Here is a 112,433-nt window from a genome sequence, read left to right on the forward strand (position 1 = left end):
GCGAGTTGTCGCACAACGCCGTACGGCTCGTCCCCGGAGGGCTACGCTCGATCTGATGGACAGCCCCGTACCTCCCCGTCCTGCGGAGCCGCGGCCCCGCGGCGCAGGAGGCTCCGCATGCCGTCTCCCCACCCAACGCGACTTGTCTCCCTCACGAGCGGCATGTGGAGGGCGCCGTGGGGACGCACTCCGTAGTGACGTGCCTCGCAGGCGATGCCGCGTAGCGGCAGGGCCGTCCCGCGCATCGCGAAGCGGCGCCGGCCCGCCCGGCGCAGGTCCCCAGCATCCCCCTCCTCTAGGCTGGAGGGATGACCACGCCCCGCCTCGTCGCCTTCGATCTCGACGACACGCTGGCCCCTTCGAAGGGCGCGATCGACCCTCGGATCGCCGCACTGCTGCGCGCGCTGATGCACCGCGTCGACGTCGCGATCATCTCCGGCGGCAATGAGGAGCAGTTCCGCTCGCAGGTGATCGCGCAGCTCGGCGAGACGGATGCCGCGGATCTGGCGCGGCTGCACCTGCTGCCCACCTGCGGCACCCGCTACCTGCGCCACGACGGCCACGACTTCACCCCGGTCTACGCGCGCGACCTGACCGCCGACGAACGGGATGCCGCGCTGCTGGCGCTGCGCGAGGAGGCCGAGAGCCTCGGCCTCTGGGAACCCGCGCCGTGGGGCGACATCCTCGAGGATCGTGGTTCGCAGATCACGTTCTCGGCCCTGGGTCAGCGCGCACCGCGCGACGCGAAGGTCGCCTGGGACCCGGATGGGGCGAAGCGCGCCGCTCTGCGCGATGCCGTCGCCGCGCGCCTGCCGGGCCTGGAGGTGCGCTCCGGAGGGTCGACCTCGATCGACATCACGCGCGCCGGCATCGACAAGGCCTACGGCATGCGTCAGCTGGCCGAGATGACCGGCGTCCCGCTCACCGACATGCTGTTCTACGGCGACCGCCTCGACGAGGACGGCAACGACTACCCCGTGCTCGCGATCGGTGTGCCCTGCGTGGCCGTGGAGGGCTGGGAGGACACCGCCGACAAGCTCGACGAGCTGCTCGAGACGCTCTAGCGGACGCACCCACGCCCTTCGTCTCGCTCCGCTCGCTCAGGGGCCGGGGCGTCCGGCTCCTGAGCGAGGAGCGCAGCGACGAGCGCCGTACTGAGCGAGCGAAGCGCGACGAAGTGACGTAGGACGCTCGCGGGGCGACCGGGGTGGGCTTCAGCGAACCGGCGCGTTGACGGCCGGCGACAGCGGCACCATCCGGGTCAGCTGCGCCACGTGCGAGGGCTCGAGCTCGGCGAGCGACGAGACGCCGAGCAGACGCATCGTGCGCTCGATCTCGGTGCGCAGGATCGCGATCGTGCGATCGACGCCCTGCCGTCCGCCGGCCATCAGTCCGTACAGGTAGGCACGGCCGATCAGCGTGAAATCGGCGCCCAGCGCGACGGATGCGACGATGTCGGCGCCGTTCATGATGCCGGTGTCGACCATGACCGTGAAGTCGTCGCCGACGGCCCTGCGCACCTGCGGCAGCAGGTGGAACGGGATCGGCGCGCGATCGAGCTGGCGCCCGCCGTGGTTCGAGAGCACGATGCCATCGACTCCGGCATCCTTCAACCGCACCGAGTCCTCGACGTTCTGCACGCCCTTGATGACGATCTTGCCGGGCCACAGGTCGCGGATGACGTCGAGGTCGGCGTAGCTGATGGTCGGGTCCATCGCAGCATCCAGCAGCTCACCGACGGTGCCGCCGGTCGTCGAGAGCGACGCGAACTCGAGCTTCGGAGTGGTGAGGAAGTCGATCCACCACCACGGCCGCGGGATCGCGTTGATCACGGTGCCGAGCGTCAGCTGCGGCGGGATGCTGAATCCGTTGCGCTTGTCGCGCAGGCGCGCGCCGGCGACCGGGGTGTCGACGGTGAAGTGCAGGGTGTCGAAACCGGCCGCCGCGGCGCGGCGGGTGAGCTCGTAGGAGATCTCACGGTCGCGCATGACGTACAGCTGGAACCAGTTGCGCCCGTTCGGGTTGGCCGCCTTCACGCCCTCGATCGAGGTCGTGCCGAGCGTCGAGAGCGTGAACGGGATGCCGGCGGCAGCGGCCGCACCCGCACCCGCTGTCTCGCCTTCGGTCTGCATCAGACGGGTGAAGCCGGTCGGCGCGATGCCGAACGGCAGGGCGCTCGGACCGCCCAGGATCTCGACGCTCGTGTCGACCGTGGGCGCCGGCTTGAGGATGCCGGGGTGGAACTCCACATCCTCGAAGGCCTGGCGGGCCCTGGCCAGCGAGAGCTCGCCCTCGGCGGCGCCGTCGGTGTAGTCGAAGGCGGCCTTCGGCGTGCGGCGCTTGGCGATGGTGCGCAGGTCGTAGATGGTGAGAGCTGCGTCGAGGCGGCGCTTGCGGGCGTCGAGCTCGGGCTTCTTGAACTGCATCAGCTCGAAGAGCTCCGCAGGCTTGGGCAGCTGGCGCTGGACCATGGTGTTCTCCTTCAGAGGGCGGTGTCGGGGACGAGCCCCGCCCCCGGGTAATCGATTGATGCGTAGTAGCCGATGATGTGGTCGTGCACGAGGCCACGGGCGCTCTCGGCGTCGCCCCCGTCGATCGCGGCGACCAGAGCGCGGTGCTCGTCGCGCAGGCGCTGAGCCATGCCGTGCCAGTCGTCAATGCGTGCGGAGCCCTCCAGCACGTACGACTCGATGGCGGTGCGCAGGCCCGCCATCATGGCCGCGATGACCGCGTTGCCGGAAGCCTCGGCAAGGGCCAGATGCAGCTGGGCGTCGAGTGCGAGGAACTCCGGTGCGGGCAGACCCGCGTCGTCCATCGCATCCAGCAGAGCGTGCACGTCGGCCGTGTCGCGGCCTTCGGAGGCAGCGAGGGATGCCGCCACGGCCCCCTCGAGCACGAGGCGGGTCTGCACGACGTCGGCGATCGGGAAGCCCTGGGCGGCGACCTGCAGCCGAAGCAGCTGCTGCAGACCCCCGGCGGGCGCGGCGATGACGATGGCTCCGGCCTGCGGTCCCGACCCCGTCGAGGTGCGGATGAGTCCCATCACCTCGAGCACGCGCAGCGCCTCGCGCACACTGGAGCGCCCGACGCCGAGGTCAGCCGAGAGATCGCGCTCGGAGGGCAGACGGTCGCCTGGACCGAGGCGTCCTTCGACGAGGTCGCGCTCGACGCGCTCGAGCACCGTGCGCCAGGCACGCCGCGATTCGCGCGCGGCAGTGGGCTCCGTCATTCGTCCTCCTGTGGTCTGACCACAGGTTATCCCCTGTGGTCAGACCACGCAACCCCTGCCCCACCACCCCGGGCGCGATCCATTCCACAGACAGCGCGGAGGAGCGTTCCCGGAACGAGCATCGGGGAGGGACCCGCGAAGCGGGAGGGGCATGGGCCGCGGGTCCTGAGCGAGCGTCAGCGAGACGAAGGGCTGCGAGCGCAGGGAACGCTCCTCCGCGCGCCCGCAACCCACGTCGTGGGCGCAGCGCCCGAACCTCAGCCGAGCACTCCCCCGGACTCCTCGAGATAGCAGTTGCCGCACAGCGACTCGTAGGTCACGGCTGCGCCGTCGATCGCGACCTGATCGCCGTCGAACACGAAGCGCCCGTCGACCAGCCGACCGTTGAACACAGCCTTGCGTCCGCAGCGGCAGATCGTCTTCAGCTCCTCCAGGGAGTGCGCGATCGCGAGCAGCCGGGCCGAGCCGGGGAAGGCGTGCGTGAGGAAGTCGTTGCGGATGCCGTACGCCATCACCGGGATGCCGTCCAGCACAGCGATCCGGAACAGGTCGTCGATCTGCTCCGGCGTGAGGAACTGCGCCTCGTCTACCAGCAGGCAGGCCACATCGACCTGCTGCGGCAGCAGTGTCGCGGCATCCCTCTGCCGGATCCGGTCCCGCTCGCACGCGAACAGCGCACGCGCGTCATCCTCTGCTCCGATCAGGAAGTCGACCTCGCGGGTGACGCCGAGCCGGCTCTCGATCTGCGAGGCGCCCTTGGTGTCGATCGCGGGCTTCGCGAGCAGCACGTGCTGACCGCGCTCCTCGTAGTTGTACGCCGCCTGCAGCAGGGCCGTCGACTTGCCCGAGTTCATCGCGCCGTAGCGGAAGTAGAGCTTCGCCACGGTCGCGGGTCAGGCCGTGAGGTCGAGTGCCGCCGCGGTCGCGCTCATCGCCATGTCGGCGGTCTCGCGATCCTTGTTCAGCTTGGCGCCCAGCGTGGGGACGAGCTCGCGCAGCTGCGGCTCCCACCCGGCGTACTGCTCGGGGAAGCAGCGCTTGAGTAGCTGCAGCATGATCGGAGGGGCCGTCGAGGCGCCCGGCGAGGCGCCGAGGAGCCCCGCGATCGATCCGTCCTCGGCAGCGACGATCTCGGTGCCGAACTGCAGCTTGCCGTCGCGCATGACCTGCGCGCGCTGGCCGGCCTGCAGCAGCTCCCAGTCGCCGTCGGCGGCGGTCGGCATGAACTGCCGCAGCGTCGCCACCTTCTTGGCGGGGGTCTTCAGCAGTTCGCTGACGAGGTAGGTGATGAGGTCGAAGTTGGTGAACGCCACCTTGAGCATGCTGCCCAGGTTGTGCGGACGCACCTGGGTGACGATGTCGAGCATGCCGCCGTTCTTGAGGAACTTCGGGCTGAACGTCGCGAACGGGCCGAACAGCAGGCTGCTCTCGCCGTCGACGACGCGGGTGTCCAGGTGCGGCACCGACATCGGCGGGGCACCGACGGGCGCCTGTGAGTAGACCTTGGCCTTGTGCTGGGCGACGATCTTCGGGTCGGAGGTCTTCAGCCACTGACCGCCGATCGGGAAGCATCCGTAGCCGCGGATCTCGGGGATGCCCGAGCCCTGTAGCAGCTTGAGTGCCCAGCCGCCGGCGCCGACGAAGACGAAGCGCGCCTTGATGTCGCCGGGGGTGCGGCCGAGCGTGCGGCGGTACTTGATGCGCCAGGAGCCGTCCTTCTCGCGCTTCAGCTTGCGCACCTCGGTGTTGGTGCGGACGTCGACGCCGCTCTCCTCGAGGTGGTCGAAGAGCTGACGGGTGAGCGCGCCGAAGTCGACGTCGGTACCGGCGGCGCTGCGGGTGGCGGCGAACGGCTCGCCCTTGCGGCGCTGCTGCATCAGCAGCGGAGCCCACTGGTTGATGACGCGGGAGTCCTCGCTGTACTCCATGCCAACGAACAGCGGCTCGTCCTTGAGCAGGGCGTAGCGCTCACGCAGGTACTGCACGTCGTTCTCGCCGCGCACGAAGGTCATGTGCGGGGTCGAGTTGATGAACGTCTTCGGCCCGTCCAGGATGCCGCGCTTGACCCACGACGACCACAGCTCACGGCTGAGCTGGAACTGCTCGTTGATGTTGATGGCCTTGCTCGAGTCGAGCAGGCGGTCCTCACCGCGGGGCGTGTAGTTCAGCTCGCAGAGCGCGGAGTGACCGGTGCCGGCGTTGTTCCAGGCGTTCGAGCTCTCCTCGGCGACGTCACTGAGGCGTTCGAACGCGACGATCTTCCAGTCCGGCTGCAGCTCGTGCAGCAGGGTACCCAGGGTGGCACTCATGATGCCACCACCGATCAGGACGACGTCGACGGATTCAGTCACCGAACCAGTCTAGGCTTCTCCCGCGCAGGGCTCGAATCGGCGAGTCCGCGCCGAGACGGGGCGTACGGCCCCATGTCTCGGAGCGGGCTCGCCGTTCCGTGAACAGGGTCAGGCGACCGGGGCGCCCAGGCGCTCGGCGACCAGCTCGGCGATCTGCACGGCGTTCAGCGCGGCGCCCTTGCGCAGGTTGTCGTTGCTGATGAACAGCACGAGTCCCTTGCCCTCGGGAGCGGACTGATCGGCGCGGATGCGCCCCACGAAGCTGTCGTCCTTGCCCGCCGCCTGCAGCGGGGTCGGCACCTCTTCGAGAGACACACCGGGAGCGGATGCCAGCACCTCACGCGCACGGTCGGGCGTGATGTCGGCGCCGAACTCGGCGTGGATCGACAGCGAGTGCCCGGTGAAGACCGGCACGCGCACGCAGGTGCCGGCGACGCGGAGGTCGGGCAGTTCGAGGATCTTGCGGCTCTCGTTGCGGAGCTTCTTCTCCTCGTCGGTCTCGTTGTCGCCGTCGTCGACCAGGTTGCCCGCGAACGGGATGACGTCGAACGCGATCGGGGCGATGTACTTCTCCGGCTGCGGGAAGTCGACGGCCGAGCCGTCGTGCACCAGACGCAGGGTGTCGCCCTGGGCGAGAACGCCCTGCACCTGGCCGAGCAGTTCCTCTGCCCCGGCGATGCCCGAGCCGGAGACCGCCTGGTAGGTGGAGACGATCAGGCGCTCGAGGCCGGCCTCGGCGTGCAGCGCCTTCAGCACCGGCATGGCGGCCATCGTGGTGCAGTTCGGGTTGGCGATGATGCCGCGCGGGCGATCGTCGATCGCGTGCGGGTTCACTTCGCTGACCACCAGCGGAACCTCGGGGTCGTTGCGCCAGGCACTGGAGTTGTCGATGACGACCGCGCCGGATGCCGCGAACTTCGGCGCGAACGCGCGGCTGGCGGTCGCGCCGGCCGAGAACAGGGCGATGTCGATGCCCGTGGCATCCGCCTTCTCGACGTCCTCGACGATGATGTCGACGCCGCCGAAGTCGATGGCGGTGCCCGCGGAGCGGGCGGAGGCGAACAGGCGCAGCTCGCGGATCGGGAACGAGCGCTCGGCGAGGATCTCGCGCATCACACGGCCGACCTGGCCGGTGGCGCCGACGACGGCGACGGAGTATCCGGAATCGGAGATGCGGGTCATTACTGGGGGTCCTTGGCGTTGAGACGGGTACGCCAGGCTCAGCCCCGGGTCGCGGATGCTTCGCCCGGCGCCGATGTCAGGGTTGCGGTGAGTCTACCCTGCCCCGCGCGGGCAGGGATCCGTCGATGACGTCCCGGGTCAGCGACCGGTGCCGGCGTGCACGACGGCCTCGATCTCGCTGTCGAGACCGTAGGCCGTGTGCACCGCGCGGGCCGCACCGGCGAGCTCGTCGGCGCGCAGCACGACCGAGATGCGGATCTCGGAGGTCGAGATCATCTCGATGTTGATGCCGGCCGTCGAGAGCGCCTCGAACAGGATGGCGGAGACGCCCGAGTGGGTGCGCATACCAGCGCCGACGACCGAGAGCTTGCCGATCTGGTCGTCGTGCTGCAGCGACTCGAAGCCGATGCCGGGGCGCTCGGCGGCGAGCGCCTTCAGCGCCGCCGCGGCATCCGCCTTGGGGAGCGTGAACGAGATGTCGGTGCGGCCGGTGGATGCCGCGGACACGTTCTGCACGATCATGTCGACGTTCGCGCCCGACTTGGCCACGACGGTGAAGATCTCGGCGGCCTTGCCGGGCACGTCCGGAACGCCGGAGACGGTGATCTTGGCCTGGCTGAGGTCGGTGGCGACGCCGGCGACGATGGGTTCTTCCATGGCTGCTCCCTCGGATTCGCGGGGGTTCTTCATGCCCTCGCCCAGAACGTAGGTGCCCTCGGCCGTCGAGAACGTCGAACGGGCGTGGATCAGGACGCGGTGCCGCCGAGCGTACTCGACGGCGCGGATGTACAGCACCTTGGCGCCGTTGGCGGCCAGCTCGAGCATCTCCTCGCTGGAGACGTGATCGAGCTTGCGCGCCTGGGGGATGACGCGCGGGTCGGCGGTGAAGATGCCGTCCACGTCGCTGTAGATCTCGCAGACGTCGGCACTCAGCGCGGCGGCGAGCGCGACGGCGGTCGTGTCGGAGCCGCCACGGCCGAGCGTGGTGATGTCGAGGGTGTCGCGGTTGATGCCCTGGAAGCCGGCGACGATGACGATGGCGCCCTCGTCGAGCGCCTCGCGCACGCGCACGGGCGTGACGTCGACGATGCGCGCCTTGCCGTGGTGCGAGTCGGTCATCATGCCGGCCTGGCTGCCGGTGAACGACCGCGCCTCGAAGCCCATCGAGTGGATGGTCATCGCGAGCAGCGCCATCGAGATGCGCTCACCGCTGGACAGCAGCATGTCGAGCTCGCGCGGTGCGGGAATCGGGGCGACCTCGTGGGCGAGGTCGAGAAGCTCGTCGGTGGTGTCGCCCATGGCGCTGACGGCGACGACGACGTCGTGCCCGGCACGCCGGGTGTCGACGATGCGCTTGGCTACGCGCTTGATGCTGTCGGCGTCGGCGACGGACGAACCGCCGTACTTCTGCACGATGAGGGCCACGTTCACTCCCTGGGATTGCGGGCGATCAGCCCACGCACATTCTACGGAGCGGGTTCATGCCTCATTACGTATGTGTCAGATCAGCCCGCGTCGGCGGGCCTCGGCGGCGGCTGCGGTGCGGCTGGACACCCCGAGCTTCTCGAGCAGGTGCACCACGTGCGTCTTCACGGTGGCCTCGGTGATGAACAGCCTCGTCGCGATCTCGCGGTTCGCGGCGCCCTGGTCGATGAGTTCGAGCACCTCCCGCTCGCGGGCGGTCAGTGTGACGCGCGGCGCGCGGAGCGCGCCGATCAGGCGGTCGTCGATCAGGCCTCCCACGAGCCCGCCGGATGCGGCATCCGTGATCGCCTTCGCGATCGTGTCGGTGTCGACGTCCTTGAGCAGGTAGCCGGCGGCGCCGGCCTCGATGGCGCGGACGATCTGCGCATCGTGGTCGAAGGTGGTGAGGATGATGACGGCGGGCGGCTCGGGCGCCGCCTGCAGCGCCGCGGTGACGGCGACCCCGTCGATCCCCTCCCCCAGTCGCAGATCGCAGAGCACGACGTCGGGGCGCAGATCGGATGCCACGACGAGAGCCTCCTCGCCGGTGGCCGCCTCGCCGACGACCTCGAACCCGCGGCTCTCGATCACCGCGCGCAGACCCGCGCGCACGATCGGATGGTCGTCGACGAGAAGGATGCGGATGCTCATGACTCCCGCTCCCCCGAGCCTGTGAGCGGGACGGACGCGATCAGCCGGGTGCCCTCGCCGGGCGTGCTGTCGATGACGAGCTCGCCGCCGAGCTCCTCGAGCCGAGAGCGCATCGCGATCAGTCCGTAGGACGACCCGGGACGGCCGTCGGATGCCGCGTCGAAGCCGCGGCCGTCATCCGTGATCTCCAGACGAACGGAGCCGTCCACCGCGCGGAGCCCGACCTCGACGCGCGCCGCGCCGGAGTGCTGACGCACGTTCGCGAGCGCGGACTGCGCCACGCGCAGGAAGGCGACCTCGACGGCGGTGGGCAGAGCCGGCATGGGCTCGGCGACCTGCAGGGCGGTCTCGATCCCGGCATCCGCGCGCAGCGTGTCGAGCATCCTGCCCAGCGCGCCGGCGAGTGCGGAGTCCTCCAGTTCGGCGGGGGCGAGGGATGCGACGATGCGGCGAAGCTCGACGAGGGAGTGCTGCGCGAGGGCGTCGATCTGCGGCATCCGCTCGGTCTCGCCGGTGCGGGCCAGCAGCGAGACCGAGCTGAGCTCCTGCGCGATCGTGTCGTGCAGGTCGCGGGCGAGCCGGGTGCGCTCCTTGGCTGCGCCGGCCTCGTGCTGGGTGCGGGCGAGCTCGTCCTGCAGCGCCGCGGTCTCGTCCTGCGCCTGCAGCAGCGACGCGATCAGACGCTCACGCTCGCCCGCATCGCGCAGCAGCGTGTCGTAGCCGAGCGAGATCGCGAGGGCGAAGCCGCCGCCGAGAACGGGGCCGGCGATGTGCGCGAAGGTGAGCTCGGTGTGGTGCAGCAGGGGTGCGACGACCGCGCCGGCCATCACGATCACCGCATAGATCCATGCCGCGCGGCCGCGGATCAGGTGCCCGGCGAGCAGCAGCAGCGGGAAGGCCAGCCAGACGAACTCGGGTGAGAGCACCAGCATCCCGCCCCAGAGCAGCGTGAGCCCGCCCAGCCACCAGCGCGCGCCACGGCCCTGGATGAGGATGGCGCCGGCGCCGTACCAGCCGAGGAACGCGATCGCGGCGAGGATCGCGGGCAGCGGTGCGAGCCCGGCGGCGATCGCGCGGAGCGTCGTCACCACGGCGAGCAGGACCGCGATCAGGTGCAGCGCGAGGCGTGCCGTGCGCAGCATCCGATGGCGGCTCGAGACGGATGCGGCGGCGGACATCCTCCGATTCTCGCGCGTTCGGCCGAACCGTGCACGGCGGACCGTCGATCCTTCGATGGATGCGCGGGCGCGCGTACAGGAGGAGACTCATGCCATGACCGAAGCATCCGTCGATGTCCGCAAGCAGCGTTCTGCGCTGACCAAGCTCTTCACCGCCACCGCCGTCTACACCGTGCTGGGCCTGGCGGCCGGCCTGTTCTACCGCGAGTTCACGAAGGCGAACGGCCACCCGGAGGGGTTCTCCGGCCAGCTCGCCGTCACGCACACGCACCTGCTGGTGCTGGGCATGATCGTGCCGCTGATCGTGCTGGCGCTGGAGAAGTCCTTCCGTCTGTCGGAGAGCCGCCTGTTCGGCTGGTTCTTCTGGATCTACAACGCCGGCGTCGTACTGACCACGGCGATGATGGTCTGGCATGGCACGCTGCAGGTGCTGGGCGTGAAGGGCTCCGCCGCGATCTCCGGCATCGCAGGTCTCGGCCACATCCTGATCGGAGCAGGATTCGTGCTGCTGCTCCTGATGCTGTGGAAGGCGATCCGCCGGAGCTGACGCGCCGCTTCGGGACTCGCACCTCTCCCCCCTCTACCGCCAGCGGGCCAGTTCGCTCGTGGGCTCGTTCGGTCGCGGGACAGTTCGCTCGCGGGGCAGGGATGCATTTCGCCGGCCATCCGGTCCCGGACCCGCGAAACCCATCCCCCGGACCCCGCGCGGCGAACGCAGCTGCAGGCAGCATTCACCCAGGGATGCAATTCGCCGGTGAACCGGCCCCGAACCCCCGAAACCCATCCCCGCCCCCAGGCCGCGGACACCGCGGCGCGCACCATTCGCCCAGAGACGCATCTCGCCGGTCATCCGGCCGCGAGCGGCGCAAGCAGCTGCGCGAACGTCGACACCCGCAACGGGTGCGACCGGAACGGAGGGCGGCAGGCCGCTTCACGGTCCCGGTCTCAACGGATGCGGGTCCAAGGCCGTCAGGACCCGCAACCAGTGAGACCGGAGCGGGTGGCGAGATCAGCGGATGGGATCCGGCTCCGGAGGCGGGCCGTCGCAGATCGCCTCGGCGGTCTCGGCGGTCGTCACCGGGCCAGTCGTGAGGTCGGACTCCCCCGGCTTCAGCCTGCCGCCGGTTGCGGCGAACCAGCATCCGATCAGGATGATGGGGAAGCCGATCAGCAGGCCCGCCGTGATCGGCTCGCCGACCAGGATGGTGCCGAGGATGATCGCGACCACCGGGTTGATGTAGGTGAACAGCGGCGCGCGCACCGGGCCCACCTCGCGGATCAGCGCGAAGAAGAACACGAACGCGAGGGCGGTGCAGATCACGCCCAACAGCACCAGTGACACGGTCGAGCGGACGGTCGGAACCTCGTGCTGGGTGAGCAGTCCTGCCGGCAGGTAGGCGAGGCCGACGACGGTGAGCGCGAGTGTGATGGTGCCGATCGAGGGCACGTCGGACAGCTTGTGCGCGATGATGAACGGCGCGATCGCGTAGAGCACGGCGGTGAGCAGGATCTCGCCGATCGCGATGTAGCTCGCGGTGCCGTGCGCGAACAGGCCGGGGCCGGCGACGACGATCGCGACGCCGACGAAGCCGACCAGCAGACCGCCGAGGCGGGTCGGGGCGAGCACCGAGCGGTCGCCTCGCATCAGCGCGATGACCACGGCGAACAGCGGGACCGTCGAGACCAGCAGCCCGGTCAGTCCCGAGGGCAGCTGGGTCTCGGCGTGGCTGAGCAGCAGGAACGGCCCCGCCATCTCGACGGCACCGAAGGCGAGGACCCACGGCCACACCTTGAGCGCGGACTTCAGCGCACCGGAGCGGATCGCGAAGGGCAGCAGCACGAGCGCACCGAGCAGCGTGCGGGCGGAGACCACCGCAGGGGGCGAGAACGACTCCACCGCCTCTTTGATGAAGAGGTACGTGATCCCCCACACGATCGACATGATCGCGAAGAGGATCCAGCCCTTGCGGGTGAACCCGCCCTGCGGGCTCACAACCGGCGCCGGCCTTCGAACGCGCGGCCGAGGGTGACCTCGTCGGCGTACTCGAGATCGCCGCCGACGGGCAGACCGGAGGCCAGACGCGAGACCGTGATCTCCATCGTGGTCAGCAGACGGCTGAGGTAACTCGCCGTCGCCTCGCCCTCGAGGTTGGGGTTGGTCGCGAGGATGACCTCCTGCACGGTGCCGTCGGCGAGGCGGGTCATCAGCTGCGCGATGCGCAGATCGTCGGGTCCGACGCCGGCGATCGGGCTGATCGCGCCGCCGAGCACGTGGTACAGCCCGCGGAACTCCCGGGTGCGCTCGATCGCCGCGACGTCCTTGGCATCCTCCACCACGCAGATGAGCGCGGCATTGCGACGTGGGTCGCGGCAGATCGCACAGCGATCCTGCTCGGAGACGTTGCCGCACACCTCGCAGAACCGCACCCTGGCGCGCACCTCGGTGAGCAGCTCGGACAGGCGGGCCACGTCGAAGGACGGGGTCTGCAGGATGTGGAACGCGATGCGCTGGGCGGACTTCGGGCCGATGCCTGGCAGCCGGCCGAACTCGTCGATCAGCTCCTGGACGATGCCGTCGTACATCAGTTGAACCTCGTCTGGGGCTCGTAGGGCTCTTCGCGGATGAACGTCGCGCCGAGCACCTGGCGGATCACGGCCTCGCCGCGGCGCTCCACGCCGTCGGGCGCGGAGGAGCGGCTGGTGACGATCGGCGCGGCGGCCTGCGGCGCGGACCGCTGCGGGGCGGATGCCTGCGGCGCGTGACGCGCCGGCGCGGCCTGGGCCGCGGATGGCTGTGGTGCCCGTGCCTGGGCGGCCTGACGCACGGCCGCCTGCGTGACCGGCATCCGGTTCCCGGTGTCCGGCGGAGCAGCGTCGTAATGCGGGTCGTACGGCGGCTCGTCGATGTCGGGAGCCTCGTCGTCGCCGGGCAGCGGCGGCTCGTCGCGGTCGACAGTTCCGTCGACCGGCGGAACCGGGGCGGATGCGGCTGACTCGACCTCCGTGGGCTCCTCGTCAACGGCGAACTGCGGCTGCACCGGCTCCTCGTGCGAGGCGGGGATCGGTGCGACCGCCCACTCGGTGACGGGCGCGGCGGCGGAAGCCGCGGGGCGTCCGGGGCGCTGCGGACGTTCGCCCTCCGCGGCGCCGGCAGGCGCGGGCGCCTTGGTCGCTGATCGCTGCGCCGCCGAGTCGCTCTTTCGAGCGGTTGCTGCTTCCGCAGACGGTGCCGCGTCGGTCGCCGATCCGGCTGACGGTGCGCTGCCGGCAGGTGCGGCCGGCGCCGGGGTCGGCTCGCCGGCCTCGGACCCACCGGCCTGCGGCACGCCGGGCGTCGCCCAGCCGGAAGCGGGCGCGGTGTCGCCCTGAGGCTCGGCGCGCGCCGGCGCGGGGTCGGCCGGTGCCGGCTCGGCAGGAGCGGATGCTCCGCCCTGAGCCGGACCGTCCTGCGGGGAGCGCGCTCCCCCACCGGGGTTGCCGTTGCCCGCGGGGAGCGGCGCAGGACGGTACTTCACCCGCACTCCGAGCTGCTGCTCGATCGCGGTCCGCAGATGATCGGACGGACCGGGGCCGGGGGTCGGCCCCTTGAACCTCGTCACGTCGGCTGGCGTCGCGAAGCCGAGGGTGAGCACCTCATCGGCGTAGGCGAGCGGCTGCACACCGGTGACGAGCAGCCAGGCGTTGCGGTTGATCGTCGCGAGCTTGTCGAGGACCGCGGGCCACTCCGCCGTGATGCGCTCGAAGGTCACAGGCCCGGATGCGGCCGGAGCGGGTGCTGCGGGCTCCGAGGAGGCTGAAGGTGTTTCATCCCGCTCATTCGTCGCTCGCGGGGCTGCCGGCGGTGCCTCCTGCTGCTGGTCGTCGAGCGGGGCCGAGGAACGAGGGACAGACGAGACCTCGGAAGCCGACGTCTCTGCAGCCGACCCCTCGGGCGCCGGGGTCGGCGCCGATGGCACCGAGGACGTCTCGTCTCGCTCCTTCGTCGCTCGCTCACCGACCGGCGCAGGAGCAGGCGCGGCGACCGGTGCCTGCGGAGCGGGAGCGGGAGCGGGAGCGGGCGCGGGGGCCGGCGCGGCCGCAGCGGGTGCCGGAGCAGGCGCAACGACTGCCCCCTCGCCGGTGCCGGCGAGTACGCGCGCCACCATCAGTTCGAGGTGCAGACGGGGCGAGGTCGCGCCGGTCATGTCATCGAGCGCCTGGCTGACGACGTCCGCCGTGCGGGAGAGCCGTGTCGATCCGAACGCGAGGGCCTGCGCCTGCATCCGCTGCAGTTCGTCGCCCGGGATGCCGCGCAGCACGGCGGAAGCGCCGTCGCCGACGGCGGCGATCACGATGAGGTCCCGCAGACGCTCGAGCAGATCGTCGACGAAGCGCCGCGGGTCCTGTCCGGTCTGCACCACGCGGTCCACCGCGGGGAACGCCGCAGCAGCATCACCGGCGGCGAGCGCGTCGACGATCTCGTCGAGCAGCTCGGCGTGCGTATAGCCGAGCAGCGCGACAGCGCGGGCGTAGGTGACGTTGCCGTCCTCGGAACCCGCGATCAGCTGGTCGAGCAGCGACAGTGTGTCACGCGGCGACCCGCCGCCGGCGCGGACGGCGAGCGCGAGCACGCCCTCCTCGACCTGCACGCTCTCCTCGGCGCAGAGCTTCTCGACGTACTCGAGCATGGCCGCCGGCGGCACCAGCCGGAACGGGTAGTGGTGCGTGCGCGAGCGGATGGTGCCGAGCACCTTCTCGGGCTCGGTGGTCGCGAAGATGAACTTCACGTGCTCCGGCGGCTCTTCGACGAGCTTGAGCAAGGCGTTGAAGCCCTGCGGAGTGACCATGTGCGCCTCATCGAGGATGAAGATCTTGTACCGGTCGCGGCTGGGCGCGAAGGTCGCGCGCTCACGCAGGTCGCGGGCGTCATCGACGCCGTTGTGGCTGGCCGCGTCGATCTCGACGACATCGAGCGAACCGCCTCCGTTGCGCGACAGCTCGACACAACTCGGGCACACGCCGCACGGGGTGTCAGTAGGACCCTCGGCACAGTTCAGGCAGCGCGCCAAGATGCGTGCGGACGTGGTCTTCCCGCAGCCGCGCGGGCCGGAGAACAGATAGGCATGACCCACCCTGTCGCCGCGCAGTGCGGTCATGAGCGGGTCGGTCACCTGGGACTGACCGATCATCTCCCCGAAGTTCTCGGGCCGGTAGCGGCGGTAGAGGGCTGTGGTCACCAGAACAGCCTACGGTGTGGGTCAGACGTTGCGGTCGGCGGGCCCTTCGTCTCGCTCCGCTCGCTCAGGATCCGAAAGCTCAGTCGACCTCCATCACCGGGATCGTCGTGGTCACGGGGACCGTCGGAGACATCAGCGTGCCGTCCTCGCGGCGGGCGTCGGCGAACTGGCGCAGCGTCGGGCGTCCAGGACGAACAGGTCCCTGACCCGCGAGCAGCACCACGGCATCCGCGTCTACCGACGCGGTGTGCGCAGCGCCCCGCACGGTGAACGAGACCGCAGGCCCCGACACCACCTTCATCCGCAGCTCCCCGCGCGTGATCGTCACGCGCAGCGAGGAGCCGCGCCACTGCAGCGGGAACTCCAGCGACGGCCACTCGGCGGGCAGGCGCGGGTCGAAGCTCAGCTCCCCCGCGTAGTCGCGCATGCCGCCGAAGCCGCTGACCAGAGCCGACCACACGCCGCCCGCCGACGCCACGTGCACGCCGTCGGTGGCGTTGTTGTGCAGATCGTGCAGGTCCACGTAGAGCGCCTCGCGGAAGTACTCCAGCGCCAGCTCCTGGTACCCCACCTCGGCGGCGAGGATCGACTGCACGACCGCCGAGAGCGTTGAATCACCCGTGGTCAGCGGGTCGTAGTAGTCGAAGTCGGCGAGCTTCTCCTCGGCGGTGAAGTGACTGCCCTGCAGGAACAGCGCGAGCACGACATCCGCCTGCTTCAGAACCTGGAACCGGTAGATCACCAGCGGGTGGAAGTGCAGCAGCAGCGGGCGCTGCTCGTCGGGGGTGTTCGCGAGGTCCCAGACCTCGCGCTCCAGGAACAGCGAGTCCTGCGGGTGGATGCCGAGGCTGGGGCTGAACGGGATGTGCATCGCCTCGGCGGCGCGCTCCCAGCCGTCAGGCTCCCCGGCGTCCAGCCCGGTGCGCGCGACCAACGCGGCGTACGCCTCCGGAGCCGTCTCCTGCATGGAGCGCACCACACGGGTGGCCGTGCGCAGATTGTGCCTGGCCATCACGTTCGTGAACAGGTTGTCGTTGACGACCGTGGTGTACTCGTCGGGTCCGGTGACGCCGTGGATGTGGAAGGTCGAGTCGCCGTTCGTGCCGCGCCAGAACCCGAGCGTCGCCCACAGTCGCGCGGTCTCGACGGCGATGTCCGCGGCCTCGCTGCGCAGGAACTCCACGTCGCCGGTCGCGTACACGTACTTGCCCAGCGCGAAGCTGACGTCGGCGTTGATGTGGTACTGCGCGGTGCCCGCCGCGTAGTACGCCGACGCCTCCTCGCCGTTGATCGTGCGCCAGGGGAACAGCGCGCCGGCCTCGTTCAACTGCGCCGCCCGACGCCGCGCTGCCGGCAGCATCAGCACCCGCGCGCGCAGCGCGTTCCGCGCCCACTGCGGCGACGTGTACGTGAGGAACGGCAGCACGTAGATCTCGGTGTCCCAGAAGTAGTGCCCGCTGTAGCCCGAGCCGGTGAGTCCCTTCGCGGGGACACCCGCGCCGTCGGCGCGAGCGGATGCCTGCGCCAGCTGGAACAGGCACCACCGCACCGCCTGCTGCAGGTCGTCGTGCCCGCCGATGACCACGTCGCTGCGCTCCCAGAACGCGTCCAGCCACTCCGCCTGGCGGGCGAACAGCGCATCCACCCCCTCGACCGAGGCGCGGTCGAGCGTGCGGCGGCAGCGGTCGACCAGCTCGCGCGCCGGCACGCCCCGCGAGGTGTGGTAGCTGACGAGCTTGGTCAGGCGGATCGGCACACCGGCCCTCGCCTGCACGCGGAACACGTTCTTCGCGATGTCCGGCTCGATCAGCGTGCGGGCGCTGTAGTCGTTCTCGGTCTCGATGACGTGGTCTGCGACGACCGCCAGCGTCATCCCCGAGTCGGTCACCTGGTACGACAGCGCGGAGCGCAGCCCGTCCTGCCAGTACTCGACCGGCTGCAGCACGCGGTCGGTGATCTTCTCGGCCTTGCGCGGGTCGAATCCGGCCTTGCCCGCCGCCGCCTTCTGCGCTGCCTCGGGCGTGCCGGTGTAGACGGTGCCGCCGTCCTGGCGGTTCAGCAGCTGGCAGCTGATCGTCACCGGAGCATCCGAGTTCTCGACCACAAGGTCGAGCCGCAGCACGGCCAGATGCCGCTCGTCGAAGCTGACCATGCGCTCATCGCGCAGCCGCACCCGCTTGCCCGACGGCGTCACCCACAGCACGTCGCGGTGCAGCACACCGGTGCGCATGTCGAGCGTGCGGGAGTACTCGCGCACGTCGGCCTCGTCGAAGGAGAGCGGCTCGTCGTCGACGTAGACGCGCATGATCTTGGCATCCGGCGCGTTGACGATCGTCTGACCGACCTCGGCGAACCCGTAGGCCTGCTCTGCGTGCCGGATCGGCCAGGTCTCGTGCAGGCCGTTGATGAACGTGCCGTGCTCGTGCGCGGTGCGTCCCTCGATGTGGTTGCCGCGCAGGCCGAGATAGCCGTTTCCGACGGTGAACAGGGTCTCGGGGAGGCCCTCCGTGTCATATCGGCTCTCGACGAGACGCCAAGGATCGGACGAGTAGCGGTCGCTGTCGAACACTTCGACTCCCTCCGGTCGCTCAGTGCGACGCGTGCGTTTCAGATGGTGGTGGTCAGGATGCCAGCAGGCGGGAGAGGTCATCGACGATACTCGTCGCGCCCGCATCGCGCAGGGCCTGCGCGCCTGCGCCACGGTCGACGCCGACCACCACGCGGTACCCGGCGGATGCCGCGGATGCCGCACCCGAGACCGCGTCCTCGACGGCGACGGCCTCGGCGGGCTCGACGCCCAGCGCGACGGCCCCGGCGCGGAACATGTCCGGCGCGGGCTTGGACGCGAGGTGGTCGCGCTCCGCGACGACCCCGTCGACCACGACGGTGAAGAACGAGCGGATGCCGGCGGACCCGAGCACCTCCTCGGCATTCTTCGAGCTCGACACGACGCCCATCGGGATGCCGGCATCCCGCAGCTGCTCGATCAGCGCGAGCGATCCGGGGAACGGGGCGATGCCGTGCGCGCGCAGCTCGGCGGCGAAGGCGGCGTTCTTGCGGTTGCCTATGCCGCAGATCGTGTCCTCGGTCGGGGCGTCGTCGACGTGCCCCCAGGGGATCTCGACGTTGCGGCTGCGCATGACGGCGGCGACGCCGTCGTAGCGCTTCTTGCCGTCGACGTGCGCGTAGTAGTCGACATCCGTGTACGGAGGCGTGATGCCCCAGTGCGCGAACACGTCATCGAACACCGCCTGCCAGGCGCGCATGTGCACTTCGGCCGTCGGGGTGAGCACGCCGTCGAGGTCGAACAGGACTCCGGCAGCGGCACGCAGGTCGGGCAGGGACTCGGGCACGGGTGCTCCCTTGTCGTCGATCGGAATGGGACCGGTTCCAGCGTAACGGCGCCAGGGCCTCTCAGACCACGGCGAGCGTCTGCCGGGCGATCTCCAGCTCCTCGTCGGTGGGCACGACGAGCACCTCGACCGTGGAGTCGTCTGCGGAGATGCGCCGGATGCCGCCGCGCCCGGCGTTCCGCTCCTGGTCGATGCGCAGGCCGAGGAAGCCCAGCGTCGCCAGCGCGTCCGCGCGCACCGGCGCGGCGTTCTCGCCGACACCGGCGGTGAACGAGATCACTTCGACGCCGCCGAGTTGCGCGATGTACGCTCCGGCGTAGGCGCGGAGGCGGTGGATGTAGACGTCGTAGGCCAGCGTCGCGGCATCCTCTCCCGCCTCGCGCCCGGCGAGGATGTCGCGCATGTCGCTGCGCCCGGCCAGCCCGAGCAGGCCGCTGCGCTTGTTCAGCAGGGCGTCGAGATCGTCGATGCCCATGCCGGCGCGGCGGGCCAGGTGCAGCAGTGCGGCAGCGTCGATGTCGCCGGAGCGCGTGCCCATCACGAGGCCCTCGAGCGGTGTGAGGCCCATCGAGGTCTCGACGGACTCGCCGCCGCGGATGGCGGCGACCGATGCCCCGTTGCCGAGGTGGAACACGATCTGGCGCAGCTCTGCGACATCCCGCTCGAGGAACGCGGCCGCCTGCTCGCTGACGTACTTGTGGCTGGTGCCGTGGAAGCCGTACCGGCGCACGCGGTGCGCGTGCGCGAGCTCCGCGTCGATCGCGTAGGTGTACGCGGCGGGAGGCAGCGTCTGATGGAACGCGGTGTCGAACACGGCCACGTGCGGCACGGCGGGGAACGCCTTGCGCGCGGACCGGATGCCGGCCACGTTGGCCGGGTTGTGCAGCGGGGCGAGCACGGCGAGGTCTTCGATGTTGATCTCGACCAGCGGGGTGATCACGGTGGGCTCGAAGAACCGGGCGCCGCCATGCACCACGCGATGGCCGACGGCGACCGGCGGGAACTCGGCGAGCGAGGGGCCGTGCTCGGCGAACTGCTCGAGCATCACCGCGAACGCGACGTCGTGGTCGGCCACCGGACGCTCGACCCTCGTCGTGGCGTCCAGCATGGTCGGGGCGGGCTCGCCGGGCTCCGCCGTCCGACGGATCGTGTGCGAGACGATGCCGGTGGACTGCCCGATCCGCTCGATCAGGCCGCTGGCCAGCTCGGTCTCGCGATCCATGTCGAGCAGGCTGTACTTCAGCGACGATGAGCCGCTGTTGATCACGAGGACGGCGGTCATCGGTTCTCTCCGTGGGCCTGGATAGCGGTGATCGCGACGGTGTTCACGATGTCGTCCACGAGCGCGCCGCGGCTGAGATCGTTGATCGGCTTGTTGAGCCCCTGCAGCACCGGGCCCATCGCCACGGCCCCGGCCGAGCGCTGCACGGCCTTGTAGGTGTTGTTGCCGGTGTTCAGATCGGGGAAGACGAACACGGTCGCGCGACCCGCGACTGCGGAGTCGGGCAGCTTCGCCCTGGCGACAGCCGCGTCGGCCGCGGCGTCGTACTGGATCGGCCCTTCGACGGGCAGCTCCGGCGCGCGCTCGCGAACCAGCGCGGTGGCCGCACGCACCTTGTCGACCTCGGCGCCCGACCCGGACTCCCCCGTCGAGTAGGACAGCATGGCCACCCGCGGGTCGATCCCGAACTGCCTCGCGGTCGCTGCCGACGAGATCGCGATGTCGGCGAGTTGCACGCTGGTCGGCTCGGGGATCACCGCGCAGTCGCCGTAGACGAGCACCCGGTCGGCGAGCGCCATCAGGAACACGCTCGAGACGACCTCGACACCGGGCCGGGTCTTGATGATCTCGAACGCGGGGCGGATCGTGTGCGCGGTGGTGTGCGCTGCGCCCGAGACCATGCCGTCGGCGAGCCCCAGGTGCACCATCATCGTGCCGAAGTACGAGACGTCGGTGACGGTGTCGGATGCCTGCTCGAGCGTGATGCCCTTGTGCGCGCGCAGGCGGGCATATTCGGCGGCGAAACGCTCCACGAGGGTCGGGTCGGTGGGGCTGAGGATCTGTGCGGCGTCGAGATCGATGCCGAGGGCGGTCGCCCTGGCGCGGATGTCGGTCTCGTCGCCGAGGATGGTCAGGTCTGCGACATCCCTGGCGAGCAGGATCGCGGCGGCACGCAGGATGCGGTCGTCGCCGCCTTCGGGCAGCACGATGCGCCTGCGGTCGGCGCGGGCGCGCTCGATGAGCCCGTACTCGAACATGAGCGGCGTGACGACGGAGGACTCGGCCAGGCCCAGTTCGATGGTCAGCTCGGTGAGGTCGACGTTGCGCTGGAACAGGGCGAGCGCCTTGTCGTACCGCTGCCCGGACTGCACACTGAGCCGGCCGCGGGTGTTCATGATGCGGGTGGCGGTCTCGAACGTGCCGAGGTCGGTGGCGACGATCGGCACGCCGATCGCGAACCCCTCCAGCAGTTGCTCGATCGGCTCGGGCAGCTCGAAGGGGCCGTTCAGCACGATTCCCGCGATCTGCGGGAAGGTGCCGGAGGCGGATGCCAGGAGGGCCGCGAGCAGCACCTCGGTGCGGTCGGCGGCGATCACCACGACGGCGCCCTCGGTGATGCGCGGGAGCACGTTCACCATCGACATGCCCGAGATGACGACGTCGAGAGCCTCGCGGTCGAGCAGCGCGGGGTCGCCCTTCAGCAGACGCCCGTCGACGGCGCGCAGCACGCCACGCATCGAGGGCGCGACCAGCGCACGGTCCTCGGGGATGGCCCAGACCGGTGTGCGCCGGTGCGGGACGGCTTCGACGACCTCGACGGTCTGTGCCAGAGCATCCGGGTCTGCGCGGTTGACTATCACAGCGAACAGCTCGGCGCGCTCCGCGGCGAGCTCGGCGAGCGCGAGGGCCGCCATCTGGCCGACCTGGGCCGGGGTGCGCGCTGTCGTGGTGCCGAGCCGCTCGGCCTGGGTCTGCTGGTCGCGGCCGGAGAGCACCAGCAGCACCGGGGCGCCGAGGTTCGCGGCGACGCGGGCGTTGTAGCCCAGCTCCGCCGGGCTGGCGACGTCGGTGTAGTCGCTGCCGAGCACGACGACCGCGTCGCACTGCGCCTCGACCGCCTTGAACCGCGCGACGATGGTGGCGAGGGCGCCGTCGGCGTCGCGTCGCACATCGTCGTAGGTGACGCCCACGCACTCGTCGTAGTCGAGCTGCACGCCGTCATGGGCGATCAGCAGCTCGAGGATGTCGTCTCGCTCGGTCGTCGACCGCGCGATCGGCCGGAACACCCCGACGCGCGGCGAGACGCGCATCAGCGCGTCGAGCACTCCGAGCGCGATCGTGGACTTGCCGGTGTGCCCCTCGGCGGACGTGATGTAGATGCTCTGCGCCACGGGTTCAGCCTATGCCGGGGCGGGGACGGGCCGGGGCCGACTACTCCACCCGCAGCTCGCCCCGTCCGAACGGAAGCACCGGCGCCCGGTACACGAGTTCGCCTGCGTCAGACGGCGAGAGCGTGATCTCGGCCTGCCCGAATCGCCACATCCTGTTGAACAGGAACACCTCGAGCCGTTCCGGTCGTCCGGCCGACACCTGCCATGTGCCGACGCCCCACTGGCTGGGCTGCCCTCGGCCGCCGATCACCAGGGTCGGACGGATTCCGGCGTAGAGCGCGAACCTGGGCTTGTGCAGGTTCAGCTCGATGCGTCGTGTGCCCGATGTCATGCGTGTCACGCTATCGTCACCCGCGACGCGGTCCGAAGTATCAGGAGCACTCCCCCGACAGCGCGTCCACCACGGCCGTCGCGTCGTCGTGGAACTGGGCGTAGTAGTCGCGTTCGGTGTTCACCTGCACACGGTGGATCGCCTGCGACGGCGGCATGCTCTTCCAGCCGTCCAGCTTGCCGAGCTTCGCGTAGAACAGGCCGGCCGCGCCGGCGGGATCCATCCGGGTCTCGGCGCTCCCCCACCAGTTCTGCTGCTGGAACAGGCCGATGCTGGTTGTGCGACTGCCGTCGGGGTTGGTGAATCCGCGCGTCTCCCAGTCGCCGTAGTCGATGTTGTGCAGGCTGCTCTCGCCCATCGCCGTCATCACACCGAGGATCTGACCGTCGCGCGCGAAGCCCAGCGTCCGCGCCGTCTGCACGATCACGGCCGCGTTCTCGAGCTGGTCGCCCTGCCAGCCTGCGACGCCCTTCGCCGGGAACGATGCCGGGTCGGCCGCGCACAGCGGCCGCTGCTCCGTCATCCGCATCGGCACCACCACAAGCAGCGTGGCGACGGCCACGGCGAGCGCACCGATCGCGACGCCGCGCAGGCGGCGCTCGCTGCTCCGGCGCCGAGCGGCGGCCGCTCGACTGGTGGCGTGCACGCTCGCCATCGTGCCAGCATCCGCTGTGAACGAGGCGAAGGAGGCAAAAGAAAAGACCCTCCGCGCACCCGACAGAGCCCGGTTACCCTTGCTACGTTTCCGTCCTGGGGGAATTGGCCTGGGTGTCGTCACGCGGAGAGCCGTTGAACAGTCTAACGGATGCGGAGAGGCGTTCCGTCCGGACGCCCTTCGTCTCGCTCCGCTCGCTCAGGACCCGCGAAAAGCAAGCTCAACGGTCCTCGGGGCGGACTACGATCAAGGCAACGCGCACAGACGGGCGAAAGGGACTCCATGACCGACGACGCACCCTCGATCACGGCCGAGCAGTTCGCTGCGCAGACCTCGCGGATCATCGCGTCGGTCAGCGCCGTCATCGACGGCAAACCCGACGCCGTGCGCAGCGCACTGGTATGTCTGCTCGCGCAGGGCCACCTGCTCATCGAGGACGTCCCCGGTGTGGGCAAGACGATGCTGGCCCGCGCACTCGCCGCGAGCGTGGATGCCACGGTTCGGCGCATCCAGTTCACCCCCGACCTGCTGCCAGGCGATGTCACCGGCGTCTCGGTCTACGACCCGGTGGACCGAGAGTTCGCGTTCAAGCCCGGCGCGATCTTCGCCCACATCGTGATCGCCGACGAGATCAACCGCGCCTCGCCGAAGACGCAGTCCGCGCTGCTCGAGGCGATGGAGGAGGGCCAGGTCACGGTCGACGGGGCCACTCATCCGCTGCCCGACCCCTTCCTCGTCGTCGCGACCCAGAACCCGCTCGAGATGGAGGGCACCTACCCGCTGCCCGAGGCCCAGCGCGACCGCTTCATGATGCGCATCTCGATGGGATACCCGGATGCCGCTGCCGAGGCCCTCATGCTGCGCCAGCGCGACACCGTCAACCCGCTCTCCGCGGTCACCCCGGTCGCGGATGCCGCATCGGTGCGATCCCTGATCGCGCACGCCCGCAAGGTGCACGTCGCGGAGGCGGTCGAGGAGTACGCCGTCGCCCTTGCCCAGGCCACCAGGATGGACCCCAGCCTGCACCTGGGTGCCAGCCCCCGTGCCACCCTGCAGCTCGTGCGCGCCGCGAAGGTGCACGCCGCCCTCGACGGACGCGACTACGTCATCCCCGACGACCTCGCCGAACTGCTCTCCTCCGTGTTCGCGCACCGTCTGCTGCCGGCCCGCGGAGCGCATCGCGCCGGCGCCCAGCCGGTGGAGGCCGCGCTGGCGCAGATCCTCGACCGGGTCCGCGTGCCGCTCGCCGCGCGGCTCTGATCATGCGCCGGCGACCGCTCACCCTGCGCGGTGTGGGGTGCCTGCTGTGCGGCATCCTGCTCGTGATCGCGGCGAACCTGATCGCCGCCCCCGTGCTGATCTACCTGGCCGTGCTGCTGTTCGCGCTGCCGCTGGTCGCCGCGATCGCGGTGCACCTGCCGCGTCGCGGCGGCACGGTGTCGCGAGTGATCTCCACCGACCTGCTCACGGTCGGCGAGACCTCGCACGTGATGGTGCGCTTCGACTTGCGGGCGCTGCGCGCCCCCTACGGGCTGTGGCGCGACGAGCTGCCCGCCGCCGTCACCGGCGACGCATCCGGAGAGTACGAGCGCGGCAGCACCTCGCTGCGCTACCGGGTCACCGGTGCGCGACGCGGGGTCTCGGCGCTCGGGCCGCTGCTGCTGCGCACCGTCGACCCGTTCGGCCTCGCGCAGCGCGAGCAGCAGTTCGGCGACACGAGCATGATCACCGTGGTGCCGCAGGTGGTCGCCCTCGAGCCGCTGCCGGTGCGGGTCGGAGCCTCCGGCGGCAGCGCGCACTCCCGGTCCAGCAGACTCGGACCCGGCAGCGACAACCTCACCCCGCGCCACTACGTGCCAGGCGATTCGATGCGCCGCATCCACTGGCGGGCCACCGCGCACCGCGGTGACCTGATGGTGCGGCAGGAGGAAGAGGAAGCGAGCCCGGACGCCGTCGTGGTGCTCGATCGCGCCGCCTCGCGGTGGGCGCGCCCCGGCGTCGCTCCCGACCCGCTGTTCGAGACCGCCGTCTCGCTGTGCGCCTCCGTCGCCGTGCGCCTGGTGCAGGACGGCTACGGCGTCGACGTGATCGACAGCGCCGGGCAGCTGCTCGGATCGCTGCACGGCCATGAGGACGACCGCGACGGCCTGCTGGTGGCGCTCGCCACCGTCTCCCCGCGCGGTGAGGCGCGCGACATCGCCGCGCTGGTGGGCGGGTCCGCCCCGGGCCCGCTCGTGGTCATCACGGGCGCGATCGGCGAGGAAGACGCCGATCGGCTGCGCGCGGCGGGTGCGGCCGCCCCGATCCTGTTCGCCGCCGGCCCCGGCGACGGCGCCCTGGCCGCCGCGGCTGCCCGCGGCTGGCGCACCGCCGAGATCTCCGAGGACACCGACCTGTCGGATGCCTGGCAGGATGTCATCCCGATGCCGGGGGCGCTGCATGGCTGATCCGTCGCCGCAGAGCGCATGGGGCGTGCACAATCCCGACGCGCATCCCGCTCCGGTCGCCCCCGCACTGCTCGCCGCCGCCGCGACCGCCGTCGCCGTCTGGCCGTACACCTCGGCGGTGCTGCCGGGCGCCTGGACGATGGTCGTGGTGGTCGTCATCATCGCGACGGCTGTCACCGGCATCCTGATGCGGAAGCTGCTCTCCCGCCGAAGCGCCGCCGCACGGGCGGGGACGACGCTCGCGGCGCAGCTGGCGGTGGTCTCCCTCGTGCTCACGACGATGCTCGTGCGCGAAGCTGCATGGTTCGGCATCATCCCCACCCCGACCGCGCTGCGGCTCGCATCCGCGCACCTCGGCAACGCGTTCCAGGAGGTGCTGAACGGCGTCGCGCCGATCGAGGCCACCACGGGGATGGCCGTCCTGCTCGGCTGCGCCTTCGGGCTGCTCGCCGTGCTGATCGATCAGTTCGTCGCGCTGCGCTGGGTGATCCCCACCGCACTGGTGGTCGCGGTCGTCGGCGCGGTGCCGATGGTGATCGTCAGCGGCGGCGCGAACGTCGTCTGGTTCGTGCTGCTCGCCGTTCTCGTGCTCGTGCTCTTCCGGTACGGAGCGCGGCACGACGACCGCGCGCCCCGGCGCAGCTCGGGCACGGTGGCGACCGCCGTGGGGGCGGTCGCCGTGGTCGCCGCGCTGGTTATCGCACCTGGGCTGCCGGTGTCGGCGACCCTGCCCGGCACTGGACCGACGGTACGCGTCGATGCGACGCTGCGACTCGGCGACGACCTGCGCCGTCCAGAGGGCGTGCCGGTGATGTCCGTGGTCACCAGTGCGGCGAGCGCCCCCTACCTCCGGCTGGCCACGCTCTCGCGCTTCGACGGTGAGATCTGGCGCCCGGATCGGCCCGCTCGGCAGCCGATCGACGACGGCTTCGGCTCGGCGGACTGGTCGTCCGCGGTGAAGACCGAGGACGAGCGCACCTCGATCCGCGTCAACGGCATGTCGAGTTCGCGGCTGCCACTCCCCTACGCCGCCGAGAAGATCTCCGGGCTCGACGGCGGCTGGGAGGCGATGCCACGCAACCGCACCGCCTCGTCGGACACGCGCAACGCCGACGGCGCCGACTACACCGTGACCTCGACCGACGTGCAGCCCTCACTCGAGCAGATCCGCGCCGCCCGGGCGCGCGGCGCCGATGACGGGGAGGTCACCGGAGAACTGCCACCGGTGATCGCCGAGACCGCCAGAGAGGTGACGGCGAAGGCCACGAACGACTACGACCGCCTGATCGCCCTGCAGAACTGGTTCCGCAGCCAGTTCACCTACTCCCTGGAGACGCCGGTCGACCAGAACTTCGACGGCACCGGCGCGGAGGCCGTGGTCTCATTCCTCAGTGTGCGGTCGGGGTACTGCATCCACTTCGCCGGTGCCTTCGCCCTGATGGCGCACAGCATGGGCATGCCGGTCCGCATCGTGGTCGGGTATCTGCCCGGTCGCGCGACCGATCAGGAGCGCGACGACCGGCCCATTTACGAAGTGGACAGCGACCAGCTGCACTCCTGGCCCGAGGTGTTCTTCGAGGGCATCGGCTGGGTGCCGTTCGAGCCCACGGCGACCCTGGGAGTGCCGACCGATTTCGCGGCGGCCGGCGGCGGCAACGGTGAGGCTCCAGAGGCTCCGACGCCGACCACGGCGCCGACGACCGCACCGTCTCCGGCAGCGACAGACGACCTGCGCGACCCCGGCGCGCAGGGCGGCGCCATCGGAGGCCGGCAGGTCGCGAACCCCGCCCCGTTCCTGTGGACGATGCTCGGGCTGCTCGTGGCGCTCCTGCTGCCCGCACTGATCCGACTCGCGCTGCAGTTCATGCGCCTGCGCCGCGCCTCGCGCGGCGACGCGCTGGTGGCGTGGCGCGAGTTGCAGGCGACCATGGTCGACCTGAGGATGCCGGTGTCGGATGCAGACACCGCGCGCACGCGCGGCGACTGGATCGTGGCAGAGACGAAGGCGGATGCCGCGGACGTCGCGGCCCTCGTGCGCGCCGCGGAGCGCGCGGCCTACGCGAAGACGTCGGATGCGGCATCGGCTCTCGCCGGTCCGCTGACGCGGGTCGACCGCGCACTGCGCGCCTCGTCGAGCGTGCTGGCGCGGCTCGGTGCCCGCCTGGTGCCGCGGTCGCTGCTGCCGCGTCGCCGGGACGGCGCGGCGGTGGTCACCGGGAGGTAGTCCGCGCCGCGTGCTCCTGGCAGGGAACCACGTCGCAGGTCGCGCAGACCACGAACTGCCGGCGGCAGGCGGGATCAGGGCAGTTCGCGGTGCGGCTGGTCGGATCGCCGCACCCGGCGCAGACTCCGATCACCGCGGCATGGTCGGAGAAGTCGACCGAGCCGCGCTTGTCGAACACGTACAGCGAGCCCTCCCAGAGCCCGTCGTCGCCGAACCTCTCGCCGTAGCGAACGATGCCGCCCTCGAGCTGGTAGACCTCGCCGAAGCCGCGCGCGGTCATCAGGCTGGAGAGCACCTCGCAGCGGATGCCTCCTGTGCAGTACGTCACGACGGGCTTGCCCTTGAGGTGGTCGTAGGCGCCGCTGTCGAGAAGCCCGACGAAATCGCGCGTGGTCTCGGTGTCGGGCACGATCGCGTTCTTGAACCGGCCGATCTCGGCCTCGAGGGCGTTGCGCCCGTCGAAGAAGACGACCTCCTCGCCGCGCTCGGACATCAGTTCGTGCAGGGCGTCCGGCGTCAACCGCGCTCCCCCGCCGACGACGCCGTGCTCATCGACCGCGAGCTCGCCCGGCGCCCCGAAGGACACGATCTCGTCGCGCACCTTCACGCTCAGCTTCGGGAAGTCGACACTCAGGCCGTCGGCGTCGAGCCCGGTTCCCTCGCTCCACTTGATGTCAGCGGTCTTGAACGCGGGGTGCTCGCGGAACCGCCGCAGCCACTTCTTCACGTTCGGCAGATCGCCGCCCAGCGTGCCGTTGATGCCCTGCGCCGAGATGAGGATGCGGCCGCGCAGGCCGAGCAGCTCGCACACGTCACGCTGCCACAGCCGGATCGCCTCAGGGTCGGCGAGCGGCGCGAAGGCATAGAACAGCACGATCTTCGGGGTGGGCACCAGAAGATCTTAGGATGCCGCCCTGGGGAGGCTCGCTCAGGCGAGGGCCCCGACGGCTTCCTCGATGAGCCTCCAGAACCGCTCGACATCGAGGTCCATCGCGATGTCCGCGTTGGCCGGGCGCCCGAGGCCGCCGAGCAGGTCGACGCTTGTGGCTCCCCGGGTCTCGGTGCCGTTCAGCTCCACATCGAGGCGGGAGCGCACCGTCGTCGCGACGCCCGGGTCCGCGAGCAGTGCGACCGTGATCGGATCGTGCAGCGGAGCATCCGGCATGTGCTCCGCCTTCTCGTAGGTCGCGCAGAAGAAGTCCAGCAGCTCGCGTCCGAACGCCGCGGTGCGCGTGCCGATCGCCCCGATGCGCTCGCGCACCGCGGGAGTGATCAGCGCCTGATGCGAGATGTTCAGGCCGACCATCGTGAGGTCCATCCCGCTGTCCAGCACGAGGGCGACGGCCTCCGGGTCGGTCCAGGCGTTGAACTCCGCGTAGGGGGTCGTGTTGCCTCGGCCGGTCGATCCGCCCATCCAGACCACGCGCGCCGCGCGGGCGAGCACGTCGGGCCGCTCCTTCGCCAGCACCGCCACATTGGTCAGCGGTCCCGTCGCCACGATCGTGACGGACTCCGCGGATGCTTCGATCACGTCGGCCATCAGGTCGAGCGCGCTGCGCGGGTCGACCGGGACCGTCGGCTCCGGCAGCTCGGGTCCGCCAAGCGCATTCGCGCCGTGGATCTCCTCGGCCGGATGCAGAGCGCCGGCCAGCGGGTGCGCTGCCCCTGCCGCGATGGGCACGTCGGTGATGCCTGCGACCGTGCAGGCGATTCGCGCATTGCGCGTCGTGTGCTCGAGCAGGCCGTTGCCACCGACCGTGGTGATCGCACGCAGATCGATCCCCGGGTGGGCGGCGGCGAGCCAGAGCGCGAACACGTCGTCGTGCCCCGGGTCGCAGTCCAGGATGATGGGGGTGCTCACGATGACGACTCGTCGGTGAGCCGCTCGCGCAGGCCGTCGAGCTCACCTCGGGTGAGCCCGCCGCTCAGAAGGTATTCCGCGCTGCCGCCGCGCTCGTCCAGCCAGGCCAGCGCGGCCTCGATCGCAGACGGCGGCGTCTCGGTGACGACCTCGACGATCGCAGGCAGCGCGGGCACGCCCATCGCGGTCATCCTCGCCAGCATCCCTTCGGCCCACTCGCCGGCGAGATTCGCCTGGCTCGACGCGTAGTCGGCGACGATCGCGGCGCGCTCGACGCCGACGGCGTCCAGCAGCAGGGCGGTGGACACCCCGGTGCGGTCCTTGCCCGCCGTGCAGTGCACCAGCACGGCCGGATAGCGGGCATCCGCGGGCGTCACGATCAGGCGGGCGACCTCAGCGAAGGCGGAGGCGCTGTGCTGCAGCATCCCGCGATAGAGATCCGCCAGAGTCGGGATGCGCGAGAGCAGGTCCTTCGTCGTCGCATCATCCAGCTTCAGATCGGCGGGCATCGCCAGCGCCGCCTCCAGGATCGACAGCTGGACGACGCGGATGTCGCGGCCGGCGGGCAGCCGATCGGGAGCCTGCGCCCGCTCGATGTCGGTGCGGAAATCGACCACCGTGCCGATCGGGCTCTGCGCGAGCGCCGAGAGCCCCGTCTCCGTGGCCGCGGTGAGCGCATCGGAGCGGTACAGCACGCCCGATCGCGTCGAGCCGCCGGCGCGCAGCGGCATCCCGCCGATGTCACGCGAGTTGTGGGTTCCGTCGATGATGGCGCTCACGCCGCCTCCTCGTGTTCTGGCGTACGGGAGACAGCGTAGTCGGGCCGAGCGGGCGCCCAGCAGGACAGGGTTCACTGAACCGGTTCATGTACACGCCGCGATCCGTTCACCGGACGGACCCCTTCCCGCATTACGGTGTCGTCGTCGCCCTGGCGACCGTGACCGCCCCTCGGACCACAAGGACTCGCATGATCTCTCGACGCTCCCTCATGACAACAGCCGCCGTCGCCGGAACGACCTGGGCGGCGACCGCGGGCACGACGGCTTCCGCGGCCTCCACCGCGGCAGCGGACAGTGCGCACGGCAACGGCAAGGTGACGAGGTTCAACGTCATCAGCGACATCCAGGGCGACCTCGCCGACTTCGCGATCGCGCTGAAGGACCTCGCCCGGATCAATCCGGGCAGCGCCGGCCTCGCCGTGGCCGGCGACATCACACCGCGCGGATACGACTTCGAATATGCGGAGGTGTCCAAGGTCGTCCGCGCTCACACCGTGCCGGCCAAGCTCTCCTGGGCGATCGGCAATCACGAGTTCTACGTGCCGAAGTACTCCGATCCGGACACGCTCGCCCAGGCCACCTGGCCGAACGGCACGACCGAGGACTCGCTGTTCCGCAGCTTCTACAACTTCGCCGGGCGCAACCGGACCTACAGCGAGCAGGTCTTCGGCGACATCCCGGTCCTGACGATCGGCACCGAGAAGTACATGCACTACCACGATGCGCAGCTGTGGGACGAGGTGTGGCTCAGCGACGCGCAGTTCACCTGGCTCGAGGAGCGCCTCTGGCACTGGCGCAGCCGTCGCCGTCCGGTGATGGTCATCAGCCACCATCCGCTGCCGAACACGGTCTCGGGCTCGCGCAACAAGCTGTACATGAAGGACTACCTGCAGGCCGAACGACTTCTCGGGCTGCTGGGCCGCCACCCCGATGTGTTCCTCTTCACCGGGCACACCCACTGGGATCTCGCCCTCTCAGACTGGTGCGTCCGCCGGATCGTGCCCGGCACGGGCAACCTCGACGGATTCACCGTGGTCAACACCGGCGCCATCCAGACCGGATGGACGGACAACGGCACCGGAGGCGAGGTCGCCGTGCCCGGAGCGTTCAACCAGGGCCTTCAGGTCGAGGTCGGCAGGCAGTCGGTCACGATCAGGGCCCGAGACTTCGGCCGCGGCGAGTGGCTCAAGCAGATGACCGTTCCGCTGTCCGGCGGCCGCTGAGACCGGACGTGGTCCTGGGCATCCTGCTCCATCGGATAGGATGGTCAGGTTGTTCCTTGGTGACGTGTCCGAGCGGCCGAAGGAGCACGCTTGGAAAGCGTGTGTTGTGCAAGCAACCGCGGGTTCGAATCCCGCCGTCACCGCCAAAGCCCCGAGCCCCTGGACGAAGTCCCGGGGCTCGGGGCTTTTCCGGTGACGGTTGGCACTTCGAACAACAGGGCCCCACGCGGCCGGAGGCTCCGCGCGCCGCCTATTCTGCGCAACGGGACCGGTGTGCCGGGCGAGGCGGCGGGTGGAGTAGCCGCGAGGGACTCGAATCCCGCGCGCAACACGAGACGCCCGCCCCACAAGGCGGCGTGTGGAGGAACGTCGAGGGACTCGATTCCCGCGCGCGAGTCCCCTCAGCCGCCGAACCGCACCCCGTACACGCGCACGCCCTCGTCGGACGGGAGCACCTGCATGCCGAGGCGCTCGTAGAACTTGCCGGCACCGGTGTTGTCCGGGTTCATGCCCAGGTGCAGTCCCGCGATACCGCGGTCCGCGAGCTCTGTGAAGAGCAGTTCGGTGAGGCGCCGTCCGAGTCCCATGCCCTGCGTCTCGGGCAGCAGGTCGATGTGCAGGTGCGCGGGGTACTCTGCGGCGTTGGGCACCTCGTTGCCGCCTCGTTCGGCGGCGTACGACATCACCCAGGTCTGGCGCTCATGGCCGGGGACCGGCGGCACGGGGTACTCGCCGACGCGCGTCGGCCACCACTCGTCGTGGAACCAGCGCTCGAAGGACACCGTGTCATCGGTCGCGACGATGTAGCCGATCACCCGCGAATCGTCCGACTCGACGACCCAGCACAGGTCGGGATGCCGCTCGGCGTAGGGCACAGCCCAGATATCGCCCCAGAGCCGGTCATCGGAGAGGATGCCGGTGGCATCCGATCCGGAGTCCGCGGTCTTCACGCACACGTCGTAGAGACCGTCGCGGTCGGCCGGGAGATAGGGGCGGGTCTGCGGCACGGAGTCCTCCTGGGTCAGGCAGCGCGCTCCGCCCGCGGCGGGCGCCGTTCCCAGCGTAGCCAGCCCCAGAGCACAGCGGCGACCAGCAGGCCGGCGCCGGCGCCGATGAGGACGCCCCCGAGCGTGTCGGTCAGCCAGTGCACGCTCAGCAGGGTGCGCGAGAGCGCCATCGCGACGGTCCACAGCGCACCGAGCAGGGCCACCCACACCCGGGGCGCGATCAACCACAGCACCACGGCGATCGTCGCCGCATTGGCCGTGTGCCCCGAGGGGAACGAGCCGAAGTCGGAGGCGACCAGCAGATCGGCGGGCCGCGCCCGCCCGAGCACGTTCTTGAGCAGCTGCACGATTCCCGCGCTCACGGCGAAGGCGGCGAGCGCGAAGAGCGCCTCCCGCCACCGGCGGAAGACCAGCAGGATGCCGGCGATCACGAGGGGTACCAGGAACGTCGCCCGCCATCCCCCGCCGATCCAGTTGAAGATCAACGCGGCGTCGACGGCCCACGGGCGGCGCATGTCGCCCATCAGGGAGTTCCAGCCGGTGTCCATCAGATCTGCGGCGGGCACCCACGTCACCAGCATCCCGAGCAGGACGGCCGCGACCACGAGAACCCCGCCCGCGATCCCCGCCGTGCGCCTGTCCATCGTGCCATTCTGCCGCAGCGACCGAGTCGTATGCTCGGGCCATGACCCTCATCGCATCCTCGGCCGCAGATCTCGCCGACCGCTACCCGATCGAAGAGGCCAGGGTCCGGCCGCACAAGACCATGGACGGCGCGGGGTTCAAGATCCGCACGCTGGCGATGGATGCCGGAGCCGTGCTGCGTGAGCACCGAGCCCCGGCGCCGATCCTCGTGCAGGTGGCATCCGGCCGCATCCTGTTCCGGGTGGAGGGCGCGGAGCACGACCTCTCCGCCGGCGGCGCGATCCAGGTCGACGCCTCGGTGCCGCACGAGGTCGAGGCCGTCGAGCCCTCGCACGTGCTGCTCACCCTGCTCGGCTGACTCTGGGTCAGCCGAGCAGGAAAGCGTCAGCCCTTCGTCGCGCCGGCCAGCAGACCGCGCACGAAGAACCGCTGCAGAGCGAAGAACACGATCAGCGGGACGATGATCGAGATGAACGTTCCGGCGGACTGCAGGAACCACCGGTCGCCCCATGTGCCGGACAGCGAGTTCAGCGTCTGCATCAGTGGCAGCGAACTCGATGGCGCGAAGATCGTCGCCACCAGCAGGTCGTTCCACACCCAGATGAACTGGAAGATCGCGTAGGACGCGATGACCGGCATCGACAGCGGCAGGATGATGCGGAAGAAGATCTGCCCGTGCCCTGCGCCGTCGACCCGCGCCGCCTCCATGAGCTCGCTGGGCAGCTCGGCCATGAAGTTGTGCAGCAGGAAGATCGCCAGTGGAATCGCGAAGATCGTGTGCGCGATCCACACCGTCGCGAAGCTGTGGTCGACGTCGCGCATCGCGAGCCCGGGGAAGATCGCCACCCCGTTGATCGTGAGGCCGCGCGAGAACAGGCTGAGCAGCGGCACCAGCGTCATCTGGATCGGCACGATCTGCAGCGCGAACACGGCCACGAACAGGAATCCCCTGCCCTTGAACGGGATCCATGCGAACGCGTACGCACCGAGCGAGGCGACCGCAATCGCGAACACGGTGACCGGGATCGTGATCGCCAGCGAGTTGATGAACGAGTCCGCCAGCGTCAGCGCCGTGCCGCCCGCGCTGAACGCCTCGATGTAGTTCGAGAACGTGAAGTTCGGGTCGACGAACACCGTCCACCATCCGCTGACCGCGGAGTCGGCGCCGGGACGGAACGAGGTGACGAACAGCCCGAGGGTGGGGATGGTCCAGATCACGGCGATCGCGATCGCGACGATGGTCGCGGTCTTCGACGTGAGCTTCTTGTGCGCCTCGTTCTCGAGCTTGCGGGTCTCACGCGCGACCTGGCGGGCGGACCGCCCTTCCGTGTGCGGCGTGGTGTCTACGGTGGCCATCAGCGCACCTCCCTCTGCTTGCGCAGGCTGCGCACGTTGTACACGATCAGCGGCACCATGAACAGGAAGAGCACCACGGCCAGTGCCGAGGAGTGTCCGTAGCTCTGGAACCGCTGCTGCTGGTTGACCATCTCGAAGCCCAGCACCGAGCTGTTCGACCGGCCGCCGGTCATGTTCGCGACGATGTCGTAGACCTTCAGCGACGCGATCGTGATGGTGGTGAGCACCACGATGATCGAGGAGCGGATGCCGGGGACGGTGACATTCCTGAACCGCTCCCAGGCGTTCGCCCCGTCGAGCTCAGCCGCCTCGAGCTGCTCGGACGGCACGCCCTTGATGGCGGCGGACAGGAACACCATCGCGAAGCCGGTCTGGCTCCAGATGAACACCGCCAGCAGGCAGAACGTGTTGATGAACGGCGTCTGGTCGAGCCATCCGATCGGCTGTCCGCCGAACCAGGTGATGACCGCGTTCAGGATGCCGATCTGCTGGCCCTGCCGGTAGTCGTAGACGAACTTCCAGATGATGCCTGCGCCGACGAAGGAAATCGCGACGGGCATGAACACCAGCACCTTGAGGATCTTCTCGCCGCGAGCACGGTCGATGAAGACGGCGTAGGCCAGGCCGATGATCGTGGAGATCGTCGGGGCCAGCAGCGCCCAAATCAGGGTGTTGACGACCGACCACAGGCCCTCGGGCTGGGTGAAGGTCCAGATGTAATTGTCGACGCCGACGAACTGCTTGCCCGTCTTGTCGAAGAACGACTGCACGAAGGTCGCGATCGCCGGGTAGATCAGACCGACCAGCAGCAGGATGGATGCCGGGGCCAAGAAGATGATCAGCTGGAACAGGTAACCGGCGCCGGCTCGGGCTCGATAGTCGGCGAAGAACAGCAGCGCGCCGGCGAGCAGCGCGATCGCGACCACGTAGACGACGGCGCCCTGGTAGGGGCGCATCATCATGAACGCGACGAACGGGATGACGAAGCAGGCGGCCACGCGCAGGATCGCATAGCCCTTGCCCGGCCTCGGCGCGTACTCGATCAGAACGAGGATCAGCGCGACGACCAGGCCGAAGACCACGATGACGACGGGGATCTGCACCAGCGGGTTGAGCCCGCCGATCCAGACGAAGAAGCTGTTCAGCGAGAATCCGAGCGAGGTCGGTCGCGGGTTCTCCACCGGGGTGCGCGTGACCATGAACAGGAACAGCGCCACGATGAGCACACCGACGATCAGGGCGACCAGTCTGGTGACGCGGGAGGAGTGCCTTCCCTCCTTCGCCGGCGGCGGGGGTGGTGCGCTCGACTTCTTCGGGGTGATGAGCGTGCGGGTGTCAGTCATGACCCTGCCTTTCTGAGCACGTCGTCGGGCTCTGGATGGGGGCCGCCCGCGAAGAGCGGACGGCCCCATCCTGCCGGACTCGAGCCCGTCGTGACTAGTTCTCGTACCCCGCCTGGATGTCCTTCAGGACCTGGTCGGTCGGACGTCCGTCGATCCAGTTGACCATGCCCTTCCAGAACGATCCGGAGCCCACCGTGGCAGGCATCATGTCGGAGCCGTCGAAGCGGAACGTCGTCTTGGGGTCCTGCAGCAGCTTCATCGCGTCGGTGAGGAACTCGCTGGAGGCCAGCGACGGGTCCGCACCCTTGTTGGCCGAGATGGCACCGCCGAGCTTCACGCGCTCGTTCGCCCACTCCGGGGTGGACATGTACTCCACGACCTTCTGGGTCGCAGCGTCGTCCGAGAAGCGGGTGACGAACTCGCCACCGCCCTCGATCGCCTGCTCGCCCTCGGTCATACCGGGGAGCACGAAGGCGTACACGTCGCCGTCGGGCGCGACCACGGGGGCCTTGCCGTCCTTGGTCTTCACCGTGAGGAAGTTCGCGGTCAGGAACGACGCCTGGTGCGTCAGCGCGCAGGTGCCGTCGGCGACCTTCGCCGCGACGTCACCGAAGGCGGTGGAGTTGATGCTCTTCACGTCGCCGAAGCCGGCGTTCACGTACTTCGGGTCGAGCAGGATCTTGCCCGTCTCGTCGAAGGCCGTCTTGATCTTGGCGTCGGTGAAGGGCACCTTATTGGCCACCCAGTCGTCGTAGGTCTCGGGGCCCGCGGTGCGCAGCACCATGTCCTCGATCCAGTCGGTGCCCGGCCATCCGGACGCATCGCCGGACTCGAATCCAGCGCACCACGGCGCCGTCCCGGTCTTCTCCTGGATGCTCTTGGTGAGGGTGAGCAGCTCGTCCCAGGTCTTCGGGACCTCCACGCCCCATTCCTTGAACTTCGCGGGCTGGTACCAGACGTAGCCCTTGACGTTCGCGAGCATCGGCGCGGCGTAGAACGTGCCGTCGGAGCTGCCGTACGACTTCCAGTCCTTGCCCCAGTACTCGTCGACGTTCTTCGCGACGGCGTCGGTGCCCTTCTGCACTTCACCGGTGCCGATGAGCGACTGCAGCAGTCCGGGCTGCGGCACAATCGCGACGTCGGGCGCGGATCCACCGTTCACCTTCGTGACGATGTTGCCCTCGAAGCCCTTGTCGCCGGTGTACTCGACCTTGATGCCGGTGTCCTTGGTGAACTTGTCGAAGGACTTGTTGAGGGAGTCCGCCTCTGATGCCGTGATGCCCCCGGCGATCTTGACCACCTTCCCCGAGCCATCCGTGGAGCCCCCATCGCTCGGGCCTGCCTCCGCGCAGCCGGACAGGACCAACGCGGCCGCGCCGACCAGGGCGAGGGGAGCGAGAAGGCGGTATCGCTGTGACAAAGCCATGTGATTTCTCCTCTTCGAGTGCTTGTCGATGTGCTTGACGGCTGCCTTGCGGCATCCCTTCAGGAACCGATTCCAGCCCAACCTATCCGGCCTCGGTGCACCGGCACAATGCCGGAACGATTACAACAGGGCAACCATCTGCTCCCGTCGTGGGAGCGCTCCCACAGCCTAACCCATGGAACCGGTTCCGTATATGCACGCGTTCCGATACGCTGTGCCGGAGCCGTGTGCGGACCGGAGGAACAATGAGCACGATCGCCGATGTCGCCGCCCGCGCGGGGGTCTCGAAAGCGACCGCGAGCCGCGCCCTCAGCGGCCACGGCTACGTCTCGGAGGAGTCCCGCGACCGCGTGCGAGCCGCCGCCGAGGACCTGTCCTACGTCGCGCACTCCTCGGCGATGAGTCTCGCCACCGGCCGATCGCTGTCGGTGGGTGTGATCATGCCCGAGCTGCACCGGTGGTTCTTCGCCGAGCTGCTCGCCGGCATACAGGACGCACTGTTCGCCGAGGGCTACGACCTGGTGCTGTATGGGATCAGGGAGGGGTCGGCAGAGCGCGCACGGCTATTCGAGCACATCCTGCCTCGGCACCGGTTCGACGGCATCATCGCCGTCGGCATCCAGCCCAGTGCCCACGAGCTGGTACGGCTGCTGCAGGTCTCCTCCCCCGTCGTCAGCATCGGGCCGTACAGCGAGGGCACCAGCGCCGTCTCGATCGACGACGCGGTGGCCGCGCGCATCGCGACAGAGCATCTCATCGACCTCGGGCACCGCGACATCGTGCTGCTCGGCGGAAGAGCGGATGCCGAGACCCATGCCGTCGGCGACAAGCGGCGCTTCGACGGCTACCGCGCGGCAATGGTCGCCGCCGGGCTCGAGGAGCACGTCAGGCAGGCATCAGGCGCGCCGACGATGCCGGGCGGCTACGAGGCTGCGGTGCGGGTGCTGGGCGACCGGCGCAAGAGGCCGACCGCCTTCGTGGGCATCTGCGACGAGGCCGCGATCGGTGGCATCGTCGCCGCCCGCAGACTCGGCATCGCCGTGCCCGCCGAATTGAGCGTGATCGGCATCGACGATCACGAGCACGCCGAGATGTTCTCGCTGACCACCATCCGGCAGCATCCGCGTGAACAGGGCGCGGCCGCGGTGCGGCTGCTGCGCGAGCGGATGGAGCACCCGGACGCGGCCGTCCAGCAGACGACCCTGCCGATCGAACTGGTCGCGCGGTCCTCCACGTCAGGCCTGCGCTGACCGAGTGGCCCGGGGACGCAAGAAGGCCCCGGGATCTCTCCCGGGGCCTTCAGAAGCGCGGTGAAGCGAATTACTTCAGGGTCACCGTGGCGCCGGCCTCCTCGAGGGCGGTCTTGGCGGCCTCAGCGGCCTCCTTGTTCGCACCCTCGAGAACGGGCTTCGGAGCGCCGTCGACGAGAGCCTTGGCCTCGCCGAGACCCAGCGAGGTCAGCTCGCGGACGGTCTTGATGACCTGGATCTTCTTGTCACCGGCGGCCTCGAGGATGACGTCGAACTCGTCCTTCTCCTCCTCGGCCTCGGCACCGGCAGCGCCACCGGCAGCACCGGCGACGGCGACCGGAGCAGCAGCGGTGACCTCGAACTTCTCCTCGAACGCCTTGACGAAGTCGTTGAGCTCGACGAGGGTCAGGCCGGCGAACTGCTCGAGCAGCTCCTCAGTGGTGAGCTTAGCCATGATGTATCTCCTAGATTGATGGGGTTTTGGGGTAAAAGATCACCAGGCCGCTCACGCGGCTTCGGCGGTCTCCAGCTTTTCGCGAAGCGCGTCGATGGTGGCGGCAGCCTTGCCCATCGTCGCCTTCATCATGCCCGCGGCCTTCGCCAGCAGAACCTCACGGCTCTCCAGCGAGGCGTACTTGTCGACCTCAGCGGCGTCGAGGGCGTTGCCCTCGAAGATGCCGCCCTTGATCACGAGAAGCGGGTTGGCCTTGGCGAAGTCACGCATGGCCTTCGCGGTGGCGACGAAGTCGCCGTGCACGAACGCGATGGCCGACGGACCCTTGAGGTCGTCGTCCAGAGCGCTGATCCCCGCGTTGTTCGCGGCGATCTTGGTCAGCGTGTTCTTCACCACGGCGTACTCAGCGTTCTGACGGATGCTGTTGCGCAGCTCCTTGAGCTGGGCAACCGTCAGACCGCGGTACTCGGTCAGCAGAACGGCGTTCGAGTCCTCGAATGACTTCGTGAGCTCGGCGACCGATGCATCCTTCTGCGCCATGGTCACTCCTTGATGTGTACGAGATGCCTCACGGAGGTGGGACATCGACCTTGACTCCGGCCCACATGAAGAAAGCTCCGGCGCAAGCGCACGGAGCTCTGAAATCTGATCTCGCACACCTGCGCGGGCCCCTGCTATGCAGTGCTTCGATCGCCTCGCGCTTTCGCGCATGACGATGACCGGCGGTCTTCGGTTGCTCCCAGCTTACGTCATCCGAGACACTCCCCCAAATCGGGCCCGCCCGTCGCGATTCCTCCCCGAACGAACCGCTCCTCGATGAGCGCCGGCTCCTGGCGAGTGAACCACCTGCCTACGAGTGCACCAGGCAGCGACGTCGGTCTGCGGTTCCCTCGTCGCGAACCGGCCCGGCGGCAGCTGGTTCAGTCGCTGAGGGCCAGCGCCCGGAACATGTCGCGCTCGCGCAGCGCCTCGCGGCCACTCGCCGCGACGGGCGCCTGCTGCGGCGGAACCTGCCCCGTGGTGCGGTGGTACAGCTCGTCGATGAGACGCGTGGCCAGGCCCACGAGGCGCCCGATCTCGCGGTCGTCGCGATCGATCCACACCGACTTCGGCTCGTCGTGGATCGGGCGGAAGTCGTCGTGCTCCTCCCACACGAACAGCGTGCGCTCGGCGCCGAGCACGTGCTGCTGCCACCACACCTGGCGCAGGTAGGTGCGCGGAATGGAGCGCCATGACTTGTTCGTGGTCTTGATCTCGGCGAGCAGCACGCGTCCGTCCACCTCCTGCACGATGCCGTCGGGAGTGGCCAGGTGCCGCTTCTCGACCTCGGCGCAGAACAGGGCGGACGAGGGCAGGATGCCGTGGGTCGCCGCGACCCAGGCGGCGATCTCGGGCTCGCGACGGCGGCCGTGGTCCGTGTAGGCGTTGCCGCCGAAGCGTGGACCGGCGCCGAGCTTGGAGTCGGCCGCGCGGGCGATGGATGCCTCGCTGGAGAGCCCCGCGACATCCGTCGCAGTGATCCCTCGTGCCCGAGCGCGGAGCCACGTGACTCGATCGCGGGAGTCCGCGACGATACGCGCTTCGAGTTCCGGGGTCACCTCTCGACCCTACGCCTGTTGCCCAGCGCGTCCGCGCCTCACACGCCGCCAGCACGCCCGCCCACGCCCGCCACCCGCACGTTGCGCCGCCAAGACGCACGGAAGCGCGACGCACGGATCGTACCGGTGGGCGGGGTCGCACAGGGTCTCCGTCTGCGCCGCTCATCAGCGCAACGGCGCGAGGGCGACCGATGCCTCGGCGGCGACCTCTGCGGCGATCGCGTCGAGCAGCGGGGAGCGCAGGTTCCACTGCTGCCAGTACAACGGCGTGCGGGTCGCCTGACCGCCGAGATCGACCAGCCCCTCCACTCCTTGCACGACAGGGATGAGCGCCCAGCCCAGCCCGAGCCGCACCGCCTGCGCGAAGTCGTACGACGCAGGAACGTAGTGCCGCGGCACCGACCACGGGTCGACGCCGCGGGCCCGCAGCCAGTCGTGCTGCAGCTCATCACGCCGGTCGAAGTCGACGAACGGGGCCCTTGCGAGGGCCGCAGGCGTCACGCCGTCCGGCATCCAGCGCTCGAGGTACTCGGCCGTCGCCATCGGACGGTACTCGAGCACGCCGAGCGGCTCGACCCGGCATCCGCCCACCGGGGTGCTCTCCGAGGTGACCGCCGCCATCACCTCGCCCGACTCCAGCAGCCGGGCGGTGTAGTTCTGGTCGTCTCGGTGCAGGTCCACATCGATGTCATGCTCCCGAGCGACCCGCGCGATCGGCGCGAGGAACCAGGTCGCCATCGAGTCGGCGTTCACCGCGAGCGGCACACGCACGCGGGTCTCCCCCGCTTCATCGGGCGACAGTCCGAAGGCGGTGATCGTGTCGTGCTCGAGCAGCGCCACCTGCCGGGCCAGGCGCACCAGCGCCTCGCCGGCCTCGGTGGCGCGCACCGGCTTGGAACGCACGACGACGACACGGCCGAGCCGCTGCTCCAGCGCCTTGATCCGCTGACTCACCGCCGACGGCGTCACATGCAGCCGCCGCGCGGCCGCGTCGAAGCTGCCCTCGTCGATGACGGCGGCGACGGTCGCGGCGAGCTGGGCATCGATCTGCACATAAGCGATGCTAATGCTGATGCAGTTCTCTTCGTTGGAGTTCATGCCGCCACGGATCTAGCGTTGGAACGTGCTCACCCTGCTCGCCGGCCTCGGCCTCATGTACTCGCTGATCATCGCCGTCGGCGCGCAGAACGTCTTCGTGCTGCGTCAGGGCATGCGCCGCGAGCACGTGCTTCCGGTCGTGCTGATCTGCGCGGCATCCGATGCCCTGCTGGTGCTGGTCGGCACCGCCGGGCTCGGCTATCTCGTGAACTCGGCTCCCTGGCTGATCGTCGTCGCTCGCTGGGCGGGCGGCATCTCGCTGGTCGCGTACGGGATCTTCGCCGCCCGCCGAGCATGGGCGAAGGGCGGCGAGTCGCTGGCCGCAGAGACAGAGGCGGATGCCGCGGATGCGACATCCGGAGGCACCTCGGTGAAGACCGGCACCCGACTGGCGCCGGTCATCCTCGCCACCCTCGCCTTCACGTGGCTGAATCCGAACGTGTACCTCGACACCGTGCTGCTGATCGGCGGCATCGCCGCCACGCACGGCGACCAGCGCTGGCTGTTCGCCACCGGCGCGATCATCGGCAGCATCACCTGGTTCTTCGCGCTCGGCTACGGCGCGCGCTACCTCGGGCGCTGGCTGCGCACGCCGCGCGCCTGGCGCATCCTCGACACCGCGATCGCCGTGCTTCTGGTCACGATGGGCATCGCCCTCATCGTGCCGGTATTCGCCGGCTGATCTCAGCGGCGGTCGTCAGGAACGACGCAGCGACGGGTCGTCGATCTCGGCCATGCGGGCTGCCACGATCGCGCGGATGGCGTCGTCGGGCAGCGGATGCTCCGGCTGGAACCGGATGGTGCCCTTGGCGTGCTCGAACCCGTCCAGAGCGCCGGCGACGACCTCCGGCACCCGCCCGCTGAACGGGTACAGGCCGATGTGCTTCCTGGTGCGCATCACCGAGATCAGCGCCTTCCCGCCGTGCAGCAGCGCCGGCATCCCGTAGCTCGTGCCCTGCTCGGTCTCACCCGCCGTCGCACGTGCGATGTCGTAGACGTGCGTGATCACCGCTCGATCGGCCGGCTCGAGCCCTGCGAGGTAGTCGTCCACGGTGCCCATGCGTTCATCCTCGCATCGACGGCGCTCGATATCATCGGGTCATGACCGATTCCTCCGCCGAGGCGCCCCTCGACGAGGACGCGCCACGGGTCAGAGGCCGTTACGCGAAAGGTGTCGCCCGCCGTCAGGAGATCCTGGACAAGGCGATCGAGGTGTTCGCCCGGCGCGGGTCGCAGAAGACGTCGCTGCGCGCGATCGCGCAGGAGGTGGGCGTCACGCACGCGGCGCTCACTCACTACTTCGGCTCGCTCGAAGAGCTTCTGGTGGAGGTCTACCGCGAGTCGCAGCGTCCATCCGATGACGAAGCGTGCCTGGAGCTCGATGCCAGCCCTGCGATGGCCATGCGACGCTCGGCCGAGCAGAACCGGCGAATCCCCGGCATGGTCCAGCTCTACTCGACCCTCACCGCGACTGCGCTCGAGGATGATCATCCTGTCGCACAGGAGTACATCACCGCGCGCTTCGCGCGACTGCGCGAGGAGATCGCAGGCCAGGTGCGCGGTCTGCAGGATGCCGGCCGGCTGCGCGCCGACCTGGATCCGGTGCTCGTCGCCGCGCTGGTCGTCGCCGCGTCCGACGGACTGCAGACCCAATGGCTCCTCGACGACACGGTGAATCATGAGGACGCGCTCGAACTTCTGGACCGCCTGCTGCGCACCGACGCGCCGAACGGATCGGACGCATCGGACTGATCCGGGTCACCGCAGACCCGGTCCGCGACCGGGCCTGCGGCGGACGTCACAGCGTGGCTGCGAAAGGATCGAACCCGTCCGGCAGCAGAGGCACCGGTGCGACGGTGCTCTCCACGACGACGGTCTGGCCCGTCGCCGCCGACTCCTCGGCGGAGAGCAGCGTGTCGAGGACGTGGAATCCGAGCTCGCCCGACGCGACGTGCGGGCGGCCCTCCGCGATCGCACGGGCCATGTCGAGAGCGCCCATGCCCCGGCCGACCGCGATGTCCTCGTGCTCGATCTCGATCCACTCCTGCTCGACGGACATGCCGTCACGGAGCGCCCCGAGAGGCTTGACGTAGGCGATGCGCCCGGCGAAGAAGTTCGGGTCAGGGATTACGATGCTGCCATCGGTGCCGTGGATCTCGACGACTCCATGGCGCTCGAGTGCCGAGTCGAAGCTCAGCACGCTCTGCGCAGCAGCGCCCTGCTCGAAGGCGGTCACGATCTGCATCGTCGAGGGCACCTCGACGGGGAAGGTGTCGCCGGCGTGGGGACCGGTGTGGATCTCGCGCTCCGCACGTGCCTTCGTCCCCACAGCAGCGACGCTGGCGACCGGACCGAACAGGCTCACCAGGGCCGAGAAGTAGTACGGTCCCATGTCGAGCAGCGGACCGGCCCCCTTGGCGAACAGGAAGCCGGGGTTCGGATGCCACAGGTCGGGCCCCTGCGTCTGAAAGGCGGTCTGAGCGAACAACGGACGCCCGATCACGCCGCCGTCGATCGCGCGACGCGCGGCTTGGAAACCCGCGCCGAGCAGTGTGTCGGGCGCCGAGCCCACGCGTAGCCCGGCATCCACCGCCTCGCGCAGCAGCAGGGCGGCGCCGTCGCGGTCGAGACCGAGCGGCTTCTCGGTCCAGACGTGCTTGCCCGCGGCGACGGCCGCGCGCGAGACCTCGACGTGCACAGCGGGAACCGTGAGGTTCACCACCAGATCGACACCCGGGTGAGCGAGCACGTCCTCGGCCGAACCCGACGCCGCCACACCGTGCTTCTCGGCCTGCGCCTGTGCGCGGTCGCGCAGCAGGTCGCCGACGATGAGCACCTCGGTGTCGGGGAAACTGCCGAGGTTCTGCAGGTAGGTGTCGCTGATGACTCCGGCGCCGATCACGCCGATCCCGATCGCGCTCACAGGGAGAACCCGCCGTCGGTGAGGAAGGCGTAGCTGGCGGCGATGTCGGCGAAGACGTCACCCGGCGCGTTGTCGTACTCGATGATGGCGTACTGCAGCGCCGATGCCGCACGCAGCGCCTCGGCGAGCGGGACGTCACCGGTTCCAGCGTGCCGCTGTTCCAGCTCCGCAGAGCCGAACTCCGCGGCATCCGGTCCGAACGGATTCACCGCGGGAGCGATGCCGTCTTTGACATGCGCCGCCACCAGCCGATCGCCGAGCCGGGAGACCAGTGCGGGCACGTCCTGACCACCCACGAGCGCCCAGTACAGGTCGAGTTCGATGATGACGCGCTCGCCGGTGAGGGCGACGAAGCGCTCATAGGCGCTCTCGCCGTCGAAGTCGGCGACGAACTCCTGCGCGTGATTGTGGTAGCCGACCTCGAGACCGAAGGTCGCGGCCGTGTCTGCGAGCCTGTTGAGCCGGTCGGCGATGTCGGTGACGCCGTCGAGGGTCAGCCAGCGGGCCGGGGCGACGAACGGATCGATGACCGTCTTCATCCCGATCTTCGCTGCAGCCTCGAAGACCACCTCCGGCGCGGGCGTGGGGATCGATCCGTCCGGCGTCCACAGCTCGTCGCTCAGCAGCGGCGCGTGACCGGTCGGCGATGCGAGACCGGATGCGTCGAGGGCGGCGCGGATCCGGTCGGGGCGGCCGACGAAGTCGAACGCCTCGACGTTGCGGAGCCCGATGGCGGCGAGCCTGTCGAGCGATCCCTCCATGTCTGCGGTGAACTCCGCCGCGAGGGTGTACAGCTGTACCGAGGTCTCTGGTAGGGCCACGTCGACCTTCCTTTGTCATGGGTGCGGGCCCGAACGGCCCCGCGGACGAGAATAGCAGAATACCTCCATGTGGAGGTATTAGTCCCGCCTCAGTGATGACGACGCACGCAACGCAGAAGACCCCCGCCCCGGAGGGCGAGGGTCTTCGTGATGAGCGTCAGACTCAGATGGCGTTGACGTCCAGCGGGATGCCGGGGCCGAACGTGGTCGACACGGCGCCCTTCTGGATGTAACGGCCCTTCGAGCTGGACGGCTTCAGGCGCACGATCTCCTCGAGCGCGGCCTTCATGTTCTCGTCGAGCTGCTCAGCCGAGAACGAGGCCTTGCCGACGACGAAGTGCACGTTGGCGTGCTTGTCGACGCGGAACTCGATCTTTCCGCCCTTGATCTCCTCGACGGCCTTGGCCGTGTTCGGGGTCACGGTGCCGGTCTTCGGGTTCGGCATCAGACCACGGGGGCCCAGCACCTTACCCAGACGACCGACCTGGCCCATGAGCTCAGGGGTCGCGACGGCGGCGTCGAAGTCGGTCCAGCCTGCGGCGACCTTCTCGATCAGCTCGGTGCCACCGACCTCGTCGGCGCCCGCGGCGATGGCGGCCTCAGCAGCCGGGCCGTTGGCGAACACGATGACGCGGGCCGTCTTACCGGTGCCGTGCGGGAGGATGACGGTGCCGCGCACCATCTGGTCGGCCTTGCGGGGGTCGACCGAGAGCTTCAGCGCGACCTCGACGGTCGAGTCGAACTTCGCCGAGCCGGTCTCCTTGGCCAGGACGACAGCCTCGGTGGGCGTGTAGAAACGGTCTGCCTCGATCTTGGCGAGGGCGGCGTTGTAAGCCTTGGACTTAGCCATGATTATTCTCCTCAGCCCTCGACCGTGATGCCCATGGAACGGGCGGTACCGGCGATGATCTTCGACGCGGCCTCGATGTCGTTCGCGTTCAGGTCGGCCTGCTTGGTCTCGGCGATCTGACGGACCTGGTCCTTGGTGATCTTCGCGACCTTGACAGTGTGCGGCGTGGCGGAGCCCTTGGGCACACCAGCGGCCTTCTTGATCAGCTCAGCAGCCGGCGGGGTCTTCAGGATGAACGTGAAGCTGCGGTCCTCGTAGACGGTGATCTCCACGGGGATGACGTTGCCGCGCTGCGACTCGGTCGCGGCGTTGTACGCCTTGCAGAACTCCATGATGTTGACGCCGTGCTGACCGAGCGCGGGGCCGATCGGCGGCGCCGGGTTAGCTGCACCGGCGTTGATCTGAAGCTTGATCAGGCCGGTCACCTTCTTCTTAGGTGCCATTGTGATTCCTTTCTCGAGCGGATGCCCCGAGGCATCCCTCTCCCGCGGATCCGGCATCTCCGGAGCGCGGTGCTGTCTGCGCGCACGCCGACCCTTCGCCAAGCTCAGGGAGCGGCGCACAAACCAGACAAGTCTACCCGATCAGAGCGGATGCCGCGTGCGCGGTGCCCCGTCGCTCTGATAGAGCGCGATGATCCGCTCGCCGAGCTCGCGCAGCGCCGCGCGCACCTCAGGAGGACCGATCGCCTCGGCGACGCCCGCCCAGCCCGCCAGCTGCTCGGCGAGCGCATCGACCCGGTGCGCGCGCACCTCCATGAGTGCGCGCCCGTCCTCATCCGGCTCGGCCTCCAGCACGAACGCTTGAGCGCCGAACCGGTCCTGAAGCGCTCGCACGGCCCACGGTTCCACGCGCACCAGTGCCCGCGCGGAACCGCGGAGGTCCTCGACGCGCTCGACCATCCGCGCCCAAGCCTCCGCGACATCGAACCCGTCCGGCGCCCTGCCGTGCTCCGGCAGCAGCGTCAGCTCACGGATGCGATCGATCCGATACATCCGAAGCCGCTCCACGTCCGCGGCATCCGTCCCACCCTGCAACGGGGCGCCGAGCAGGTACTGCCTGCTTCCCCGGTTGCCGATGACGAGCGGCACCAACTCGATCCCGACCCTGGCGAGGGACCCGTCGTAGTCGGCCTGCACCCGGTGCCGGCCTGCGATCGCTCGTTGCAGCGTCGCGACCGTCGCCGAGGTCGCCTCGTCGGCGACCTCGCCCCACGGTGCATCCCGGACCGTGGATGCGGCAACGCGCTGCGCGCCCTCTCGGAACGGCGCCGGCATGGCGCGCACCAGCTTGCGCACCGCGGCGATGCGCTCTGGATCGGCATGGCCGCTCTGGCTCAGCCCGATCAGCAGCGAGGTGACCTCGCCCTCGGTCAGCCCCGTGAGGTCGGTCCGGGCACCGCCGATCAACCGCCAGCCGCCGCCTCTGCCACGAGTCGGGTAGATCGGAACGCCCGACATCGCCAGCGCCTCGAGATCGCGGCGCGCGGTGGGCACCGACACCTCGAGCTCTTCCGCGAGCTCGGCGGCGGTGATCTGCGGGCGCCCCTGCAGCAGCAGGAGTGCCTGGATCAGCCGATCTGCACGCATTTCGAGATTCTTTCCGAGAAGTTTTTTAAGTGATCAGAGGATGAGCACTTCACCCTTCAGCATAGAAGTATCAACAGTTCACCGAAGGAGAAACGACATGTTCCGTGGCCTCGCCAACCTCAACCTCGTCGCCGACGACATGACCGCCGCCGTCGACTGGTACACGCAGGTGTTCGATTCGGCCCCCTACTTCGTGCGACCAGAGCAGGGCCCCGCACAGTACGCCGAGTGGCGCTTCGGCGATGATGACGACGAGTTCGCCCTGATGGACGCCCGGTTCCGCCCCGCGCTCCCCCAGCCCGGCGGCGCCCTGGTCAGCATGCACGTCGACGACATCCAGGCGTCCTACGACCGCCTGATCGCCCTCGGCGCCACCCCGTTCGACCCGGTGACCCAGCGCGGAGAGGGCTGGTACTCGGCATCCGTCAGCGATCCGTTCGGCAACCTGGTCGGCCTGATCCAGAGCCCGCACTGGGCGTCTCAGCACGCCTGACACCGCCGAACGCGAAAGCGGCCGTCCCCGAGGGGACGGCCGCTTTCGTGCACTTCGTCAGGCTCAGCGCCCGATGTCAGATCATCTTGGTGACCTGGTCGAACGACAGCTCGACCGGGGTCTCGCGCTCGAAGAGCGACACCAGCACGGTGAGCTTGCCGCTCTCGGGCTTGATCTCGCTGATCGAACCGGGAAGGCCGGCGAACGAGCCCTCCTTGATGGTGATCGTCTCGCCGATCTCGAAGTCGACCTCAGCTGCGACCGGGCGAGCCACAGCCGTGCCGCCCTTGGCGGTGATGGACTTCGCGGTCGGAACGTCCTTCACCTCGACGAGGGACTTCAGCATGTTGAAGGCCTCTTCGAAGCGCAGCGGGGTCGGGTTGTGCGCGTTGCCCACGAAGCCGGTGACACCGGGCGTGTGGCGGACGACCGACCAGGTGTCCTCGTTGAGCTCCATGCGCACCAGCACGTAGCCGGGGATGCGCACGCGGGTGACCATCTTGCGCTGGCCGTTCTTGATCTCGACGACGTCCTCCATCGGGACCTCGATCTGATAGATGTCGTCCTCGACCTCGAGCGTCGACTTGCGCTGCTCGATGTTGGCCTTCACCTTGCGCTCGAAGCCGGCGTAGGAGTGGATGACGTACCACTTGCCGGGCAGCATGCGCAGGTCGAGGCGGAAGGCCTCGTACGGGTCCTCCTCGGCCTGCTCGTCGTCGGACTCCTCAGAGTCGTCGCCGAGCTCGGGGCCGTCGTAGGGGGTGACCTCGGCCGCCTCCTCGGCTTCCAGCTCGGCGGCCTCTTCGGCAGCCGAATCGGTCAGAACCTCTGCGGCGGCCTCAGTCTCGGCCGTCTCGTCCAGGTTGAGAGCGTCGTTCACGATCGCGTCCGCCTCCGGGTCGTCGATGTCTTCAGTGTCGTCATCGGTCTCGTCGATTTCCTCGTCGTCCTCGATGTGCAGGGCGACGTGCTCGACCGCGGTCGCAGAGAGCTCTTCGGCGGCGAGGACGTTCCCCTCCTGGGACTCGTCCTCCTCGCTCGACTGCTCGGCCGCGGTCGCCCAGTCGGCGTCGTCGGAATATCGTTCAGACACTGTGCTTCTTTCCGTTCACTGCGGCGGATGCCGCAGGGGCGTCACTTGCCGGGGACTCCGAACACCACGTGCGTGAGGTATCCGAAGACTGTGTCCAGGCCGTACACGACGCCCATCACGATCAGCACGAACACGAGCACGACCAGCGTGAACTTCACCAGTTCCTTGCGGGTCGGCGTGACGACCTTGCGAAGCTCGGCGATCACCTGCCGGAAGAACAAAGCGATTCGACCGAAGAAGCCCAGCTTCTTGTCGCGGGTGGCGGTACCGCCGAACGCTGCGACCTCGCCGCGCGGTTCGTCCTGATCCATCCTGCACGTACCTTTCGTGGTCAGCGTCGCGCTGACGCGCAGGGCGGACAGGAATCGAACCTGCAACCTGCGGTTTTGGAGACCGCTGCTCTGCCAATTGAGCTACCGCCCTAGAGACCCGGAGGCCCCTGGGATCCGCATCCCCGCACCGACCAGGGGCACGGCGAAAGAATGCAGACAACTGCCCCACCAGTGTACGACATCCGCGACCCTCCTCCGAACCGAGGTCGGAGCGGGCGCTCGAGCCGGGGCAGGAACCGGCCCCCTGTTAGGCTCTGCGAGCGGCCGCGAACGGGAGGGGACAAGTGACCGAGGAGATGCAGCAGTTCCAGGTGGATCTGCGGGGTGTCGTCGACCTTCTGAGTCGCCACATCTACTCGAGTCCCCGGGTATATCTGCGAGAGCTCCTGCAGAACGGCAGGGATGCGATCACGGCGCGTCGCGAGGTGGACGGCGGCGGCGGGACCATCCGGATCACGCCGCTCTCCGAGCACAGCGCCGAGTTCGTGCTGCGCGACGACGGTGTGGGTCTGACCGCCTCCGAGGTCGCGGAGCTGCTCGCGACCGTGGGCCGCAGCTCCAAGCGCGACATCTTCGATCTGCCGCGCAGCGACTTCCTCGGCCAGTTCGGCATCGGCCTGCTGAGCTGCTTCATGGTCGCCGACAGCATCGTGATCCGCTCCCGGAGCGCCCGGGGCGGAGCGTCCGTGGAGTGGACGGGCAACGCCGACGGCACCTTCGTGGTCGCCGAGCTCGACGAACAGCTGCCGATCGGCACCAGTGTGCACCTGGTGCCGCGCTTCGACGCCGGCGACCTGCTGAGAGGCCCCGCCGTGCGCGAGCTCGCGCAGACCTTCGCCGAGTTCCTGCCGGTGCGCGTGGTGCTCGACACCCCGGCGGGCGACGTGGACGTCACGCGCCCCGCGCCGTTCCTGGACGGCGCGATGACGGATGCCGCGTGGGCCGACGCCGCCCGCGGCTACGGCCGCGACCTCATCGGCGCCGCCCCTCTCGACGTCATCGAGATCGCGGAGCCGGGTACCGGCACCCGGGGACTCGCCTACGTGCTGCCCTACGCCCCGCCTCCCGGCGCCCGGCAGGCGACCCGCATGTACCTCGGCCGGATGCTGCTCTCGGAGCACACCCCCGATGTGCTGCCGGACTGGGCCTTCTTCGTGCGCGCCGTGGTCGACTCCACCGGCCTGTCCCCCACGGCCAGCCGCGAGTCCCTGGTCGAGGACCCTGCGCTCGAGCACGCCCGCGAGCAGCTCGGCGCCGGCATCCGCCGCTGGGTGCTCGAGCTGGGGCTGCGCGAGCCGCACCGTCTGGCGCAGTTCGTGGCGGTGCACGAGATCGGCCTGAAGTCGCTGGTGCGCCACGACGAGGAGCTGGCCCGCTTCATCACACGCTGGCTGACCGTCGAGACCACGCACGGCACGATGCGTCTCGGCGATCTCGCCGAGCGCTTCCCGCTGGTGCGGTACGCCGCATCCGTCGACGAGTTCCGCCAGGTCGCGGGCATCGCCCGCCCCGGCGAAGTGCTCGTCAACGGCGGGTACCTGTACGACGCGGACCTGGTGCGGATGCTGCCGGAGCTGTACCCGGGCGTCACCGTCGAGAAGGTCGACGTCACCGGCGAGCTCGACCGCCTCGACCCGCCGCCGCTGGATGACCGCGACGCCGCGGTCGCCCTCGAGGAGCGCGCGAGCGCCGTGCTCGCCGCATCCGGCTGCGCGGTCGTGGTGCGCACGATCGACCGTCCGGAGCTCACCGGACTGTACGTCGCCGACCCGGATGTACTGCGCGCGATGGACCGGACGCGCACCAAGGGCATCACCGGTTCGCTCTGGGGAGGCGTGCTCTCGCGCATCGACGACCAGGTCGGCGCCGCCCGAGACGACGACCTCGCCGCGCGGCTGTGCCTGAACTGGAGCAACCGCGTCGTGCGCGCTCTCGTCGGGGTGCAGGACGACGCCGTGTTCGCGCGCACCGTGCAGCTGCTCTACATCCAGTCGCTGCTCGCCGGCCACCATCCGCTGTCCGACGCCGACCGTACGCTCATGACCACGGCGCTGGCCGATCTCGTGACCCTGTCAGCCGGCCTCGAGGCCGACGTCTTCCCCTTCGACGACCTGCGCTGACCCGGCGCGACCTGCACCCAGAAGGAGCACCATGTCCCAGCCGACCGCCCGTTTCGCGCAGCTGCTCGAGGAGATCGACCGCACGCCCTGGGGACCAGCCGAACAGGCGCTGACGGCCGAGGCCGTCGCCCTCGCAGTCGAGATCGGCGACGAGCAGCTGGAGTACCGTGCGCGGATGCGGCAGACCGCGTCGGCGAACATGGGCGGCGCCACCGACGTGATGCTGAACTCGTTCGCCTGGTGCCTGGCACGGCATGACGCCGACCCCGCGCGCTTCCCCGCCGACATCGAGAACGGCGGCGCCGACCTGATGTGGCAGTTCAAGTGGATGGCGGCATCGCTGCGCTCCTCTCCGGCGTTCTCGCAGGAGCAGATCGCCGCGGTGCTCGACGACATGGAGGCGCACTACCGCGCCGCCGGCATCGGCATGAGCGGCGTGCTCACGGCACGTTTCGAGGACGCGTGGGATGCCGGCCGGATGGACGAGGCCGAGGAGCTGCGCGTGCGCCTGGAGGCGACACCGCGCGACGACTACAGCCACTGCGACGCCTGCGGTCGCAGTCAGATCGCCGGCTTCTTCGCCGCGACCGACCGCGAGGAGGATGCGGTCCGCCTGGTCGAGGAGATGATCGAGGGCGGCTTCTCCTGCGGCGAGGAGCCCGAGCACGCGCTCTCGCGCGCCCTGATCCCCTACCTGCACCTCGGCCGCTTCGAGGAGGCGAAGGCCGCGCACCTGCGCAGCTACCGCCTCGCGAAGGACAACCCCGACAATCTCGTGATCGTCGCGAACAACATCGACTTCGCCGCGCTCACCGGCAACGAGGCGCGCGCCCTGACGATGATCGAGCGGCACCTGCCCTGGCTCGCGCACGACCAGCTCAACGTCGACGGGCATCACGCCGCCCTCAGCACGATCGCCTTCGCCCTCGATCGCGTCACGGCTGCCGGCCACGGCGGTACGCCGGTGCGCGGAGCGGATGCCGCGGCGCTCGTGCCTCTCTTCGGCGAGCACGACGGCGTCTGGACCGCCGAGCAGCTGGCGGCCGCCGCATGGGCCGCGGCCGACCGCATCGGCGCCGCGTTCGACGAACGGGACGGCACCGACGGGCACACGCAGCGCCGGGCCCGCATGCAGCAGCTCGCCGCCGAGCACTACGACGTGCCGATCCGCTCCGACGTCTTCGCCCCCGCGCCGACGGTCGATCCCGTGGACGCCGACGGCTGGTACGACCGTGCGGTCGCCATCGGCAGCTACGGCTCCGAGCAGGATGCGCTGGCGGCCGCCGACCGCGCCGAGTCGGCCGGGCTGTCGGATGCGGAGAAGCGTGCACGGATGGTCGGGCTGCGCATCGGCGCCCTGGTGGCGCTGGAGCAGCTCGATGCGGCATCCGCTCTGCTCGCTCCGCGACTCGCGGAGCTGCGCGCGTCCGCGCAGGACGACCAGGCCGCGCTCGAGGAGCGCCTGGGCCTGGCGATCTTCGGCCGCAGCACTCCCGAGGACATCGCGGACCTGGAGCGCGAGTGGACGGATGCCGCGGCTCTGTCTGCTCGCCCGCGCGCCGATCTGGCCCTGACTCTCGCATCGGTGCGCGCCGGCGAGGACGCCCCCTCCACGCTGGAACTGGCCGCCCAGGCGGAGCAGATCTATGCGGAGGTCGGCGAGAACCGGCTCGCCACCACAGCGACTCTCACCGCCGCGGTCACGCTGCTGCGCGCCGAGCGCACCGCGGAGGCCGCGGAGCTGCTGGATCGCATCGTCGAGGCCGACCGGGTGAACGACGGCCACCGCGCCAGGGCGCTGGATCTGCGCGCCCGGGTGCGTGGTGGCATGGGCGAGTTCGCGGCGGGCGCGGCCGACGCCGACCGCGCGGCCGGCCTGCTCGCCGCACTCGGTGCCGAACGCGCCCTCGCGAACGCGCAGCTGCTGGCCGGTGCGCTCTGGGAGGACGCCGGCGAGCCCGACCAGGCCGTCGTCCGGTACCGCCTCGCGGCGCGACTCGTGTCCGAGCACGGAGGCGACCGTGAGGGCGTGGAATTCCGGCAGGCACGGGCGATGCTCGCCGCCGGTGACGCTGCCGAGGCCGCGGAGCTGCTCAGCGACGTGCTGCAGCGCGAGGAGAACGCGGAGGCACCGGCGGGATCGCGCGCGATCACCGTCGGTCTGCTGGCGCGGGCGCTCGCGGGTTCGGGCGAGTTCGGCCAGGCGGTCGGTGCGTTCGGCTACCAGGCCGGGCTGCACGCCGAGGCGGAGGAGCCCGCCGACCAGGCGCTCGCGATGCTCGAGCAGGCGCGCATCCTCGCCCGGTTCGGCGAGATGGACGAGGCGATCGAAACTCTGGAGGAGGCCGCAGAACTGGTGCGCCCCACCGAGGCCGCCGGGGCGATCACCCAGGTGCTGCACGAGCTCGGTCAGGGCTACGGGGCGCAGAAGGACGAGCGCGCCTTCGCCCTGTTCGACGAGGTCGCACGGGTCGCCGCCGAGAACGACGCGGCCTGGCTGATCGCCGATGTGACGGACTCGCGCGGCCGTGCATTCGCCGAGCTCGGCAGAGTCGACGAGGCCGTGGCCGCGGCGCTGACCGCCGCCGACGGATTCGCCGGGCTGGGCGATGCCGGATCGGCCGGCGGATCGGAGCTGTTCGCCGCCCGCGTGCTCACCGAGGCCGGCCGCCGCGACGACGCCGTTCCGCTGTTCCGCAGCGCGATCGAGCGCGCCGAGCAGATCCCGCCGCTGCGCCAGGTCGCCGCGCTGGAACTGGGCGACGTGCTCGAGGCGCTCGGCCGCAGTGGCGAGGCCGCCGAGGCGCGGGCGATCGCGGAGGCCTGACCCGCCGCTCAGTACTCCGAGACGCTGTAGCGCTCCGGTTCGGGCGTGCGCGAGAACGCACGCCCGGAGAGCGACCCGGCGACGATGCGGACGAAGTTGTACTTGAGCGTGGGAATCCAGGGCGCGAGACCGAGCGCCTCGGCCGCCTCCTGCTCGGCGAGCGTCTCGAGACGATGCGCTGAGCCCCGCACGATGACGCTCCAAGCCTCTGTGTCGGAATGGTCGTCGACCTCGAAGAGCACTTCGTCGTTGACGGTGAGCTCGATCAGCTTGCTCCCCTCCGCAGTGCGGAAGACGATCGAGTGATCATCGACGACGTAGTTGACCGGAAAGATGTCGAGCACGTCGCCGACATGCGTGACCAGTCTTCCGAGTTCCTGCGCGCCCAGGCGCTGCCAGCACTCCTCGCTGCTCAGTCGCGCGACTGCATCCTCTGCGCTCATGGGCCGATCCTCCTCCCTCCGGCGTGTGATGTCCACCGCCCGGGACAGGGCAGAATTGGCCTTCTATGGAACCTGTCCCCCTGCTGCGGCGCGCCGGCGCCGAACTGCTCGGCACCGCGCTGCTGACAGCGGTCACGCTCGGCTCTGCGGCGATGGCCCAGAAGCTCTCGACGGATGCCGGGCTGCGTCTGCTCGAGGGGTCGCTGGCGACCATGCTCGGGCTCGGCGCCCTCATCCTGCTGTTCGGCCCGGTCTCGGGCGGGCACTTCAACCCCGCCGTGTCGCTCACCGATGCCGTGCTGAGCAGGCGCGGCAGCGGCAAGGGCCTGCGTCCTGGTGAGCTGGGCGTCTACGTACTCGCCCAGGTGATCGGCGCGGTTCTCGGCGCGCTGCTGGTGAACGTGATGTTCGAGGTGCCTGCGGGGCTGGGCGCCGTGCAGCGGGCGACCCTCCCCGCTCTGGTCGGCGAGGTCGTGGCGACAGCGGGCCTCGTGCTGCTCATCGTCGGTCTGGTGCGCGCCGGTCGCAGCATCATGGTCATCGCGACGGCGGTCGCCGCGTACATCGGCGCGGCGTTCTGGTTCACCAGCTCGACCGCCTTCGCCAACCCCGCGGTGACCGTCGGACGACTCCTCACCGACTCTGCGGGCGGCATCGCGCCGGCATCCTTCCTGCCTTTCCTGCTCGCACAGCTGATCGGCACCGGCGTGGGCATCGCCCTGGCCGTCCTGCTCTTCCCGCATCCGCGCACGCCGGGCACGGACGTGCCTCTCGTGCACGAGCCCGAGGCCGTCGCAGACGCGGCGACCGATGATTAGGAGCATCCGATGACGGAGATTCCCGACGCTGCTCCCGTGCACCGCAAGCCGCGCCGATACGGCACCGGCCGCATGGAGGCGCTCAGCGACGGCGTGTTCGCCTTCGCCGCCACGCTGCTGGTGCTCGATCTGGTGATCCCTCGCAGCGACGGCTCGCAGGATCTGCTGGGCGCATTCTTCGACCTCTGGCCGCACTATCTGACGTATGTGATCAGCTTCGCGACGATCGGTGCGACCTGGCTGGCGCACAACGCGATCTGCGAGCAGCTGAAGCGCGCCGATTCGACATTCCTGCGGCTGAACCTCGTGCTGCTGCTGCTCGTCGCGTTCGTGCCGTTCCCCACGCGCTTCCTCGCGGAGTACATCAGCTCGGACGCCTCGGAGCGGGTGGCCGTGGTGCTCTACGGCATCTCGTTCCTGCTGCTGCTCGGCATGATGCTGCTGCTGTGGTGGTACGCGCGGACGCACCAGCTGCTCGCCGACGACGAGGACGGTGAGGCGCGGCTGTTCACCTACCGCCTGCTGCCCGGCGTCGGCGTGTACATCATCCTCATCTGTCTCGGGCTGGTCTGGCCGATGGCGGCGGTGTTCGGCTACCTCGCCCTCGCGCTGTTCTTCATCGTGCCGCTGCGCCGACGACGCCGGACCGCCTGACGGCGTCGGTCAGAACAACTGGCGCCAGTTCGCCTTCGCGAGGTCGAGCAGCTCGTCGCCACGGCCCGACATCACGGTGCGCAGCGCGTACAACGCGAATCCCTTCACCTGATCGGCCTTGATCGCCGGCGGCATCGAGAGCTCCTGCCGCTCGGTGACCACGTCGAGCAGTGCGGGGCCATCGTGCGCGAGCACCTCTGCGACCGCGTCGAGCAGGTCCTCCGACCGCTCCACGCGCCGCGCGAAGATGCCCAGCGCCTGCGCGACAGCGGCGAAGTCGGGGTTCTCCAGATCGGTACCGTAGGTCACGAACCCGGCGGCCTTCATCTCGAGCTCGACGAAGTTCAGCGACGAGTTGTTCACCACGACGACCTTCACGGGCAGCTTGTTCTGCGTCAGCGAGATCAGCTCGCCGAGCATCATCGACAGACCGCCATCGCCGGCCAGCGCGACCACCTGCCGGTCGGGATACGCGACCTGCGCGCCGATACCGTGCAGCAGGGCGTTCGCCATCGAGCCGTGGTTGAACGAGCCGATCAAGCGGCGGTTCTCGGTCATGGTGAAGTAGCGCGCCGCCCACACGGTCGGCGATCCGACGTCCGCGGTGAACACGGCATCGGAGGATGCCGCCTCGTCCAGCAGCCTGGCGAGGTACTGCGGGTGGATGGGCGCCTTGCCGCGCGACGGCACCGCCAGATCGTCGAGCTTCGCACGCGTCCTGCGATAGTGAGCGGTCGCGTCCTCGAGATGCGTGCGGTCCTCCTTGCGCTTCAGCCGCGGCAGCAGCGCATCGGCGGTCGCCTTCACGTCGCCGACCAGTCCGAGGTCGAGCGGATGCCGCTTGCCGAGCTGCGATCCGCGGATGTCGACCTGGATCGTGGTCACCCCGTCGGGATAGAACTGCGTGTACGGGAAGTCGGTGCCGAGCAGCAGCAGCGCGTCGGCGGCATCCATCGCCCGATAGCCGGATGCGAAGCCGAGCAGGCCGGTCATGCCCACGTCATAGGGGTTGTCGTACTCGATGAACTCCTTGCCGCGCAGCGCGTGCACGATCGGGGCGCCGAGCCGGTCGGCGAGCGCGATCACCTCATCATGAGCGCCCTCGACACCCGCTCCAGCGAGGATCGTCACGCGATCGCAGCCGTTCAAGATCGTGGCCGCCTTCTCGAGCTCGGCAGCGCTGGGCATGACCACCGGGCGGGTGCGCTCGATCACCGTGGTGCGCGTGTCACGGGCATCCGCCAGCGCGACGTCGCCGGGGATGACGACGACCGCGACGCCGCGCTGCTCGATCGCCGCGCGCATCGCGATCTCGAGCACGCGCGGCATCTGACTGGCGTCGGCGACATACTCGACGTACACGCTGGACTCGCGGAACAGCTCCTGCGGGTGCGTCTCCTGGAAGTAACCGGTGCCGATCTCACTGGTCGGGATGTGCGCGGCGATCGCGAGCACCGGCACGCGTGAGCGGTTCGCGTCGTAGAGTCCGTTGATCAGGTGCAGGTTGCCAGGCCCGCACGAGCCGGCGACGACAGCGAGGTCGCCGGTCAGCGCGGCGTCGGCTGCAGCCGCGAAAGCCGCAGTCTCCTCGTGCCGCACGTGCACCCAGCGGATCGTGCCGTCCTTGCGGAGCGCATCGGTGAACCCGTTCAGCGAGTCTCCCGGAATGCCGTAGACGCGCTGCACCCCGTTCGCGCGCAGGGTCTGGACGATGTTCTCGGCGACAGTGGTCATGACGGCCTCTCATGAAGGGACAGGACGCCTCCGACGCTACTCCGTGGGATCGGGTTTGGGACGGATCGGGAGCATTCGGCCATGTACTGGGCAAGACTCGAATCCGGAGGATCCGATGGATGACCTTGACGCGCTGCTGAATCGCAGCGACCCTGCCCGCGGGCGGCTGAACGACATCGACCCGCTGATCGCGGACCTCGCGAATGCCACAGCGTCGGCGCCCCGCCGGCATTGGTGGAAGCGTCCGCGGATCGTCCTCCCGATCGCGTTCGGGGTCGCGTTACTGGCAACCGGGGCAGCCGCCTACGTGCCTCTGACTCTGTTCATCAACGGGCAGCGGGCCGAATCCGAAGTCCGCATCCCGATCCACTACGAGACCGAGACAGGGGTGACGGTCGATTGCTGGTACGGGATCTACGTGGGCGACCCGGCGAACCGGACGGAAGCCGATCAGCGGCTCGCTGACTTCCTGAACGCACAGGACTGGACCGGGATCGGTCAGAGGATCTATGAGAAGGCGATCGCGGAACCCTTCGCGCCCGGTCCGAACGACGACTGGGAGGTCGACACCCAGGAGATCCGGGACGACTTCTCGTTCAACCGTGCGCTGTCCGAGCTCGTCGACGGACGGGTCCCGGAGTCGCTCGTGCACGACGGCATGGGCTGGGGAGCGACCAGCAACTGCACGGGACAGCTGCGATGACCAGCGAGCACATCACCCAGGTCATTCGTGACAACGGGAGCGACCTGCTCGGTTACTTCGTCCGTCGCGTGCAGGACCGGGAGCAGGCCGCCGATCTGCTCGCCGACCTGTTCGTCGTGATCTGGCGGCGCCGAAGGGCGCTACCGCCGACACCGGAAGATGCCAGGAAGTGGTGCTTCGGCGTCGCCAAGAACGTGCTGCGGGAGCACCATCGCGGTAGGACGCGCCGGAACAACTTGGCCAACGCTCTCCGCAGTCATCTGGAGACGATCGTCGCCGATCCGGCGCTCTGCGCGGAAGACTCTGAGCGGGATGCGGCAGTCCGCGGTGCCGTGCGCAGTCTCGACGCCCGTTCCAGGGAACTGGTCGTGCTCATCCACTGGGACGGATTCGCCATCGCCGATGCCGCTGCACATCTCGGGATGAATCCGTCGACGGCGCGGACGCGCTATGCACGCGCACGCGCACGGCTCGCCCAAATGCTGTCCGAGGGAACATCGCCGCCGGGCGTTGCGGTCAGTGCATCGACCGCTCCCGCCTCGTGATGAGACTGATACGGCTCCTGAGAGCCGTCCGGATACCCGGCGCTCCCTTGCTCAGACGAACATGACGTGTCGGGGTGCGGCGTCGGAGTACTCCCGGCCGTCGGGCGCGGTCCAGGCGACCGCGCCGTCGGTGCCGATGCGTGCCGTCCAACGGAACTGCTCGGGCACGCTGGGGTGTTTGAGCCGGTGGTGCGCGGGGCAGAAGTGCGCCAGGTTGTCGATCGCGGTCGGCCCACCGAGGGCGTGGTCGTGGTTGTGGTCAATCTCACAGGAGACCGCGGGTCGACGGCAGCCGGGGAATCTGCAGTGCTGATCGCGGGCACGCAGGAATCTGCGCATCCCATCGGTCGGCGTGTAGGCGTCGGTCTCGACGACCATTCCAGTCGGGTCGAGGAAGAGCCTGGCCCACCCGGGACTTCGCCCCGCCAGTTTCCGGGCTACGTCCGGGTGCACCGGACCGATCCCGTCGATCTCGGCCATCCGATCGTCAGCGCCGGCGAGCGTGCTCGCGGCAACGGTGACCTGGATCCGAGCGGCAACACCATCCAGCCCGGTACCGGACAGGGCGGTCGGATCGGCGCCGAGCAACAGGTCGGCGAATAGGTCAGCACGGATCTGATCCAGCGTGCGCTCGCCAGCCCGTTCGGCGTCGTCGGCCCGATTCAGGTCGGCGAGGAACCCGTCCATCCGGGCCAGGAACTCGCCCGCCGGCTCCGGGTCGGAGGGGAACCACTCGTCGTCGGGATGGCCGAAGAAGGGTCGGCCGGTCTGGGGCGAACCGTTGTCGAGGCTGCTCCCGCTGCCAGACTCGGACTCGGCGGCCAGGAACGCCTCTACCCGAGCGAAAAACTCCTCGATCGAGTCGTGGTCATCGGGCAGACGATCCGACCATGCCGCGCACCGAGCGTCTTCATCCGCGAACGTGCCCTCATCGGCTGTGGCGACCACGGCGTCGATCGAACCGCGAGCAATGCTGCCCGTCGACGCCGCACCATCCGCCGAAACCTCCATCGCAGCACGCCCGGCACCTGTTCCAACGCGGTCCGCCTGCAAACCATTGGCCAGCACACCATCGGACGGCTCGCCGTCGGTCTGCGCGCGCTCTGCGTTCCCCGTGCGGCGGTCCGCGGCCTCCGTCGCCCGCTCCTCAGCCTCCGCCTTCTCGGCACGCACGACCTCACGGACGAGCTGGTCAAGGCGGTCGCGGATCGCGAACGCGATGTGCTCCGGCAGCACCGCGGTCAACCTCGCCAGGCCGTCCTCGAGCGACACGATCTGCACGCACCGCTCCGCCCGCGCCCGCTCATGCCGCTCCCGCACCGTCTCCCCCAGCAGCGCCGCTACCACCTGCCGCGCATGCACCCCGGTGCGCGCCGGGGAGTCCTGCTCGGCGAACGCCAGCACCGCCGCATCGAACAACCCTGTCATCGCAGGGTCGACCGTGCCGTTGCGGACCGCCTCGTCGATCACCGCCGCCGCCTGCGTGATCTGCCGGGCATGGCCGACCGTGATCCGGCCCTCCCGCAGCGCATCCAGCACCGCAGAGTGATGATCGGTCAACGTCCGCGACGCGGCGAACGCCGACTCCACAGTCCCCTTCGCCAGGCGCCCCGCCGCAGAGAACTCCGCGAGCATCGACCGGCGGATCGACTCCCGCGCCAGCTGATGCTCCGCGACATCCGCATCGAACAGCACCTGACGAGCGGCAAGCAGCTCCGCCGCCCTCGCCTCCATCCGATCGATCTCCCGCCGACACGCCACCCAGGCATCGAGAAGAGCATCCCGCTCTTCGAATCCCGACACCTCGTCCATGCGTCCAGTTTAGTATATTTATACGAATTCGGGAAGGGTGAATCACGACTTTTCTCGGACGTTTCAGCCCAGATGGCCGGACCCGACTGATCGATCAAGCCGCACCCCCAAGGCGAGCATGCGCCTCACTCCGTGATGTACACCGCGTGGCCGATCCAGCCCGGATCCGTCAGCGCGTCGACGGCGGCACGGCCCACGGTGTCGAAGGTGGTGCTGTAGTGCCACCGCACGGAGAGGTCGATCCGGGTGCGGTACGGGACCCTCCCGGTGCCCTGCACGAGACGGCCGGGGCGGATGCTGGTCCAGTCGAGCCCGGAGGCCGCCATCGCGGCATCCATCGCCATCGTGTCCTCGTTGTTGGCCCGGAGCACCCGCTGCAGGATCGGCTTCGCGACGAACCGCGCGAGCGGGTCGTCGCCGGCGACATAGGGCGCACCGGCCGAGATCGTGATCAGGCGGCGGATGCCCGCGCGGCCCATCGCCTCGACGGTCGCGGCCATGCCGTCGCGGAGGATGCGGGTGTCGGCGTCGCCTTTGACGAAGCCGAGCATCGAGATCACCGCGTCCGCTCCGGCCATCGCCACAGCGAGAGCGTCGATGTCTCGGGCATCCGCCTGCGCGACCTCGGTCGACTGCGGCGCCGACGACGGGGTGCGCACCACCGACACGACCTCGTGGCCGGCGGCGAGTGCGTGGGCGACAGCCCGTCGGCCGGACCTGCCCGATGCTCCGATGATGACGACGCGCATGCGATTCTCCTGGGGTGAGTGAACACTTACTCACTAGAATAGCCCCATGGCCGAACCCGCTCCTCCCGCCCGCGAACGCTTCCTCGACGCGGCGCTGCTCGTCATGCGCGAGCGCGGCATCGCGAACACGACGACCAAGCTCATCGCGCAGCAGGCCGGGCTCTCCGAGGCGCTGCTGTACAAGAACTTCGACGACAAGCAGCACCTGTTCCTGTGCGTGCTCGAGGAGCGCACGCCACGGGTGCGCTTCGATCCCGACGCTGCGGGGTCGGAGGATCTCTTCGAGGAGATCATGACCCTGGTGGAGCAGCTGATGGCCTTCTTCACCCGCACCTTCCCGCTCGCCGCATCGGTCTTCGGCACGCCGGAGCTGCTCGCGCAGCATCGCGAAGGCGTCACCGCCCACGGCAAGGGCCCGGCGGAGGCCGTGACAGAGGTGCGCCGCTACCTCGAGGCGGAGCGCCGGGCCGGCCGCATCCGCCGCGACGCCGACACCACTGCAGCCGCGCGCACGCTCGTCGGCGCCGCATTCCACCAGGGGTTCCTCGCCGCGTTCGAGGGCAGGGAGAACTTGGCCGCACCGCGTCGGGTCGCCGCAGGCATCGCGGGCGTGCTGCTGCCCGCGCTCAGCCCGGAGGAGTGAGCGGCCCGGTACGGATGCAGGCAGAACGGACGCCTGCAGGCGGACACACGCCGCCGATCCTGCCTGCATCCGTCATCCGTGCCTGCATCCGTGACGTGGCGGCTCACCCGGCACGTGCACGGAGCCCACGGCCTCCGTGTCCGCCTGCAGGCAGAACGGACGCCCGCAGGCGGACACGCCGCTGATCCTGCCTGCATCCGTCATCCGTGCCTGCATCCGTGACGCGGCGGCCCGGAGGCTGCGCCGGAACGCACGACGCCCCGCCCGACCGGGCGGGGCGTCGTGCGACCAGAGGACTCAGCCCACGCGGATGAGCTTCTTGTTCACGAACTCATCGGCCGCGAGGTGGCCGAGCTCGCGGGCGGTGCCGCTGCGCTTGATACCGCCGAAGGGCAGCTCGGGGCTGTCGGCCAGCACGAGGTTGACGTAGACCATGCCCGCCTCGATCTTGTCCGCCACGCGCTCCGCCTGTGCGGCATCCGTGGTGAACACGTACGAGCCGAGACCGAACGAGGTGTCGTTCGCGAGTGCGACGGCGGCTTCCTCGTCCGCGACGCGGTAGACCACTGCGGCAGGGCCGAACAGCTCCTCGCGGTAGACGTCCATCTCGGGCGTGACGTCGGCGAGCACGGTCGGCGCGAAGAACGCGCCCTCGCGGGTGCCGCCGGTCAGCAGCGTCGCACCCTGAGCGACTGCGCCGTCGATCTGCTCCTGCAGACGCTCCGCCGCAGCCTCCGACGAGACCGGGCCGAGCACGGTGTCGTCCTGCATCGGGTCGGTCGCGGTCACCGCAGCCATCGCCGCGGTGAACTTCTCGGTGAACGCGTCGTACAGACCGTCCACGACGATGAAGCGCTTCGCGCCGTTGCAGGCCTGGCCGTTGTTGTCCAGACGCGCGTCGACACCGGCCTGCACCGTGGCATCCAGATCATCGGTCGACAGCACGATGAACGGGTCGGACCCGCCCAGCTCCAGCGCGACCTTCTTCAGGTTGCGACCGGCGACCTCGGCGACGGCCGCACCGGCGCGCTCTGAACCGGTCAGCGAGACGCCCGCGATGCGCGGGTCGGCGATCATGCCGGCGATCTGCTCGTTGGTCGCGAGGATGTTCTGGTAGGCGCCGGCGGGGAAGCCCGCGTCACGGTAGATCTCGGCGATCGCGGTCGACGACTCCGGGCACTGCGGCGCCGGCTTCAGCAGGATCGTGTTGCCGACGATCAGGTTCGGCGCCGCGAAGCGCACGATCTGGTAGGCCGGGAAGTTCCACGGCATGATGCCGATCAGGGGTCCCAGCGACGAGCGGCGGATGATCGCCGACCCCTCCCCCAGGATCGCGATCGGCTGGTCGGCCATGATCGCCTCCGCCTGGTCTGCGTAGTACTCGGCGATGTCGGCGGCGAAGTCGACCTCACCGAGAGCGGCCTCGCGGGGCTTGCCCATCTCGCGCACGAAGATGTCGGCCAGCTCCTCGCGGCGCTCGCGGTGCAGCTGCGCCATCCGGCGGATCAGCTCGGCGCGCTCGGCGACGGTCGACGTGCGCGACCAGGTGCGGTGCGCCTCGGCGGCGGATGCCACGGCCTGCTCGACCTGCTCATCGGTGAGCGTGTCGAACGAGGCGAGGGTCTGCCCGGTTGCCGGGTTGACGACGGCATAGTCGGTCATGGTGCTTCCTCTCAGTCGTTGGGGATGAGCGTGTACTTGGTGGACAGGTACTCGTGGATGCCCTCGAACCCGCCCTCGCGGCCGATGCCGGACTGCTTGACACCGCCGAACGGAGCGGCCGCGTTCGAGACGACCCCGACGTTCAGACCCATCATGCCGGTCTCCAGCGCGTCGATCATGCGGTGTCCGCGCGCCAGGTCCTGCGTGTACACGTAAGAGACGAGACCGTACTCGGTGTCGTTCGCGAGACGGACGCCCTCGGCCTCGTCGCGGAACGTCGCGATCGCGAGCACGGGGCCGAAGATCTCCTCGCGCAGGATGTCGCTGCCCGCGGCCACCTCCGTGACGACGGTCGGCTCGTAGAACGTGCCCTCGCCCTCCAGCGCGTTGCCGCCGGCGAGCACCTTCGCGCCGCGCTCGACAGCATCCTTCACCAGCTCGTCCGCCTTGGCGACGGCGTTCGCGTCGATCAGGGGGCCGATCGTCACGCCGTCCTCGGTGCCGCGGCCGATCTTCATCGCGCGCACACGCTCGGCGACGCGGTCGGCGAACTCCGAGGCCACGCTCTCGTGCACGATGAAGCGGTTCGCCGCCGTGCAGGCCTGACCGATGTTGCGGAACTTCGCGGCCATCGCGCCCTCGACCGCCTTGTCCAGGTCGGCGTCGTCGAACACGACGAACGGCGCATTGCCGCCGAGCTCCATCGACACGCGCAGCACGCCCTGGGCGGCCTGTTCGATGAGCTTCTGTCCGACGCCGGTCGATCCGGTGAACGACAGCTTTCGCAGGCGGGGGTCGGCGATGATCGGAGCGGACAGCGCGCTCGAGCGAGCGGTCTGCACGACGTTGACGACGCCGGCCGGGACGCCGGCCTCTTCCAGCAGCTGCGTGAAGAAGATCGTGGTCAGCGGGGTCAGTGCCGGGGGCTTGATCACCACGGTGCAGCCGGCGGCGAGCGCGGGCGCGATCTTGCGGGTCGCCATCGCGAACGGGAAGTTCCACGGCGTGATGAAGAACGAGGGTCCGACGGGACGCTGCGAGACGACCATCCGTCCGGTGCCCTCAGGGTTCGAGCCGTAGCGACCGGTGATGCGCACCGCCTCCTCGCTGAACCAGCGCAGGAACTCGCCGCCGTAGACGACCTCGCCACGGGCCTCGGCCAGGGGCTTGCCCATCTCGAGCGTCATCAGCAGGGCGAGGTCCTCCTTGTGCTGCTGCACGAGGTCGAACGCGCGGCGCAGGATGTCGCTGCGCGTGCGAGGTGCCGTGGCGGCCCAGGCGTCCTGTGCGGCGACGGCGGCGTCGAGCGCGCGGATGCCGTCAGCGGGAGTGGCATCCGCGATCGAACGGATCACTGCGTTCGTGGCCGGGTCGTGCACGTCGAACGTCCGCCCGCCCTCGGCGTCGACCCATTCGCCGCCGATGTAGAGACCTGTGCGGACGCGGGCGAGCAGGTCCTGCTCGTTCTGTGCAAGTGCAGTGCTCATGGTTTCTCTTTCCTGTCGATTTGGGTCAGCGGCGGTTGCTGGGCGGAGCATCCATGCTCAGCGTCTTGCCCTGGAAGAAGGCCGGCGAGGCGAACCTCTGGACGAGCATCAGCGCTGCGCCGAACACGAGCAGGCCGACGCCGATGAAGAACACGATGCCGATGCCGCCCTTGCCGTGCGAATCCGCGCCGATGGCGATCGAGCCGTAGTCGGGCGCGAGGCTGTCGACCGCGGTGATCACGAAGAGCACCAGCAGGATGATGCCGCCGACGAGCGGGCTGGCGAACTTGAAGAAGAAGTCCTTGCCCGAGTCGAACCACTGGTGCCGGAAGTACCAGACGCAGGACAGCGCGGTGATGCCGTAGTAGAAGCAGATCATCATGCCGAGCGCGAGGATGGTGTCCCACAGCGCGTCCTCGCTGAGGAAGCGCATCACCGCGTAGAAGCCGCCAGCGACGACAGCAGAGGCGATCGTCGCGAAGCCCGGCGTGAAGAACCGAGGGCTGACCCCGCCGAACTTCTTCGGCATCGCGCCGTAGTGCCCCATCGCGAGCAGTGTGCGGGCCGGCGAGATGAACGTCGACTGCAGGGACGACGCCGACGAGGTCAGCACCGCCAGCGAGAGCAGGAACGCCAGGCCGCCCATCACGGGACCCGACAGCGCGAAGAAGACGTTGCCGCCGATGTCCTCGTTGTTGAGGCCGAGACCCTTGTCGCCGATACCGGAGTACATCAGGCTGCTGACGGTGAGCAGCAGGTAGATCGCGATGATCGAGACCACGGTGAGCATGGCCGCGCGCCCAGGCGTGCGCTCCGGGTCCTTCGCCTCCTCGTTCATGGTGAGGGTGACGTCCCAGCCCCAGAACATGAAGACCGAGGCCGAGAGGCCCATCACGATCATGGACAGGCCGCCCTGGATCGCGAACGGATTGAACCATGCCAGTTCGGGCATATGCGGCTCGAAGGCGTTGCCCTGCACGGTCTCGACGATCGCCATCACGGCGAAGAGCACGAGGATCACGACCTGGAACGCGACGAGGCCGTACTGCATCTTCTGCGAGGTCGACACGTCGCGGTACGACACCCACGCGGCGAGGGCCACGAAGGCGAGGCACACCGCGACGTTCACGAACGGGTTCTTGGTGATCTCGGCGATGGCCTCGTTGCCCGAGATCTGCGAGATCAGCAGGAAGAGGAAGTCCACCGCGATGCCGGCGAGATTGGACAGCACCAGGATCGTCGCGACGATCAGGCCCCATCCCGCCATCCAGCCGACGTACGGGCCGAAGGCCCTGGTGGCCCAGGTGAAGGATGTACCCGAGTCGGGCATGGCCTTGTTGAGCTCGCGGTAGCCGAAGGCCACGAGCAGCATCGGGATGAACCCGAGCAGCAGGATCGCCGGCACCTGGAACCCGACGGCGCCGACCGCCCCGCCGATGCCGGCGGTGTAGGTGTATGCGGGGGCGATGCACGAGATGCCCATCACCAGGGCGCCGAGTACGCCCACGGTCCCGACGCTCAGGCCCTTGCGGGAGATCCCCGTGGTCACGGAGGAATCGGGCTCCGTCGCCCGGTTCGCGGTGGTCATCAGCGGTCTCCTGCTTCAGTGCCGGTACGCGGCACCACGATCATGGGGACGGGCAGTTCGCGGAGCATCTTCGCCGCGGTCGACCCGAGGAACAGGCGGCGCGGCTGCGCCAGACGGCTGGAGCCGACCAGCACGAGCTCGCCGGGGAGCCAGTCCAGCTGCGCGACGGCGTCCTCGATGCTGTCGCCGCCGGCCTGCAGCACCTCGACCTCGGTCTCGGCGGGCAGCCGGTCCCGCGCCTCGGCGAGCACCTGGTCGACGTGTGCGTCCTGCACCAGAGTGATGGCGCCGGTGTTGAGGCCTGCGGGCACATCGAGCGGCATCAGCGAGACGAGGCGGACCGCTGCGCCGGATGCTGCGGAGAGGCGCACGGCGCTCTGCAGCAGCCGTTCGGCACCCGGACGGGTGCCGGTCGCGACCGTGATGCGCGGCAGCCCCGCATCCGGTTCTCCCGACAGACCTGCCGGCGCGAGCGCGACCGGCACCGTCGAGGTGTGCAGCAGTTCGGATGCCACGGAGCCCAGCCTGTGCCGGCGCAGTGCGCCGCCGTTGGCGGCGCCGAGGACGAGCACGGCGGCGCCGAACTCGTCGGCGGCGGCCAGCAGGCCCTCACCGAAGGACTCGGCGAAGCGGACGTGCGCGCTGTGCACCATCCCCGCGGGGATCGCCGTCGCGGCATCCTCGAGCCAGCTGCGCGCCTGGTTACGGAGCAGGTCCTCGTAGGCGCGCTCAGGCGCGACGGCCTTGCTGCGGGTGCCCTCGAGCGGCAGCACGATCACGACATGCAGACGTGCTGCCGTCGCCTTCGCGAGCCGGATGCCGAGCGCGAGCGCATCGGCTCCGGCTGCCGTGGCCGTGTAGCCGACGACGATCGGACTGGTCATGATCCGTCCGCGGCGAGGATGTTCGCCGCGGCAAGGCGCCCCATGCGGATCGCGCCGTCGACGTGCTGGTAGCCGGCTCCCGCCATGTCGCTGCAGGCGAAGTGGATCGGGCCGACGGCGGCGCGCAGGTCGGCGCCGTAACGGTGCAGGCCGCCCATGTCGAAGCTCGCGGCGTAGGCGCCGCGGGTCCACTCCTCGGTGCCCCAGTCGCTCTCGTAGTAGACCACCGGCTCCTTCGCCTCGGGCCCGTAGTAGTGCGACAGCGACTCGAGGATGCGCTCCTTGCGCTCCTCGGCCGACAGCGTGAACAGGTCGTCCGCGTTCTGGTCGGACACGAAGCCGACCAGGGTGCCCCGCTCGTCGCCGTGGTTGGTGTTGTCGTACGCCTCGTGCGAGAGCTCGTAGGGGCTGAACGCGGTGCCGGACAGGCCCTGCTCGCGCCAGAACGGGCGGTCGTAGACGGCGTGCACCTTGATCACGAAGCCCATCGACAGGTGCTGGTGCAGCTGGTGCTGGCGGCGCGGCAGCGAGGGCACGAACGAGATGCGGTCGTAGAGCACCGGCGCGTGCGCGAGGATCGCGTACCGGGCATGCACGGTGAGGTCGCCGTCGGCGTGCGCGACGACGCCGTCGTCGCCCCACTCCAGGGAGCGCACCGGGCTGTTCAGGAACACGTCGTCACCGAGGCGCGCGGCCAGGGCCTGCGGCACCTGCTGCAGGCCGCCGACGACTCGCTTGTCGAGGATGAAGTCCGCGTCGACGAGGTTCGAGTACGAGCCGGCCGACGCCGCCATCAGCAGCGACTGCAGCAGCGAGAAGGTGTGCGTGGGCTTGGTGAGCATGGCCGAGCCGGTGGCGAAGGCGAGGTTGCGCACCGCCTCGTCGTCGTTAGTCTGCGCGCGGAGCCACGCGTCCCAGGTGACGCGGTCCCATTCCTCGGCGTTCGGGTGCTCCCACGGACGGTCGGGGTCGATCTCGGCCACCATGGCGTCGAGGCGCTCGGTGATCTCGGCGATGACGGCCTCGGTCTCGGCCGACACCGGGAACATCTCACCGGTGAAGCGGTGCAGCGTGCCGTCGGGGCCGACGTAGACGCTGTCGCCCTCGCGGTAGCGGCTGAAGGTCTCGAGTCCGAGCTCTTCGATGGTCTCCTTGAGGGCGTCCTGGTCGGGCGAGACCCACTGACCGCCGAGCTCGAGCATGGCGCCGTCGATGACGTCGGTCCACAGGCGGCCGCCGACGCGGTCGCGAGCCTCGAGCACGGCGACCGTCAGGCCGGCCTGTCGCAGCTTGCCTGCCGCGGTCGTGCCGGCAGCGCCGGCGCCGATGATGACCACGTCGCGAGTGATGTCCGTCATTGCACAGTTCCTTCTGTCGAGATGGCTGTTCGTCATGGGGTGTACCGGCCGCGCTCCGAGATCCCCCGACCCTTCGCGCGGCCGGTGGTCTCAGGCTGCGGCGAGTGCGGCCGCGACGACGTCGAGGCCCTCGTTCAGCAGGTCGTCGCCGATCGAGAGCGGCGGCAGGAAGCGGATCACGTTGCCGAATGTGCCGCAGGTGAGCACGATCACGCCCTCGGCGATGGCGGCCTTCGCGACCTTCGCGGTCAGTGCTGCATCCGGAGCGCCGGTGGCCGGGTCGACGAACTCGGCGGCGATCATCGCACCGTGGCCGCGGACCTCGCCGATGCGCGGGTCGCTGGCCTGCATGACCGCGAGCCGGCCGAGCAGGATGCTGCCGATCTCGGTCGCGCGCTGCACGAGGCCCTCGTTCTCGAAGGCGTCGATCGCGGCGATGGCCGCGGCGCACGCGATCGGGTTGCCGCCGTAGGTGCCTCCGAGGCCGCCGGCGTGCGCGGCATCCATGATCTCGGCACGCCCGGTGACACCGGCGAGCGGAAGGCCCGCCGCGATGCCCTTCGCGGTGGTGATCAGGTCGGGCTCGATGCCGAAGATCTCGCTCGCGAACATGTGGCCGGTGCGGGCGAAGCCGGTCTGCACCTCGTCGGCGATGAAGACCACGCCGTTCTCGCGGCACCAGTCCACGACGTCGTTCAGGAAGCCGTCGGCGGGGACGATGAAGCCGCCCTCGCCCTGAATGGGCTCGATGATGATGGCGGCGAGGTTGTCGGCGCCGACCTGCTTCTCGATCAGGGTGATCGCGCGGGCGGCGGCCTCGGGCCCGGTCAGACCGTCGCGCAGCGGGTACGAGCCGGGCACGCGGTACACCTCGGGGGCGAACGGTCCGAACCCGCTCTTGTACGGCATCGACTTGGCGGTCAGCGCCATGGTGAGGTTGGTGCGGCCGTGGTAGCCGTGGTCGAGGGCGACGACCGCCTGGCGGCCGGTGTGCTTGCGGGCGATCTTGATCGCGTTCTCGACGGCCTCCGCGCCGGAGTTGAACAGCGCGCTCTTCTTCGCGAAGGCGCCCGGGGTCAGCCGGTTCAGCGCCTCGGCGACCTCGATGTACGACTCGTACGGCGAGATCATGAAGCAGGTGTGGGTGAACTGCGCGGCCTGCGCGGCGACGGCGGCGGCGACCTTCGGGTGGGAGTTGCCCACCGAGGTCACGGCGATGCCGGAGCCCAGGTCGATCAGCGAGTTGCCGTCGGCGTCGACCACGACGCCGCCGCCTGCCGCGACCGCGGCGACGGGGATGGTGTGCGAGACGCCGGCCGAGACCGCGTCGGCCTTGCGGGCCAGGATCTCGGCGGACCGCGGGCCGGGGAGATCGGTGATGACACGGCGCACCTGCGGCAGGCCGGGTCCGCCGACGGGGACAGTGGTGGGCTCGTCGATGAGGGTCATGAGTGCAACGCTAAGACCGCCCGATGCCGGATGCATTCGCCACCGCGTATAATCTTTGTCAGATATTCGCCGGACCGTACAAGGATGCCGATGGACACCACCACGCCCACCCTGCGGACACTGCTCACCCGGCAGTCTCTGAAGCTGCGACTGCTGCCGGCCGAGCTTCCCGACGGAGCGCTGGATCGCCCGCTGCGCTGGGTGCACAGCAGCGACCTCGCCGACCCGACTCCGTTCCTCGCCGAAGATCTGGTGCTGCTGACGACCGGCACGCAGTTCGAGCGGGTGACGGTGGGCGACTACGTGGACCGGCTCGCGCAGCGCGGGGTGATCGGACTGGGCTTCGGCTCCGACGTGCACCGCGCCGGCGTACCCGACGAACTGGTCGAGGCCTGCGCCGCCCGCGGCATCCCCCTTTTCGAGGTGCCCTACGGCACCCCGTTCATCGCCGTCGCCCGCGCGCACGCCGAGGCGATCGCCGAGCGCACCTACGCCCGCCGCACCTGGGCGCTCGAGGCCCAGCGCGCTCTCGCGATCGCATCACTGCGGCCGCAGGGCCTGAACGCCGCGCTCACAGAGCTCTCCCGCCGCCTCGGCTGCGGGGTGACGATGTTCGACGACGCGGGCGGTCTGGTGCACGAGCATCCGCACGGCGCGGCGACGGCCGAGCTCGCCGCGCATGCGGCCGCGCTGCTGTCGCGAGGCGCGACGGCGAGCGAGACCATCGAGCACGGCGAGAGCGGCGCGACGCTGTTCACCCTGGGCAGCACCGGCCGGCTGCGCGGCGTGATCGGCGTGGGTGCCGCGGCGCTCGACCCCGAGACCCGCACCGTGGTCACCTCGGTGATCGCGATGGCCGGTCTCGCCCTGGAGCAGGGCGAGCGTCTCGCACTGCGCGAGCGGAGGCTGGATGCCGCGGTGCTGACGCTGCTGCGCGAGGGTGAGACCGGCGCGGCGCGGCGCGTGCGTGAGCTTCCCGCAGAGCCGGTGCTCGTCGCCGCGACGGATGCCGCGCCGAACCCGGACTGGTGGCGCCGGCACGCGGCGGGCGCGCTGGTCGCCGACGGCATCGTCGTGCTGGCAGATGCGGATGCCGGCGCCGTCGATGCCTACGCCGCCGCATTCGACACCAGGGTGGGGCTCTCCGAGACGGGGCGCCTCGGAGACATCGCCCGAGCCGAGGAGCAGGCGGGGGCCGCGCTCCGGCGGGCGGGCGAGGGCGTGACCCGATACGCCGCGCCGATCGGAATCCTGGACGCGCTCGGTTCCGACGCCCGACTGGTCGCGCAGAGCAGGCTCGCCGGACTGCGCGAGGCCGACCCGGCACTCGAGCAGCAGCTGCGGGTGTGGCTCGAGCACGATGCGCGGGTCGAGCAGGCTGCCACCGCACTCGGCATCCACCGCCACACGCTGCGGGCTCGCATCGCGCAGGCCTCCGGCATCTTGCAGACCGACCTCGCCACTTTCCCCGCCAGGGCCGAGCTGTGGGCGCTGCTGCAGGCAGCGCGCTGAGGCGTCATCACCGGACGTGCGTCACGGTGCGAGAACAGGACGTTCGGCCAGAACAGGAGCATTCTCGATAGTTCTTCCTGTCCTCGCAGGTTCTCCTGTCCTCGGGACGCCGGAGCACATTCGAGACGCGATGTCGCTCGGCGTCAGTCGGTCGCGAGCGCGGCGATCAGCTGATCCGCCGTACCGGAGAACTCCGGCCCGTGGCCGGGGAAGAGCCGGGTCTCGGACAGACCGCGCAGCCGTTCCAGGCTCTGCGGGGTCTGATCCGGCGCGTCTCTGAACGGACCGAGTGCGATCGCCTCGACGCCGGTGAGCACGTTTCGCGTGGTGACCGCGTCGCCCAGGAACAGCGCGCCGGCGGCCGGGATGCGGATCGCGACCGAGCCCGGCGAGTGACCGGGCAACCCGATGATCTCCGGCGCGCCCGGCAGGTCGAGCACGTCTCCGTCGCGGAACGTGCGCACCTCTCCGATCTTCACGGTGCGCAGCGCGCCGCGCCGGATGCCGCTGCCGAGGAAGCGCACGACCGGCCCCAGCTTCCACGCGCCGCCGGGGGCGTGCGACTTCAGCTCTCCCCTGGCCCGCGCGGCATCCGCCTCGTGCACGTGGACCGGCACGCCGTGCTCGGCGCGCAGCCACTCGGCGACGCCGATGTGATCGCTGTCGCCGTGGGTCAGCACGACGCCGCGGATGTCGGACAGCTCACGCCCCGCGGCGCGCAGCGCGCTCTCGAGCGCCTTGCGGTCGCCGGGAAGGCCGGCGTCGACGAGGGTGACGCCCGACTCGGTGAGGACGGCGTGCATCGCGACCAGGTCGTCGCCGATGCGGAGGATCTCTGCGTTCATGATGGCTACATTAGATAGCCTTGAAGGCTAATGTCAATAGCCTTATGATCGATTCACGGAGAGGGGGCCGCATGCCTGCACCACAGCGCGTCAGCCAGGAGGAGCTCGTCGCCGCGATCCGCCGGATCGCCGAAGACGACGGGATCGACGCCGTCACGATGAGCTCGGTGGCATCCGCCGTCGGCGTCCGCACGCCGAGCCTGTACAAGCGAGCCGCCGACCGGCACGGCCTGCTCCGCCTCGCCGCGGAAGACGCTGCCCGTGAACTCGTCACGGAGATGTCCTCGGCACCGTTCTCCCCAGGCGAGGGGCCGGCCGGACGGCTGCGGCGGATGGCGCACGCGCTGCGCGCCTTCGCGGCTCGAGCGCCCCGGGTCTCCGGACTGCTGTTCGCCGCCCCTTCGGCCGCCGCCGCCCCCTCACCCGAGGCCGGCGAACCGCTGCTGCGCCCGCTGCTCGACGCCGTCTCGGCCGCGGCGCCTGGCGACCCTCTGCCCGCGGCCCGCACCTTCACCGCGTGGATCTACGGCTTCTGCACCATGGAGCAGGCGGGCGCGTTCCGCCTCGGCGGCGATGTCGACGCCGCCTTCGAGTACGGGCTCGACGTGCTGGTGGGGGCGATGGAACGCCCCGGCGTCTGAGTCCTGCATCCGGCGCGCGAGAACAGGACAGTACCCCACAACAGGACCCATTCCGCGCACACGTCCTGTCCTCGCGAAACGTCCTGCGCCGGATACTGGGACACCCGGCACCGGCACGACGAACCAACATCCGCCGGCGCGCGAGAACAGGACAGTGCCCCAGAACAGGACCCATTCCGCGCACACGTCCTGCCCTCGCGATACGTCCTGTCCTGAGTGCCGCCCAGTGTTCAGTCCGACCGGAGCGCGGCGGCCCTGCCGAGTAGGTGCGCGCGTACGGACCGGTCGTCGGAGAGCGCCGCGGCGCGTTCGTACGCCGCCATCGCTTCGGTGGGGCGTTCCGCCCGCACGAGCAGGTCCGCGCGCACCGCCCACAGCGGCTGGAAGGTCTCCGGCTCCCCGGAGAGCAGCGCGAGACCGGCATCCGGGCCGTCGATCCGCCCGACCACCGCGGCATGGGCGACCCGGGCGCCCGCGGTGGGCGCCACCTGGAGCAGCGCGAGATACAGCATCCGCAGCGCCTCCTCGTCGAGCTCGGCGCCATGCCGACGTGCGGCGTGAACCGCCTGGATCGCCGCCTCCAGCTCAAACCGCCCCGGCGTCTCCGCCCCAGCGATGCCCTGCGCGTGGCGCAGCGAATCCTCACCCTCGGTGATCAATGCGGCATCCCAGGTCGCGGGATCCTGCTCCCCCAGCGGTACGAAGTCGTCGGCCCGCCGCGCCAGCGAGAACGAGACGAGCGCCGCCAACGCCCACGCCTCGCGCACCGCAGCGGCCGGCGCCCGCACCTGCTCCAGCGCGACGGCGAGCGTGCGCGCCAGATACCGGGCCTCCCCCGCGAGCGAGTCGGCGCCGGACTCGCGCCAGGTGATCGCCGCACAGCCGTACACGGCCTCGAGCACGGCCTCCGCCCTGCCCGCGATATCCGCCCGCGGAGGAACCGCGAACGGCACCCGCGCCTGAGCGATCCGCCGCTTCGCGCGCACCAGCCGCTGCGCCATCGCCGACGGCGAGGCGGCGAAGGCGCGCGCCACCTGCGACGCCTCGAACCCGAGCACCGTCTGCAGCATCAGCGGCGCGCGGACCTTCGCATCGATCGCCGGATGCGCGCACACGAAGAGCAGTTCGAGGCGCTTGTCGCCGATCGCATCGGGGTCGATGCCCTCCAGCGGATCGACCACCGCACCCCGTGGCCCGAGCACGATGTCGGACAGCGCCACGTCCTTGGTCGACGCCGCCCGCCAGGCGTCGCGCTGCCGATTGCGCGCCACGGTCAGCAGCCACGCATCCGGATGCTCCGGCACGCCGGCATCCGGCCAGGTGCGCAGCGCCTGCTCGAATGCGGCCTGCAGCGCGTCCTCGGCGGCGGGGATGTCCCCCGTGGGCGCCGCGATGATCGACAGCAGGCGACCGTACGACGCACGGGCGGCGAGCTCTGCCGCCGCCCGTGCCTGCGCAGGACCGCCGGAGGAGGTCACGCGTTCGGCTGCCACTCGCCGTTCACGACGTGGGTCGCACCGGGGCGGACCTCCACCGCGCCCCAGGCGATCGACGGCGCCTTGCGCGCCCAGCCGATGGCTTCATCGAGGTCGGCGACCTCGATCACGAAGGTGCCGCCAAGCTGCTCCTTCGAATCGACGAACGGCCCGTCCTGCACGCGCAGCTCATCGCCGTCCATCCGCAGTGTCGTCGTGACCGCCGACGGCTGCAGCACCTCGCCGGAGAGCAGCACCTTCGCCTCGTCCAGGGTCTTCGCGTAGGCGCCGAAGGCGCGCTGTCCTGCGGCGAGCGCCTCGTCGTCGAGCACGAAGTCGCCACCGGGCTCGGGGTAGTGCAGCAGGATCGTGTATCGCATGATCGTTCCCTTCATCGGGATGCGCCTGACGGAGCGGTTCTCCGCACATCCACTGTGAAGACGATCGGGGCCGGGGTCAATCGACACTTCGGCGGAAGTTGTTCACACCGGCGCGTGCGCCTCCAGGAACTCGTAGACGTCGGTCGTGTCGACGCCGGGGAACGCGCCGGTCGGCAGCGTCGCGAGCAGCGTGCGCGGGGTGCGCACGTTCGGCCAGGACTGCGTGCGCCAGCGCTCCTCGAGCTCGGCCGGCGCGCGACGGCAGCACACCTCGACCGAGTGCTTCGAGACACCGCGGTTGGGGGTGTCCCGCCCGACGAACCACTTCGTGTCGTCGAACCGCACCCCCACGCTCACCGAGTGCAGTCCCTCACTGGAGGGCTCCACGCGCGCGGTGCACCAGTAGGTGCCGTTGCCGGTGTCGGTGTACTGGTAGTACGGGTTGAACCTGTCCTCGACCTCGAACACCTCGCGGCTGGTCCAGCGCCGACAGCACATCTGTCCCTCGATCGCGCCGAGCCGGTCGGTCGGGAAGTTCACGTCGTCGTTCTCGTACGCCTTCGTTATCGTGCCCGACTCGTGCACCTTCAGGAAGTGCACCGGGATGCCGAGGTGCCGCGTCGCGAGGTTGGTGAACCGGTGCGCGGCGGTCTCGTACGACACCGAGTAGGTGTCGCGGAGGTCCTCGATCGAGATCGCGCGCCGCGCCTTGGCATCCTGCAGCACCGGCACGACGTGCGATTCCGGTACCAGCAGGGCGCCGGTCAGGTAGTTCGTCTCCACCCGCTGCCGCAGGAACTCCGCGTAGCTGCGCGGCTCGGCATGACCGAGGATGCGGCTGCTCAGCGCCTGCAGCACGGCGGTGCGCGCGTCGCCCTTGGCCTGCACACCGGTGGAGAGGTACAGCCGGCCGTTGGCGAGGTCGGCCACGCTGCGCGTGGACTGCGGCAGATCGGGCGCGTAGTGCAGGGTGAACCCCAGGTGCGCGGCGATCTCGGATGCCGTGCGCTGCGTGAGCGGTCCGCCGGGGTGGCCGACCGCGTCGAGGATCTCGCGCGCCGCGGCCTCGAGGCCCTCGAAGTAGTTGTCCTGAGTGCGCATCAGGTGCCGCAGCTCGACGTTGGCGCGCCGGGCCTCCTCCGGGGTCGCGGCACGCTCGTCGCGCAGCCGCTCGATCTCGCCGTGCAGCGCCAGCATCGCGGCGAGCGCGTCGTCGGGCACCGACTTCGCGATGCGGAACGACGGGATGCCGAGGGCGCGGAAGGTCTGCCCCTTCATGGCCCGCTCCAGCGCGATCTCCATCGTGCTGCGCTCGTCGAGCGGCTCTCCCTCGAGCAGGGCGTCGATCGTGGTGCCCAGTGCGCGGGCGATGGTCTGCAGCTGGGTGAGCTTCGGCTCGCGCTTGCCGGTCTCGATCATGGACAGCTGACTCGGTGCCCGCTCGACGGCGGATGCGAGCTCCTCGAGCGTCATCCCGCGGGCGGTGCGCAGCTGGCGGATGCGCCTCCCGATCGTGAGGGCATCGGTGTCTTTCGCAGCATCCGTGGTGCTCATGGCAGGGATTCTGTCACGAAAAGAGAAATACGACCAAATTTCTTCCTCGATTTGGTCAGGCGGATGCCGGAACTTCTCCCAGAGTGGATGTCAAGCCACCCCGGCAGACGCCATCCCGGCAGCACAGAGAGGACCACGGTCATGAGCACACCCACCATCCAGACCACCCAGCAGGGGCCGCAGGTCGCCGTCGCAGGTCCGATCCGCGAGCGGTACGACGAGATCCTCACCCCTGCCGCGCTGGCGTTCCTCGCCGAGCTGCACCACCGCTTCGCCGGCCGCCGGCACGACCGTCTCGCCGACCGGATGCGCCGCCGCTTCGAGATCGGCAACGGACACGACCCGCGGTTCCGCGACGACACCCGGCACATCCGCGAGGACGCCGACTGGCGCGTCGCCGGTGCCGGCCCCGGCCTGGAGGACCGCCGCGTCGAGATCACCGGCCCGACCGACCCGAAGATGACCATCAACGCCCTGAACTCGGGCGCCAAGGTCTGGCTGGCCGACCAGGAGGACGCCACCAGCCCGACGTGGGACAACGTGATCGGCGGGCAGCTGTCGCTGCACGACGCGATCCGTGGGACGCTCGAGCACACCAGCGCCGACGGCAAGGTGTACCGCGTCACCGCCGAGCAGACTCCGACGATCGTGATGCGTCCGCGCGGCTGGCATCTGCCCGAGAAGCACATCGCGTTCACCGACCGCACCGGCAGGCGCCTGGACGCCTCGGCCTCGCTGGTCGACTTCGGGCTGTACTTCTTCCACAACGCGCAGGCGCTGATCGACGGCGGCCGCGGCCCCTACTTCTACATCGCCAAGCTCGAGTCCAGCGAGGAGGCGAAGCTGTGGAACGACGTGTTCTCGTTCAGCGAGGAGTACCTCGGCATCGAGCACGGCACCATCCGAGCCACGGTGCTGATCGAGACGCTGCCGGCCGCATTCGAGATGGACGAGATCCTCTACGAGCTGCGCGACCACTGCGCGGGCCTGAACGCCGGCCGCTGGGACTACATCTTCTCGATCATCAAGAACTACCGCGGACGCGGAGCCCGCTTCGTGCTGCCCGACCGCAGCGAGGTCACCATGACCGTGCCGTTCATGCGGGCCTATACCGAGCTGCTGGTGAAGACCTGCCACCGTCGCGGCGCTTTCGCGATCGGCGGCATGAGCGCCTTCATCCCGAACCGCCGCGACCCCGAGGTCACTGCACGGGCCATCGAGAAGGTCGCCGCCGACAAGCGCCGCGAGGCCGGCGACGGCTTCGACGGCACCTGGGTCGCGCACCCCGACCTGATCGCCACCGCGCAGGCCGAGTTCGACGCCGTGCTGGGCGACCGGCCGAACCAGCTGGACCGGCAGCGCGACGACGTGCAGGTGCGCGCCGAGCAGCTGCTCGACGTGCGCATCGGCCGCCCGATCACCGCAGACGGCGTGCGCGACAACGTCTCGGTGGCCATCCGCTATATCGAAGCCTGGCTGCGGGGCATCGGCGCAGTCGCCATCGACAACCTGATGGAGGATGCCGCGACGGCCGAGATCAGCCGCTCCCAGGTGTGGCAGTGGATCCACCAGAGCCAGACCGTCGAGGACGGCACCCTGATCACGGCGGAGTACGTCGAGGGGCTGATCGCCGAGATGCTCTCCGCCACCTGGCGCACCGACGGCAACCGCTTCGACGACGCGGCGGACGTGTTCCGCGAGGTCGCTCTGCGACCCGAGTTCCCGGCCTTCCTGACCCTGCCGGCGTACTCGCGCTTCCTCGTCGAGACCGCCTGACCACCCGAGCATCCCCTCCCCAACGAAGGACAGAGAAATGACCCGCTACCAGGACGACATCGAGGCCATCCAGGCTCTGAAGGACAGCAACGGCTCCCCGTGGCACGCCATCGATCCCGAGGCCGCTGCCCGGATGCGCGCGCAGAACCGGTTCCGCACCGGGCTCGAGATCGCGCAGTACACCGCCGACATCATGCGCCGCGACATGGCGGAGTACGACGCCGACTCGTCGGTCTACACCCAGTCGCTGGGCGTCTGGCACGGCTTCATCGGGCAGCAGAAGCTGATCTCCATCAAGAAGCACCTCAAGTCGACGAACAAGCGCTACCTGTACCTCTCCGGCTGGATGGTCGCGGCCCTGCGCTCCGAGTTCGGCCCGCTGCCCGATCAGTCCATGCACGAGAAGACCGCCGTTCCGGCCCTGATCGAGGAGCTCTACACGTTCCTCCGCCAGGCCGACGCCCGCGAGCTCGACCTGCTGTTCACCCAGCTCGATGCGGCCCGCGCGGCCGGCGACGAGACCGCCGCTGAGTTCATCCAGTCGCAGATCGACGGCTACGAGACCCACGTCGTACCGATCATCGCCGACATCGATGCCGGTTTCGGCAACCCGGAGGCCACGTACCTGCTGGCGAAGAAGATGATCGAGGCGGGCGCCTGCGCCATCCAGATCGAGAACCAGGTCTCGGACGAGAAGCAGTGCGGCCACCAGGACGGCAAGGTCACCGTGCCGCACGAGGACTTCCTCGCGAAGATCAACGCGGTCCGGTACGCGTTCCTCGAGCTCGGTATCGACAACGGCGTCATCGTCGCCCGCACCGACTCGCTCGGCGCCGGCCTCACCCAGAAGCTCGCCGTGACGCAGCATCCGGGCGATCTGGGCGACCAGTACAACTCGTTCCTCGACGTCGAGGAGATCGCCGAGGGCGATCTCGGCAACGGCGACGTCATCATCAAGCGCGACGGAAAACTGCTGCGCCCGAAGCGCCTGGCGAGCAACCTGTACCGGTTCCGCGCCGGTACCGGCGAGGAGCGCGTCGTGCTGGACTGCATCACGTCGCTGCGCAACGGCGCCGACCTGCTCTGGATCGAGACCGAGAAGCCGCACGTGGAGCAGATCGCCGGCATGGTCGACGCCATCCGCGCCGAGATCCCCGACGCGAAGCTGGTCTACAACAACAGCCCGTCGTTCAACTGGACGCTGAACTTCCGCCAGCAGGTCTACGACGCGCTCTCCGAGCTGGGCGAGGACATGTCGGGCTACGACCGCGACAGGCTGATGAGCGTCGAGTACGACGACACCGAGCTGGCGCGCCAGGCCGACGAGAAGATCCGCACCTTCCAGCGCGACGGGTCGGCTCGCGCCGGCATCTTCCACCACCTCATCACCCTGCCGACCTACCACACGGCAGCGCTGTCGACGGATGACCTCGCGAAGGGCTACTTCGGCGACGAGGGGATGCTGGCGTACGTGAAGGGCGTGCAGCGTCGCGAGATCCGCGGCGGAATCGCCACCGTCAAGCACCAGAACATGGCCGGCTCCGACCTCGGCGACAACCACAAGGAGTACTTCGCCGGCGACGCCGCCCTGAAGGCCGGCGGCCAGCACAACACCATGAACCAGTTCAGCTGACCAGCCACGGTGAGGGGTCGGATGCCGCGGCATCCGGCCCTTCATCGTTCCGAGACCTGATAGGACGTAACCATGACCTCCACCGCAGATCTCTATGACGAGCACGGCGACGCACTGCAATCCCTCCCTCTGCAGCTGCGATCCTTCGGCGGCGTGACGGCGTTCGAGGGGCCGATCCGCACCGTGCGCTGCTTCCAGGACAACGTCCTGCTGAAGGACCTGCTGTCCTCGCCAGGCCACGGTGCCGTGCTCGTCGTCGACGGCGCAGGCTCTCTCGCCACCGCCCTGATGGGCGACATGATCGCGCAGCTCGCGGTCGACAATGGCTGGGCCGGCGTGATCATCAACGGCTGCGTGCGCGACAGCGTCGCGATCGGCGGGATGCCGCTCGGCGTGAAAGCCATCGGAACCAACCCCCGCAAGAGCCGCAAGGAGGGCTCCGGCGAGGTCGACGTCGTGCTGACGTTCGGCGACGTCGTGTTCCGCCCCGGCGCGCGGCTGTACGCCGATGAGGACGGCGTGCTCGTCGAGCGCTGACACAGCCGGGCTCATCCACAATGGATGCATGCGCACCCTGCTGAACATCATCTGGCTGATCTTCGCCGGCTTCGGCCTGTTCCTCGGCTATGTGCTCGCGGGCGTCCTGCTGTGCATCCCGATCATCACCATTCCCTGGGCGATCGCCTCGTTCCGCACCGCGGGGTACGTGATCTGGCCGTTCGGCCGCACCATCGTCGCGAAGCCCACCGCCGGGGTCGGCTCGTTCCTCGGGAACGTGATCTGGGTGATCCTCGCAGGCTGGTGGCTCGCGCTCGGTCACATCATCTCGGGGATCGCGCTGTGCATCACGATCATCGGCATCCCGATGGCGATCGCTGACTTCAAGCTGGTCCCGATCTCGCTGATGCCGCTCGGCAAGGAGATCGTCTCCACCCGCGACGGCGCGTTCGCCCGCTGACGGACGGATGCCGGATGCCCCGCGTCATCCGGCATCCGCTCTGCTGATCAGCGCGGGTCCGCGGGCTCCGCGTCCAGCAGCGCGCGCACCTCGGCCTCGAGCACCAGGTCGGCGGCGCCGACCACCTCGTCCAGCTGAGCGACGCTCGAGACGCCGACCACCGGGATCACCGGCACCTCGCCGCCGAGCAGCCAGGCCAGTGCGACCTGGTTGGGGGTGCGGCCGATGTCGGCCGCCACTTCATGCAGCAGGGTGCGGCGCGCGTGGCTGGTGGGGTGGTCGACGCCGCCCCACATCGGCTGGTTCAGCCGGGCGATCGCGCCCTGGTGCAGCGGGGAGTACACGGTGATGGCCAGCGGCGGGCGCTCGGCCGTGCCTGTGGATGCCGCGTAGTCGAGCATCCCGGGGGTGACGAAGTTGTTCCGGCCGTACTTCGGCGCCGGGTGCAGGTAGCTGTACTGCTGCTGCACCAGACCGTAGGGGGCCACATCCTGACGCTGCGCCTCCTGTCTGGCCTCGACCAGGCGCCAGGTGGCGATGTTCGAGATGCCGGTGATGCCGACCAGTCCGCTGCGCTGCAGTTCGCCGAAGGCGGCGACGGTCTCCGCGGGGTCGGTGGCCCGGTCGTCGACGTGGCCGTAGAGCACGTCGATGTGGTCGATCCCGAGGTGGCGGGCGCTCTCCGGCGCCTGCCGGGTGATGACCTCGGCGGACAGACCCTCGAAGTTGTCCTCGGTGAGCGGGATGCTCGGGTCGCGCGGCGCCGCGCCCAGTTTGGTGGCGATCCGCAGGCTGTCGCGGTTGCCGCGATCCTTCAGCCAGCGAGCGAGGAGGTCCTCGCTGTCGCGGCCGGTGCCGCCCGACCAGACGGCGTAGTTGTTCGCGGTGTCGATGAAGGTTCCGCCGGCTTCGACGAACCGGTCGAGGATGGCACGCGAGGTCGGCTCGTTGACGCGGGTGCCGAAGTTCATGGCGCCCAGGCACAGCGTGGAGACGTCGAACGAGGTGCGCCCGTCGGAGATGGTGCGGTACTGCATTTCGGTTCCCTTTCGTTGGTGAACTCCACGTTAGAAAGAGATCGGTTCGGGCATACACTCCAATCAGCATGCAGAACACCAGACCAATTCTCGCGTGGGAGACCCTGCTCGATCTCGCGCCCGCCGCGGCGGACGACGCCCGCCCCGGTCGTCTGCCCGCGCTGCGCGATCGGCTCGAGCACGCGCTGCGCGATGCGATCGCCGACGGCCGGCTGCCGGCAGGCGCCGCGCTCCCACCGAGCAGGGTGCTCGCCGACGCGCTCGGGATCTCGCGCTGGGTGGTCACCGAGACCTATGGACGCCTGGTCGCCGAAGGCGTGCTGGAGGCGCGGACCGGTTCGGCCACCCGGGTCTCTGCCGGATGGGCGGCTGCTGCGCGGGCTCTGCCACCGCGGGAGGTCACACGGGACCCTGCCGCCGGCGCGGCGGTCGCACCGCCCGCTCCCCAGCGGCATCCGCGCTTGGACCTGCGTCCGGGCATCCCCGATCTGCGCGCGGTGCCGCGCTCGCGCTGGGCGGCGGCGCTGCGCGAGGGGCTCGCCGCACTGCCCGACCGCGACCTGGCGAGCGCCTTCCCGTTCGGGCATCCGCTGGCGACCTCCGCGGTCGCCGGGTATCTCGGTCGCTCACGGCTGGTCGACGTCGAGGCCGCGCGAATCGTGATCACGCACGGCGCGACCGACGGCATGGCGCTGATCGTCGCAGCGCTGCGCGAATGCGGGCACACGCACGTGCTCGTGGAGGATCCCAGCTGGCCGCGACTGCGCGAGGTCGCCCGGCGGCACGGCCTGGAGCCGGTGCCCGTTCCGGTGGACGCCGACGGCATCGATGCGGAGCGTCTGGTCGTCGAGGCCGCGCGCACCGGGGCGCGCGCCGCGCTGGTGACGCCGGCGCACCAGTTCCCGCTCGGAGCTGCATTGCATCCCGCCCGCCGCGAGCGGCTGGTGACGTGGGCACGCGAGGCCTGTGGCCTGATCATCGAGGACGACTACGACGCCGAGTTCCGCTACGACCGGCGTCCGATCGCCGCGCTGCAGCGGCTCGCGCCCGACCGGGTCGCACTGATCGGCTCGCTCTCGAAGTCGGTCACGCCCGCACTCGGCGTCGGCTGGGCGGTGCTGCCGACCTGGCTCCCGCTCCCGGATGCTCCGCCCGCTCCCTCGACGATCGATCAGGCCGCGCTCGCCCGGTTCATCTCCAGCGGCGACCTCGAACGGCACCTGCGCGGCTCCCGCGTGCGGTTCCGGCGACGACGCGAGCGCCTGCTCTCCGCCCTTGCTGAGCGGATGCCCGAACTGCCGGTGTCCGGCATCGCGGCGGGCATGCACCTCGTGCTGGGTCTGCCGCCCGGCCTCGTGGCCGCCGACCTGGTCTCGGCCGCGCCAGAGGACCTGGCTCTCACGGCGCTGTCCCGATACGTCATAGCGTCGCCGGCACCCGAGGCTCTGGTCCTCGGCTACGGAGACCTCGACGACGCTCTCGTCGACGAGGCGGTGGCACGGCTCACTGCGCTGATCCGCCCGCTCTGAACGCCTCAGATGCCGCATCCAGTGCTGGATCTTTCGCCGTGAGGTCAGTTCTCGAAAATTCTGCGAAATCTGGTTCAAGACCTCAATGTTTCTGCGATTCTTCTCTACGCTCTGCTATTCCCGCCATCCAGGAGAATCAATGAAGATCGGCGTTCCCACCGAGGTCAAGAACAACGAGAACCGCGTCGCCCTCACCCCCGCCGGCGCCGACCGCCTGGTGTGTGAAGGCCATCGCGTGCTCGTGCAGTCCGGAGCCGGGCACGGCTCGCGCATCGACGACGATGCGTACCGCGCCGCGGGCGCCGAGATCGTCGCCTCAGCCGAAGAGGCCTGGGGTGAGGCCGAGCTGCTGCTCAAGGTGAAGGAGCCGATCGCTCAGGAGTACGGCTTCCTGCGCCCCGACCTGACGCTGTTCACCTACCTGCATCTGGCCGCCGACCGCTCGCTCACCGAAGCGCTCGTCGACGCAGGCACCACAGCCGTCGCCTACGAGACCGTGCAGCTGCCCGACCGCAGCCTGCCGCTGCTGGTGCCGATGAGCGAGATCGCCGGGCGTCTCTCGGTGACCGTCGGCTCGTATTCGCTGATGCGCTCCAACGGCGGCCGCGGCACACTGCTCGGCGGCATCCCCGGCACCAGGCGCGCGAAGACCGTCGTCATCGGCGGAGGCGTCGCCGGCGAGCACGCCGCGGCGAACGCGCTCGGCCTCGGCTCGCAGGTGACGGTGATCGACATCTCGCTGCCACGGCTGCGCGAGCTGGAACACCTCTACCTCGGCCTCGAGACCCGCGCGTCGAACCGCTACGACATCGCCGAGGAGCTCAAGACCGCCGATCTCGTGATCGGATCGGTGCTCATCCCCGGCGCCGCCGCCCCGAAGCTCGTCACCGACGAGATGGTCGCGAACATGAAGCCCGGCTCCGTGCTGGTCGACATCGCGATCGACCAGGGCGGATGCTTCGAGGGCTCGCGCCCCACGACGCACGACGACCCGACGTTCGCCGTGCACGACTCGATCTACTACTGCGTCGCGAACATGCCCGGCGCCGTGCCCGAGACCGCCACGCGCGCCCTCACCAACGCGACCCTCCCCTATGTCTCGGCGATCGCCGGCAAGGGCTGGGACCGAGCTGCCGCGGACGACGCGGCACTGGCCAAGGGCCTCAACGTGCGCGGCGGTCGCATCATGCTGCCCGCCGTCGCCGAGGCCCACGGGCTCGCCGCCTGATCGCTTGAGGGGCGCGTCAAGAACCTCCGTTCTTGACGCGCCCTCCCTGCGCATCGGCTCGCCCAGCCGAGTACGATCGAGATCGTGACCGAACGCGCGCCTCTCTCCCGCAAGCTGTCCGCCATCGCCGAGTCCGCCACGCTCAAGGTGGATGCCAAGGCCAAGGCCCTCAAGGCCGAGGGCAAGCCCGTCATCTCCTATGCCGCCGGCGAGCCCGACTTCGCGACTCCGCAGTTCATCGTGGATGCCGCGGCCGAGGCACTGGCCGACCCGGCGAACTACCGGTACACCCCCGCTCCCGGCCTTCCGGCGCTGCGCGAGGCGATCGCGGCGAAGACGCTGCGCGACTCCGGCCTCGAAGTCTCGCCGAGCCAGATCATCGTCACCAACGGCGGCAAGCAGTCCGTCTACCAGGCGTTCCAGGCCGTGGTGAACCCGGGCGACGAGGTACTGCTGCCCGCTCCGTACTGGACCACCTACCCCGAGGCGATCCGTCTCGCCGACGGCGTGCCCGTCGAGGTCTTCGCCGGTGCCGATCAGGAGTACAAGGTCACCGTCGAGCAGCTCGAGGCCGCCCGCACCCCGCGCACCACGGTGCTCGTGTTCGTGTCGCCGTCGAACCCGACCGGCTCGGTGTACTCCGCCGACGAGACCAGGGCGATCGCCGCGTGGGCGCTCGAGCACGGCATCTGGATCATCTCCGACGAGATCTACCAGAACCTCACCTACGACGGTGTGAAGGCCACCTCGGTCGTGCAGGCGCTGCCCGAGGTCGCCGGCCAGACCATCCTGGTCAACGGCGTGGCCAAGACCTACGCGATGACCGGCTGGCGCGTGGGCTGGATGGTCGGCCCCGCCGACGCGATCAAGATCGCCGGCAACCTGCAGTCGCACCTGACGAGCAACGTGAACAACGTCGCCCAGAAGGCCGCGATCGCCGCGCTGAACGGCCCGCAGACCGAGGCGGAGCAGATGCGCGAGGCGTTCGACCGCCGCCGCCGTCTGATCGTGTCGGAGTTGTCGAAGATCGACGGTCTCGTGGTGCCGAACCCGACCGGCGCGTTCTACGTCTATCCCGACGTGCAGGGCCTGCTGGGCCGCACCTGGCAGGCGAAGGACGGGAGCAGCGTGACCCCGACCACCTCGCTGGAGCTCGCCGACTTCATCCTGGACCAGGCCGAGGTCGCGGTCGTGCCCGGCGAGGCCTTCGGTCCGTCCGGCTACATTCGCATGTCGTACGCGCTCGGCGACGACGCGCTGCTCGAGGGCGTGCAGCGCCTGCAGCGACTGTTCACCTCCTGACTTCGGCCATGGCGGGCGAGGAGATCGAGAACGGCACGCGCAGGACGCGCTCTCCGGCCGGCTCCATGAAGCTGTCCGAGATCGCCGCCGTCGCCGGCGTCAGCGAGGCGACGGTGAGCCGCGTACTCAACCGCAAGTACGGCGTCGCGCAGAAGACGCGCGATCAGGTCGAGGCCGCGATGCGCGCGGTCGGCTACGAGCGCACGAACAAGGGCGAGATCGTGCTGATCCTGGTGCCGAGTCTCGGCGGGTTGATCTTCGCCGAGATGTGCGACGAGATCGAGAAGCAGCTCAGTCCGCACGGGCTGCGCGCCCTGGTGTGCCCGGTCTTCCCCGGCACCGTCTACGAGCAGGACTACGTCGAGCTGATGATCGACAAGGGCATCGCCGGTGCGATCTTCGTGTCGTCGAGCAACACGCTCCGGAATTCGGATTCGGGCGCGCACCAGCTGCTCGAGTCTCGCGGCGTGCCGTTCCTCACCATCAACGGCGGCTTCGCCGACGCGGATGCCCCCGTTGTGTCGACGGATGACTGGCAGGCCGCGGAGCTCTCCGTCGCGCACCTGCACGACCTCGGACACCGCCGGATCGGTCTGGCCGCGGGTCCCGTCGGCAACATCCCGGCGGACCGGAGGGTCGAGGGGTTCCTCTCCGCGATGGAGTCCCGCGGCATCGACGACGCTGAGGAGCTCGTGGCCAGGGGCCGGTACACGATCGAGGGCGGCCGCACCGCCGGGGACGAGCTGCTCAGCCTCGGCGCGACGGCGATCATCGCCTCGAGCGATGACATGGCGCTCGGCGCCTACCGCGCGATCGCGCGGCGGGGGCTGGGCGTGCCGCAGGACGTCTCGGTCATCGGTTACGACGACTCGTACGTGCTCGACTTCACGGATCCGCCGCTGACCAGCGTGCGTCAGCCCGTCGAGTCGATCGGCGAGGTCTGCACCCGCGCGATGGTCACGATGATCCAGAACCGGCCGCTGCGCACCGAGGAGGTGCTGCTCGAACCCGAGTTGCGCCTGCGCAAGTCCACCGGCCCCGTGCCGGCGAACGCCTGAGCTGACGGATCCTCACTCGGCCGGCAAGGCCTCGAAGAGCAGAAGAGGCTGTTCCACTCGACAGGCAGGACCGGACAATGACTGATCTGAACCAGATCTTCGCAGATCTGATGGAGCGGACTCGGAACCCGCGAAGGGACGATCCGCTTCGACTGGCAAGCCGGGCTTCAGCGCCGGCAACGACTGATGAGCTTGAGCTCGCAGAGCGCGGCATGCCGGTTCCGCCGGAGATTCGCTCGCTGTGGTCGACGAGCGCCGAGTCCTGGCTGTTCGAGGATCTCGACTACGGGCATTGGGGGCTCCACCTGTTCTCCCCCGGGGCATCCGTGGTGCGAACCTCGACCGAAGGAACGGCACGACCTCGTGAGTTCCGGCTTGATGATGTCGTCGTCGGAGAGTTTCTCGGCGACGGCGATCTGCTGCTCTATGCTCCCTCCGAGCCGCGTGAACGGCGGTGTCTGATCGCCCTTCCCTTGGATGCGAGGCATGACTGGCCTGCCGCCGGGAGCACGCTGGCCGAGGTGTTCGAGCGGTTGCTGGAGGCCGGAGGAGACAAGTATTGGGAGGCGAGCACCGTCTAGGACGTGTTGCTAAAGCCAATTCTGCGTCGCGGGCATCCGTTCAGAGGCCGGCGATCGCCGTGAGGAGTCGGAAACCTGGATACGTGCTGATCGCCTGGTTCTTGGGCGTCGTGCGGTAGTACTCGTTCCAGTGACTGTTGATCCGAGCCGTGGCAAGTGCGAGGTGGGCGGGATTGTCGGCAACGTATCGGTGGAGATTGGCGCGGTCGATTTCGCTGTGGTGGTCATCGAGTTCGGTGAGGATCTCGATCACTTAGTCGGATGCCAGTTCGAGGATGTAGGGGATGGTCCAGAGTTCGCGGCTGCGGACCAGCGGCTGCACCGATCGCTGTCTGACGAAGCCGTCATAGTGGCGGGCGGCAATGGCAGCTTCGATGGTTGCGTTTGCTTCGGAGCTTGATGGCGAGCTTCGCGGCTTGAATCCGTGTCGGAGCGGCAATCGCAACTGTTCGCTGCCCACGCTTACGAAGCTTGGGTTCTCGCGGAAGTGAATTCCGTAGCGCACGTTGGAGACCATCGTCCGGGCTGCCGCTTCGACGTCTGATCGGAGGTAAGTCGGGAAACCGGATTGGAGCTGGTCGATGAGCAGATCTGCGGGCGCCTTCATAAAGGCCAACTCTCGTGACCACGTAGCCGTGGGGATCGAGCTTATGGCATTCGCATGAAGCGGAGCGATCCGCTCGCAGACGAGCTCACGCTGCGTCTCTCAAGCCGGAAGTGATCCAATGCAGGGTGGCAGCAAGCAGAGCCCGGCGTGGTAGTTGCGGGCGGTCTTGTCTGAGCGCATCGCGATCCCACGCCATTGCTTGAGCTTGTTGAAGCACCGCTCGACAACGTTGCGGCCGCGGTAGCGGGTCCGCTGCTGGTCGCCGAAGTCGATCGGCCGCCCGCGGCGCTCGCGCCGGTGAGCGATCTGATCGTCGCGTTCAGGGATCGTCGCAGCGATCCCGCGTCCGCGCAGCCACGCCCGATTCGCCCTCGACGGGTAGCGCTTGTCCGCGAGTACCCGGTCCGGCCTCGAACTTGGCCTGCCCCTGACCCCTGGGACGCGGATCTCACTCAGCGTCGCGGTGAGCATGCTGGTGTCTGCCGCCTGCCCCGGCGTGAGGATGAACGCGAGAGCCCTGCCCTTCCCGTCGCAGACCAGGTGGCTCTTCGTTGTCAGCCCGCCGCGGGAGCGGCCGATTGCATGATCGGGCGGCTCATCGCCGAACTTCTTGTAGTTCGACAGAGCCCCCTGTGGTCGGGGGGAAGGGTCGCGCCATGCTGGTGCACGCGCACGATCGTGGAGTCGATCGACGCGACCCAGTCCAAGTCACCAGACTGCTGCGCAAACGACTGCGTCTTCTCCCGCACCCGTGCCCACACGCCCTGCTCGGACCACCGGTTGAAGTTCTCGTAGATCGTCTTCCAGTTCCCGAACCGCTCCGGCACGTCCCGCCACGGCGCCCCGGTCCGGAACCGCCACGCCATCGCCTCGACAACCGTACGCCGATCCACCGGCGGACGTCCCGTCGACTTCGCAGTCGGGAACAGCGGTCCAATCACAGCCCACGCTCCGTCCGAGATCACATCACGCGACACGCATTTAAGACTCGCCCCCGAGGCGCCCGAAGGTGTTCAGCAACACGTCCTGGGCCCCGTGCCGGCGAACGCCTAGGGGCGACGCAGGACCGCGCCGCCTCCGGCGGGGACGAGCACTCCGTCATCGGACGCCTCGGACAGGTGCGGATCTCGGAATCCGGATGCCTCGGAGGCCCCGACCCGCAGCGCGCGGCCGGTTCCGTTCCAGACGTGTACCTCTGCGCGCGTGACCCGCACCGACACTGTGCCGTCCGCGAACGGCAGGCCGCGCAGCTCGACCGTGCCGACATCGGCCGGCAGCCCGGGGCGCACCGTGAGCCGGCCGCCGGCGGCATCCGGCTCGATGCCGAGGATGCCGAGCACGGTCTGGCTGAGCAGCGTGAACGACGCCTCCGGGTAGGTGCCGTTCGCACCCTGCTCCGGCACCTCGTGCGGCTCGTCGCGCAGGGCGTGGATGCGCTGCATCCAGTGCCATGCGGTGTCGGGGCGCCCGTGCCGGAAGAAGAGATCGGGCAGATAGGTGAGCGCCTCGACATTGCGCGGAGCGGATGCCGTATCGCGGCAGAGCACGTCCACGCGATCGAGCTCGCGCGCAGCGCGGTCGCCTACCAGCAGGCCCTTCAGCAGCGGGAACCAGGTGGACTCCCGCGACCACTCGGTGATCGGTTCACCGGAGGTCGTCCAGCCGCACACCACGCCGCCGGACTCACTGCGGCTCCACGACTCGTCGTAGTGGTGCCGCATCCGTTCCGCCCGTGCGGTGAGCCGTGTCTCCGCATCGGTGTCGCGCAGCAGCGCGGCGACATGCCGGGTCGCGGCGTACTGCGCGGCGAACCCGTCGCCGGCCTCGTGCAGCACCACACCGGGCAGCTCGTTGTAGCTGGCCGTGCCGTCGAAGATGCCCGGACCGGATGCCTCGGCCACGCCGTTGCGCGGCGCGACGTCGTGCGCGTCGGCGAACTCCTCGACAAGGCGTCGGGCAGCATCCGCATGCTCGCGCAGCGCGGGATCCCCCGTCCAGCGATGCAGCACCTGCGCGGTCTCGGCGAGTTCGAACGCCGCGGGGAGCTCCCGCACGAACCGGTCCGCCGAGCGGTAGTCGATCGCCAGCGGCGTGCGCAGGTCGAAGTTGATCGCCCACCACGGCCAGCCGCCGTGCCGCTCGTCGGCCGATCGCACGAACGCCGCGAGCATCGCCGCGTTGCGGTCCGCCCAGCCCAGCAGGTGCGCACCGACGGCCTGATGCGCGAAGTCGCGCAGATAGAAGCCTGACCGGTGCCGGTACCCGGCCCAGTACGCGTCGCGGTACAGCACCGAGCCGCTCCCCCGCGGCGAGCGCTCCGAGACGTCCTTCGGCCCCAGTCGGCCGCCGGGCACGGCGTGCGAGCGAGCCTCGGCGACGGCCCAGGCGAAGATCCCCTCCAGCTCGTGGCTGTCGCTGCGCAGCGTGAGCGCGGTCATACCGCGATCAGCTCGATCGCCCCTGCTTCCTGCGGGCGCAGCGTCGGCAGCGGCAGCCCCACCTGCGCGAGCACGACGCCGGCGACCTCGGTCTGCTCGAGCCACCAGGCCGGCTGTCCACGCCGAGCGGTGGGGTCGTCCGCGCCCTCGACGGTGAGCCGCCGCACGCGGTAGCGACGGCCTGGATCGATGCCGGCGATCCGCAGCGTGCCGCCGGGGATGTGCGCGACGGAGTCGATCGCGGCGATCGTCACCAGCGCATGCGCTCGATCCTCGGACACGACCGATTGCGCGACCAGCGCCGGCTCGGTGGCGAGCCTGCGCAGCTCGCCGCGCTCGGTCAGCGGACGCAGCCGCTTGGCGATGGCGATCCAGCCGGCGAGCTCGGCGCGCTCGGCCGGTGTCGCCTCGCGCAGATCCCACTCCACGCCGAAACTGGCCACCAGCGCGGTGACCGCGCGGTAGGTCATGCTCGCGGCGCGTCCGGTGGTGTGGGCGAACAGCGCGCCGACGTGCGAGCCGAGCAGCTCGGGCGGCATCAGCAGCGTGGTGCCGCGCTGGATGCGCTGCCGCTCCAGCGGGTCGTTCGAGTCGCTGGTCCAGAACCGGTCGACGTACTCGACGATGCCCAGGTCGATGCGACCGCCGCCTGCCGAGCACGACTCGATCTCCAGCCACGGGCACGCCTCACGCACCTCGCGCAGCAGGCGGTACACGGCGGCGGTCTGCCGGTGCACGCCGGCGCGGCCGGTGCTGCGGTCCACGGGTTCGGTGAGGTCGCGGTTGTGATCCCACTTGACGTAGTCCACGCGGTACCGCGTGATCACGTCGATGAGGCGCTCCGCGATGTACGCATAGGCGCCGGGATGGCCGATGTTCAGCACCTGCTGCTGCCGTGCGAGCGGGGCATCCCGCTCCTCGGGCGAGAGGATCCAGTCCGGGTGCCGCCTGGCGAGATCCGAGTCTGGATTGACCATCTCGGGCTCGAACCACAGGCCGAACTGCATGCCGCGCTCGCGCACGTGGTCGACAAGCGGGCCGAGCCCGTGCGGCCAGACGTCCTCATCCTCGTACCAGTCCCCGAGTCCAGCACGGTCGTGCCGGCGTCCGCGGAACCATCCGTCGTCCAGCACGAAGCGCTCGATGCCGACCTCGGCGGCCTGGTCGGCCAGTTCCAGCAGCGGCGGCAGGGAGTGGTCGAAATACACGGCCTCCCAGGTGTTCAGCGTGATCGGGCGCCCGATCGACGGGTGCGTGGCTCGCGCGCGCAGCATCCGATGCAGGCGTGCGGATGCCGCATCCAGGCCCTCTCCCCAGGTGAGGTACAGCCAGGGCGAGATGTATGCCTCGCCGGGAGCGAGCTCGAGCTCGCCGGGTTCGAGCACCTCGCCGCCGCCGAGGAACGAGCGGCCGCCGTTGGTGCGGTGCGCCCAGAGCCGCTGGTCGCCCGACCAGGCCAGGTGCGCGGCCCACACCTCACCGGCCTCGAAGCCGAATCCGGGGACACCCGCCGCGAGCAGGGTGACGGCATCGGGTCCGGTGCGACCGCGACGGTTCTCCCGCAGGTGCGTGCCGTCGACCAGGTCACGGCGCTGCGGACGGCGTTCGCCGTTGTGCCGGCCGGTGAAGTCGAGTAGCTCGGTCGCGCGCGCCGGGACCGGCACAGCCAGGTCCATGCCCTCCAGGGAATACGCGCCGTCGCCATTGTTCGTCACGGTCGCGCGCGTGCGCAGCACGCCGCTGGGGAGCAGTTCCAGGCGCAGCTCGATGGAGACCGCTGCAGCCTCGTCGACTCCCTGCGCGACGATCGCGCCGGTCTCCTCGACGACGTCGGTGCGCGTGAACGCCGGGAACGGATGCCGCCCCGCCCGGTGCCCGGCAAGACCCGTCGGGCCGTACCAGCCCTGCCCCGCCTCGGGCACGACGCCGATCGGCAGCGGAATATCGGGCTCGCTCGTGGCGCGCTGCCGTCGGGTTCCCGCGGCGATGTCGTCGAGAGCCTGCGGCGTGAGTTCGCCGAGACCGCGGCCCCAGTACGCGATCGCGGGCATCGCCCCGCCATCCGCGGTGATGACGACGCTGACGTCCTCGGCGGTCAGGTGAAAGACATCGATGTCCATGCGCTCTTCCATTCTGCAATCTTGCAAGTCATCATTGCATATCTGCATTTCTAGTTGTTAGCATGGCGTTCACCACCCGCCGCTATGTGACATAGCACTCGAAAGGACCCTCAACGATGAAGCTCCCCTCGCGGCTAGGCCGCACCACCGCACTGATCGCCGCGGCAGCCGCCGCAGCGCTCGCCCTCACCTCGTGCTCACCCGCATCCGACGGCGGATCGGCCGGCAGCGAGAAGATCGAGGGCAAGATCACCGTCTGGTCGTGGACCGCTCCCGCCAAGGGCCTGCGCGCCGCGATCCCCGGCTTCAAGAAGCTGCACCCCGGCGTCGAGGTCGAGGTGCTCGACGTCGGCAACCCTGCGATCTGGAGCAAGATCACCACAGGCATGGCCGCAGGCGGCGCCGGTCTCGCCGACGTGCTCAACATCGGCATCGACTACATGGGCAACTACGTCGAGAAGTTCCCCGGCAAGCTCGTCGACTTCCGCGATTACGACGGCGAAGAGCTCGAGTCCGACTTCCCCGCCGGCGCCTGGAAGAGCGGCAGCGGCGCGAAGGGGCAGGTCTACGGGCTGCCTTACGAGGTCAACGCCACCGGCTTCTTCTACCGCACCGACCTGTTCCAGGAGGCCGGCGTCGACATCGACGAGGTCGAGACCTGGGACCAGTTGTTCGACGCCGCCAAGATCGTGCAGGACAAGACCGGAGCCCCGCTGTTCCGCATGGACATGTCCGCCTCGAAGGGACCGTCGGGCGGCCTCTGGCAGCTGTTGACCAACCTGCAGGGCTCGTTCTACTTCAACGGCAAGGGCGAGATCACGATGAACGGCCCGGAGGGGCTGAAGTCCCTCGAGCTGATCAAGAAGGCCAAGGACATGGGTCTGATCGTGCAGGACTCGGGCGGCTGGGACGCCATGGTGGCGCAGATGAAGGGCAAGAAGCCCGTCTCGGCGTTCTCGAGCGGTGGCTGGATGGCCGGCGAGATGGCGATCGACGCCCCCGAGATGGCCGGCAAGTGGGGCGTGCGCAAGCCTCCGTCCGTCGAACCCGGCGGCCTGACCGCGGCGATCGACGGCGGCACCTACCTCTCGGTGCCCACCACCAGCAAGAACAAGGCGACCGCCGTCGCCTTCGCCAAGTACGCGATGGCCACCACGGACGGCGCCAAGGAGGTCTACAAGGCCGGCGGCATGTTCCCGGGTTACAAGCCCTTCATCACGACCAAGGAGTTCTCCCAGCCCGTCGAGTTCTACGGCGGCCAGCGCGTGAACGACATCTTCATCGCGCAGCTCGCCGAGAAGACCCCTGTCGTCAATTACACCAGCGACTACGCACGCGCCCTGAAGGCGTACAGCGACGCGCAGACCAAGGTGCTGACCGAGGACGCCGACCCGCAGAAGGTGCTGGACGACGCGGCGAAGCTCGTCGCTCAGCAGACCGGCCGCAAGATCGCGGACGACTGAGCCGAGAAAGGATGCGGGTCCCGGTATCTCCGGACGCCGGGACCCGCGACGACATCGTGACACTGACCGCTTCTCCCGAGACGAAAGCCCTCGTCCCCATCCTGCCGCCGAAGCAGCGGCGTCGGCGCCGCAGCGTCGGCCACCCCGTCTACACGCCCTACGTGCTGCTGCTGCCGACCATCGCGCTGTTCGCGGCGTTCACGGTCTTCCCGTACCTGAGCGCTCTCTGGCAGAGCTTCACCACCAACGTCGACGGAGTGACCGCATTCGCCGGCCTGGCCAACTACACGCGCCTGTTCCAGGATCCGCTGTTCTACCAGGCCCTGTGGAACACCTTCGTCATGCTGATCGTGCAGGTGCCGATCATGCTCATCCTCGCGATCCTGCTCGCGGTCGCGTTCAACTCGGTGCTGCTGAAGTTCCGCGCCCTGTGGCGCACGCTCTACTTCGTCCCGATCGTGATGGGCCTGGTCGCCTACGGCATCCTCTTCAGCGCCCTGTTCAACTCGGAGGACGGCTTCGTCAACCAGTTGCTCGGCTACGTCGGCATCGGTCCCGTGCCGTGGCTCACCGACCCGTTCTGGGCGAAGATCTCCATCGTCATCGCGATGACCTGGCACTACACCGGCCAGAGCGCGATCATCTATCTCGCCCAGCTGCAGGCCATCCCCACCGAGCTCTACGAGGCCGCCGCGGTCGACGGGGCGAACGGCCGCAAGCAGTTCTGGCATGTCACGATCCCGGGTCTGCGCCCGGCGATCATCCTCACCGTGATCCTGTCCACGATCGGCACGCTGCAGCTCTTCGACGAACCCTTCGTGATCACCAACGGCGGCCCGCTGAACTCCACCCTCACCGTGGGCATGTACCTCTACCAGAACGGATTCCAGTACTTCGACTTCGGGTACGCCTCCGCGATCGGGTACGTCCTCACGCTCATCATCGGCGTCATCTCGCTGATCCAGTTCCGACTCTTCCGGGAGAAGTCATGACCACCCTTCAGGCCGGCCCCCGCCGAACGGGCCGCTCCCTGGTGCTGACCACCGCGATCGCCGCGGGTGCCGTGCTCATGGCACTGCCGTTCTACTGGCTGATCATCGCCAGCACCTACCCGTCGAACAAGATCTTCTCGACCCCGCCGAACTTCGTCCCGGGCGACGCGTTCTGGAGCAACGTCACCGGTCTGTTCCAAGAGACGATGTTCGGCCGCTCCGTGCTGAACTCGGTACTGGTGGCCTCGATCTACACGGTGCTCGGATTGATCGTCTGCACCGCGGCGGGCTACGCGTTCGCGAAGTTCGAGTTCCGCGGCAAGAACGTGATGTTCGGCATCCTGCTGGTGACGCTCGCGCTGCCTTCGCAGGTGACGCTGGTCCCGCTGTTCCAGATCATGGTGTGGCTCGGCTGGCTGGACACCTACCAGGCCCTCATCCTGCCGAGCCTCGCGCTGCCGTTCGGCGTGTTCCTCATGCGACAGGCGATGAGCTCCATCCCCGACGAACTCATCCAGGCGGCACGAGTGGATGGCGCGGGCGAGTTCCGGCTGCTGTTCCAGATCGTGATCCCCACGGTCCGTCCCGCCCTGGCCGCGCTCTCGATCTTCCTGTTCCTGGGCATGTGGAACGCCTTCGTGTTCCCGCTGGTCGTGCTGCGCACGCCGGACGCGTACACGATCCCGGTGGCGCTGGCCACGCTGCAGGGCGTCAGCAACACCGACTACGGGCAGCTGCTGACGGGCACCATGCTCTCGATGCTGCCGATCCTGATCCTGTTCCTGTTCCTCCAGCGCCAGTTCGTCGCCGGCATCCTCGCCGGCGCCGTCAAGCAATAGCGCTCACCCGACCTCGCAACGCAAAGGACCATCTGTGCTCCTCGAAGACAACGACCTCGACACCGTCCAGTGGACGCCGCTCGCCCGCGGTTTCTCGCTCGGCACCGGCGGCGGATGCCGCATCCTCCGGACCGAGCGGATCGGCGGCCTGCTGGAGATCCGCCTGACCGCGGAGGAACCAGGGCAGATCATGCTGGAGGGTCCGCTCGGCAACGCCTCCGGCGTCTGGCACGCCGGAGCGGACTCGATCCGCGGGCTGCCCGCGGACTGGGCCGGCTCCGAGTCCTTCGGAGCCGTGCGCTCGGTGCCGCTGCTGGTGCTGTGCGATGTCGACGGCTCCGCCCAGCTCGGTTTCGCCTTGGACAGCCTGGTACCCACCGGCCGCATCGAGTACGGCGTCTCGGAGGAGTCGAAGTCGTTCGTCGTCCGCATCGCGATCGAGCCCGCACTGGCGGACGACGACGGCGTCATCACCCTGCTCTTCGTCGCCGAGCAGGCGGCCTACGCCGACGCGGTGCGGACGTTGTCGCGCCGACTGCACGACGGACGGCCCGTGCACAGGGTGTCGCCGTACTCCCTCGAACCGGTGTACTCCACCTGGTACTCGTACTCGCAGCGGATCTCGGCCGACATCGTGCGCGACGAGGCCCTGCGGTCGCACGAGATCGGATGCAGGTCGATCTTCATCGACGACGGCTGGCAGCGCCTCGGCGACGGCCGCTGGTACGCGGGATGCGGCGACTGGGTGCCCGACGAGAGCAAGTTCCCCGACTTCCGCGGCACCGTCGATGAGCTGCACGACGCCGGCATGGGCGTGGTGCTCTGGGTCGCGCCGCTGCTGCTGGGCCCGCAGAGCGATGCGTTCGCCGAGCTGTCCGGGTACGCGCCGCACTACTCCGGCGACCTGCGCGCACACGTGCTCGACCCGCGCATCCCCGAGGTGCGACGTCATCTCGCCGGTGCATGCGCCCGGCTGATGTCGGACTACGCTTTGGACGGCCTCAAGGTCGATTTCCTGAACAACGCGATGGTCTACGCCGGCACTCCGTCGCCCGGCGACATCGACGACGTCGGCGAGGCGATGCGGGTGCTGCTCTCCGACATCTCGGATGCTGCAGAGCTGGCCCGCCCCGGTTCGCTGATCGAGTACCGCCAGCCGTACGTGTCGCCCGCGATCGCCGGGTACGCCGACGTCATCCGCGCGACGGACTGCCCTGCCGACGCCGACCAGAACCGCCGCCGAACGGTCGACCTGCGCCTGTTCGCCACGGATCAGGTGGTGCACGCGGACCCGATCATGTGGGACCCGCGCGCCGGCGTCGAAGCGCCCGCCCGTCAGCTGCTGAACACGTTCTTCTCGGTGCCGCAGCTCTCGATGCCGATGGCCTCGCTCCCGGCCGAGCAGGTCGAGCGCGTGCGCGATCTGCTGCAGACCTGGCACGGGCTGCGCGAGGTGCTGATCCGCGGCGAGATCTCAGCGGGTCTGCCCGGCGAGGGCTACCCGGTGGTCGCCTCCCGCCTGGACGGCACGCTCGTGGTCGCGGCCTACCAGGAGCGGATGCTCGACCTCGACCTCGACGGCGTCGACCGCCTCGTGGTGATCAACGGCACCGCGGGGAACGCTCTGCCGTACCGCGTGGTCTCCGGAGACGGCGAGCGCTTCGGTCTGACATCCGACGGCATGGTCGAGATGGTGCCGTGGAGCGTGCTCGACCTCGCCTGACCCTCCCCACGCCGACGCCGCCGCTCCTCTCGGGAGCGACGGCGTCGGCGTTTCAGTCCTCAGGGTGGAAGCCGATCAGCCAGCGCACGCCGTACCGGTCTGCGAGCGTGCCGTCGTGGTCGCCCCAGGGCCGCTTCTGCAGCGGGTCGATGATGCGCCCGCCCTCCGCCAGCTGCGCGAACCAGCGCGTCAGCGTCTCGGGGTCTGCGGTGCCGAGCAGCGAGAAGAACATGCCGTTCATCGTGACCGCGTCGTCGTCAGCACCGGCATCCGCTCCCGAGAGCGCCACCGGACCGCCGGTGAGCATGCCGTGCGCGATCTGGTCGCCGGGGCCGTCGGTGCGCTGGAACTGCTCATAGGTGAACAGCGCGACCTCACCGCCGAACACCGATTGGTAGAACGGCAGCGCTTCGGCTGCGGTTCCGGGGAACAGGAGGTAGGGCACGAGTCCGCTCATACCTGCGAGCGTACGCCCGGGCGCCGACGTCAGCCCAGCAGCAGCGCGGCCCCCAACAGCACCGGCACGCATCCGACGGTCGTGATGAACACGGTGTCTCTGGCGATCGCCTCGCCGATGTCATACCGCTGGGAGTAGTTGAAGACGTTCTGCGCGGTGGGCAGCGCCGCGAGCACCACGACGATCAGCACTTCATGCGCCGAGAGACCGAACACGAACTGTGCGACCAGCCACGCGATCGCGGGCATGACGAGCAGCTTCAGCGCGCTCGCCAATAGCACGTCGCGCCGGCGCCCGGCGGCGCCGAGCACCCGCTGCCCGTGCAGCGAGATGCCGTAGCTGATCAGCAGCACGGGCACGCAGGCGTTCGCGAGGAGGGTGATCGGATCGATGACGATCGGCGGCAGTTCGATCCCGAGCACCGACACCAGGGTGCCCAGCGCGGAACCGAGGATGATCGGGTTGGTCGCGGTGCGCAGCACCGTGCGGCCGAACGATCGGCGCTCGCCGGTCACCGCGTCGAGGATGCTCAGCGAGATCGGCGTGAAGACCAGGAGCTGCATGAGGATCACGGGCGCGGGATAGGCGGCGCTGCCGAGCAGGTACAGCGACAGCGGGATGCCGATGTTGTTCGAGTTCACCTGCCCTGCCGAGAGCGCCCCGATCACGGTCTCCCCCGCGGCGCGCTTCCAGACGAGCTTCGCCACCAGCACGTACAGGCCTATGACGACCGCCGCCGCGATCGCCGACACCGGCAGCAGCGATGAGAACAGCACCTTCGCATCCGCCTGCGCGAGCACGGTGAACAGCAGGAACGGCGACAGCACGAAGAACGTCAGCCTGCTCAGCACCTCGCGTGCGTGCGCGCCCAGCAGGTCGATGCGCCCGATGACGTAACCGACCGCGATCGCCAGTCCGACGACGGCGAATCCGGTGAGAGTGTCGAGCACCCCTCGAGCTTAGATCGAGCTCAGAGCTCGACCTCGACCAGCACCGGCTCGGGCTGCAGCAGCAGACCGAACTCGGAGTGCACGCGGTTCTGGATGAACCGGGCCAGCTCCGACACCTCGGCGGCGGTCGCGCCCCCGCGGTTGGTGAGCGCGAGCGCATGCTTGGTCGAGACGCCCGCGCGCGACCGGGGCAGCTTGAATCCCTTGCGGATGCCGGAGTGCTCGATCAGCCAGGCCGCACTGACCTTCACCTCGGCCGGAGCCGTCACGAGCGGTGGTACCGCACCGGTGAACCCCGACAGCGGGATCACGGTCACCGCATCCAGGTCGGGCGCGACGGGCCAGCGCGGGCACTCCGGCGGCAGCGTGCGCGCCACGGACTCCGGCACGATCGCGTTCTGGAAGAACGAGCCTGCACTGGCCGTGTCGGGGTCGTCGGGGTCCAGCAGCATCCCCTTCTTCGCGCGGGTCTCGAGAACGGTGGAGCGCACCCAGGCCAGCGGCACGGCCACTTCGTCCTCCAGGCCGAGCGCACGTCGCAGCTGCTCGCCGCGCACCACACGAGTACCGTCGGTGACGGCCAGATCGAGTGTGACGCTGAGGATCACGGCCCGGCGCTGCGGCACACCGCCGTAGTGGTGCTTGAGCACCGAGGTGCGGAAGCCGAGCTCGAGCTCTGACGCGGGGACGGTGACCGGCCGCGCGGCATGCTCATCGAGCAGCTCGACCTCGACGAGCGTCTCCTGGATCTCCTGCCCGTAGGCGCCCACGTTCTGCACCGGAGCGGCGCCGACGGTGCCGGGGATCCCGCTCATCGCCTCGATGCCGGCATAGCCGCGCTCGACGGCGTAGGCGACCAGGTCGTCCCAGTCGTGCCCCGCCTGCACCCGCAGCCGCACGCGGCCCTCGTGCGGCGAGGGGACCTCTTCGATGCCGCGGGAGAGCACCCGGATGACGGTGCCTTCGAAGGCGGCATCGCCGGCGAACAGGTTCGATCCGCCGCCCAATACGAACCACTCGTCGCCGGTGGCCCAGACCTGCTGCAGCTCGGAGATCAGCTCGGCAGTGGTCGCGGCCTCGCGCATCCGCTCGGGAGCGCCGCCGGTGCGCAGCGTGGTCAGCGTGCGCAGCGGGATCGGCGAGATCTCCGTCACAGCGCCACGCGCAGCTGCGCCTTGGCCAGCACGGTGGTCTCGCCGTGCGTGACCTTCAGATCGATCCGCGCGGTCTCGTCATCGACGGCGGCGACCTTCGCGACGACGGTGACGTCGGCGCCGTCCTGCGGATCGACGACGACCGGCTTGGTGAAGCGCACGCCGTAGTCGACGATCTTCGCGACGTCGCCCAGCGCGGACACCACGACCGACGAGGCGAGGCCCATGGTCAGCATCCCGTGCGCGAGTACGCCGGGCAGACCGACCTCGGCCGCGACGTCGTCGCGGTAGTGGATGGGGTTGAAGTCGCCGGATGCTCCGGCGTACCGCACCAGCGACTCACGGGTGAGGTGCACGGTGCGCTCGGCGATCACGTCTCCGACGGTGAACGGCATCACTCCCCCTGTCCTTCGGAGCCCACCAGCAGCACGCTGGTGGCGGTGACGACGTGCGCGCCGTCCGCATCGGTGATCTCGGCCTCGCTGGTGATCATGGCGTTTCCTCCGAGAGTGCGGATGCCGGTGACCCGCAGCTGCCCGGTGAGCTCGTCGCCGGCGACGATGGGCCGGGTGTAGGTGAACCGCTGCTCGGCGTGGATGGTGCGCGCCAGCACGATGCCAGAGTCCTCGAGCGCGAGCAGTTGCTGCAGCGTGTGGTCCTGGATGACCATCGCGAAGGTCGGCGGGGCGACCACGTCGGCGTAGCCGGCGGCGCGCGCGGTGTCGACGTCGGTGTGCACGGGGGCGTCGGCGAAGACCGCGCGCGCGAACTCGCGCACCTTCTCACGTCCGACGAGGTAGGGGGATGTCGGCGGGAACTCCCGGCCGACCAGTTCTGGGTTCACTGCCACCCCACGAGTCTACCGAGGCCCATATAGAGGTAACCCTTGACCGACAGTGCAAAAGAGTGATTCGATATGACTGCTTTGCGCACCCCAGATGCACAAACAATCACAACGAGGAGACGATGACGTTGAACTCACTTTCCTGCCGGCGACGCTTCGGCGCGCTGGGACTCGCGATCGCGCTGGGGGTGACGGGCTTCGGGCTCGCCTCCGTGCACACCGCCGAGCCCGCAGCCGCGGCCACGACCGCCGCATCCGACCCCACCCCGATCACCCCCAAGCCGGCTTCGCCCGAGGTCCCCGTCGACGAGTCAGGGGCGTCGATCGGTGCGATCACCGGCGTTCAGCAGGACGGGGCATCCGTCACGCTGACCGCCGAGCACGGCGCCATGCGCGTGACCTTCCTCGAGAACGGCACCTTCCGGCTTGAGGCCGACCCGAGCGGATCGTTCACGGATCCGGCGAACACGCCGCAGGGCGACGCAACGCGCACCGCCGACATCGTCGTCGGCGCCAAGACCTTCGGCGGCACCGACGTCTCGGTCGCCGAAGGCAACGTGATCAGCATCGCCTCGAAGACCGTCACCCTCTCGGTCGATCGCGCCACCGGTGCGGTTTCCGCCACCCGCGCCGACGGCTCGACGCTCTTCGCCGAGTCCGCCGCGATCACGTTCGGCAAGAACTCCGCCACCCAGCACCTGAAGGGCCAGGACGGCGAGCAGATCCTCGGCGGCGGCATGCAGAACGGCCGCTCGATCCACACCGGGTCGGTCATCAACATCGCCAACAACTTCGACTGGGACGACGACGGCTACCCGAACGCGGTGCCGTACTACATGTCCTCCGAGGGCTACGGCGTGCTGCGCAACACGTTCGCGAAGGGCACCTACGACTTCGCGAAGCACACCACCACGCACCAGGAGCGCCGCTTCGACGCGTACTACTTCGTCGGCGACTACGAGCAGTCGCTCGAGTCGTACACGCAGCTGACCGGCCGGCCGATCATGCCGCCGGTGTACGCCTTGGAGTACGGCGACGCGGACTGCTACAACCGCTCCAGCCCGACCTATTCCGGCAGCAAGGATCCGGCCAAGCTGAAGACCCCGCAGGCGCTCGAGATCGCCAAGGACTTCGTCGAGAACGACATGCCCGCCGGCTGGATGCTGGTCAACGACGGCTACGGCTGCGAATACCAGGAGCTTCCTGAGACGATCAAGGCGATCCAGGATCAGACCGATCTGAAGACCGGCCTGTGGACCCAGCGCTCGCTGGACAAGCAGGAGTACGAGGTCGGCGAGGCCGGCGTGCGCCTGCGCAAGCTCGACGTCGCATGGGTGGGCAGCGGCTACCGTCTTGCCCTCACCGGCTGCGAGGCCGCGCACGACGGCATCGAGAAGTACTCGGATGCCCGTGGCACGGCGCTCATGGTCGAGGGCTGGGCCGGCGCGCAGCGCTGCGGCATGCAGTGGACCGGCGACCACTCCGGCAACCTCGACGCCGTGCGCTGGCAGATCTCCGCACTGACCGGTGCAGGAAACTCGGGCCTCGCATTCAGCACGGGTGACGTGGACGGCATCTTCGGCGGCTCGCCGGATAGCTACGTGCGCGACCTGCAGTGGAAGGCGTTCGCGCCGGCGCTGTACTCGATGAGCGGCTGGGCCTCGGTCGACAAGCGGCCGTGGCTGTACGGCGACGAGGCGACGAAGATCAACCGCAGCTACCTGCAGCTGCGCCAGCGCCTGATGCCGTACATCTACACCCTCGCGGCGGAGTCGCACCGCAGCGGCCTGCCCATGATGCGCTCGCTGGCTCTGGAGTACCCGAAGGATGCCGGCTCGTACAGCGTCGAGGCGAACAACGAGTTCCTGCTCGGCAGCGACTACCTGGTCGCCCCGGTCTTCACGAAGACCGATGTGCGCAACGGCATCTACCTGCCCGCCGGATCCCAGTGGGTGGACTTCTGGACCGGTGAGGTGCACGAGGGCGGTCAGGTGTTGAACGGGCACCCGGCTCCGCTGGACAAGCTGCCGATCTTCGTCCGCGCCGGCGCGCTGGTGCCGCAGGGCATCACGGCCCGGAATGCGTCGCTCGTTCCGGCGGATTCCCCCGTCACGCTCTCGCTGTTCCCGCAGGGCAAGAGCTCGTTCTCGCTCTACGAGGACGACCAGGTCACGCGCGCCTACGCCGACGGCGCCTCCAGCACCCAGAAGTTCACCGTGGATGCTCCGGATGCCGGCAAGAAGGGCTCGGTCGTGATCAACATCGGCCGGCGTGCCGGGTCGTACGACGGCAAGGCAGCCGCCCGGCCGTACGTGATCGAGGCGCACACCGGTTCCGCGCCGAAGAACGTCGCGGTCGACGGCAAGGGGCTGAAGCAGGCTGCGTCCCTCGAGGCGCTGGATGCCGCATCCTCGGGCTGGTTCTTCGACGCGAAGGACGCCGGCGGCGTCATCCGCGTGAAGGTGCCCGCCGTCGCCTCCTCCGCCGAGGCTCAGGTCGTGCTCGCGGCCACCAGCGCCGTCGGCGGCCGGGATGCCGACCTCACCGCGGCATCCGTCTCGGTGACTCTCGACAAGCGGGTCTTCCAGGGCGACACCACCACGGTGGAGGCGACCTTCCGCAACACCGGCACCAAGAAGAAGGAGAGCGTCTCCCTGGCCCCGCAGCTGCCCGAGGGCTGGACACTCGTCTCTGCGAAGGGTGACAAGGCCGCCCTGGTCGAGCCCGGCGCGTCGGTGACCGCCACCTTCGAGGTGAAGGTCACGGATGCTGCCGCCGCCGACCTGCAGACGGTGAAGGTTGTCGCGGATTACACCGCGCAGAAGACCGCCCAGAAGGCGTCCGGAGCGAACCAGCTCTACGTCGCGTACGGATCACTGGCCGGGGCGTACAACGCCGACGCCGTGACCACGCTCACCACGGCGAAGCCCGGTGACTTCGACGGTGGCGGGGCGACCTTCTCGGCCGAGGCACTGGCGCGGGCCGGTGTCACCCCCGGTTCCACTGTCACGGTCGGCACCGGTGACGCGGCTATCGCCTACACCTGGCCGAACCCGTCCGGTGCGAAGGACTCCGTCTCTCCGGCCGGACAGACCATCGCGCTCACCGGCAAGGGCACGCACCTCGCGCTGCTCGCCTCCGCGGCATCCGGCGGCGGGGTCAACCCGCAGCTCGAGCTGCACTACGCCGACGGCACCGTCTCGAAGCAGACCGTGTTCTTCCCGAACTGGCTGCCGCAGGCATCCGGCCTGGGCGGCGCGAGCGTGGCGATCACGAGCCTCGGGCGCAACAACGGCAACAACCCGAACGTGTACGAGTACCCCACCGGCAAGTACCAGGTGTATTCGAACCTCGTGCGGTTGAACCCGGCCAAGGAGCTCGCCTACGTCGTGCTCCCGACCGAGAGCCGCCTGAAGATCTTCGACTGGAAGGTCGTCGACCAGCCGATGCCGCCGGCCCCCTCGGGCAAGGCCTACGCATCGGATCTGAACTGGATCAGCGCCACCACCGGGTGGGGCGTGATCGGCAAGGACGTCGCCAACAAGGATGCGGCGGACTCGCCGGACCTGCCGCTGGCGATCAACTACGTCGACCCCGCCACCGGGAAGAGCCCGACCTACGCCAAGGGCCTCGGCGTGCACGCGGCATCGAAGGTGACGTACTACCTGGGCGGCAAGTGCTCCACCTTCACGGCCTCGGTCGGGCTGGAGAAGAACTTCGCCGGCAACGTGATCTTCACGGTCGACGCCGACGGAGTGAACCGCTACCAGTCCCGCACCTTCACTCCGGGCTTCGCCCCGGAACAGGTGAACGTCGACGTCACCGGGGTGCAGTACATCGACCTCAACGTGACGGCGCCGGGCAGCATCAACGGCGCACACGGCGTGTGGGGCGATGCGCTGTTCACCTGCGAGTGACCGGCTGAAGAACTGAGCACAGGCGCCCCTCGGATCCGTTCCGAGGGGCGCCTCGCCGTGCGGTGGCTAGTTCTTGGCGCGGATGGCCTTCCGGGCCATCTGGTACCCGATGTAGAGCAGGTACACAGCGAACAGCACGTTGCCGACGAAGGGGTCGATGTGCGCGGCGAAGAGGGCGCCGAGCGCGGTCGTGGTGCACGCCGAGACGCCGACGAGTGCTGCGGCGACCAGGTCGACGTTCTTGTGCCGCAGGTTGCCGACCGTGCCGGAGACCGCGGTCGGGATCATCATCAGCAACGAGGTGCCCTTGGCGATGAGGTCGCTGACCCCCATGCCGAGCATCAGCGCCGGCACCACGATGATGCCGCCGCCCACGCCGATGAGACCCGCCAGGATGCCGGTGCACACGCCCACTCCGACCAGGATCAGCCCCGTCGTCCAGGTGAGGTCGAGTTCGGCGGCGCGCGAGGGGACGATCAGGAACAGGCTCACGATGACCACGGCGATGAAGGCGACGAACCCCCAGAGCAGCGTGCGCTGCGACATCCGCGGCAGCAGCCGGGTGCCGATCTGCGCGCCCACCACGGCGCCGAGCGCCAGGATCAGAGCGGGGATCCACGCGACGGAACCGGAGACCGCGTACGAGATCACGCCGACGCTGGCGATCGGCACGATCGCGGCGAGCGAGGTGCCGGCGGCACGGCGCTGGTCGAAGCCGAGCAGCAGCACCAGCAGCGGCACGATGACCGTGCCCCCGCCGACGCCGAACAGGCCGGAGAGCAGCCCTGCGGCGAGCCCGATCCCGATGTAGGAGAGGTACGCCCGTGCGCCCCGCGTGCTGGTTCCGTCGTCGTGCATCCGCCCAGCCTATTGCGCCGCCTCGGCACCGTACGTCCGCGTTTCGGCGCAGGCGCACGGTGCCGGAAGGGCTCAGATCTCCTGGTCGGCGAGCATCGGCACCGAGATCGACTCGGTGAGACGCTGCTCGTAACGCGCCTGGCGGCGGCGGAGCCAGAGCGCGCCGAGGATCAGCACCACCAGCACCCCGTAGGCGATCGCCGCGAACGGGCTCGCGATCAGCGTCATCGGATCTCCCTGGCTCAGCTGCAGAGCCTTGCGCAGCTCGGCTTCGCCCATGGGCCCCAGGATCATACCCACCACCAGCGGCGCCACGGGGATGCCGTAACGGCGCATGAAGTAGCCCAGCACGCCGATGACAGTCAGGATCACGATGTCGATGATGTTGAACTTGATCGCATAGGCGCCGAACGCCGCGAACATCAGGATGCCCGCATACAGGTACGGCCGCGGGATCTGCAGCAGCTTGACCCACATGCCCACCAGGGGCAGATTCAGCACGATCAGGATCAGGTTCCCGAGGTACAGACTCGCCACCAGCGCCCACACCAGCGCAGGCTGGTTGGTGAAGAGCAGGGGTCCGGGCTGGATGCCGTAGGACTGGAATGCGAACAGGATGATCGCCGCGGTCGCCGTGGTCGGCAGGCCCAGCGTGAGCAGCGGCACCAGCACGCCTGCGGCTGCGGCGTTGTTGGCCGCCTCAGGACCCGCGACGCCCTCGATCGCCCCGCGACCGAACTGCTCCTTGTGCTTGGAGAGCTTCTGCTCGGCCGCGTAGGAGAGGAAGGTCGCGACGTCCGCGCCTCCTGCGGGGATGGTGCCGATCGGGAATCCGATCGCCGTGCCGCGCAGCCAGGGCTTCCAGGACCGCTTCCAGTCCTCCTTGGTCATCCAGTTGCGCCATCCCTTGGTCACCGGGATGACGTCGATCCCGCCGTGCCTCATCCTCGACGCGACGTAGAGCGTCTCCCCGACGGCGAACAGGCCCACCGCGACGAGCACGACGCTGATCCCCTGGTTCAACTCGGGGATGCCGAGAGTGTAGCGCTGCTGGCCGGACAGGCCATCGGTGCCGATCAGACCGATGAAAAGCCCGAGGGCGAGCGACAGCACGCCGCGCGGCACGGACTTGCCCATCAACGCACCGACGGTGATGAACGCCACCACGATCAGCGCCAGTTTGTCGGGGTTGCCGAGCGAGACGGCGAAGTCCGCCAGGATGGGCGCGAGCAGCGTCAGGCCGACGGTCGCGATGGTGCCGGCGATGAACGAGCCGATGGCCGCCGTCGCGAGTGCGGCGGCGCCGCGTCCGAGCTTGGCCATCTTGTTGCCCTCGATGGCCGTGACTATGGACGCGGATTCACCGGGTGTGTTCAGCAGGATGCTCGTGGTCGATCCGCCGTACATGCCGCCGTAGTAGATGCCGGCGAAGGTGATGATGGCCGCGGTCGCGTCCAGTGAGTAGGTCAGCGGCAGCAGCAGCGCCACCGTCATCGCCGGGCCGATGCCGGGCAGTACGCCGACGGCCGTGCCGATGAAGACGCCGATGAACGCCCACATCAGGTATTGGGGCTGCAGAGCGGTGGCGAAGCCCTCCAGGAGCAGACTCCAGCTGTCCATCAGAACATCCCTCCCAGCCAGCTGAACGCCGGCCCCCAGGGCAGCGACAACCCGAGAAGTCCGCCGAACAGCACCTGCACGACCAGGGCCACCACGAGTCCGATCAGGAATCCGAGCCACCAGCGCTTGGCGCCGAGGGCCCACGCGACGATGCCGAACAGAACAGCCGCAGCAGGCGCCCAGCCGATCGGCTCGATGAGCAGCAGGTGCACGACGATGGCGCCGACGATCTTCGCGAGGGTCACCCAGTCGGTGCGCGCGTCCGGATCGATGTCCTCCCCCTCCTCGACCTCCGCGCGCTGACCGCGCAGTACGCCGATGAGCACGGCGGCCGACGAGCCGATGAGCAGGATCGAGACGGCGATCGGGAACACCGTGGGTCCGACCTGGATGCCGACCGGGACGTGGATGCTGAAAGCGCCGATCAGTGCGAGGACACCGAGGACGAGCATGAGCAGGGCGAAGACGAGCTCTCCGATGGGAACCCGTGGGGCGGGCCGAGTCTTCTCGGCCCGCCCGTTCGCCCCGATGATCGGGGCGGTCATGTCAGATCAGCCCGATGTTCTTGAGCGTGTCCTGCACGTCGGAGATGTTCTGCGTCACGAAGGAGTCCAGCTCGGAGCCGGTGAGGAAGGCATCGGCCCACCCCTTGCTCTCCAATTCCTTCTGCCATGCGTCCGAGTCGTGCATCTCGGTGGCGATGCGCTCGAGTTCTGCGCGGTCGTCGTCGGAGATGTTCCCCGGTGCGATCACACCGCGCCAGTTGGTGAGCACGACGTCGTAACCCTCGTCGGTGATGGTCGGCACGTCGGGCAGCTGATCGACGGGCTCTTCGCTCGACACCGCGAGTGCGCGCATCTTGCCCGCCTCGATGTGCTGCTGGAACTCGCCGACGCCGGAGATGCCTGCCGCGACCTTGCCGCCCAGGATCAGGGAGACGGCTTCGCCGCCGCCCGCGTTGGGCGTGTAGTTGAGCTTGGTCGGGATGTCGGCGCTCTTCACCCCGGCGGCATCCAGCAGGAGGCCGGCGAGGATGTGGTCGGCACCGCCCGCGGAGCCGCCGGTGATCGTGATCGCCTGGCCCTTGTCGACGATGTCCTCGACCAGGCTCTTCAGGTCCTTGTACTTCGAGTCCGCGGGCACGACCACGACGAGCGGCTCATCGGTGAGGCGGGCGATCGGAGTGGTGTCCTCCAGCCGCACCTTCGAGTCGTTCGTCTCGATCGCGCCCACCATGACCAGGCCGTTGACCATGAGAGTGGCCGGATCCTTCTCGGTGGCGAGCTGGGCGAGACCGATCGTGCCGCCCGCGCCACCGACGTTGGTGACCGGCGCGGTCCCCACGATCTTGTCCTCGGTGAGCACCTTGGCCATCGAGCGTCCGGTCTGGTCCCAGCCGCCACCGGGGTCGGCGGGGACGATGATCGAGACGTCGGTGAAGCTGGACTTCCCGCCATCGGCGGCCGGCTTCTCTGCCGTGCCTCCCTGGCCGGAGCATCCGGTGAGGGCGAGTGCCGTCGCGGCCGCGACGGCGATCAGGGTGATTCGGGTTCTGTTCATTGCGCTCCTCCTCGAGCGTTCAGGGACGCTGTCGAACGTAGGGGGCACGATTGCCGCCGTCGCGCTTGCGAAACCATTGGTCGCGTTCCGAAAGTATTGGTCGCGAGATGCTCCCCGGCCTGGATGCGGCCTCTCGCGCGGGAGGCGACAATGGAGTGTGCCCTCGATGACGAAGACGCCTGCGTCGAAGATGACGCTCCGAGTGCAGCTGCTCCTGCTGCAGGCGGCGATCGTGTGCCTGGTCACGCTGATCGCGGGCATCACGGCCGGGATCGTGCAGGAGCACACCATCCGCGACGCCTATGAGGATCGGATGATGGCGGTCTCGCAGTCCATCGCATCGATGCCCGCGGTGGTCGACGCCTTCGACGACGCCGATCCCTCGGCCACCATCCAGCCTCTCGCGGAGACCATCCGCAAGGCATCCGACCTCACCTACGTGGTGGTGGCCAACGCCGACGGCATCCGCTATTCGCATCCGAACCCTGCGCGCATCGGCGAGCGGGTATCCACCGACCCGTCGGTGCCGCTGTCGGGAAGGATCTACACCGGCACCGAGACCGGCACCCTGGGCACGACCTGGCGCGTGAAGGTGCCGATCTTCCACGACGGCGAAGTGATCGGCACGGCCTCGGTCGGCATCCTGGAGTCGCAGGGCAGGGACGAGTTCTTCGGCAACCTCGCCTGGATCATCGGGGCGATGCTTGTCGCCGTCCTGCTCGGGGTGTTCGGGTCGGCGTGGATCGCCGCTCTGATCCGCCGCCGCATCCTGGGCCTCGAGCCCGACGAGATCAGCGCGCTGGTCCGCAACGAGGAGACCACGCTGCACGGGCTCAGCGAGGGCGTGATCACCGTCGATGCCACAGGCGTCATCACGCTGGCGAACGATGCCGCGGCCCGCTTCCTCGACACCGATGCCACGGAGCTGACCGGATCCCGTGCGGAGGATGTGCTCGGCCCGGAGCTTCTCGAGGTCCTCCGCGAGGGCGAGGACGCCGGTCGGCCGGTGATCCTCGGTCCGCGCGTGCTGGTGGCCCGATCGACGGGCGCTCGCGACGGCGGCGCCGCGGTGGACGCCACCCTGCTGCTGCGCGACCACACCGAGCTGCACGACGTCGTCGCGCGCGTGGACGCCGCAGACGCGATCATCGCGTTCCGGCAGCGGGCCGGCCTGCCGAAGGGGCTGTCCGCGGAGACACTGGAGCGAGTGGCGAGCGCGCTCACGCAGCATCCGGATTCGTCGGCATCCGAGCTCGGCGAGGTCCTGCAGATCTCGCGAGTGAGCACGCGTCGCTATCTCGAGCATCTCGCGAGCACGGGGCGTGCGGTGCGCTCGCTCGACTACTCGACTCGAGGACGCCCGGGCAGCCGCTATCGGATCAACGATCCCGCAACGGGATCGATTGAGACTGCGTCTCATTACATGAGACACTGAATCACAAACACCCGACGGGATGATCGAAGGAGATCACATGTTCCGCAGTCCGTACCCCGAACTCGAGATCCCGAACGTCTCGATCTATGAGTACCTCTTCACCGGCCTCGACGACGCCGACCTCGACCGGATCGCACTCGTCGACGGGATGTCGGGCGCGGAGACCACTTATCGCCGCCTGATCGGCCAGATCGACCTGCTCGCGGGCGCCCTCGCGGCGCGGGGCGTGGGCGTGGGCGACGTCGTCGGCATCCTGTGCCCGAACATCCCCGAATTCGCCACGGTGTTCCACGGCGTGCTGCGCTCCGGCGCGACCGCCACCACGATCAACGCGCTGTACACCGCCGAGGAGATCGGCAACCAGCTCGAGGATGCCGGGGCCGAGTGGCTCTTCACCGTGTCGCCGATGCTCCCGCAGGCGCAGGCCGCCGCCGAGCGCCGAGGCATCCCGGCCGACCACCTCATCGTGCTCGACGGCGCCGAGGGACACCCGGGCCTGCGCGACCTGCTCGCCGAGGGGCACGCCGCCCCCGAGGTCACCTTCGATCCCGCCACTCACCTCGCCGTGCTGCCGTACTCCTCCGGCACCACAGGCCGCCCCAAGGGCGTCATGCTCACGCACCGGAACCTGGTCGCGAACGTCGAGCAGGTGCGCC

General features: G+C 69.5%; 101 protein-coding genes, 2 tRNA genes, 1 other RNA gene and 1 pseudogene (1 of these 105 running past the window's edge). 37 read left to right on the forward strand and 68 right to left on the reverse strand.

The features are described from left to right. Positions 1 to 308 precede the first annotated feature (308 nt). Positions 309 to 1,064: an HAD-IIB family hydrolase gene (locus ACFVDO_RS15210; RefSeq protein ID WP_378859534.1), complete on the forward strand. Its 756-nt coding sequence runs from the start codon at positions 309 to 311 to the stop codon at positions 1,062 to 1,064. A 150-nt stretch (positions 1,065 to 1,214) separates the two neighbouring features. On the opposite strand, the gene ACFVDO_RS15215 is transcribed toward ACFVDO_RS15210, so the two are convergent. The 8 genes from ACFVDO_RS15215 to ACFVDO_RS15250 form a co-directional block, all read right to left on the reverse strand. Beyond that, positions 1,215 to 2,471 (reverse strand): alpha-hydroxy-acid oxidizing protein, encoded by a 1,257-nt coding sequence (locus ACFVDO_RS15215; protein WP_378859533.1) that lies wholly within the window; start codon positions 2,469 to 2,471, stop codon positions 1,215 to 1,217. A gap of 11 nt (positions 2,472 to 2,482) precedes the next feature. Beyond that, positions 2,483 to 3,229, reverse strand: coding sequence for a FadR/GntR family transcriptional regulator (locus tag ACFVDO_RS15220; RefSeq protein ID WP_378859532.1), 747 nt, complete (start codon positions 3,227 to 3,229; stop codon positions 2,483 to 2,485). 257 nt (positions 3,230 to 3,486) lie between these two features. Further along, positions 3,487 to 4,113 carry a thymidine kinase gene (locus ACFVDO_RS15225; RefSeq protein WP_378859531.1) on the reverse strand — a complete coding sequence of 209 codons (627 nt, stop codon included), beginning with the start codon at positions 4,111 to 4,113 and terminating at the stop codon, positions 3,487 to 3,489. A 9-nt stretch (positions 4,114 to 4,122) separates the two neighbouring features. Next, the gene (mqo, locus tag ACFVDO_RS15230; protein ID WP_378859530.1) at positions 4,123 to 5,580 is read right to left on the reverse strand and encodes a malate dehydrogenase (quinone); all 1,458 of its coding nucleotides are present in this window, start codon (positions 5,578 to 5,580) and stop codon (positions 4,123 to 4,125) included. A gap of 108 nt (positions 5,581 to 5,688) precedes the next feature. Continuing rightward, on the reverse strand, positions 5,689 to 6,762 hold the full coding sequence (locus ACFVDO_RS15235; protein WP_378859529.1) for an aspartate-semialdehyde dehydrogenase: 1,074 nt from the start codon (positions 6,760 to 6,762) through the stop codon (positions 5,689 to 5,691). A gap of 138 nt (positions 6,763 to 6,900) precedes the next feature. After that, on the reverse strand, positions 6,901 to 8,187 hold the full coding sequence (locus ACFVDO_RS15240; RefSeq protein WP_378859528.1) for an aspartate kinase: 1,287 nt from the start codon (positions 8,185 to 8,187) through the stop codon (positions 6,901 to 6,903). 75 nt (positions 8,188 to 8,262) lie between these two features. Further along, positions 8,263 to 8,877 (reverse strand): response regulator, encoded by a 615-nt coding sequence (locus tag ACFVDO_RS15245; protein WP_378859527.1) that lies wholly within the window; start codon positions 8,875 to 8,877, stop codon positions 8,263 to 8,265. Beyond that, positions 8,874 to 10,055, reverse strand: a complete 1,182-nt coding sequence (locus tag ACFVDO_RS15250; protein ID WP_378859526.1) for a sensor histidine kinase — start codon at positions 10,053 to 10,055, stop codon at positions 8,874 to 8,876. Before ACFVDO_RS15250 ends, ACFVDO_RS15245 begins: the two co-directional genes overlap by 4 nt. Positions 10,056 to 10,149: 94 nt before the next feature. On the opposite strand from ACFVDO_RS15250, the gene ACFVDO_RS15255 reads away from it, so the two are divergent. After that, positions 10,150 to 10,602, forward strand: coding sequence for a DUF2871 domain-containing protein (locus ACFVDO_RS15255; RefSeq protein WP_378859525.1), 453 nt, complete (start codon positions 10,150 to 10,152; stop codon positions 10,600 to 10,602). 462 nt (positions 10,603 to 11,064) lie between these two features. Here the strand turns inward: ACFVDO_RS15255 and ACFVDO_RS15260 are convergent, their stop codons facing one another. The 10 genes from ACFVDO_RS15260 to ffs all read right to left on the reverse strand — a co-directional run bounded on the left by ACFVDO_RS15260 (position 11,065) and on the right by ffs (position 23,139). After that, positions 11,065 to 12,048, reverse strand: coding sequence for a DMT family transporter (locus ACFVDO_RS15260; protein ID WP_378859524.1), 984 nt, complete (start codon positions 12,046 to 12,048; stop codon positions 11,065 to 11,067). After that, the gene (gene recR, locus ACFVDO_RS15265; RefSeq protein ID WP_378859523.1) at positions 12,045 to 12,638 is read right to left on the reverse strand and encodes a recombination mediator RecR; all 594 of its coding nucleotides are present in this window, start codon (positions 12,636 to 12,638) and stop codon (positions 12,045 to 12,047) included. Before recR ends, ACFVDO_RS15260 begins: the two co-directional genes overlap by 4 nt. Then, entirely contained in the window at positions 12,638 to 15,271 is a 2,634-nt protein-coding gene (locus ACFVDO_RS15270; protein ID WP_378859522.1) for a DNA polymerase III subunit gamma and tau, read from the reverse strand. The genes recR and ACFVDO_RS15270 overlap by 1 nt, the downstream gene beginning before the upstream one ends. Before the next feature lie 79 nt (positions 15,272 to 15,350). After that, positions 15,351 to 17,840 (reverse strand): glycoside hydrolase family 65 protein, encoded by a 2,490-nt coding sequence (locus tag ACFVDO_RS15275; protein WP_378859521.1) that lies wholly within the window; start codon positions 17,838 to 17,840, stop codon positions 15,351 to 15,353. A 52-nt stretch (positions 17,841 to 17,892) separates the two neighbouring features. Next, positions 17,893 to 18,624, reverse strand: coding sequence for an HAD family hydrolase (locus tag ACFVDO_RS15280; protein WP_378859520.1), 732 nt, complete (start codon positions 18,622 to 18,624; stop codon positions 17,893 to 17,895). A 61-nt stretch (positions 18,625 to 18,685) separates the two neighbouring features. Beyond that, a complete protein-coding gene (locus ACFVDO_RS15285; protein ID WP_378859519.1) occupies positions 18,686 to 19,906 on the reverse strand; it encodes an acetate/propionate family kinase in 1,221 nt (406 codons plus the stop codon). After that, positions 19,903 to 22,017 (reverse strand): phosphate acetyltransferase, encoded by a 2,115-nt coding sequence (gene pta, locus ACFVDO_RS15290; RefSeq protein WP_378859518.1) that lies wholly within the window; start codon positions 22,015 to 22,017, stop codon positions 19,903 to 19,905. Before pta ends, ACFVDO_RS15285 begins: the two co-directional genes overlap by 4 nt. A 40-nt stretch (positions 22,018 to 22,057) precedes the next feature. Further along, the gene (locus tag ACFVDO_RS15295) at positions 22,058 to 22,348 is read right to left on the reverse strand and encodes a hypothetical protein (RefSeq protein ID WP_378859517.1); all 291 of its coding nucleotides are present in this window, start codon (positions 22,346 to 22,348) and stop codon (positions 22,058 to 22,060) included. Between the two features lie 40 nt (positions 22,349 to 22,388). After that, the gene (locus ACFVDO_RS15300) at positions 22,389 to 23,003 is read right to left on the reverse strand and encodes a hypothetical protein (RefSeq protein ID WP_378859516.1); all 615 of its coding nucleotides are present in this window, start codon (positions 23,001 to 23,003) and stop codon (positions 22,389 to 22,391) included. 39 nt (positions 23,004 to 23,042) lie between these two features. Then, positions 23,043 to 23,139, reverse strand: an RNA gene (ffs, locus tag ACFVDO_RS15305) — signal recognition particle sRNA small type. 146 nt (positions 23,140 to 23,285) lie between these two features. Between ffs and ACFVDO_RS15310 the strand changes: the two genes are divergently transcribed. From ACFVDO_RS15310 to ACFVDO_RS15320, 3 genes are read left to right on the forward strand one after another with little or no spacing between them, the layout of a single operon-like run. Continuing rightward, positions 23,286 to 24,263 carry an AAA family ATPase gene (locus ACFVDO_RS15310; protein WP_378859515.1) on the forward strand — a complete coding sequence of 326 codons (978 nt, stop codon included), beginning with the start codon at positions 23,286 to 23,288 and terminating at the stop codon, positions 24,261 to 24,263. A 2-nt stretch (positions 24,264 to 24,265) separates the two neighbouring features. After that, on the forward strand, positions 24,266 to 25,450 hold the full coding sequence (locus ACFVDO_RS15315; protein ID WP_378859514.1) for a DUF58 domain-containing protein: 1,185 nt from the start codon (positions 24,266 to 24,268) through the stop codon (positions 25,448 to 25,450). Next, entirely contained in the window at positions 25,443 to 27,674 is a 2,232-nt protein-coding gene (locus ACFVDO_RS15320) for a transglutaminaseTgpA domain-containing protein (RefSeq protein WP_378859513.1), read from the forward strand. The genes ACFVDO_RS15315 and ACFVDO_RS15320 overlap by 8 nt, the downstream gene beginning before the upstream one ends. Here ACFVDO_RS15320 and ACFVDO_RS15325 read toward each other — a convergent pair. From ACFVDO_RS15325 to ACFVDO_RS15335, 3 genes are read right to left on the reverse strand one after another with little or no spacing between them, the layout of a single operon-like run. Further along, positions 27,661 to 28,566: a rhodanese-related sulfurtransferase gene (locus ACFVDO_RS15325; protein ID WP_378859512.1), complete on the reverse strand. Its 906-nt coding sequence runs from the start codon at positions 28,564 to 28,566 to the stop codon at positions 27,661 to 27,663. The two genes, ACFVDO_RS15320 and ACFVDO_RS15325, sit on opposite strands and share 14 nt — an antisense overlap. Before the next feature lie 36 nt (positions 28,567 to 28,602). Next, positions 28,603 to 29,535 (reverse strand): nucleoside hydrolase, encoded by a 933-nt coding sequence (locus tag ACFVDO_RS15330; protein ID WP_378859511.1) that lies wholly within the window; start codon positions 29,533 to 29,535, stop codon positions 28,603 to 28,605. Continuing rightward, positions 29,532 to 30,314 (reverse strand): tyrosine-protein phosphatase, encoded by a 783-nt coding sequence (locus tag ACFVDO_RS15335; protein ID WP_378859510.1) that lies wholly within the window; start codon positions 30,312 to 30,314, stop codon positions 29,532 to 29,534. The genes ACFVDO_RS15330 and ACFVDO_RS15335 overlap by 4 nt, the downstream gene beginning before the upstream one ends. A gap of 209 nt (positions 30,315 to 30,523) precedes the next feature. Here ACFVDO_RS15335 and ACFVDO_RS15340 point away from each other — a divergent pair, with 209 nt between their 5' ends. Beyond that, a complete protein-coding gene (locus ACFVDO_RS15340; protein WP_378859509.1) occupies positions 30,524 to 31,537 on the forward strand; it encodes a metallophosphoesterase family protein in 1,014 nt (337 codons plus the stop codon). A 58-nt stretch (positions 31,538 to 31,595) separates the two neighbouring features. After that, positions 31,596 to 31,683 (forward strand) — tRNA-Ser (locus ACFVDO_RS15345). A gap of 255 nt (positions 31,684 to 31,938) precedes the next feature. Here the strand turns inward: ACFVDO_RS15345 and ACFVDO_RS15350 are convergent. Together ACFVDO_RS15350 and ACFVDO_RS15355 are read right to left on the reverse strand one after the other, a co-directional pair. Further along, positions 31,939 to 32,544 (reverse strand): GNAT family N-acetyltransferase, encoded by a 606-nt coding sequence (locus ACFVDO_RS15350; protein WP_378859535.1) that lies wholly within the window; start codon positions 32,542 to 32,544, stop codon positions 31,939 to 31,941. 14 nt (positions 32,545 to 32,558) lie between these two features. Continuing rightward, positions 32,559 to 33,188: a phosphatase PAP2 family protein gene (locus ACFVDO_RS15355; RefSeq protein WP_378859536.1), complete on the reverse strand. Its 630-nt coding sequence runs from the start codon at positions 33,186 to 33,188 to the stop codon at positions 32,559 to 32,561. Between the two features lie 41 nt (positions 33,189 to 33,229). Here ACFVDO_RS15355 and ACFVDO_RS15360 point away from each other — a divergent pair, with 41 nt between their 5' ends. Continuing rightward, the gene (locus tag ACFVDO_RS15360; RefSeq protein ID WP_378859537.1) at positions 33,230 to 33,547 is read left to right on the forward strand and encodes a cupin domain-containing protein; all 318 of its coding nucleotides are present in this window, start codon (positions 33,230 to 33,232) and stop codon (positions 33,545 to 33,547) included. 26 nt (positions 33,548 to 33,573) lie between these two features. Here ACFVDO_RS15360 and ACFVDO_RS15365 read toward each other — a convergent pair whose 3' ends face one another. From ACFVDO_RS15365 to ACFVDO_RS15375, 3 genes are all read right to left on the reverse strand, one after another. Then, positions 33,574 to 34,545, reverse strand: a complete 972-nt coding sequence (locus tag ACFVDO_RS15365; protein ID WP_378859538.1) for a carbohydrate ABC transporter permease — start codon at positions 34,543 to 34,545, stop codon at positions 33,574 to 33,576. Continuing rightward, entirely contained in the window at positions 34,545 to 35,888 is a 1,344-nt protein-coding gene (locus tag ACFVDO_RS15370; protein WP_378859539.1) for a carbohydrate ABC transporter permease, read from the reverse strand. Before ACFVDO_RS15370 ends, ACFVDO_RS15365 begins: the two co-directional genes overlap by 1 nt. Before the next feature lie 94 nt (positions 35,889 to 35,982). Continuing rightward, positions 35,983 to 37,314: an ABC transporter substrate-binding protein gene (locus ACFVDO_RS15375; protein WP_378859540.1), complete on the reverse strand. Its 1,332-nt coding sequence runs from the start codon at positions 37,312 to 37,314 to the stop codon at positions 35,983 to 35,985. A 245-nt stretch (positions 37,315 to 37,559) separates the two neighbouring features. Here ACFVDO_RS15375 and ACFVDO_RS15380 point away from each other — a divergent pair, with 245 nt between their 5' ends. Continuing rightward, positions 37,560 to 38,564 carry a LacI family DNA-binding transcriptional regulator gene (locus tag ACFVDO_RS15380; RefSeq protein ID WP_378859541.1) on the forward strand — a complete coding sequence of 335 codons (1,005 nt, stop codon included), beginning with the start codon at positions 37,560 to 37,562 and terminating at the stop codon, positions 38,562 to 38,564. 70 nt (positions 38,565 to 38,634) lie between these two features. On the opposite strand, the gene rplL is transcribed toward ACFVDO_RS15380, so the two are convergent. From rplL to ACFVDO_RS15400, 4 genes are all read right to left on the reverse strand, one after another. After that, on the reverse strand, positions 38,635 to 39,018 hold the full coding sequence (gene rplL / locus ACFVDO_RS15385; RefSeq protein ID WP_157310551.1) for a 50S ribosomal protein L7/L12: 384 nt from the start codon (positions 39,016 to 39,018) through the stop codon (positions 38,635 to 38,637). Positions 39,019 to 39,069: 51 nt separating this feature from the next. Beyond that, entirely contained in the window at positions 39,070 to 39,558 is a 489-nt protein-coding gene (gene rplJ / locus ACFVDO_RS15390) for a 50S ribosomal protein L10 (protein ID WP_378859542.1), read from the reverse strand. A gap of 380 nt (positions 39,559 to 39,938) precedes the next feature. Then, positions 39,939 to 40,616 carry a YqaJ viral recombinase family protein gene (locus ACFVDO_RS15395; RefSeq protein WP_378859543.1) on the reverse strand — a complete coding sequence of 226 codons (678 nt, stop codon included), beginning with the start codon at positions 40,614 to 40,616 and terminating at the stop codon, positions 39,939 to 39,941. Positions 40,617 to 40,781: 165 nt separating this feature from the next. Further along, on the reverse strand, positions 40,782 to 41,669 hold the full coding sequence (locus ACFVDO_RS15400; protein ID WP_378859544.1) for a LysR family transcriptional regulator ArgP: 888 nt from the start codon (positions 41,667 to 41,669) through the stop codon (positions 40,782 to 40,784). A 70-nt stretch (positions 41,670 to 41,739) separates the two neighbouring features. On the opposite strand from ACFVDO_RS15400, the gene ACFVDO_RS15405 reads away from it, so the two are divergent. Further along, complete coding sequence (locus ACFVDO_RS15405; protein WP_378859545.1) at positions 41,740 to 42,396, forward strand: LysE/ArgO family amino acid transporter; 657 nt, start codon at positions 41,740 to 41,742, stop codon at positions 42,394 to 42,396. Between the two features lie 15 nt (positions 42,397 to 42,411). On the opposite strand, the gene ACFVDO_RS15410 is transcribed toward ACFVDO_RS15405, so the two are convergent. Continuing rightward, on the reverse strand, positions 42,412 to 42,774 hold the full coding sequence (locus ACFVDO_RS15410; RefSeq protein WP_378859546.1) for an iron chaperone: 363 nt from the start codon (positions 42,772 to 42,774) through the stop codon (positions 42,412 to 42,414). A gap of 41 nt (positions 42,775 to 42,815) precedes the next feature. On the opposite strand from ACFVDO_RS15410, the gene ACFVDO_RS15415 reads away from it, so the two are divergent. Then, a complete protein-coding gene (locus tag ACFVDO_RS15415) occupies positions 42,816 to 43,466 on the forward strand; it encodes a TetR/AcrR family transcriptional regulator (RefSeq protein ID WP_378859547.1) in 651 nt (216 codons plus the stop codon). Positions 43,467 to 43,512: 46 nt separating this feature from the next. Here ACFVDO_RS15415 and ACFVDO_RS15420 read toward each other — a convergent pair whose 3' ends face one another. The 5 genes from ACFVDO_RS15420 to ACFVDO_RS15440 form a co-directional block, all read right to left on the reverse strand. Beyond that, entirely contained in the window at positions 43,513 to 44,637 is a 1,125-nt protein-coding gene (locus tag ACFVDO_RS15420) for a Gfo/Idh/MocA family protein (RefSeq protein ID WP_378859548.1), read from the reverse strand. Further along, entirely contained in the window at positions 44,634 to 45,458 is an 825-nt protein-coding gene (locus tag ACFVDO_RS15425) for a sugar phosphate isomerase/epimerase family protein (protein ID WP_378859549.1), read from the reverse strand. The genes ACFVDO_RS15420 and ACFVDO_RS15425 overlap by 4 nt, the downstream gene beginning before the upstream one ends. Before the next feature lie 163 nt (positions 45,459 to 45,621). Next, positions 45,622 to 46,311 carry a 50S ribosomal protein L1 gene (gene rplA / locus ACFVDO_RS15430; protein WP_236126782.1) on the reverse strand — a complete coding sequence of 230 codons (690 nt, stop codon included), beginning with the start codon at positions 46,309 to 46,311 and terminating at the stop codon, positions 45,622 to 45,624. A gap of 8 nt (positions 46,312 to 46,319) precedes the next feature. Next, complete coding sequence (rplK, locus tag ACFVDO_RS15435; protein ID WP_056312763.1) at positions 46,320 to 46,751, reverse strand: 50S ribosomal protein L11; 432 nt, start codon at positions 46,749 to 46,751, stop codon at positions 46,320 to 46,322. A 141-nt stretch (positions 46,752 to 46,892) separates the two neighbouring features. Continuing rightward, a complete protein-coding gene (locus tag ACFVDO_RS15440) occupies positions 46,893 to 47,897 on the reverse strand; it encodes a helix-turn-helix transcriptional regulator (RefSeq protein ID WP_378859550.1) in 1,005 nt (334 codons plus the stop codon). A gap of 97 nt (positions 47,898 to 47,994) precedes the next feature. Between ACFVDO_RS15440 and ACFVDO_RS15445 the strand changes: the two genes are divergently transcribed. After that, a complete protein-coding gene (locus ACFVDO_RS15445; protein ID WP_378859551.1) occupies positions 47,995 to 48,390 on the forward strand; it encodes a VOC family protein in 396 nt (131 codons plus the stop codon). A 76-nt stretch (positions 48,391 to 48,466) separates the two neighbouring features. On the opposite strand, the gene nusG is transcribed toward ACFVDO_RS15445, so the two are convergent. The 3 genes from nusG to ACFVDO_RS15460 form a co-directional block, all read right to left on the reverse strand. Continuing rightward, positions 48,467 to 49,483, reverse strand: a complete 1,017-nt coding sequence (gene nusG / locus ACFVDO_RS15450) for a transcription termination/antitermination protein NusG (RefSeq protein ID WP_378859552.1) — start codon at positions 49,481 to 49,483, stop codon at positions 48,467 to 48,469. Between the two features lie 41 nt (positions 49,484 to 49,524). Next, positions 49,525 to 49,794, reverse strand: coding sequence for a preprotein translocase subunit SecE (gene secE, locus ACFVDO_RS15455; RefSeq protein WP_378859553.1), 270 nt, complete (start codon positions 49,792 to 49,794; stop codon positions 49,525 to 49,527). 39 nt (positions 49,795 to 49,833) lie between these two features. After that, positions 49,834 to 49,906 (reverse strand) — tRNA-Trp (locus tag ACFVDO_RS15460). 205 nt (positions 49,907 to 50,111) lie between these two features. On the opposite strand from ACFVDO_RS15460, the gene ACFVDO_RS15465 reads away from it, so the two are divergent. Further along, positions 50,112 to 51,935, forward strand: coding sequence for an HSP90 family protein (locus ACFVDO_RS15465; RefSeq protein WP_378859565.1), 1,824 nt, complete (start codon positions 50,112 to 50,114; stop codon positions 51,933 to 51,935). Positions 51,936 to 51,966: 31 nt separating this feature from the next. Next, a complete protein-coding gene (locus tag ACFVDO_RS15470) occupies positions 51,967 to 54,762 on the forward strand; it encodes a hypothetical protein (RefSeq protein WP_378859554.1) in 2,796 nt (931 codons plus the stop codon). Between the two features lie 8 nt (positions 54,763 to 54,770). Here ACFVDO_RS15470 and ACFVDO_RS15475 read toward each other — a convergent pair whose 3' ends face one another. Continuing rightward, positions 54,771 to 55,205 carry a pyridoxamine 5'-phosphate oxidase family protein gene (locus tag ACFVDO_RS15475; protein ID WP_378859555.1) on the reverse strand — a complete coding sequence of 145 codons (435 nt, stop codon included), beginning with the start codon at positions 55,203 to 55,205 and terminating at the stop codon, positions 54,771 to 54,773. A 65-nt stretch (positions 55,206 to 55,270) separates the two neighbouring features. Here ACFVDO_RS15475 and ACFVDO_RS15480 point away from each other — a divergent pair, with 65 nt between their 5' ends. Then, entirely contained in the window at positions 55,271 to 56,023 is a 753-nt protein-coding gene (locus tag ACFVDO_RS15480) for an aquaporin (RefSeq protein ID WP_378859556.1), read from the forward strand. Positions 56,024 to 56,032: 9 nt separating this feature from the next. After that, the gene (locus ACFVDO_RS15485) at positions 56,033 to 56,677 is read left to right on the forward strand and encodes a TMEM175 family protein (protein WP_378859557.1); all 645 of its coding nucleotides are present in this window, start codon (positions 56,033 to 56,035) and stop codon (positions 56,675 to 56,677) included. A 9-nt stretch (positions 56,678 to 56,686) separates the two neighbouring features. Here ACFVDO_RS15485 and poxB read toward each other — a convergent pair whose 3' ends face one another. Beyond that, positions 56,687 to 58,411, reverse strand: a complete 1,725-nt coding sequence (gene poxB, locus ACFVDO_RS15490) for a ubiquinone-dependent pyruvate dehydrogenase (protein WP_378859558.1) — start codon at positions 58,409 to 58,411, stop codon at positions 56,687 to 56,689. 115 nt (positions 58,412 to 58,526) lie between these two features. Between poxB and ACFVDO_RS15495 the strand changes: the two genes are divergently transcribed. Further along, positions 58,527 to 59,114: a hypothetical protein gene (locus ACFVDO_RS15495; RefSeq protein WP_378859559.1), complete on the forward strand. Its 588-nt coding sequence runs from the start codon at positions 58,527 to 58,529 to the stop codon at positions 59,112 to 59,114. Continuing rightward, positions 59,111 to 59,659, forward strand: a complete 549-nt coding sequence (locus tag ACFVDO_RS15500; protein WP_378859560.1) for an RNA polymerase sigma factor — start codon at positions 59,111 to 59,113, stop codon at positions 59,657 to 59,659. Before ACFVDO_RS15495 ends, ACFVDO_RS15500 begins: the two co-directional genes overlap by 4 nt. 51 nt (positions 59,660 to 59,710) lie before the next feature. Here ACFVDO_RS15500 and ACFVDO_RS15505 read toward each other — a convergent pair whose 3' ends face one another. Continuing rightward, the gene (locus ACFVDO_RS15505) at positions 59,711 to 61,471 is read right to left on the reverse strand and encodes a DUF222 domain-containing protein (protein WP_378859561.1); all 1,761 of its coding nucleotides are present in this window, start codon (positions 61,469 to 61,471) and stop codon (positions 59,711 to 59,713) included. Between the two features lie 125 nt (positions 61,472 to 61,596). Next, complete coding sequence (locus ACFVDO_RS15510) at positions 61,597 to 62,220, reverse strand: NAD(P)-dependent oxidoreductase (RefSeq protein ID WP_378859562.1); 624 nt, start codon at positions 62,218 to 62,220, stop codon at positions 61,597 to 61,599. Between the two features lie 46 nt (positions 62,221 to 62,266). Here ACFVDO_RS15510 and ACFVDO_RS15515 point away from each other — a divergent pair, with 46 nt between their 5' ends. Beyond that, on the forward strand, positions 62,267 to 62,863 hold the full coding sequence (locus ACFVDO_RS15515; RefSeq protein ID WP_378859563.1) for a TetR/AcrR family transcriptional regulator: 597 nt from the start codon (positions 62,267 to 62,269) through the stop codon (positions 62,861 to 62,863). A 297-nt stretch (positions 62,864 to 63,160) separates the two neighbouring features. Here ACFVDO_RS15515 and ACFVDO_RS15520 read toward each other — a convergent pair whose 3' ends face one another. The 6 genes from ACFVDO_RS15520 to gabT form a co-directional block, all read right to left on the reverse strand. Further along, positions 63,161 to 64,525 (reverse strand): NAD-dependent succinate-semialdehyde dehydrogenase, encoded by a 1,365-nt coding sequence (locus ACFVDO_RS15520; RefSeq protein WP_378859240.1) that lies wholly within the window; start codon positions 64,523 to 64,525, stop codon positions 63,161 to 63,163. A gap of 11 nt (positions 64,526 to 64,536) precedes the next feature. Continuing rightward, positions 64,537 to 66,012, reverse strand: coding sequence for an NAD-dependent succinate-semialdehyde dehydrogenase (locus tag ACFVDO_RS15525; RefSeq protein WP_378859239.1), 1,476 nt, complete (start codon positions 66,010 to 66,012; stop codon positions 64,537 to 64,539). Between the two features lie 25 nt (positions 66,013 to 66,037). Beyond that, positions 66,038 to 67,600: an APC family permease gene (locus tag ACFVDO_RS15530; protein ID WP_378859238.1), complete on the reverse strand. Its 1,563-nt coding sequence runs from the start codon at positions 67,598 to 67,600 to the stop codon at positions 66,038 to 66,040. Continuing rightward, positions 67,600 to 68,484, reverse strand: a complete 885-nt coding sequence (locus tag ACFVDO_RS15535; RefSeq protein ID WP_378859237.1) for a universal stress protein — start codon at positions 68,482 to 68,484, stop codon at positions 67,600 to 67,602. Before ACFVDO_RS15535 ends, ACFVDO_RS15530 begins: the two co-directional genes overlap by 1 nt. Next, positions 68,481 to 69,842 (reverse strand): flavin monoamine oxidase family protein, encoded by a 1,362-nt coding sequence (locus ACFVDO_RS15540; RefSeq protein WP_378859236.1) that lies wholly within the window; start codon positions 69,840 to 69,842, stop codon positions 68,481 to 68,483. Before ACFVDO_RS15540 ends, ACFVDO_RS15535 begins: the two co-directional genes overlap by 4 nt. A 90-nt stretch (positions 69,843 to 69,932) precedes the next feature. Then, positions 69,933 to 71,291 carry a 4-aminobutyrate--2-oxoglutarate transaminase gene (gene gabT, locus ACFVDO_RS15545; RefSeq protein ID WP_378859235.1) on the reverse strand — a complete coding sequence of 453 codons (1,359 nt, stop codon included), beginning with the start codon at positions 71,289 to 71,291 and terminating at the stop codon, positions 69,933 to 69,935. 90 nt (positions 71,292 to 71,381) lie between these two features. Between gabT and ACFVDO_RS15550 the strand changes: the two genes are divergently transcribed. Beyond that, positions 71,382 to 72,803: a PucR family transcriptional regulator gene (locus ACFVDO_RS15550; RefSeq protein WP_378859234.1), complete on the forward strand. Its 1,422-nt coding sequence runs from the start codon at positions 71,382 to 71,384 to the stop codon at positions 72,801 to 72,803. Between the two features lie 143 nt (positions 72,804 to 72,946). On the opposite strand, the gene ACFVDO_RS15555 is transcribed toward ACFVDO_RS15550, so the two are convergent. After that, positions 72,947 to 73,648: an MBL fold metallo-hydrolase gene (locus ACFVDO_RS15555; protein WP_378859233.1), complete on the reverse strand. Its 702-nt coding sequence runs from the start codon at positions 73,646 to 73,648 to the stop codon at positions 72,947 to 72,949. Positions 73,649 to 73,719: 71 nt separating this feature from the next. Here ACFVDO_RS15555 and ACFVDO_RS15560 point away from each other — a divergent pair, with 71 nt between their 5' ends. Beyond that, complete coding sequence (locus ACFVDO_RS15560) at positions 73,720 to 74,289, forward strand: TetR/AcrR family transcriptional regulator (protein ID WP_378859232.1); 570 nt, start codon at positions 73,720 to 73,722, stop codon at positions 74,287 to 74,289. Between the two features lie 230 nt (positions 74,290 to 74,519). On the opposite strand, the gene ACFVDO_RS15565 is transcribed toward ACFVDO_RS15560, so the two are convergent. The 3 genes from ACFVDO_RS15565 to ACFVDO_RS15575 form a co-directional block, all read right to left on the reverse strand. After that, positions 74,520 to 75,767 carry an RNA polymerase sigma factor gene (locus ACFVDO_RS15565; RefSeq protein ID WP_378859231.1) on the reverse strand — a complete coding sequence of 416 codons (1,248 nt, stop codon included), beginning with the start codon at positions 75,765 to 75,767 and terminating at the stop codon, positions 74,520 to 74,522. Next, positions 75,764 to 76,144, reverse strand: coding sequence for a YciI family protein (locus ACFVDO_RS15570; RefSeq protein ID WP_378859230.1), 381 nt, complete (start codon positions 76,142 to 76,144; stop codon positions 75,764 to 75,766). Before ACFVDO_RS15570 ends, ACFVDO_RS15565 begins: the two co-directional genes overlap by 4 nt. Before the next feature lie 102 nt (positions 76,145 to 76,246). Then, positions 76,247 to 77,698, reverse strand: a complete 1,452-nt coding sequence (locus ACFVDO_RS15575; RefSeq protein ID WP_378859229.1) for a helix-turn-helix domain-containing protein — start codon at positions 77,696 to 77,698, stop codon at positions 76,247 to 76,249. A gap of 141 nt (positions 77,699 to 77,839) precedes the next feature. Between ACFVDO_RS15575 and aceB the strand changes: the two genes are divergently transcribed. From aceB to ACFVDO_RS15595, 4 genes are all read left to right on the forward strand, one after another. Next, on the forward strand, positions 77,840 to 79,474 hold the full coding sequence (gene aceB / locus ACFVDO_RS15580; RefSeq protein WP_378859228.1) for a malate synthase A: 1,635 nt from the start codon (positions 77,840 to 77,842) through the stop codon (positions 79,472 to 79,474). Positions 79,475 to 79,511: 37 nt separating this feature from the next. Further along, a complete protein-coding gene (locus ACFVDO_RS15585) occupies positions 79,512 to 81,107 on the forward strand; it encodes an isocitrate lyase (protein WP_378859227.1) in 1,596 nt (531 codons plus the stop codon). Positions 81,108 to 81,179: 72 nt separating this feature from the next. Further along, positions 81,180 to 81,644: a ribonuclease E activity regulator RraA gene (gene rraA / locus ACFVDO_RS15590; RefSeq protein WP_378859226.1), complete on the forward strand. Its 465-nt coding sequence runs from the start codon at positions 81,180 to 81,182 to the stop codon at positions 81,642 to 81,644. A gap of 28 nt (positions 81,645 to 81,672) precedes the next feature. Beyond that, on the forward strand, positions 81,673 to 82,065 hold the full coding sequence (locus ACFVDO_RS15595; protein WP_157310521.1) for a YccF domain-containing protein: 393 nt from the start codon (positions 81,673 to 81,675) through the stop codon (positions 82,063 to 82,065). Between the two features lie 47 nt (positions 82,066 to 82,112). On the opposite strand, the gene ACFVDO_RS15600 is transcribed toward ACFVDO_RS15595, so the two are convergent. Next, the gene (locus tag ACFVDO_RS15600; RefSeq protein WP_378859225.1) at positions 82,113 to 83,102 is read right to left on the reverse strand and encodes an aldo/keto reductase; all 990 of its coding nucleotides are present in this window, start codon (positions 83,100 to 83,102) and stop codon (positions 82,113 to 82,115) included. A gap of 68 nt (positions 83,103 to 83,170) precedes the next feature. On the opposite strand from ACFVDO_RS15600, the gene ACFVDO_RS15605 reads away from it, so the two are divergent. The 5 genes from ACFVDO_RS15605 (at position 83,171) to ACFVDO_RS15625 (ending at position 88,800) form a co-directional block, all read left to right on the forward strand. Beyond that, entirely contained in the window at positions 83,171 to 84,631 is a 1,461-nt protein-coding gene (locus ACFVDO_RS15605; protein WP_378859224.1) for a PLP-dependent aminotransferase family protein, read from the forward strand. A 139-nt stretch (positions 84,632 to 84,770) separates the two neighbouring features. Continuing rightward, positions 84,771 to 85,859 carry an alanine dehydrogenase gene (gene ald / locus ACFVDO_RS15610; RefSeq protein WP_378859223.1) on the forward strand — a complete coding sequence of 363 codons (1,089 nt, stop codon included), beginning with the start codon at positions 84,771 to 84,773 and terminating at the stop codon, positions 85,857 to 85,859. Positions 85,860 to 85,943: 84 nt separating this feature from the next. Further along, positions 85,944 to 87,161: a pyridoxal phosphate-dependent aminotransferase gene (locus tag ACFVDO_RS15615; protein ID WP_378859222.1), complete on the forward strand. Its 1,218-nt coding sequence runs from the start codon at positions 85,944 to 85,946 to the stop codon at positions 87,159 to 87,161. An 8-nt stretch (positions 87,162 to 87,169) separates the two neighbouring features. Next, positions 87,170 to 88,219: a LacI family DNA-binding transcriptional regulator gene (locus ACFVDO_RS15620; RefSeq protein WP_378859221.1), complete on the forward strand. Its 1,050-nt coding sequence runs from the start codon at positions 87,170 to 87,172 to the stop codon at positions 88,217 to 88,219. Positions 88,220 to 88,296: 77 nt separating this feature from the next. Beyond that, on the forward strand, positions 88,297 to 88,800 hold the full coding sequence (locus ACFVDO_RS15625) for a hypothetical protein (RefSeq protein WP_378859220.1): 504 nt from the start codon (positions 88,297 to 88,299) through the stop codon (positions 88,798 to 88,800). A 40-nt stretch (positions 88,801 to 88,840) separates the two neighbouring features. Here the strand turns inward: ACFVDO_RS15625 and ACFVDO_RS15630 are convergent, their stop codons facing one another. From ACFVDO_RS15630 to ACFVDO_RS15650, 5 genes and pseudogenes are all read right to left on the reverse strand, one after another. Next, positions 88,841 to 89,053, reverse strand: a complete 213-nt coding sequence (locus tag ACFVDO_RS15630; protein WP_378859219.1) for a hypothetical protein — start codon at positions 89,051 to 89,053, stop codon at positions 88,841 to 88,843. Continuing rightward, positions 89,054 to 89,407, reverse strand: a complete 354-nt coding sequence (locus ACFVDO_RS15635; RefSeq protein ID WP_378859218.1) for a hypothetical protein — start codon at positions 89,405 to 89,407, stop codon at positions 89,054 to 89,056. A gap of 99 nt (positions 89,408 to 89,506) precedes the next feature. After that, positions 89,507 to 90,384, reverse strand: a pseudogene (locus ACFVDO_RS15640) (IS5 family transposase). Positions 90,385 to 90,456: 72 nt separating this feature from the next. After that, positions 90,457 to 91,845 (reverse strand): hypothetical protein, encoded by a 1,389-nt coding sequence (locus tag ACFVDO_RS15645; protein WP_378859217.1) that lies wholly within the window; start codon positions 91,843 to 91,845, stop codon positions 90,457 to 90,459. Beyond that, positions 91,842 to 93,965, reverse strand: coding sequence for an alpha-galactosidase (locus ACFVDO_RS15650; RefSeq protein WP_378859216.1), 2,124 nt, complete (start codon positions 93,963 to 93,965; stop codon positions 91,842 to 91,844). The genes ACFVDO_RS15645 and ACFVDO_RS15650 overlap by 4 nt, the downstream gene beginning before the upstream one ends. A gap of 116 nt (positions 93,966 to 94,081) precedes the next feature. On the opposite strand from ACFVDO_RS15650, the gene ACFVDO_RS15655 reads away from it, so the two are divergent. From ACFVDO_RS15655 to ACFVDO_RS15670, 4 genes are read left to right on the forward strand one after another with little or no spacing between them, the layout of a single operon-like run. Next, entirely contained in the window at positions 94,082 to 95,428 is a 1,347-nt protein-coding gene (locus ACFVDO_RS15655) for an ABC transporter substrate-binding protein (protein WP_378859215.1), read from the forward strand. A 56-nt stretch (positions 95,429 to 95,484) separates the two neighbouring features. Beyond that, positions 95,485 to 96,420, forward strand: coding sequence for a carbohydrate ABC transporter permease (locus tag ACFVDO_RS15660; RefSeq protein ID WP_378859214.1), 936 nt, complete (start codon positions 95,485 to 95,487; stop codon positions 96,418 to 96,420). Next, complete coding sequence (locus ACFVDO_RS15665) at positions 96,417 to 97,259, forward strand: carbohydrate ABC transporter permease (protein ID WP_378859213.1); 843 nt, start codon at positions 96,417 to 96,419, stop codon at positions 97,257 to 97,259. Before ACFVDO_RS15660 ends, ACFVDO_RS15665 begins: the two co-directional genes overlap by 4 nt. Positions 97,260 to 97,293: 34 nt before the next feature. Continuing rightward, positions 97,294 to 98,982, forward strand: coding sequence for a glycoside hydrolase family 36 protein (locus ACFVDO_RS15670; protein ID WP_378859212.1), 1,689 nt, complete (start codon positions 97,294 to 97,296; stop codon positions 98,980 to 98,982). Between the two features lie 52 nt (positions 98,983 to 99,034). Here the strand turns inward: ACFVDO_RS15670 and ACFVDO_RS15675 are convergent, their stop codons facing one another. Genes ACFVDO_RS15675 through ACFVDO_RS15695 form a run of 5 tightly spaced genes read right to left on the reverse strand, consistent with a single transcriptional unit; the run spans position 99,035 to position 102,393 of the window. Beyond that, entirely contained in the window at positions 99,035 to 99,439 is a 405-nt protein-coding gene (locus ACFVDO_RS15675; RefSeq protein ID WP_378859211.1) for a VOC family protein, read from the reverse strand. A 29-nt stretch (positions 99,440 to 99,468) separates the two neighbouring features. Then, a complete protein-coding gene (locus tag ACFVDO_RS15680) occupies positions 99,469 to 100,389 on the reverse strand; it encodes an AEC family transporter (RefSeq protein WP_378859210.1) in 921 nt (306 codons plus the stop codon). A 20-nt stretch (positions 100,390 to 100,409) separates the two neighbouring features. Continuing rightward, on the reverse strand, positions 100,410 to 101,543 hold the full coding sequence (locus tag ACFVDO_RS15685; RefSeq protein WP_378859209.1) for a UDP-N-acetylmuramate dehydrogenase: 1,134 nt from the start codon (positions 101,541 to 101,543) through the stop codon (positions 100,410 to 100,412). After that, positions 101,540 to 101,938: a MaoC/PaaZ C-terminal domain-containing protein gene (locus ACFVDO_RS15690; protein ID WP_378859208.1), complete on the reverse strand. Its 399-nt coding sequence runs from the start codon at positions 101,936 to 101,938 to the stop codon at positions 101,540 to 101,542. The genes ACFVDO_RS15685 and ACFVDO_RS15690 overlap by 4 nt, the downstream gene beginning before the upstream one ends. Then, on the reverse strand, positions 101,938 to 102,393 hold the full coding sequence (locus tag ACFVDO_RS15695; protein WP_378859207.1) for a MaoC family dehydratase N-terminal domain-containing protein: 456 nt from the start codon (positions 102,391 to 102,393) through the stop codon (positions 101,938 to 101,940). Before ACFVDO_RS15695 ends, ACFVDO_RS15690 begins: the two co-directional genes overlap by 1 nt. A gap of 116 nt (positions 102,394 to 102,509) precedes the next feature. Here ACFVDO_RS15695 and ACFVDO_RS15700 point away from each other — a divergent pair, with 116 nt between their 5' ends. Further along, complete coding sequence (locus ACFVDO_RS15700; protein WP_378859206.1) at positions 102,510 to 106,304, forward strand: NPCBM/NEW2 domain-containing protein; 3,795 nt, start codon at positions 102,510 to 102,512, stop codon at positions 106,302 to 106,304. Positions 106,305 to 106,370: 66 nt separating this feature from the next. Here the strand turns inward: ACFVDO_RS15700 and ACFVDO_RS15705 are convergent, their stop codons facing one another. The 4 genes from ACFVDO_RS15705 to ACFVDO_RS15720 form a co-directional block, all read right to left on the reverse strand. Next, complete coding sequence (locus tag ACFVDO_RS15705; protein ID WP_378859205.1) at positions 106,371 to 107,162, reverse strand: sulfite exporter TauE/SafE family protein; 792 nt, start codon at positions 107,160 to 107,162, stop codon at positions 106,371 to 106,373. Positions 107,163 to 107,234: 72 nt separating this feature from the next. Then, a complete protein-coding gene (locus ACFVDO_RS15710; RefSeq protein WP_378859204.1) occupies positions 107,235 to 108,782 on the reverse strand; it encodes a tripartite tricarboxylate transporter permease in 1,548 nt (515 codons plus the stop codon). Continuing rightward, positions 108,782 to 109,327 (reverse strand): tripartite tricarboxylate transporter TctB family protein, encoded by a 546-nt coding sequence (locus ACFVDO_RS15715; RefSeq protein WP_378859203.1) that lies wholly within the window; start codon positions 109,325 to 109,327, stop codon positions 108,782 to 108,784. The genes ACFVDO_RS15710 and ACFVDO_RS15715 overlap by 1 nt, the downstream gene beginning before the upstream one ends. Position 109,328: 1 nt before the next feature. After that, entirely contained in the window at positions 109,329 to 110,342 is a 1,014-nt protein-coding gene (locus ACFVDO_RS15720; RefSeq protein WP_378859202.1) for a Bug family tripartite tricarboxylate transporter substrate binding protein, read from the reverse strand. A 166-nt stretch (positions 110,343 to 110,508) separates the two neighbouring features. Here ACFVDO_RS15720 and ACFVDO_RS15725 point away from each other — a divergent pair, with 166 nt between their 5' ends. Continuing rightward, positions 110,509 to 111,777 (forward strand): PAS domain-containing protein, encoded by a 1,269-nt coding sequence (locus tag ACFVDO_RS15725; RefSeq protein WP_378859201.1) that lies wholly within the window; start codon positions 110,509 to 110,511, stop codon positions 111,775 to 111,777. Between the two features lie 37 nt (positions 111,778 to 111,814). Then, positions 111,815 to 112,433, forward strand: partial view of an AMP-binding protein gene (locus ACFVDO_RS15730; RefSeq protein WP_378859200.1) — the 5' end (the start) only. 959 nt of this gene lie beyond the right edge of the window; 619 of the gene's 1,578 nt are visible here — the first part of the coding sequence; it begins with the start codon at positions 111,815 to 111,817; the stop codon falls past the right edge of the window.

The sequence above is a fragment of the Microbacterium sp. NPDC057741 genome (assembly GCF_042798735.1).
In the GTDB taxonomy this organism is placed as follows: Bacteria; Actinomycetota; Actinomycetes; order Actinomycetales; family Microbacteriaceae; genus Microbacterium.

What these genes read in the sequence shown, in the direction of transcription:
- ACFVDO_RS15315 (WP_378859514.1), top strand. Translation starts at nt 24,266, where the DNA reads ATGCGCCGGCGACCGCTCACCCTGCGCGGTGTGGGGTGCCTGCTGTGC.
- ACFVDO_RS15540 (WP_378859236.1), bottom strand. Translation starts at nt 69,842, where the DNA reads ATGACGGACATCACTCGCGACGTGGTCATCATCGGCGCCGGCGCTGCC.
- recR (WP_378859523.1), bottom strand. Translation starts at nt 12,638, where the DNA reads ATGTACGACGGCATCGTCCAGGAGCTGATCGACGAGTTCGGCCGGCTG.
- poxB (WP_378859558.1), bottom strand. Translation starts at nt 58,411, where the DNA reads ATGACCACTGTCGCCGAGAACATCGTCCAGACCCTGCGCGCGAACGGG.
- ACFVDO_RS15535 (WP_378859237.1), bottom strand. Translation starts at nt 68,484, where the DNA reads ATGACCAGTCCGATCGTCGTCGGCTACACGGCCACGGCAGCCGGAGCC.
- ACFVDO_RS15505 (WP_378859561.1), bottom strand. Translation starts at nt 61,471, where the DNA reads ATGGACGAGGTGTCGGGATTCGAAGAGCGGGATGCTCTTCTCGATGCC.
- ACFVDO_RS15725 (WP_378859201.1), top strand. Translation starts at nt 110,509, where the DNA reads ATGACGAAGACGCCTGCGTCGAAGATGACGCTCCGAGTGCAGCTGCTC.
- ACFVDO_RS15555 (WP_378859233.1), bottom strand. Translation starts at nt 73,648, where the DNA reads ATGAACGCAGAGATCCTCCGCATCGGCGACGACCTGGTCGCGATGCAC.
- ACFVDO_RS15525 (WP_378859239.1), bottom strand. Translation starts at nt 66,012, where the DNA reads ATGAGCACTGCACTTGCACAGAACGAGCAGGACCTGCTCGCCCGCGTC.
- ACFVDO_RS15215 (WP_378859533.1), bottom strand. Translation starts at nt 2,471, where the DNA reads ATGGTCCAGCGCCAGCTGCCCAAGCCTGCGGAGCTCTTCGAGCTGATG.
- ACFVDO_RS15310 (WP_378859515.1), top strand. Translation starts at nt 23,286, where the DNA reads ATGACCGACGACGCACCCTCGATCACGGCCGAGCAGTTCGCTGCGCAG.
- ACFVDO_RS15530 (WP_378859238.1), bottom strand. Translation starts at nt 67,600, where the DNA reads ATGACCACCGCGAACCGGGCGACGGAGCCCGATTCCTCCGTGACCACG.
- ACFVDO_RS15585 (WP_378859227.1), top strand. Translation starts at nt 79,512, where the DNA reads ATGACCCGCTACCAGGACGACATCGAGGCCATCCAGGCTCTGAAGGAC.
- ACFVDO_RS15720 (WP_378859202.1), bottom strand. Translation starts at nt 110,342, where the DNA reads ATGAACAGAACCCGAATCACCCTGATCGCCGTCGCGGCCGCGACGGCA.
- ACFVDO_RS15500 (WP_378859560.1), top strand. Translation starts at nt 59,111, where the DNA reads ATGACCAGCGAGCACATCACCCAGGTCATTCGTGACAACGGGAGCGAC.
- ACFVDO_RS15445 (WP_378859551.1), top strand. Translation starts at nt 47,995, where the DNA reads ATGTTCCGTGGCCTCGCCAACCTCAACCTCGTCGCCGACGACATGACC.
- ACFVDO_RS15710 (WP_378859204.1), bottom strand. Translation starts at nt 108,782, where the DNA reads ATGGACAGCTGGAGTCTGCTCCTGGAGGGCTTCGCCACCGCTCTGCAG.
- ACFVDO_RS15415 (WP_378859547.1), top strand. Translation starts at nt 42,816, where the DNA reads ATGACCGATTCCTCCGCCGAGGCGCCCCTCGACGAGGACGCGCCACGG.
- ACFVDO_RS15355 (WP_378859536.1), bottom strand. Translation starts at nt 33,188, where the DNA reads ATGGACAGGCGCACGGCGGGGATCGCGGGCGGGGTTCTCGTGGTCGCG.
- ACFVDO_RS15380 (WP_378859541.1), top strand. Translation starts at nt 37,560, where the DNA reads ATGAGCACGATCGCCGATGTCGCCGCCCGCGCGGGGGTCTCGAAAGCG.
- ACFVDO_RS15560 (WP_378859232.1), top strand. Translation starts at nt 73,720, where the DNA reads ATGCCTGCACCACAGCGCGTCAGCCAGGAGGAGCTCGTCGCCGCGATC.
- rplL (WP_157310551.1), bottom strand. Translation starts at nt 39,018, where the DNA reads ATGGCTAAGCTCACCACTGAGGAGCTGCTCGAGCAGTTCGCCGGCCTG.
- ACFVDO_RS15475 (WP_378859555.1), bottom strand. Translation starts at nt 55,205, where the DNA reads ATGAGCGCAGAGGATGCAGTCGCGCGACTGAGCAGCGAGGAGTGCTGG.
- ACFVDO_RS15570 (WP_378859230.1), bottom strand. Translation starts at nt 76,144, where the DNA reads ATGCGATACACGATCCTGCTGCACTACCCCGAGCCCGGTGGCGACTTC.
- ACFVDO_RS15465 (WP_378859565.1), top strand. Translation starts at nt 50,112, where the DNA reads ATGCAGCAGTTCCAGGTGGATCTGCGGGGTGTCGTCGACCTTCTGAGT.
- ACFVDO_RS15600 (WP_378859225.1), bottom strand. Translation starts at nt 83,102, where the DNA reads ATGCAGTACCGCACCATCTCCGACGGGCGCACCTCGTTCGACGTCTCC.
- ACFVDO_RS15245 (WP_378859527.1), bottom strand. Translation starts at nt 8,877, where the DNA reads ATGAGCATCCGCATCCTTCTCGTCGACGACCATCCGATCGTGCGCGCG.
- gabT (WP_378859235.1), bottom strand. Translation starts at nt 71,291, where the DNA reads ATGACCCTCATCGACGAGCCCACCACTGTCCCCGTCGGCGGACCCGGC.
- ACFVDO_RS15605 (WP_378859224.1), top strand. Translation starts at nt 83,171, where the DNA reads ATGCAGAACACCAGACCAATTCTCGCGTGGGAGACCCTGCTCGATCTC.
- ACFVDO_RS15485 (WP_378859557.1), top strand. Translation starts at nt 56,033, where the DNA reads ATGACGGAGATTCCCGACGCTGCTCCCGTGCACCGCAAGCCGCGCCGA.
- ACFVDO_RS15655 (WP_378859215.1), top strand. Translation starts at nt 94,082, where the DNA reads ATGAAGCTCCCCTCGCGGCTAGGCCGCACCACCGCACTGATCGCCGCG.
- ACFVDO_RS15510 (WP_378859562.1), bottom strand. Translation starts at nt 62,220, where the DNA reads ATGCGCGTCGTCATCATCGGAGCATCGGGCAGGTCCGGCCGACGGGCT.
- ACFVDO_RS15360 (WP_378859537.1), top strand. Translation starts at nt 33,230, where the DNA reads ATGACCCTCATCGCATCCTCGGCCGCAGATCTCGCCGACCGCTACCCG.
- ACFVDO_RS15715 (WP_378859203.1), bottom strand. Translation starts at nt 109,327, where the DNA reads ATGACCGCCCCGATCATCGGGGCGAACGGGCGGGCCGAGAAGACTCGG.
- rraA (WP_378859226.1), top strand. Translation starts at nt 81,180, where the DNA reads ATGACCTCCACCGCAGATCTCTATGACGAGCACGGCGACGCACTGCAA.
- aceB (WP_378859228.1), top strand. Translation starts at nt 77,840, where the DNA reads ATGAGCACACCCACCATCCAGACCACCCAGCAGGGGCCGCAGGTCGCC.
- ACFVDO_RS15340 (WP_378859509.1), top strand. Translation starts at nt 30,524, where the DNA reads ATGACAACAGCCGCCGTCGCCGGAACGACCTGGGCGGCGACCGCGGGC.
- ACFVDO_RS15370 (WP_378859539.1), bottom strand. Translation starts at nt 35,888, where the DNA reads ATGACTGACACCCGCACGCTCATCACCCCGAAGAAGTCGAGCGCACCA.
- ACFVDO_RS15365 (WP_378859538.1), bottom strand. Translation starts at nt 34,545, where the DNA reads ATGGCCACCGTAGACACCACGCCGCACACGGAAGGGCGGTCCGCCCGC.
- ACFVDO_RS15705 (WP_378859205.1), bottom strand. Translation starts at nt 107,162, where the DNA reads ATGCACGACGACGGAACCAGCACGCGGGGCGCACGGGCGTACCTCTCC.
- ACFVDO_RS15690 (WP_378859208.1), bottom strand. Translation starts at nt 101,938, where the DNA reads ATGCCGTTCACCGTCGGAGACGTGATCGCCGAGCGCACCGTGCACCTC.
- ACFVDO_RS15480 (WP_378859556.1), top strand. Translation starts at nt 55,271, where the DNA reads ATGGAACCTGTCCCCCTGCTGCGGCGCGCCGGCGCCGAACTGCTCGGC.
- ACFVDO_RS15625 (WP_378859220.1), top strand. Translation starts at nt 88,297, where the DNA reads ATGACTGATCTGAACCAGATCTTCGCAGATCTGATGGAGCGGACTCGG.
- ACFVDO_RS15410 (WP_378859546.1), bottom strand. Translation starts at nt 42,774, where the DNA reads ATGGGCACCGTGGACGACTACCTCGCAGGGCTCGAGCCGGCCGATCGA.
- ACFVDO_RS15285 (WP_378859519.1), bottom strand. Translation starts at nt 19,906, where the DNA reads ATGACCGCCGTCCTCGTGATCAACAGCGGCTCATCGTCGCTGAAGTAC.
- ACFVDO_RS15250 (WP_378859526.1), bottom strand. Translation starts at nt 10,055, where the DNA reads ATGTCCGCCGCCGCATCCGTCTCGAGCCGCCATCGGATGCTGCGCACG.
- ald (WP_378859223.1), top strand. Translation starts at nt 84,771, where the DNA reads ATGAAGATCGGCGTTCCCACCGAGGTCAAGAACAACGAGAACCGCGTC.
- ACFVDO_RS15470 (WP_378859554.1), top strand. Translation starts at nt 51,967, where the DNA reads ATGTCCCAGCCGACCGCCCGTTTCGCGCAGCTGCTCGAGGAGATCGAC.
- ACFVDO_RS15210 (WP_378859534.1), top strand. Translation starts at nt 309, where the DNA reads ATGACCACGCCCCGCCTCGTCGCCTTCGATCTCGACGACACGCTGGCC.
- ACFVDO_RS15295 (WP_378859517.1), bottom strand. Translation starts at nt 22,348, where the DNA reads ATGACATCGGGCACACGACGCATCGAGCTGAACCTGCACAAGCCCAGG.
- ACFVDO_RS15675 (WP_378859211.1), bottom strand. Translation starts at nt 99,439, where the DNA reads ATGAGCGGACTCGTGCCCTACCTCCTGTTCCCCGGAACCGCAGCCGAA.
- secE (WP_378859553.1), bottom strand. Translation starts at nt 49,794, where the DNA reads ATGGATCAGGACGAACCGCGCGGCGAGGTCGCAGCGTTCGGCGGTACC.
- ACFVDO_RS15700 (WP_378859206.1), top strand. Translation starts at nt 102,510, where the DNA reads ATGACGTTGAACTCACTTTCCTGCCGGCGACGCTTCGGCGCGCTGGGA.
- ACFVDO_RS15520 (WP_378859240.1), bottom strand. Translation starts at nt 64,525, where the DNA reads ATGACCGACTATGCCGTCGTCAACCCGGCAACCGGGCAGACCCTCGCC.
- ACFVDO_RS15255 (WP_378859525.1), top strand. Translation starts at nt 10,150, where the DNA reads ATGACCGAAGCATCCGTCGATGTCCGCAAGCAGCGTTCTGCGCTGACC.
- ACFVDO_RS15495 (WP_378859559.1), top strand. Translation starts at nt 58,527, where the DNA reads ATGGATGACCTTGACGCGCTGCTGAATCGCAGCGACCCTGCCCGCGGG.
- ACFVDO_RS15650 (WP_378859216.1), bottom strand. Translation starts at nt 93,965, where the DNA reads ATGGACATCGATGTCTTTCACCTGACCGCCGAGGACGTCAGCGTCGTC.
- ACFVDO_RS15515 (WP_378859563.1), top strand. Translation starts at nt 62,267, where the DNA reads ATGGCCGAACCCGCTCCTCCCGCCCGCGAACGCTTCCTCGACGCGGCG.
- ACFVDO_RS15635 (WP_378859218.1), bottom strand. Translation starts at nt 89,407, where the DNA reads ATGAAGGCGCCCGCAGATCTGCTCATCGACCAGCTCCAATCCGGTTTC.
- ACFVDO_RS15550 (WP_378859234.1), top strand. Translation starts at nt 71,382, where the DNA reads ATGGACACCACCACGCCCACCCTGCGGACACTGCTCACCCGGCAGTCT.
- ACFVDO_RS15320 (WP_378859513.1), top strand. Translation starts at nt 25,443, where the DNA reads ATGGCTGATCCGTCGCCGCAGAGCGCATGGGGCGTGCACAATCCCGAC.
- rplK (WP_056312763.1), bottom strand. Translation starts at nt 46,751, where the DNA reads ATGGCACCTAAGAAGAAGGTGACCGGCCTGATCAAGCTTCAGATCAAC.
- ACFVDO_RS15300 (WP_378859516.1), bottom strand. Translation starts at nt 23,003, where the DNA reads ATGGCGAGCGTGCACGCCACCAGTCGAGCGGCCGCCGCTCGGCGCCGG.
- ACFVDO_RS15620 (WP_378859221.1), top strand. Translation starts at nt 87,170, where the DNA reads ATGGCGGGCGAGGAGATCGAGAACGGCACGCGCAGGACGCGCTCTCCG.
- rplJ (WP_378859542.1), bottom strand. Translation starts at nt 39,558, where the DNA reads ATGGCGCAGAAGGATGCATCGGTCGCCGAGCTCACGAAGTCATTCGAG.
- ACFVDO_RS15375 (WP_378859540.1), bottom strand. Translation starts at nt 37,314, where the DNA reads ATGGCTTTGTCACAGCGATACCGCCTTCTCGCTCCCCTCGCCCTGGTC.
- ACFVDO_RS15220 (WP_378859532.1), bottom strand. Translation starts at nt 3,229, where the DNA reads ATGACGGAGCCCACTGCCGCGCGCGAATCGCGGCGTGCCTGGCGCACG.
- ACFVDO_RS15595 (WP_157310521.1), top strand. Translation starts at nt 81,673, where the DNA reads ATGCGCACCCTGCTGAACATCATCTGGCTGATCTTCGCCGGCTTCGGC.
- ACFVDO_RS15665 (WP_378859213.1), top strand. Translation starts at nt 96,417, where the DNA reads ATGACCACCCTTCAGGCCGGCCCCCGCCGAACGGGCCGCTCCCTGGTG.
- ACFVDO_RS15235 (WP_378859529.1), bottom strand. Translation starts at nt 6,762, where the DNA reads ATGACCCGCATCTCCGATTCCGGATACTCCGTCGCCGTCGTCGGCGCC.
- ACFVDO_RS15440 (WP_378859550.1), bottom strand. Translation starts at nt 47,897, where the DNA reads ATGCGTGCAGATCGGCTGATCCAGGCACTCCTGCTGCTGCAGGGGCGC.
- ACFVDO_RS15575 (WP_378859229.1), bottom strand. Translation starts at nt 77,698, where the DNA reads ATGAGCACCACGGATGCTGCGAAAGACACCGATGCCCTCACGATCGGG.
- ACFVDO_RS15645 (WP_378859217.1), bottom strand. Translation starts at nt 91,845, where the DNA reads ATGACCGCGCTCACGCTGCGCAGCGACAGCCACGAGCTGGAGGGGATC.